The sequence below is a fragment of the Paenibacillus helianthi genome (assembly GCF_001909055.1).
GTDB lineage: Bacteria > Bacillota > Bacilli > Paenibacillales > Paenibacillaceae > Paenibacillus_AQ > Paenibacillus_AQ helianthi.
In genome coordinates this window covers 1-115,343 of record NZ_LVWI01000059.1, presented here as the reverse complement: position 1 = coordinate 115,343, position 115,343 = coordinate 1, and the positions used below count along the sequence as shown (strand labels likewise).

101 protein-coding genes, 1 pseudogene and 1 riboswitch (1 of these 103 running past the window's edge) are annotated in these 115,343 nt (G+C 50.8%); of the genes and pseudogenes, 82 read left to right on the top strand and 20 right to left on the bottom strand.

Features of this window, described 5'->3' with window-relative positions; translation table 11 throughout:
* From A3844_RS22355 to kdgT, 3 genes are all read left to right on the top strand, one after another.
* Window positions 1–839: the final stretch of a helix-turn-helix domain-containing protein gene (locus tag A3844_RS22355; RefSeq protein ID WP_074108504.1), read on the top strand. Its footprint begins 1,480 nt before the window's first position; the window shows 839 of its 2,319 coding nt (coding positions 1,481–2,319); its start codon lies off the left edge, out of view; its stop codon occupies window positions 837–839.
* 159 nt (window positions 840–998) lie between these two features.
* The gene (locus A3844_RS22350) at window positions 999–2,012 is read left to right on the top strand and encodes a tripartite tricarboxylate transporter substrate binding protein (protein WP_074108503.1); all 1,014 of its coding nucleotides are present in this window, start codon (window positions 999–1,001) and stop codon (window positions 2,010–2,012) included.
* A gap of 169 nt (window positions 2,013–2,181) precedes the next feature.
* Window positions 2,182–3,186 (top strand): 2-keto-3-deoxygluconate transporter, encoded by a 1,005-nt coding sequence (kdgT, locus tag A3844_RS22345; protein ID WP_074108541.1) that lies wholly within the window; start codon window positions 2,182–2,184, stop codon window positions 3,184–3,186.
* A 120-nt stretch (window positions 3,187–3,306) separates the two neighbouring features.
* On the opposite strand, the gene A3844_RS22340 is transcribed toward kdgT, so the two are convergent.
* On the bottom strand, window positions 3,307–3,936 hold the full coding sequence (locus A3844_RS22340; protein WP_074108502.1) for a hypothetical protein: 630 nt from the start codon (window positions 3,934–3,936) through the stop codon (window positions 3,307–3,309).
* Between the two features lie 228 nt (window positions 3,937–4,164).
* Here A3844_RS22340 and A3844_RS22335 point away from each other — a divergent pair, with 228 nt between their 5' ends.
* The 4 genes from A3844_RS22335 to A3844_RS22320 all read left to right on the top strand — a co-directional run bounded on the left by A3844_RS22335 (window position 4,165) and on the right by A3844_RS22320 (window position 6,647).
* Window positions 4,165–4,740, top strand: coding sequence for a bifunctional transcriptional activator/DNA repair enzyme AdaA (locus A3844_RS22335; protein ID WP_074108501.1), 576 nt, complete (start codon window positions 4,165–4,167; stop codon window positions 4,738–4,740).
* Complete coding sequence (locus tag A3844_RS22330) at window positions 4,733–5,287, top strand: methylated-DNA--[protein]-cysteine S-methyltransferase (protein WP_074108500.1); 555 nt, start codon at window positions 4,733–4,735, stop codon at window positions 5,285–5,287. The genes A3844_RS22335 and A3844_RS22330 overlap by 8 nt, the downstream gene beginning before the upstream one ends.
* Complete coding sequence (locus A3844_RS22325; RefSeq protein WP_074108499.1) at window positions 5,268–6,167, top strand: DNA-3-methyladenine glycosylase family protein; 900 nt, start codon at window positions 5,268–5,270, stop codon at window positions 6,165–6,167. Before A3844_RS22330 ends, A3844_RS22325 begins: the two co-directional genes overlap by 20 nt.
* A 99-nt stretch (window positions 6,168–6,266) precedes the next feature.
* Complete coding sequence (locus A3844_RS22320) at window positions 6,267–6,647, top strand: hypothetical protein (RefSeq protein ID WP_074108498.1); 381 nt, start codon at window positions 6,267–6,269, stop codon at window positions 6,645–6,647.
* 37 nt (window positions 6,648–6,684) lie between these two features.
* Here A3844_RS22320 and A3844_RS22315 read toward each other — a convergent pair whose 3' ends face one another.
* A complete protein-coding gene (locus tag A3844_RS22315) occupies window positions 6,685–7,329 on the bottom strand; it encodes a histidine phosphatase family protein (protein WP_305953454.1) in 645 nt (214 codons plus the stop codon).
* 116 nt (window positions 7,330–7,445) lie between these two features.
* On the bottom strand, window positions 7,446–7,871 hold the full coding sequence (locus A3844_RS22310; protein WP_074108497.1) for a VOC family protein: 426 nt from the start codon (window positions 7,869–7,871) through the stop codon (window positions 7,446–7,448).
* A 117-nt stretch (window positions 7,872–7,988) separates the two neighbouring features.
* Between A3844_RS22310 and A3844_RS22305 the strand changes: the two genes are divergently transcribed.
* The 6 genes from A3844_RS22305 (at window position 7,989) to A3844_RS22280 (ending at window position 15,330) form a co-directional block, all read left to right on the top strand.
* The gene (locus A3844_RS22305) at window positions 7,989–9,014 is read left to right on the top strand and encodes a helix-turn-helix transcriptional regulator (RefSeq protein WP_074108496.1); all 1,026 of its coding nucleotides are present in this window, start codon (window positions 7,989–7,991) and stop codon (window positions 9,012–9,014) included.
* A gap of 61 nt (window positions 9,015–9,075) precedes the next feature.
* Window positions 9,076–9,804 carry a hypothetical protein gene (locus A3844_RS22300; protein WP_074108495.1) on the top strand — a complete coding sequence of 243 codons (729 nt, stop codon included), beginning with the start codon at window positions 9,076–9,078 and terminating at the stop codon, window positions 9,802–9,804.
* A gap of 405 nt (window positions 9,805–10,209) precedes the next feature.
* Entirely contained in the window at window positions 10,210–10,677 is a 468-nt protein-coding gene (locus tag A3844_RS22295; RefSeq protein ID WP_074108494.1) for an Hsp20/alpha crystallin family protein, read from the top strand.
* 358 nt (window positions 10,678–11,035) lie between these two features.
* Complete coding sequence (locus A3844_RS22290; RefSeq protein ID WP_074108493.1) at window positions 11,036–12,037, top strand: DnaJ C-terminal domain-containing protein; 1,002 nt, start codon at window positions 11,036–11,038, stop codon at window positions 12,035–12,037.
* 131 nt (window positions 12,038–12,168) lie between these two features.
* Window positions 12,169–14,811, top strand: coding sequence for an ATP-dependent chaperone ClpB (gene clpB / locus A3844_RS22285; protein WP_074108492.1), 2,643 nt, complete (start codon window positions 12,169–12,171; stop codon window positions 14,809–14,811).
* A 261-nt stretch (window positions 14,812–15,072) separates the two neighbouring features.
* Window positions 15,073–15,330 (top strand): hypothetical protein, encoded by a 258-nt coding sequence (locus tag A3844_RS22280; protein WP_074108491.1) that lies wholly within the window; start codon window positions 15,073–15,075, stop codon window positions 15,328–15,330.
* A gap of 114 nt (window positions 15,331–15,444) precedes the next feature.
* Here the strand turns inward: A3844_RS22280 and A3844_RS22275 are convergent, their stop codons facing one another.
* Window positions 15,445–16,701, bottom strand: a complete 1,257-nt coding sequence (locus A3844_RS22275) for an MFS transporter (RefSeq protein WP_244169827.1) — start codon at window positions 16,699–16,701, stop codon at window positions 15,445–15,447.
* Between the two features lie 70 nt (window positions 16,702–16,771).
* Window positions 16,772–18,604, bottom strand: coding sequence for a glycosyltransferase family 2 protein (locus A3844_RS22270; protein ID WP_244169826.1), 1,833 nt, complete (start codon window positions 18,602–18,604; stop codon window positions 16,772–16,774).
* A gap of 223 nt (window positions 18,605–18,827) precedes the next feature.
* Here A3844_RS22270 and A3844_RS22265 point away from each other — a divergent pair, with 223 nt between their 5' ends.
* The 6 genes from A3844_RS22265 to A3844_RS22240 all read left to right on the top strand — a co-directional run bounded on the left by A3844_RS22265 (window position 18,828) and on the right by A3844_RS22240 (window position 24,748).
* Window positions 18,828–20,444 (top strand): ABC transporter substrate-binding protein, encoded by a 1,617-nt coding sequence (locus tag A3844_RS22265; RefSeq protein ID WP_074108490.1) that lies wholly within the window; start codon window positions 18,828–18,830, stop codon window positions 20,442–20,444.
* Window positions 20,445–20,527: 83 nt separating this feature from the next.
* Entirely contained in the window at window positions 20,528–21,478 is a 951-nt protein-coding gene (locus A3844_RS22260) for an ABC transporter permease (protein ID WP_074088856.1), read from the top strand.
* Between the two features lie 4 nt (window positions 21,479–21,482).
* The gene (locus A3844_RS22255; RefSeq protein WP_074103368.1) at window positions 21,483–22,328 is read left to right on the top strand and encodes an ABC transporter permease; all 846 of its coding nucleotides are present in this window, start codon (window positions 21,483–21,485) and stop codon (window positions 22,326–22,328) included.
* A 16-nt stretch (window positions 22,329–22,344) separates the two neighbouring features.
* Window positions 22,345–23,361 carry an ABC transporter ATP-binding protein gene (locus tag A3844_RS22250; RefSeq protein WP_074108489.1) on the top strand — a complete coding sequence of 339 codons (1,017 nt, stop codon included), beginning with the start codon at window positions 22,345–22,347 and terminating at the stop codon, window positions 23,359–23,361.
* The gene (locus A3844_RS22245) at window positions 23,333–24,262 is read left to right on the top strand and encodes an ABC transporter ATP-binding protein (protein ID WP_074108488.1); all 930 of its coding nucleotides are present in this window, start codon (window positions 23,333–23,335) and stop codon (window positions 24,260–24,262) included. The genes A3844_RS22250 and A3844_RS22245 overlap by 29 nt, the downstream gene beginning before the upstream one ends.
* A 39-nt stretch (window positions 24,263–24,301) precedes the next feature.
* Window positions 24,302–24,748: a hypothetical protein gene (locus tag A3844_RS22240; protein ID WP_074108487.1), complete on the top strand. Its 447-nt coding sequence runs from the start codon at window positions 24,302–24,304 to the stop codon at window positions 24,746–24,748.
* Window positions 24,749–24,904: 156 nt separating this feature from the next.
* Here A3844_RS22240 and A3844_RS22235 read toward each other — a convergent pair whose 3' ends face one another.
* Window positions 24,905–25,744, bottom strand: a complete 840-nt coding sequence (locus A3844_RS22235) for an SDR family oxidoreductase (RefSeq protein WP_074108486.1) — start codon at window positions 25,742–25,744, stop codon at window positions 24,905–24,907.
* Between the two features lie 315 nt (window positions 25,745–26,059).
* On the opposite strand from A3844_RS22235, the gene A3844_RS22230 reads away from it, so the two are divergent.
* Window positions 26,060–27,088 (top strand): AI-2E family transporter, encoded by a 1,029-nt coding sequence (locus tag A3844_RS22230; RefSeq protein WP_074088861.1) that lies wholly within the window; start codon window positions 26,060–26,062, stop codon window positions 27,086–27,088.
* Between the two features lie 621 nt (window positions 27,089–27,709).
* On the opposite strand, the gene A3844_RS22225 is transcribed toward A3844_RS22230, so the two are convergent.
* Window positions 27,710–28,099 carry a hypothetical protein gene (locus A3844_RS22225; RefSeq protein ID WP_074108485.1) on the bottom strand — a complete coding sequence of 130 codons (390 nt, stop codon included), beginning with the start codon at window positions 28,097–28,099 and terminating at the stop codon, window positions 27,710–27,712.
* 313 nt (window positions 28,100–28,412) lie between these two features.
* Between A3844_RS22225 and A3844_RS22220 the strand changes: the two genes are divergently transcribed.
* The 26 genes and pseudogenes from A3844_RS22220 (at window position 28,413) to A3844_RS22090 (ending at window position 64,574) form a co-directional block, all read left to right on the top strand.
* A complete protein-coding gene (locus A3844_RS22220; RefSeq protein WP_074103363.1) occupies window positions 28,413–29,108 on the top strand; it encodes a response regulator transcription factor in 696 nt (231 codons plus the stop codon).
* Window positions 29,105–30,571 (top strand): sensor histidine kinase, encoded by a 1,467-nt coding sequence (locus tag A3844_RS22215; RefSeq protein WP_074108484.1) that lies wholly within the window; start codon window positions 29,105–29,107, stop codon window positions 30,569–30,571. The genes A3844_RS22220 and A3844_RS22215 overlap by 4 nt, the downstream gene beginning before the upstream one ends.
* Before the next feature lie 95 nt (window positions 30,572–30,666).
* A complete protein-coding gene (locus A3844_RS22210; protein ID WP_074108483.1) occupies window positions 30,667–31,788 on the top strand; it encodes a TolB family protein in 1,122 nt (373 codons plus the stop codon).
* A 548-nt stretch (window positions 31,789–32,336) separates the two neighbouring features.
* Entirely contained in the window at window positions 32,337–33,377 is a 1,041-nt protein-coding gene (locus tag A3844_RS22205) for a zinc-dependent alcohol dehydrogenase (RefSeq protein WP_074108482.1), read from the top strand.
* A 37-nt stretch (window positions 33,378–33,414) separates the two neighbouring features.
* Entirely contained in the window at window positions 33,415–35,403 is a 1,989-nt protein-coding gene (locus A3844_RS22200; protein ID WP_074103361.1) for an alpha-amylase family protein, read from the top strand.
* Entirely contained in the window at window positions 35,366–36,502 is a 1,137-nt protein-coding gene (locus A3844_RS22195; RefSeq protein WP_074108481.1) for a sugar ABC transporter substrate-binding protein, read from the top strand. Before A3844_RS22200 ends, A3844_RS22195 begins: the two co-directional genes overlap by 38 nt.
* Window positions 36,503–36,523: 21 nt before the next feature.
* Entirely contained in the window at window positions 36,524–37,183 is a 660-nt protein-coding gene (locus A3844_RS22190) for a dihydrofolate reductase family protein (RefSeq protein ID WP_074088869.1), read from the top strand.
* Window positions 37,184–37,256: 73 nt separating this feature from the next.
* Window positions 37,257–38,621, top strand: coding sequence for an MATE family efflux transporter (locus A3844_RS22185; RefSeq protein WP_074088870.1), 1,365 nt, complete (start codon window positions 37,257–37,259; stop codon window positions 38,619–38,621).
* Window positions 38,622–38,706: 85 nt separating this feature from the next.
* Window positions 38,707–39,144: a MarR family winged helix-turn-helix transcriptional regulator gene (locus A3844_RS22180; RefSeq protein ID WP_074108480.1), complete on the top strand. Its 438-nt coding sequence runs from the start codon at window positions 38,707–38,709 to the stop codon at window positions 39,142–39,144.
* A gap of 77 nt (window positions 39,145–39,221) precedes the next feature.
* The gene (locus A3844_RS22175) at window positions 39,222–40,340 is read left to right on the top strand and encodes an alpha/beta hydrolase family protein (RefSeq protein ID WP_074108479.1); all 1,119 of its coding nucleotides are present in this window, start codon (window positions 39,222–39,224) and stop codon (window positions 40,338–40,340) included.
* A 115-nt stretch (window positions 40,341–40,455) separates the two neighbouring features.
* Window positions 40,456–41,028: pseudogene (locus tag A3844_RS22170) on the top strand (ABC transporter substrate-binding protein); the annotation flags it as partial.
* Between the two features lie 357 nt (window positions 41,029–41,385).
* Window positions 41,386–42,429 carry a LacI family DNA-binding transcriptional regulator gene (locus tag A3844_RS22165; protein ID WP_074088873.1) on the top strand — a complete coding sequence of 348 codons (1,044 nt, stop codon included), beginning with the start codon at window positions 41,386–41,388 and terminating at the stop codon, window positions 42,427–42,429.
* A gap of 145 nt (window positions 42,430–42,574) precedes the next feature.
* Window positions 42,575–43,834 (top strand): ABC transporter substrate-binding protein, encoded by a 1,260-nt coding sequence (locus A3844_RS22160; protein WP_083606967.1) that lies wholly within the window; start codon window positions 42,575–42,577, stop codon window positions 43,832–43,834.
* Window positions 43,835–43,921: 87 nt separating this feature from the next.
* Window positions 43,922–44,794: a carbohydrate ABC transporter permease gene (locus A3844_RS22155; RefSeq protein WP_074088875.1), complete on the top strand. Its 873-nt coding sequence runs from the start codon at window positions 43,922–43,924 to the stop codon at window positions 44,792–44,794.
* Window positions 44,794–45,615: a carbohydrate ABC transporter permease gene (locus A3844_RS22150; RefSeq protein ID WP_074088876.1), complete on the top strand. Its 822-nt coding sequence runs from the start codon at window positions 44,794–44,796 to the stop codon at window positions 45,613–45,615. The genes A3844_RS22155 and A3844_RS22150 overlap by 1 nt, the downstream gene beginning before the upstream one ends.
* 45 nt (window positions 45,616–45,660) lie before the next feature.
* Window positions 45,661–47,859, top strand: a complete 2,199-nt coding sequence (locus A3844_RS22145; protein ID WP_074108478.1) for an alpha-galactosidase — start codon at window positions 45,661–45,663, stop codon at window positions 47,857–47,859.
* 251 nt (window positions 47,860–48,110) lie between these two features.
* A complete protein-coding gene (locus A3844_RS22140; protein ID WP_074103610.1) occupies window positions 48,111–49,223 on the top strand; it encodes an ABC transporter substrate-binding protein in 1,113 nt (370 codons plus the stop codon).
* Between the two features lie 99 nt (window positions 49,224–49,322).
* The gene (locus tag A3844_RS22135; RefSeq protein ID WP_074108477.1) at window positions 49,323–50,246 is read left to right on the top strand and encodes an ABC transporter permease; all 924 of its coding nucleotides are present in this window, start codon (window positions 49,323–49,325) and stop codon (window positions 50,244–50,246) included.
* Window positions 50,243–51,043, top strand: a complete 801-nt coding sequence (locus tag A3844_RS22130) for an ABC transporter permease (RefSeq protein ID WP_074108476.1) — start codon at window positions 50,243–50,245, stop codon at window positions 51,041–51,043. The genes A3844_RS22135 and A3844_RS22130 overlap by 4 nt, the downstream gene beginning before the upstream one ends.
* Window positions 51,044–51,083: 40 nt before the next feature.
* Entirely contained in the window at window positions 51,084–52,127 is a 1,044-nt protein-coding gene (locus A3844_RS22125) for an ABC transporter ATP-binding protein (protein ID WP_074086606.1), read from the top strand.
* Between the two features lie 727 nt (window positions 52,128–52,854).
* A complete protein-coding gene (locus A3844_RS22115; RefSeq protein WP_074086607.1) occupies window positions 52,855–53,091 on the top strand; it encodes a DUF6953 family protein in 237 nt (78 codons plus the stop codon).
* 250 nt (window positions 53,092–53,341) lie between these two features.
* Window positions 53,342–53,434: riboswitch (cyclic di-GMP riboswitch) on the top strand.
* Window positions 53,435–53,485: 51 nt separating this feature from the next.
* Entirely contained in the window at window positions 53,486–55,570 is a 2,085-nt protein-coding gene (locus A3844_RS22110) for an S-layer homology domain-containing protein (RefSeq protein WP_074108474.1), read from the top strand.
* Between the two features lie 67 nt (window positions 55,571–55,637).
* Window positions 55,638–62,678, top strand: coding sequence for a DUF6531 domain-containing protein (locus tag A3844_RS22105; protein ID WP_244169825.1), 7,041 nt, complete (start codon window positions 55,638–55,640; stop codon window positions 62,676–62,678).
* Window positions 62,679–62,699: 21 nt separating this feature from the next.
* The gene (locus A3844_RS22095; protein WP_074086609.1) at window positions 62,700–63,590 is read left to right on the top strand and encodes a hypothetical protein; all 891 of its coding nucleotides are present in this window, start codon (window positions 62,700–62,702) and stop codon (window positions 63,588–63,590) included.
* A gap of 124 nt (window positions 63,591–63,714) precedes the next feature.
* The gene (locus tag A3844_RS32845; protein ID WP_167374721.1) at window positions 63,715–63,888 is read left to right on the top strand and encodes a hypothetical protein; all 174 of its coding nucleotides are present in this window, start codon (window positions 63,715–63,717) and stop codon (window positions 63,886–63,888) included.
* Between the two features lie 119 nt (window positions 63,889–64,007).
* The gene (locus A3844_RS22090) at window positions 64,008–64,574 is read left to right on the top strand and encodes a hypothetical protein (protein ID WP_074108473.1); all 567 of its coding nucleotides are present in this window, start codon (window positions 64,008–64,010) and stop codon (window positions 64,572–64,574) included.
* Window positions 64,575–64,780: 206 nt separating this feature from the next.
* Here A3844_RS22090 and A3844_RS22085 read toward each other — a convergent pair whose 3' ends face one another.
* The 3 genes from A3844_RS22085 to A3844_RS22075 all read right to left on the bottom strand — a co-directional run bounded on the left by A3844_RS22085 (window position 64,781) and on the right by A3844_RS22075 (window position 66,633).
* Window positions 64,781–65,404, bottom strand: a complete 624-nt coding sequence (locus A3844_RS22085) for a hypothetical protein (protein ID WP_074108472.1) — start codon at window positions 65,402–65,404, stop codon at window positions 64,781–64,783.
* Window positions 65,394–65,846 (bottom strand): RNA polymerase sigma factor, encoded by a 453-nt coding sequence (locus A3844_RS22080; protein ID WP_143191740.1) that lies wholly within the window; start codon window positions 65,844–65,846, stop codon window positions 65,394–65,396. Before A3844_RS22080 ends, A3844_RS22085 begins: the two co-directional genes overlap by 11 nt.
* 253 nt (window positions 65,847–66,099) lie before the next feature.
* Window positions 66,100–66,633 carry a hypothetical protein gene (locus tag A3844_RS22075; RefSeq protein WP_074108471.1) on the bottom strand — a complete coding sequence of 178 codons (534 nt, stop codon included), beginning with the start codon at window positions 66,631–66,633 and terminating at the stop codon, window positions 66,100–66,102.
* Between the two features lie 211 nt (window positions 66,634–66,844).
* On the opposite strand from A3844_RS22075, the gene A3844_RS22070 reads away from it, so the two are divergent.
* On the top strand, window positions 66,845–67,270 hold the full coding sequence (locus tag A3844_RS22070) for a hypothetical protein (protein ID WP_074108470.1): 426 nt from the start codon (window positions 66,845–66,847) through the stop codon (window positions 67,268–67,270).
* Window positions 67,271–67,438: 168 nt separating this feature from the next.
* Here A3844_RS22070 and A3844_RS22065 read toward each other — a convergent pair whose 3' ends face one another.
* From A3844_RS22065 to A3844_RS22055, 3 genes are read right to left on the bottom strand one after another with little or no spacing between them, the layout of a single operon-like run.
* Window positions 67,439–68,521 carry a mannose-1-phosphate guanylyltransferase gene (locus A3844_RS22065; protein ID WP_074108469.1) on the bottom strand — a complete coding sequence of 361 codons (1,083 nt, stop codon included), beginning with the start codon at window positions 68,519–68,521 and terminating at the stop codon, window positions 67,439–67,441.
* Window positions 68,514–69,623, bottom strand: a complete 1,110-nt coding sequence (locus A3844_RS22060; RefSeq protein WP_074108468.1) for a glycosyltransferase — start codon at window positions 69,621–69,623, stop codon at window positions 68,514–68,516. The genes A3844_RS22065 and A3844_RS22060 overlap by 8 nt, the downstream gene beginning before the upstream one ends.
* Window positions 69,623–70,804, bottom strand: a complete 1,182-nt coding sequence (locus A3844_RS22055) for a glycosyltransferase family 4 protein (RefSeq protein ID WP_074108467.1) — start codon at window positions 70,802–70,804, stop codon at window positions 69,623–69,625. Before A3844_RS22055 ends, A3844_RS22060 begins: the two co-directional genes overlap by 1 nt.
* A 200-nt stretch (window positions 70,805–71,004) precedes the next feature.
* Here A3844_RS22055 and A3844_RS22050 point away from each other — a divergent pair, with 200 nt between their 5' ends.
* The 3 genes from A3844_RS22050 to A3844_RS22040 all read left to right on the top strand — a co-directional run bounded on the left by A3844_RS22050 (window position 71,005) and on the right by A3844_RS22040 (window position 72,882).
* A complete protein-coding gene (locus tag A3844_RS22050) occupies window positions 71,005–71,301 on the top strand; it encodes a helix-turn-helix domain-containing protein (RefSeq protein WP_074108466.1) in 297 nt (98 codons plus the stop codon).
* Window positions 71,267–72,211 carry a DUF1861 family protein gene (locus A3844_RS22045; RefSeq protein WP_074108465.1) on the top strand — a complete coding sequence of 315 codons (945 nt, stop codon included), beginning with the start codon at window positions 71,267–71,269 and terminating at the stop codon, window positions 72,209–72,211. Before A3844_RS22050 ends, A3844_RS22045 begins: the two co-directional genes overlap by 35 nt.
* Before the next feature lie 86 nt (window positions 72,212–72,297).
* Complete coding sequence (locus A3844_RS22040) at window positions 72,298–72,882, top strand: 50S ribosomal protein L25 (protein WP_074108464.1); 585 nt, start codon at window positions 72,298–72,300, stop codon at window positions 72,880–72,882.
* 183 nt (window positions 72,883–73,065) lie between these two features.
* Here A3844_RS22040 and A3844_RS22035 read toward each other — a convergent pair whose 3' ends face one another.
* Window positions 73,066–75,408, bottom strand: coding sequence for a UvrD-helicase domain-containing protein (locus A3844_RS22035; protein WP_074108463.1), 2,343 nt, complete (start codon window positions 75,406–75,408; stop codon window positions 73,066–73,068).
* A 151-nt stretch (window positions 75,409–75,559) separates the two neighbouring features.
* Here A3844_RS22035 and A3844_RS22030 point away from each other — a divergent pair, with 151 nt between their 5' ends.
* Window positions 75,560–76,114 carry a hypothetical protein gene (locus A3844_RS22030; RefSeq protein ID WP_244169830.1) on the top strand — a complete coding sequence of 185 codons (555 nt, stop codon included), beginning with the start codon at window positions 75,560–75,562 and terminating at the stop codon, window positions 76,112–76,114.
* A 24-nt stretch (window positions 76,115–76,138) separates the two neighbouring features.
* Here the strand turns inward: A3844_RS22030 and A3844_RS22025 are convergent, their stop codons facing one another.
* Complete coding sequence (locus A3844_RS22025; protein ID WP_074086869.1) at window positions 76,139–76,588, bottom strand: Imm30 family immunity protein; 450 nt, start codon at window positions 76,586–76,588, stop codon at window positions 76,139–76,141.
* Between the two features lie 209 nt (window positions 76,589–76,797).
* Between A3844_RS22025 and A3844_RS22020 the strand changes: the two genes are divergently transcribed.
* On the top strand, window positions 76,798–76,965 hold the full coding sequence (locus A3844_RS22020) for an aspartyl-phosphate phosphatase Spo0E family protein (RefSeq protein ID WP_074086614.1): 168 nt from the start codon (window positions 76,798–76,800) through the stop codon (window positions 76,963–76,965).
* A gap of 312 nt (window positions 76,966–77,277) precedes the next feature.
* Here A3844_RS22020 and A3844_RS33785 read toward each other — a convergent pair whose 3' ends face one another.
* Window positions 77,278–77,403, bottom strand: a complete 126-nt coding sequence (locus A3844_RS33785; protein ID WP_256702483.1) for a hypothetical protein — start codon at window positions 77,401–77,403, stop codon at window positions 77,278–77,280.
* Between the two features lie 160 nt (window positions 77,404–77,563).
* On the opposite strand from A3844_RS33785, the gene A3844_RS22015 reads away from it, so the two are divergent.
* Window positions 77,564–78,805, top strand: a complete 1,242-nt coding sequence (locus tag A3844_RS22015) for a DUF445 domain-containing protein (RefSeq protein WP_074086615.1) — start codon at window positions 77,564–77,566, stop codon at window positions 78,803–78,805.
* A 116-nt stretch (window positions 78,806–78,921) separates the two neighbouring features.
* Here the strand turns inward: A3844_RS22015 and A3844_RS22010 are convergent, their stop codons facing one another.
* The 3 genes from A3844_RS22010 to A3844_RS22000 all read right to left on the bottom strand — a co-directional run bounded on the left by A3844_RS22010 (window position 78,922) and on the right by A3844_RS22000 (window position 81,454).
* A complete protein-coding gene (locus A3844_RS22010; RefSeq protein WP_074086616.1) occupies window positions 78,922–79,248 on the bottom strand; it encodes a P-II family nitrogen regulator in 327 nt (108 codons plus the stop codon).
* 174 nt (window positions 79,249–79,422) lie between these two features.
* Entirely contained in the window at window positions 79,423–80,553 is a 1,131-nt protein-coding gene (locus A3844_RS22005; RefSeq protein ID WP_074086617.1) for a glycosyltransferase family 4 protein, read from the bottom strand.
* 82 nt (window positions 80,554–80,635) lie between these two features.
* Window positions 80,636–81,454, bottom strand: coding sequence for a hypothetical protein (locus A3844_RS22000; RefSeq protein ID WP_074086618.1), 819 nt, complete (start codon window positions 81,452–81,454; stop codon window positions 80,636–80,638).
* Between the two features lie 292 nt (window positions 81,455–81,746).
* Here A3844_RS22000 and A3844_RS21995 point away from each other — a divergent pair, with 292 nt between their 5' ends.
* From A3844_RS21995 to A3844_RS21865, 28 genes are all read left to right on the top strand, one after another.
* A complete protein-coding gene (locus A3844_RS21995; protein WP_074108462.1) occupies window positions 81,747–85,289 on the top strand; it encodes a PAS domain S-box protein in 3,543 nt (1,180 codons plus the stop codon).
* Entirely contained in the window at window positions 85,286–85,897 is a 612-nt protein-coding gene (locus A3844_RS21990; protein WP_074108461.1) for a C39 family peptidase, read from the top strand. The genes A3844_RS21995 and A3844_RS21990 overlap by 4 nt, the downstream gene beginning before the upstream one ends.
* Window positions 85,898–86,035: 138 nt before the next feature.
* Window positions 86,036–87,994, top strand: a complete 1,959-nt coding sequence (pulA, locus tag A3844_RS21985; protein WP_074108460.1) for a type I pullulanase — start codon at window positions 86,036–86,038, stop codon at window positions 87,992–87,994.
* A gap of 207 nt (window positions 87,995–88,201) precedes the next feature.
* The gene (locus A3844_RS21980) at window positions 88,202–88,528 is read left to right on the top strand and encodes a PadR family transcriptional regulator (RefSeq protein ID WP_074086622.1); all 327 of its coding nucleotides are present in this window, start codon (window positions 88,202–88,204) and stop codon (window positions 88,526–88,528) included.
* Between the two features lie 6 nt (window positions 88,529–88,534).
* Complete coding sequence (locus tag A3844_RS21975) at window positions 88,535–89,326, top strand: permease prefix domain 1-containing protein (RefSeq protein ID WP_244169824.1); 792 nt, start codon at window positions 88,535–88,537, stop codon at window positions 89,324–89,326.
* A gap of 12 nt (window positions 89,327–89,338) precedes the next feature.
* On the top strand, window positions 89,339–89,494 hold the full coding sequence (locus tag A3844_RS33545; protein ID WP_244169823.1) for a hypothetical protein: 156 nt from the start codon (window positions 89,339–89,341) through the stop codon (window positions 89,492–89,494).
* Window positions 89,495–89,747: 253 nt separating this feature from the next.
* Window positions 89,748–91,232 carry a glutamate synthase subunit beta gene (locus A3844_RS21970; protein WP_074108459.1) on the top strand — a complete coding sequence of 495 codons (1,485 nt, stop codon included), beginning with the start codon at window positions 89,748–89,750 and terminating at the stop codon, window positions 91,230–91,232.
* A 125-nt stretch (window positions 91,233–91,357) separates the two neighbouring features.
* Window positions 91,358–91,900 carry a phosphodiesterase gene (gene yfcE, locus A3844_RS21965; RefSeq protein WP_074108458.1) on the top strand — a complete coding sequence of 181 codons (543 nt, stop codon included), beginning with the start codon at window positions 91,358–91,360 and terminating at the stop codon, window positions 91,898–91,900.
* A gap of 151 nt (window positions 91,901–92,051) precedes the next feature.
* Entirely contained in the window at window positions 92,052–93,083 is a 1,032-nt protein-coding gene (locus A3844_RS21960; RefSeq protein WP_074108457.1) for an agmatine deiminase family protein, read from the top strand.
* Between the two features lie 23 nt (window positions 93,084–93,106).
* A complete protein-coding gene (gene aguB, locus A3844_RS21955; protein WP_074086870.1) occupies window positions 93,107–93,982 on the top strand; it encodes an N-carbamoylputrescine amidase in 876 nt (291 codons plus the stop codon).
* 292 nt (window positions 93,983–94,274) lie between these two features.
* Window positions 94,275–95,090: a transporter substrate-binding domain-containing protein gene (locus tag A3844_RS21950; protein WP_143192128.1), complete on the top strand. Its 816-nt coding sequence runs from the start codon at window positions 94,275–94,277 to the stop codon at window positions 95,088–95,090.
* Between the two features lie 81 nt (window positions 95,091–95,171).
* Window positions 95,172–95,819, top strand: a complete 648-nt coding sequence (locus tag A3844_RS21945; protein WP_074086626.1) for an amino acid ABC transporter permease — start codon at window positions 95,172–95,174, stop codon at window positions 95,817–95,819.
* A gap of 15 nt (window positions 95,820–95,834) precedes the next feature.
* On the top strand, window positions 95,835–96,557 hold the full coding sequence (locus A3844_RS21940; protein ID WP_074086872.1) for an amino acid ABC transporter ATP-binding protein: 723 nt from the start codon (window positions 95,835–95,837) through the stop codon (window positions 96,555–96,557).
* Window positions 96,558–96,712: 155 nt separating this feature from the next.
* Window positions 96,713–97,159 carry a tellurite resistance TerB family protein gene (locus tag A3844_RS21935; RefSeq protein ID WP_074086627.1) on the top strand — a complete coding sequence of 149 codons (447 nt, stop codon included), beginning with the start codon at window positions 96,713–96,715 and terminating at the stop codon, window positions 97,157–97,159.
* A 122-nt stretch (window positions 97,160–97,281) separates the two neighbouring features.
* Window positions 97,282–97,878, top strand: coding sequence for a TerD family protein (locus tag A3844_RS21930; protein WP_074086628.1), 597 nt, complete (start codon window positions 97,282–97,284; stop codon window positions 97,876–97,878).
* A gap of 29 nt (window positions 97,879–97,907) precedes the next feature.
* Window positions 97,908–98,483 (top strand): TerD family protein, encoded by a 576-nt coding sequence (locus A3844_RS21925; protein WP_074086629.1) that lies wholly within the window; start codon window positions 97,908–97,910, stop codon window positions 98,481–98,483.
* Between the two features lie 48 nt (window positions 98,484–98,531).
* Window positions 98,532–99,113 (top strand): TerD family protein, encoded by a 582-nt coding sequence (locus A3844_RS21920; RefSeq protein WP_074086630.1) that lies wholly within the window; start codon window positions 98,532–98,534, stop codon window positions 99,111–99,113.
* A gap of 73 nt (window positions 99,114–99,186) precedes the next feature.
* The gene (locus A3844_RS21915; RefSeq protein WP_074108456.1) at window positions 99,187–100,482 is read left to right on the top strand and encodes a TerD family protein; all 1,296 of its coding nucleotides are present in this window, start codon (window positions 99,187–99,189) and stop codon (window positions 100,480–100,482) included.
* 25 nt (window positions 100,483–100,507) lie between these two features.
* The gene (locus tag A3844_RS21910; protein ID WP_074086632.1) at window positions 100,508–101,251 is read left to right on the top strand and encodes a TerC family protein; all 744 of its coding nucleotides are present in this window, start codon (window positions 100,508–100,510) and stop codon (window positions 101,249–101,251) included.
* 237 nt (window positions 101,252–101,488) lie between these two features.
* Window positions 101,489–102,697: an HpcH/HpaI aldolase/citrate lyase family protein gene (locus A3844_RS21905; protein WP_178382046.1), complete on the top strand. Its 1,209-nt coding sequence runs from the start codon at window positions 101,489–101,491 to the stop codon at window positions 102,695–102,697.
* Window positions 102,698–102,773: 76 nt separating this feature from the next.
* Window positions 102,774–104,069, top strand: coding sequence for a phosphoribosyltransferase family protein (locus tag A3844_RS21900; RefSeq protein WP_074108538.1), 1,296 nt, complete (start codon window positions 102,774–102,776; stop codon window positions 104,067–104,069).
* Window positions 104,066–105,220 carry a cysteine protease StiP family protein gene (locus tag A3844_RS21895; RefSeq protein WP_074102263.1) on the top strand — a complete coding sequence of 385 codons (1,155 nt, stop codon included), beginning with the start codon at window positions 104,066–104,068 and terminating at the stop codon, window positions 105,218–105,220. Before A3844_RS21900 ends, A3844_RS21895 begins: the two co-directional genes overlap by 4 nt.
* Window positions 105,217–106,047 (top strand): HAD family hydrolase, encoded by an 831-nt coding sequence (locus tag A3844_RS21890; protein ID WP_074108455.1) that lies wholly within the window; start codon window positions 105,217–105,219, stop codon window positions 106,045–106,047. Before A3844_RS21895 ends, A3844_RS21890 begins: the two co-directional genes overlap by 4 nt.
* On the top strand, window positions 106,047–107,117 hold the full coding sequence (locus A3844_RS21885) for an ATP-grasp domain-containing protein (RefSeq protein ID WP_074102265.1): 1,071 nt from the start codon (window positions 106,047–106,049) through the stop codon (window positions 107,115–107,117). The genes A3844_RS21890 and A3844_RS21885 overlap by 1 nt, the downstream gene beginning before the upstream one ends.
* Window positions 107,118–107,141: 24 nt before the next feature.
* Complete coding sequence (locus A3844_RS21880) at window positions 107,142–107,852, top strand: hypothetical protein (protein WP_074108454.1); 711 nt, start codon at window positions 107,142–107,144, stop codon at window positions 107,850–107,852.
* 14 nt (window positions 107,853–107,866) lie between these two features.
* On the top strand, window positions 107,867–108,967 hold the full coding sequence (locus A3844_RS21875) for a toxic anion resistance protein (RefSeq protein ID WP_074086637.1): 1,101 nt from the start codon (window positions 107,867–107,869) through the stop codon (window positions 108,965–108,967).
* A 207-nt stretch (window positions 108,968–109,174) separates the two neighbouring features.
* Entirely contained in the window at window positions 109,175–112,354 is a 3,180-nt protein-coding gene (locus tag A3844_RS21870) for an S-layer homology domain-containing protein (protein ID WP_074108453.1), read from the top strand.
* Window positions 112,355–112,688: 334 nt separating this feature from the next.
* Window positions 112,689–113,495, top strand: a complete 807-nt coding sequence (locus A3844_RS21865; RefSeq protein WP_074108452.1) for a formate/nitrite transporter family protein — start codon at window positions 112,689–112,691, stop codon at window positions 113,493–113,495.
* A gap of 190 nt (window positions 113,496–113,685) precedes the next feature.
* On the opposite strand, the gene A3844_RS21860 is transcribed toward A3844_RS21865, so the two are convergent.
* On the bottom strand, window positions 113,686–114,132 hold the full coding sequence (locus A3844_RS21860) for a rhodanese-like domain-containing protein (RefSeq protein WP_074086640.1): 447 nt from the start codon (window positions 114,130–114,132) through the stop codon (window positions 113,686–113,688).
* 118 nt (window positions 114,133–114,250) lie between these two features.
* Between A3844_RS21860 and A3844_RS21855 the strand changes: the two genes are divergently transcribed.
* Window positions 114,251–115,120 carry a LysR family transcriptional regulator gene (locus A3844_RS21855; protein ID WP_074108451.1) on the top strand — a complete coding sequence of 290 codons (870 nt, stop codon included), beginning with the start codon at window positions 114,251–114,253 and terminating at the stop codon, window positions 115,118–115,120.
* The last annotated feature ends 223 nt before the right edge of the window (window positions 115,121–115,343 follow it).

Genomic DNA, 115,343 nt, shown 5'->3' with positions numbered 1-115,343 from the left:
CTTCTGCCGGTATTGCCCAGGTGGCCCACTCTTACAACGAATCCATGTTGGCCTTGTCCTGCCGGCTATATGAAGGCTATGGACTTGTCCACACTTACACGGAAACAGAGAACCAATATACAGAAGGCGTTGGTCCATCCGATGATGCCTGGAGGCAGCAGGTCCTGCAGGCGCTGAAGTCATCGGATGCCGAGACGGGACTGGAGTGGGTTCGCAGAGGAGCAGCCGACACCCGCAAAAAAGGTATTCAGCCGCAAAAGGTGTTCCGTTCCATCAATGATCTGTTAGAGGAAATGATGAGTATTGCCGCAGCCGGGAGCCATCCGCTTCCTGCAGAGCTTGCGGATTACACGTGGCTTCAGGTGACGACCATGGATCTTACCGAGCTGGAAGACATGCTGTGCCGTATTGTCGTCCATATGGCCAATGTGCTGGGCGCACACCGGCAATCGAAGGAATATCTGCAGGTACAGAACCTGATAGCGTATATGGAGAGTCATTTGCAGGAGAATATCGGACTTCAGGACATCGCAGCCCATATCAATATGGGGGTATCTTCGGTCAGCACCCTCTTCAAGGAAGAGACCGGAACGACCGTTTATGATTACCTTACCAACCTGAGAATAGATAAAGCCTGTGAGCTTTTGCTGGACAGCGGTCTGAAAATTGCCGATATTGCCCTCCAGGTGGGCTACCAGAATGAGAACAGCTTCATCCGGGCCTTTCGTAAAATCAAATCGACGACACCCGGCAAGTTCCGGGAGAGCAACAAATATGCCAGCGAGTATGCAGATCGGCCAAAACCGCGCCATTCCGGCGTTTCTGAGGATTCAGAATAAGATAATATGATTGTGGGACACCCCCGAATACGATAAAGTTCTATTTGAGAAAACTTTCACAGCTATGATGCTTGAGAATTCGGGGGTGGGGCGATAGAGCATACGGCAGGATTTCACGTTCCCGCCAGCAGCTCGATATCCTTTAATAAGAGAAGAGGGATGCTTTTGAAACGGGGAATGCAAATAGGAATCTGGGCGGCATCGCTGCTGGCTGTAGTAATCCTCCTTCTTATTGGAAACCGCGTAACGGACGACCGCAGCAACAAGGGAGATCAGGCTGGTTTTCCCAAAAAGCCGATCACATTAATTGTGCCGTACGCTGCAGGCGGAGGAACCGATACAACAGCAAGGGCATTAGCCAAAGCGACAGAGAAGTTTCTGGGGCAGCCGGTTATCGTTGTCAACCGCACAGGCGGCGGAGGTTCCGTCGGACTGATGGAAGGCGCGAGTGCCAAGGGGGACGGGTATACGGTGACTTTTTTGCCGGCCGAACTAACCATCCTTCCACATCTGGGACTGTTGCCGATTACCTATGAGAAGTTCAAACCCATCGCTCAAACAAATTTTGATCCTTCCGCCATAACCGTAAGGCAAGGCGCGCCGTGGCAAACCGTAAATGAATTTCTCGACTTTGCGAAAGCGCATCCAGGTGAATTGAAAATGGGAAACGCAGGAACGGGAAGCATTTGGCATTTAGCTGCCATAACGTTAGAACGGGAAACAGGTGTGAAGTTTGCACATATTCCCTTTGAAGGTGCTGGGCCCGCCGTCTCCGCTTTAATGGACGGATTTGTGGATGCGGTGCCTGTGAGTCCCGCCGAAGTGAAAAAATATGTGGATGAAGGAAAGCTGCGGACACTGGCGATTAACGCCGACAAGCGCTCTGAAGCGCTGCCGGGCGTTCCGACTCTGGAAGAGCAGACCGGAATTCATGTGAACTTCACCAGTACATGGAGGGGACTTGCTGTACCCAAGGACACACCGGACGCCATTGCGGATATACTCGCCGGGGCATTTATCAAAGGAACCGAAGACAAGGCATTCCGCGAGTATATGAGTGTAAATGGACTGGGACTGATGGTTAAGGACGGCAAAGACTTTTCCAGGCAATTAAAAGAAAGCGACGATTTATTCGCCAAAATGATCCCGGAGCTCGGACTTAGCCGTAAGTGATGTGAAAGCGTAGTCAAGCAAATTTTCTCTCAGAGACAGCTGTCCGCAGGTTTGCGTACTGTAACAGATGGTTAGACCCAGGGGGCTGATTTGCTGCGCCTATGGAAGACAAAATAATCAATTTCTGCAAAAAATTAAACCATATTATAAGAAGGGTATGATCAATCACATGAAAATCAAACAGACGATCGACAAGATTCCTGGCGGCATGATGCTGATTCCTTTATTCCTTGGTGCCATTATCCACACGGCTTTCCCGAATGCAGGTGAATATTTCGGAGGCTTCACCAAAGGCCTGATGACAGGTACGGTACCTATTCTGGCCGTCTGGTTCTTCTGTATGGGTGCTGCTATTGATGTTAGAGCAACCGGAACCGTAATCCGCAAATCCGGAACACTTGTATTGACCAAAATCGCGGTGGCTTGGGTAGTAGCCTTGATTGCCATTCAGTTCCTGCCTGAGGGCGGCGTTCAAACCGGATTTTTTGCCGGATTATCCGTTCTGGCGATCATTTCCGCAATGGATATGACCAATGGCGGCCTGTACGCTTCCATTATGCAGCAGTATGGCACAAAAGAAGAATCTGGCGCCTTTGTACTGATGTCGCTGGAATCCGGTCCGCTTGTAACCATGCTGATCCTGGGCAGCACCGGGGTAGCCGTATTCGAACCGCATGTATTTGTTGGCGCTGTGCTTCCTTTCCTGGTCGGATTCCTGCTGGGTAACCTGGATCATGATCTGCGTGCTTACTTCGGCAAAGCTACACAAACACTGATTCCGTTCTTTGGTTTCGCACTGGGTAGCTCCATTGACCTGGGTGTCATTGTAGATACAGGCCTGCTGGGTATTCTGCTGGGTGTTGTTGTTATCATCATTACAGGTGTTCCGCTGATTCTGGCTGACAAGTACATTGGCCGTGGTAACGGGACTGCCGGACTTGCCGCTTCCAGTACTGCCGGAGCCGCTGTAGCCAACCCTATGCTGGTAGCCAACATGAAGCCTGAGTTTCTGCCAGCTGCCCAGACAGCAACCGCACTCGTGGCAGCATCGGTTATTGTGACTTCCATCCTCGTTCCAATCATTACCGCTTACTACTCTGGTTACATGAAGAAGAAGAACCCGCCGGTTGCAGACGGCCCTGCGGATCTTCAGACTTCAAAAGCAGCCATATAATATATTCTTATAACAACGTAAATTATATAGTTTATAAAAGGATGTCCCTATACATTTAGCCCCTCGAACTACGCCGTTATGGCGGAAGTTGGAGGGGTTTTTTTTGGATAACCGATGAAATTAGTTGATCAGCTTGTTGAACGCGGCGTTGTCAAACCGGTCGCCTTGCACCAGCCATTGCCCATCCACATTAAACATAGTCAATATGCCCTCCATAGGCACCCGCTTGTTTTCCTTACCCTTCTGATTGAGCAGTACCAGGTCTACGTTGTACTTCAGTTCGACGATATCTTTTTTCGTTCCATCCGTTAGGGTGAACTTCAGATTTTCCGGCTGCACAGACATCTGCTGCTTCTGGACGACCATTAAGGGTAGAGCAGTATAACGGTTGTTGATGGCTTTTTGATAAAAATCTTCTGTCAGATAGGATCTCATCGCATCGTTTCTCTGCTCAATGCTCTCCTCAGACAGGACATCCGCGTAATCCTTGACGGTGTACTCGGAAGTCTTATACTCCGTGGCGGCTTGAACGGCTGCCGTTTCGGCTGTGCCGTCCTGCGGAGAAGTACTGCTCTCAGGTGCAGGAGCTGCACTCTCAACAGGAGGCGAAGTGCTCTCAGAAGAGGGTGCTGCAATTTCAGAGGCCGGAGGGCTGGGTTCAGGTGCATTGCTTGAGGCGGATGAGCTGCAGCCTGTAAATAACGCAAGGGAAAGAAAAAGTGTGCTTAATAGCCATAAGTGCTTTTGCATAGTGATCCTCCTGAATGTTCGATAATGGAAATATTCATAATATTACCATATTATGTTCTTCCTGACCGTAGTTGGTTCTGATGAATAACTTATTGTACCTCCCCGCGCGAGTGGAGTACAGAGCAAAGTACGGCCTATAGTAGCGCTGTCGTAATCTTGCTCTCCTGTTTCAAAGGGCTGCATAAGGCAAATTGAATCGTATATACTGGCGGTAAGAGGTGATTTCCGATGGAACAGGCGTTATTCGAGCAGATCTACGAATCCGTTGTGCGGCGCGAGCCAAAGTATGATGGTGTGTATTATACAGCGGTGCTGACAACACATATTGTATGCCGCCCTTCCTGCCGGGCAAGAACGCCGAAGGCAGGCAATGTCGTTTTTTATGATTCGCTGGAGCAGGCGGTAGCGGCGGGGTTCCGGCCCTGCAAAAGATGCCGCCCGGAGGAAGGCGGTGTGCTGCGCCCGGACGCGTTGCTTGCATCCGAGACGGATAAGCTGATGGAGGCACAATTTGGGCAGAAGGTTACACTCCAATCCCTTGCCGCACAGCTGAAGGTTAGCCCGTTTCATCTCCAGCGCACCTATAAGCGGGTCACCGGGCGGTCGCCTGCGGAGAGGCTGGATCAGCTGCGCGTGGAGAAAGCGTGCGCGCTGCTGGCGGATACAGAGCTTGCGGTTGCTGAGGTGGGACAAGCGGTCAGCTTTCGCGGGCCGTCACACTTTGCCGCGTGGTTCATACGAAAAACCGGCCTGGCGCCGACCGAATACCGCAGCCAAATCCAAGGAGGGATTCATCATGAATGAAATCACGATTTACCATCATACCCTGAACCTGGGGAATAGAGATTGGACCCTATGGGCCAGTGACAAAGGCTTAATCCGCCTGTCCTTTGGGAGAGAGGAGAAGCTGCCTGAGGGGGCATGGCTAAAAACCTTTGCTCCGCTGCACCGTTATCAGGAGCATCAGGCAGTGTTCGCGCAGCTCGGGATTACCCGGGAGCTGGAGAATTATTTTGCTGGGGTACCGGTCAGCTTCAAGGATATCCCTCTGGATATCTGGGGAACTCCGTTTCAGCAGGAGGTCTGGAAAGGACTTGCGACCATTCCGCATGGTGAGGTCATTACCTACCGGGAGCTTGCCGGGAGGATCGGCAGGTCGCAGGCGATGCGCGCAGTAGGAACGGCGAACGGGCAGAATCCGCTTCCGGTCATTCTGCCCTGTCACCGGGTTATTGGCACGAACGGAACATTAACCGGCTACCGGGGCGGTCTTAAGCTGAAGCAGGAGCTGCTGGCGCTGGAAGGTATTCTGCATGTGGGGGAGGCGGGCCATGAACGATTTGCTTTTTGAGCTGCCGCTGCCGGAGTTCTTCGATTTCGGCGTCTGCCTGGATTACCTGAACCGTTCTCCGCTTGAATGCCTGTACCGGACGGATCAGGAGGGAGTGACCCGTTACTTCAATCTGGATAACCACCCGGTTCTTGTCCGGCTGACGGTCCCGAAGGGGGGCCAGCTGCGGGTAACCTTGCTGTACGGCGAAACTCCTGGTCCTGAAGCGGTAGCGTGGCTGGCCCGCTACATTCGGGAATGGTTCGATCTGGACCGTGATCTGGCACCGTTCTACCGTCTGGCAGAAGCCGATCCGCTGCTGGGGCCGCTTACGGAGCAGCACAGAGGCCTGCGGATCGTGGGTATTCCCGATCTGTTCGAAGCGTTGTGCTGGGCCATTCTGGGCCAGCAAGTGAATCTGGCGTTTGCTTACAGGCTGAAGCAGCAGCTGACGGCTGCCTACGGAGAATCGCTGGAATATGAAGGGCATATGTATTATGAATTCCCAAGGCCGGAGGTATTCGCGGATGTGCAGCAGGAGGAGCTATGCGCCCTGCAGCTGACCCGCAGCAAAGCGCGGACGGTGCTGGATGTGGCGGCACTAATTGCCAGCGGCGGCTTAAGCCGTGAAGAACTGCTGGCGCTGCCATCCCCGGACGCTGCCGAGCAGCGGCTGCTCCAGATTCGAGGTATCGGTCCGTGGACCTCGCAGTATGTCCGGATGCGCTGTCTGGATGATACCACGGCTCTCCCGGTGGGGGATGTAGGCCTGCAGAATGCGGTCAAATTCCTGACCGGCATGGACCGGAAGCCTACCCCGGCAGAGCTTTTGAAGCTGGCGGAGCCCTGGCGCGGCTGGGAGGCCTATGCCACCTTTTATTTGTGGCGGGCGCTGTACTAATCAGCTCATGGTTCTACCTCGGTGTAACTCCCCGAACCAGGAAAGCCATCCTTCAGCGGAAATACCTCTGATCCCGCCATAATCGGGCTAGCGGATGGAATGAGAGGTATAAATACGTCTGATCTCGCCATAATCGGGCTGGCGGGTAGAATGAGAGGTATAAATACCTCTGATCTCGCCGTGAACGGGCTGGCGGACGGAATGAGAGGTATAAATACCTCTGATCTCGCCATAATCGGGCTGGCGGGTAGAATGAGAGGTATAAATACCTCTGATCTCGCCATAATCGGGCTGGCGGACGGAATGAGAGGTATAAATACCTCTGATCTCGCCATACCCGGGCTGGCGGGCAGAATGAGAGGTATAAATACCTCTGATCTCGCCATAATCGGGCTGGCAGACGGAATGAGAGGTATAAATACCCTTGATTGGGGAGCGATGCCGTTACCTGCGGCAATGAGATGTTGGATTCCCTATTAGGGTAAGTTTGTTCATTCTTTTGCCGGAGCCCAAGCGTTCACTGTGTACTTAACCATTCACTCAAGGAAATCCTGGACACAATATCATAACCATGACCCTCACCTTTGGGTTTCAAGACCACAGTCCCTAAGTAGGGGATCTCTCCCAACCCTAGACCCCTGGGAAAGCTGTGGGCAATGATCACTTGATTAGTTCCCTCAGCTGGAGTCTTCTCCAATACAGATCTCAGGGCCGTTAATGTGCTTTCTTGTTCGTCTGAGGTAACATTACCACTCAAATTGTAAATGTTGACCCAGAAGGGATCGGTCTGAACATTGTCTGCTCCAAAAGCTAAGGCTGCCGTTTCCCTGGTCCGGCAAAAGGGGCTGGCCACAATCGGGGTTTGAACCGGGATGTGCAGGCGCCTGATGGCTTTTCCCAAAAGAACGGCCTGCCTTCTAGCTTCATTGGAAAGATTCCTCTGGGTTGTGCAGTCTCTGAGGTCGAGGTTTGGTTGATCTTGTCCCGTTGTTGCTTCACCGTGTCTGACGAACAGGATGTACCCGCCCTGGCGGAGCGAAGCCAATAGCGCTGGGTCCACTGGTTTGGCTTCTACTGTATATCCGGCCGCTTCAATCATAGGTGCTGAAACTGAAACCATTAGGAGCAGAGTAATCATGTATGCATAAACCAGTTTTTTCACTATCAGCGCCCCCCGCTTAGAATAAGCTAATGAGGCATAGTATACGTAGGAGGGCTGATGCTATTCGAATAATTGTCAGGGTACGCGCAAATCTGCACGACAGGGGGCTTCTGCATTCATTGCCCGCGCTTTGTGAACACCTGGAAAGCCACACCGAACTTGTCGGTGACCATGCCGAATGCAGGACTGAAGTAGGCGGGGGCGAGCTCTATATCAACTTGTCCGCCTTCTTTTAATAAGTGATAAAGCTGCTCTGCCTCTGCGGCGTTGTCTACCGTAATGCAAATGTTGATGCCATTGCCCGGGATCAGCGCCTGTCCTTCCTCCAGATCGGCTACGTAAAAATCCGTCTCTCCCACGCGCAGTACGGAATGGGCAATGCGTGCTTTGGCTTCCTCTGACAACGGTGTATCGGGGTTCTGCGGCCCTTCTCCTACCGTTTGCTTGAAGAGCAGCTTCGCTCCCAGCGTCTCCTGATAAAATTCAATCGCCTTCTGCGCATTTCCGTCGAGCAGGATAAAAGGATTCAGCTGTATAGTCATGTTCAAATCTCTCCCTACAGTTGGATTTGCCCGCCACCAGCGGCTGGGCTATATATTCATTGTAGGGTATAATAGTGACAAGTATTGTCACAAATAAAAAGATATTGGAGCTGTGCTATGTCTAAATCCAAACGCTTGCTGGACCTGATGATGACCGTCAACCGCAAGCGAAAGTTCACCGTCAAAGAGCTGGCAGTGGAATTCGGCGTGTCCACGCGCACCATCCTTAGGGATTTGCAGGAGTTGGGTGAGCTGGGTGTCCCGCTCTATTCCGAAGTGGGGCCCCACGGCGGATACCAGGTGCTGAACGAGAGAATCCTCCCGCCCATTGCCTTTACGGAGGAGGAAGCGGTAGCGATTTTTTTTGCCAGCCATTCTCTGCGCCATTACAACTATCTGCCGTTCAAGGAAGAATCCTTGTCCGCTTTGCACAAGTTCTATCATTATATGTCCGGGGATGTCCGCGACCGAATAGATCAGATGAAGGACCGGATAGATTTCGTAATCCCGTCAAGACAAGCCGAGTTTTCATATCTCGCTATTCTGCTGGAAGCGGCAACGGGGCAAAAAGTGCTGCGGATTGTTTATGAAACCAGGGGTGAACGTATGGAAAGAGCCATTCAGCCGATCGGCATCTATGCGAGCAGCGGGTTGTGGTATTGTCCGGCCTACTGTTTCCTGCGGGGCGGCATTCGTGTGTTCCGCTGTGACCGGATACATGCAGCGGTGTATGACACCTCTGACCTCGCACCGCTGGATCTGCGGGATGTGCATCTGGGGAATAAAGATGCTTTCAGCCATATGCAGCAGGGGAACCGGGCGGAGAGGCAGAAGGATTCAGAGGCAGGAGCAGACGGGAAACGGGGAAGGGCGTCAGCCCAGAACCCTCAACAAGTCCGGTTGTACGTTGAACTAACCCATGAAGGCGTCCAGGCATGCGAGGGTGAGCTATGGTCGGCATCCCTGCTCCATATCCGCGAAGGCGGCACCGGCTACTTGGAAGGAGAGATCCCGCACAAGGATCTGGGTTTTTTCACACGGTTCGTGATTGGCCTATGCACTGAGGCTGCGGTACAGGAACCGCCAGAACTAGTCGCGGGGGTTAAGGGCCTGCTCGCGGAAATGCTGGCGAAATATAGTTAGTGCAGCAGTGAAGAATAATTGAGAAGCCTGTTAAGACTAATCCGATTGCGGAGGTTTATAGATGAAAACAAAAGATGTCATTTACATGATCTATAACGAAAATGAACAGTCAACAACTTCAATGGGGATTGAATTTATTGACTTTATCCATTGTCTTACTGTTGAACCAAACAATATTTTGCTCCTTGAATCCAGATATACAGGTGAGGATTTCCATTATGGACTAAGGTTAGAATTTGTAAGAAAAGAAAATCTAAAGGACCTATACGAAGAAAATGTGTATTCTTATGGCGATTTTTGTTGGGTGGATTTTGATGAAATGAATACCCTTGATGATCTCACACCTCAGGAGAAAGCGGAGTTGTTGTATTTAGGTCATTATCAACAGCCGTTCGGAAGCCCGTTTTTTGAAAAACTCAATAATAAGTTTGTATATTTGGCACATGATGATGGTTGGTTCAACAAAATTTTCTATAAAGATAAAAATCAATATATTGATGTTTTAGGACGTCTAATTTCAAATAAATTGAAGTCTTACCGAAAGAATGTACCCCCATTAGGTCAAGACATTGGAGAACTATTAACGTTATTCGCTAAAGATGGAATACTGATTGATTTATATAGAATTGTAAAATTTCGGAACAGTGTAGAAATCCCTTTTAATATCATTGGAAGAATTATGAATTTTGATGATGTTTATAACAACATGGAACGACATAAGGCGAAGGCTAATTCAGAATATTGGCTGGTATATAAAAAAGGTGAATGGGCGATACAGTCGTATAAATAAATTATCCATACAATAGGGGAAGAATTGTTAAATCGGAATATATGGCTACAATGGCGCGTGCCGGATTGAACTTGAGGTTTATGCATATAATACACGTGCAGCGCACGTGAGTTCATTGGCTTTGTCCGGGAGGGCGTGCGGCGCCAGACGCTTTTCTATAACCATGAGTACCATGACGCCGTGACGATGAGCATGCTGGAGAATGAGTACCGGGAGCGTTATTCAGCCATAAAGGTCAAATAAGGTCAAAAAAAGAATAACACTAAAATTTGGGTTCAAAAATGAGCTGATATGCCGGATTTCCCCGGTTTTTCGGCTTATACAGGTTTTGTCTTCCCCCGGAAAGGGGGCTATAATAAAGCCATAGGTCAAATAAAGTCAAAGTCAAAGAGAGGAGAATGAGAGATGTTTGATTTAGTTCCTTATGGAAAACGCAGAGATGATGCTTTTGGTGTGCTGGCCAAGTCCCTGAATGAAGTGTTTAATGATGATTTCTTTGCACCGATGAAAAGCTCCACCCTGTCCTTCCGTACAGATATTCGTGAGAGTGAGCAAGCGTATCTGATCGAGGCGGAATTGCCCGGCTTCACAAAAGAGGAAATCGACATTGATTATGCCAGCCCTTATTTGACGATTAAGGCAGTACGCAAGGAAGAACACAGTGAGGAAAACAAGGACCATCAGGTGGTGCGCAGAGAACGCCGATATGGAGAGTATGTCCGCCGGTTCTACGTACAGGACATTGCTGAGGATGAGATTCGCGCTTCGCTGAAGGACGGCCTGCTAACGCTGTCAGTACCGAAACGGCAAAAACCGCTGGGCAAACGCATTGAGATTCAGGACAGCGGCAACTCCGGTGAGCAGCTTCAATAAAAGCAAATCAGGAAGGGCATGTGGCAGGCATCCGGGGGAAGCGGAGCGCGCTGAGCGTATGCACAATGGATTGTAAATGTTGAAGGAAGCAGACGTTCAAGTCCGGCCGGATGGGCTGGTAAAAAGGGTTTCCGGGCCGCGGCCAGCGCCGTTCCCCTAAGATCCCTGCAGGAACAGCCGATTCACCGGGCTTTTCATATAGCACCATCATACAGGCGCATTGTAGTGGGGATTCCGGCTATGGTGCGCCTTTTCACGAAATAGAGCAGCTGTAGCTTCTACAGCACCGCAATAGAAAATAGGGTAATTAAAGGTAGACAAGGAATACGGCTCTAGTTCACGAAAGGAGGAGGTATCCTTGGCGGCAAACTATTACGAAGCTTTGGGAGTAGGGGAAAAGGCCTCTAGGCAGGAGATTAAAAAGGCCTACCAGAAGCTCGCCAAGAAATGGCATCCCGATGTTAATAAGGCACCGGAGGCGGAAGCCAAGTTCAAGGAAGCGGCGGAAGCCTACGAAGTACTGGGCAATGATGAGAAAAGAAAATCCTATGACGAGGAGCTCCGTTATGGTTTCGGCGGCGCAGCAGCCGGCAAGGGGCAGCGGCGGGGCGGAGCTTCGTCTGCGTCGTATGGGGAGACGCCTTTTGGTACAGGTTGGAGCGGCAGCTCCACCTCCTCCGGCGGCGGTATGGAGGGCGAGGATTTGTTTAACATGTTTTTCGGCAGCAGGGGGGCTGCGGACCGGGCAGGATTTGATTTCTTCTCGGGCAGCGGGGGCGGCGGCAATCCTTTTGGCGAGGCCCGCAGTACGATGCAGGCGCAGCTTGAGGTCACACTGGAGCAGGCGTATACAGGCGGAGATATCCGGGTCCAGGTTGGCGGGAGAGACGTGAATGTCAACATTCCGGCCCGTGCCGCTGAGGGAACCGTACTCCGGATTCCCGGCAGCAGCGGGAATGGAGCAGCGCAGGGCGGTGACCTGCTGATCTCGTTGCAGCTCCTGCCGCATGAAATCTATGAGCCGGAGGGCGGGGACCTGTATGGCTCGGTAGAAATTGCGCCGTGGCAGGCCGTGCTTGGCGGCGAAGCCAAGGTTCCGCTGCCGGACGGCAGCAGCGTGAAGCTGAAGATCCCGGCCGGGATGGCCGGAGGCCAGACGCTGCGCCTCTCCGGCAGGGGCCTGAAGCGGCCGAATGGTGCGAACGGTGATATTCTGTTCGCGGTAGAGATTGTGATTCCCGCCGACCTGACGGAGGCGGAGAAGAAGCTGTACCGCCAGCTGTCCGAAGCTGGCAGCTTCCAGGCCGGGCCCAAGCGGAAGGGCCCGGGTGCATCGCGGCGCAAAGCCGCGATGCGTTAAGGGCCGGGCGGGCGCGAGCCCGCGCCGCGGCCGGAACAGGCGGAAACAACGGCAGAAACGCCGTTGTTGGGCGCGCCGCGGTCGCCCGGTTCCCGGCGAACAAGCAAAACCACAGAAAGGTGATGAAGGAAATGGACTTCAACAAATTAACACAGAAGCTGCAAGAGGCGGTTGCCGCAGCGCAGTCGCTGGCAGCCGCCGCCGGGCATCAGGAGATTGACAATCTCCATTTGCTCAAGGCGCTGCTCCAGCAGCATGAGGGTCTTCTGCCGCGCCTGCTGCAGAAGATGAATATTCCCGTACCTGAGCTGATGCAGGGTACGGAAGAACTGCTGCAGCGGAAGCCCAGCGTCAGCGGCTCCGGCGCAGGGACGATGCGGCGGTATGCCTCGCCGTCGCTGATCGCCGTGCTGGAGCAGGCCGAGAAGGAAGCTGCACAGATGCAGGATGAATTCGTGGCGGTGGAACACGCGGTGCTTGCGATGGTGTCAGATTCCGGCAGCGGGAACCGGGAACTCAGCAGACTATTTACCAGCCGGGGCGTGACGCGTGACAAGCTGCTGGAGGTGCTGGCGGAGATTCGCGGCCATCAGCGGGTGACAAGCAGGGAACCGGAAGCGACCTATGAGGTGCTGGAGAAATACGGGCGCGATCTGGTGGCCGAGGTGCGGGCGGGCAAGGTTGACCCCGTCATCGGGCGTGATGGGGAGATCCGCAGGGTCATCCGCATTCTCTCCCGCAAAACCAAGAACAATCCGGTGCTGATCGGCGAGCCCGGGGTCGGGAAGACGGCGATTGTTGAAGGGCTGGCCCACCGGATTGTCCGTAAGGATGTACCGGAGGGATTGAAGGATAAGACGATTTTTTCGCTCGATATGAGTGCGCTGATCGCTGGGGCTAAATACCGGGGAGAGTTCGAGGAGCGGCTGCAGGCGGTGCTGAAGGAGATCCGAGAGAGTGACGGACGGATCATTCTGTTCATCGATGAGCTGCATACGATTGTCGGTGCGGGTAAAACCGAAGGCGCGATGGATGCTGGCAACATGCTGAAGCCGATGCTGGCGCGCGGCGAGCTGCACTGTATCGGGGCGACGACACTGGATGAATACCGCAAATATATTGAAAAGGACCCGGCGCTGGAGCGCCGCTTCCAGCAGGTACTGGTCAACGAGCCGGATGTGGAGGATACCATCTCCATTCTGCGGGGGCTGAAGGAGCGTTTCGAAGTCCATCACGGGGTGAAAATCCATGACAGCGCGCTGGTAGCCGCTGGTGTTCTGTCGAACCGGTATATTACGGACCGCTTCCTGCCGGATAAGGCCATCGACCTGGTGGACGAAGCGTGTGCCATGATCCGGACGGAAATTGACTCCATGCCGGGCGAGATGGACGAGGTTACCCGCCGTCTGATGCAGATGGAAATTGAAGAAGCAGCGCTCAAAAAAGAAACCGACGACGCCAGCAAGCGCCGCCTGGAAACCCTGCAGCGTGAGCTGGCCGATCTCAAGGAGAAGCATCTGGGCATGACGGCCCGCTGGGAGAAAGAAAAGTCGGCCATTCAGGGGCTGCGTGAGCTGAAGAAAAAGCTGGAGCAGGCCCGGAAAGACCTGGTGGATGCGCAGGAGGTCTACGATCTTAACAAGTCTGCAGAGCTGAGCTATGGCATTATCCCCGATCTGGAGCGGCAGCTAAAGGCTGCAGAGGATGCCGCTTCGCAAGATCAGGAGAGCCGGCTGCTGCGTGAAGCTGTGACCGAAGAGGAGATCGCCGATATCGTATCCCGCTGGACAGGTGTTCCAGTGACGAAATTGGTTGAAGGTGAACGGGATAAGCTGCTGCGGCTGGAGGATACGCTCCATGAGCGGGTAGTAGGACAAGAGGAGGCCGTCCGGCTAGTGGCGGATGCGGTGCTCCGGGCCAGAGCAGGCATTAAAGACCCGAACCGGCCGATTGGTTCCTTCCTGTTCCTCGGGCCGACAGGTGTCGGCAAGACTGAGCTGGCCAAAGCGCTGGCGGTGTCGCTGTTCGACCGCGAAGACGGCATGATCCGCATCGACATGTCGGAGTATATGGAGAAGCACAGCGTCTCCCGGCTTGTGGGTGCGCCTCCGGGGTATGTCGGTTATGAGGAAGGCGGCCAGCTTACCGAAGCGGTGCGCCGACAGCCATACACGGTAGTCTTGCTAGATGAGGTGGAAAAAGCCCATCCGGATGTATTCAACATCCTGCTGCAGCTGTTGGATGACGGGCGGCTGACCGATTCACAGGGCCGGATGGTGGATTTCAAGAATACGATTGTCATCATGACCTCGAACATCGGCTCGCCGCATCTGATTCAGGGCACCGATGACAACGGTGAGCTTACGAATGCTGTCAAGGACCGGGTCATGAAAGAGCTGAGCGGCCATTTCCGGCCGGAGTTCCTGAATCGTGTAGACGACATTGTGATGTTCAAACCGCTCCAGTTGGCTGAGATTGAGCAGATTGTGGTCAAGTTGGTAGATGGACTCCGCCTGCGTCTGGCAGACCGCGGCGTTGGGCTTGTACTTAGCGAGTCAGCGGTACGGTTTATCGCAAGAGAAGGTTTTGATCCGGTATATGGCGCAAGACCGCTCAAACGGTTCATCCAGCGGAGTCTGGAGACCCGTGTGGCGCGCGCCCTGATTGCAGGTGAGGCAGAAGAAGGCTCGGTAATAGAGGTTAACGAGGCTGGAGGCGAACTGTCCGTATCGGTTACTCATCCGAAGTCTGCAGAGGCGCTTCACACCAAATAATGAAGTGGCCGGGAGCCCGCTTTGAAAATCAAAAAGATAGCGTAGCTGTACCCCGTACAATTCAACAGCTGCGAAATTCATCGCAGCTGTTGAACTGTATGCTATGCAGCCCAATTTCACTGAGCAAAGCAAACGTATTTTTCCTTCTATCATATTCCAGTTTGTTCCAGTAAAATAGATAGATGGTGATGTGATGGCTGGAAATCTAATGACGGCTTGCCGCATGAACCGGGCGGGGGTGAGATAATCAGGAACATATCTTTGTTAAAAGGGATTCGTTATTTTTTCTCGGCGGCAGTCATTGTCTTTGCAATTCTTGTATTTATCAAGCCTAATGAAAATGTACGGTTGCTATTGACGAGCTTAAGCATAAGTATGATGTGTTTATTTCAAGCGATTGAGACCAGAGCCGCACCGGCAAAAGCTGGTTCACGCCAATATGCTAATTATGTGCTGCTGCTGGTTGCATCCACCGTGAATCTGGCTGCTTCTCTGTATATATTCAGCAGCCTTTTTTAGAGTGCCTCATGCTCCAGGCCAACAAGCGTCCACAAGCCGTTAAGGCTGGGGACGCTTGTTTTTTTTGGACCTGTCACGATGCAGACGCAGGAGCTAACGCACCTGACAAGCTACTTACATCAGCTGCTTCTTTATTTTTAAATGACGATACAGCCAGTATGCCGAAACAGAGCACAACAGCGCACACAGTCCGATGAAGCCGTAGCCAGCCTGCAGTCCGCGCAGCAGTCCGATTCCCTCCTCTTGTCCCGAGGAGAATAGCTTCTTAATCCCTTCGGTGATGGCACCGATGAAGTAGTTGCCCAGCACGCTGGCAACACCGATGAGGGTGACGACGAAGGTGATTGCCGTATCACTTCCATTGCGGTAGCGGTCAGCGATCAGCGCCATAACTGTCGGGTAAATGGGCGCGATGCCGAGACCGGCGATGGCGAACAACACGGCTCCCGGTTCTCCCCAGAGGATGGCAGCGAAAGTACAGATGCCCGAGAATGCAGAGAACACAATCAGCGACAACGCAAAACCGATCTTGTCCGTCAGGGGTCCGAGCACAAGCCGGGCCAGCGTGAAGCAGAGGAAGAACGCGGACAGCATGCCGGCCGCGGCTGGTGTTTCCCAGCCGTAGGCTTTTTCCAGGAAATTGACCAGCCAGCCGCCGACAGCCAGCTCTGAGATCACGCCGAACGAAAGAACAGCAACCAGCAGCCAAATGACCGGATCACGGGAAATCGCGGAGAGCGGAATCCGGTCCTCTGTCCGTGTGGCATCGCCGGGGAACTTGCCCAGAAACGCTGGAATCATAGGAATCATGGACAGCATCAGAATCATCAGATACACTCCGCGCCAATCCAGCATATGGCCGAATACCGTCACCGTCATCAGCCCGGAGGAGATCAAGGGAGCGACGGTTGAGCTTAGCCCATAGAAGAAGTGGGACAGGTTCATCATCGTCCCGGTATTCTTCACAAAGATCCTTGCTCCAAGCACTGCGAGACCGATTTCCAGCATGCCGTTACCGATATACATCAGGAAAAAAGAGCCTGACAGCGCCGGGTAGCTATGGGAGAGGAAGATGAACACACCGGAAACGGCCATGGAGCCGAAGGCGAGCAAGCTGACCGCCTTGATGCCGATCTTGCGGATCAGCAGGGCAGTAAAGGTGCAAGCCAGCAGATACCCGAGTGAGTTCAGCGACAGCAGGGTACCGAGCTGCATCTCATCCAGCCGGAGATCACTCTGGATACGCGGGATGGCGGGACCTTTAATATTTTCTGAAAAGCCGAAGATCAGATAGCCAATGAATACAGTCAGCAGCTGCAGTGTATAATTGCGTTTGGATGAAGCGGAATGGAGAGCCGGATCAGCTTTCAAGATGTACCTCCTGGAGTTAAAGTGCGTCCTGGTTAGGGTTCTAACCGCATGAGGTTCATTATACCACCGCTCACTCTGTCCAAGGAACCAGATTAGGATGCTGGTCAAGAATGGACATATACTGCTCTTTCCAGCCGTACTGGCCATCAGGATCAAGCAGCATATAGCGCAGATATTTATCCAGCCGGAATTCTGCCTTGGACCAGCCCAGGTGTTTCAGCCGCAGATTGCTTAGCAGATGGGGAAGCTCAAAAACATTCTCCGGCAGCCGTCCACAGTGCTGGGGGAGATCATTCCATGCATAGCTGAAATCCTTGCGGTAGCGGATCAGAAAGGGCCGGTAGCTCAGATGGGAGCGCCAATACTTGTCTTCACGGTAATGACGGTCATCCCAGAAATCGTACAGGCGGAAGCAGAACAGATCGCAGTTGTCCTCACGCAGCAGGCTGTCGATGTCTCCGGCAAACCGCTCTTCAAAAATCTCATCCGCATCCAGACTAAGTATCCATTCGGGATCAGTTTTCACAACTTCCTCCCATTGCTGCTTGCGCAGCTCGGATTCATTGCTGAACTTGGAGATGCTGTTGCGCACAAGGTGAAGCGGAATCCCCTGAAGAACCTCCCGGCAGATGTCAGCCGTACCATCGGTGCTGCCGTCGTCGATGATAACCGCCTCGTCGATGTACTGGCGGTGTGTCTGCAGAACCTGCCGCAGGAACCGCTGGCCTTCATTCTTGACCACCATGGTCAGGGTCAGCTTGGGTCTGCGGAGTGCAGCCCGTCTTTCAAAAGATACAGCAAATTCAGCTGCCGCACGGGCAGCCTTGTTGCTGTCTGTTCCCGCTTCCGGCAGCGGCGCCTTGTGCAGTCGCTGTAGGGCCTCCGCCTCCGTCCAAGGCTTGGCGCCGTCCCGGGCGGCGGGTGGTGCAGCCGCTTCAGCCCCGGCACCATCTGGTGCAGTCCGCTTGTGCCCTTCGTTCTCCCCGGCCCTGTCCTCCGTCTCTTCCGTTGTTTCAGCTTCAGCCTGCCCTACCGCTTCTTCAGCTCTTTCATTCTCTGCGTCCTCCTGAGCAAGAACCTCTGGTTCCACCCCGCAGAGCCGGATGAAATCTGCCACCTTGTCAAGGTCGCTGTCCCTGTACAGGTGCAGCGCCGGATAATGGGTATCCACATAGAGTGGAATGCCCAGGGCGGCGGCGCGGATGCAGAAGTGGCGGTCTTCGCCCCAGTAGGAGATATTGCGGACCCTGTCATAGCTTGCGCCTGCAGTAATCGCCTTACGGCTGATCAGGGTACATGCGCCCAGTCCGCCAACTTCATAGATGCCCGGCTGCTGTAGCTTGGCCAGAAACTGGTGGAATCTGCGGTTGATTTCCTCCTGGCTGAGCTGCTCGCCCGGCTCTGCTTCCCATTGGTTGTATTCATCATGCATCCAGACCTGCGGCTGCAGCAGGGTGCCCGGCTGCCATTGCGTCCAGAAGACCTCGGAAATAATGTCCCTGTCTGTTCCAATCAGGTGCAGCAGCGTGTCCGGGTGCAGAATCAGGTCGGAATCGATCAGGAACAGATAATCATAGTCGAAGGCTTCAGCCCGCCGGATCATCAGGTTCTTGAAGCCCGCCACCTTCCAGACGAGGCTGGAGTTCCAGAAATGGGTTGTATCATTGCGGATATAGGCGTCATGAAGGCCGGAGGATTGCAGGAATACTTCATTTCTGCGGGCTGCAAAGGCCTCAAGCACACGGCTGGATGCCTCATCCTCGTTGTCGTCGATCAGATAGAAATCCAGTTCGAAATTAACGCGCCGCAAGCGCAGCAGAGAATTCAGGAATTCCTGCAGAATCTGCGGCTTCTGGTGAATCGGGCTGCCAAGCAGCACCCGCTTCTTGCTCTCGTTCATCATGGTCCACTCCAGTACAGATAGATGTATGGATTATATGTATTCAATATATTTGCAGAGGTACTGGACTAACCCTCATTTTTTGCGGGATAAAGAGTTCAAACCATGTTTTTCCTTCGTGTTACATTTATGTTAATTCACATCCATTGTAATTCCGAGTATTCCGATATATAATTCAGAAAAATAAAGAGTGAGCTTGCTCATAGACAATGGAGGAGAGAAAGATATGCGCAGAGGGTTATCTGGGGTTATAGCTATCATATTGTTAACATTTTTGATTAGTGCGTGCTCCGGGGGGAACAACGCCGCATCACCGGCAGCAAGCGGGACGCCGGCGGAATCACAGCAGCCTGCTGCGGGCGAAGGGCCGAAGGATGGTGGAAGCCTGATTATCGGCGTAGCAGCCGACCCGGTAGTGCTTAATCCGAACTATGCGGGTGACCGTGTCAGCCTGACGATTGACCAGGCGCTGTACGCGCCGCTGTTCCAGGTCAACAATGGGAAGAAAACCTTTTATCTGGCGGACAGCCTGACACCATCTGCCGATAATCTTACCTATACACTGAAGCTGAAGAGCGGACTTACCTGGCATGATGGGGAGAAGCTTACAGCCGATGATGTAGTGTTCACTATCGAGAAGATTCTGGATGAGAAGCAGAACAGCTTCCTGCGGGCCAACTTCCTGATTAATGACCAACCAATCACCGCCACGAAGGTGGACGATCTGACTGTGGAATTCAAGCTGCCGCAGGTCAGTCCGGCTTTCGAGGCTACGCTGGTGCAGGTCACTCCGATTCCAAAACACATTTTTGAGAATGAAACCGATATTGAGAAAAGCACCAAAAACGCTGCTCCGGTAGGCTCCGGCCCATTCAAGTTCAAAGAATACAAAGCAGGCGAATATTTGACACTGGAGCGTTTCGACAACTATTTCGGCGGCAAGCCGCACCTGGATTCAGTGACCTACCGGATTGCCAAGGATGCGAACGCAGCCAATCTGGCCTTGCAGAACGGTGAAATTAATGTGCAATACCTTGATCCTAAGGATGTAAGCACGATTCAAGCGACCAACAACTTTGAAATCCTGCCGTACGCCGAAGGACGTTTGTCGTATCTGATGTTCAATGCGAACAGTGATACCGGTGTCCTGGCCAAAAAAGAAGTCCGTCAAGCCCTGTCACTGGCACTCAGCCGTGATGAGATCATCCAGACCGCCTACACTTCCAGTGAATATGCGGATCCGGCTAAATCCTTCCTGACTCCGGATGCGTTGTACTTCACGAATGATGTGCCTACCTTTGATAACGATGCAGCGAAGGCCAAGGAAATGCTCCAAGCCGCAGGAGTCAGCAATCTGAAGCTGAGATTCATCGTGCAGAGCGGCAACAAGGCACAGGAAGCCATCTCGCTGTATGTACAGCAGAAGCTGAAGGCCGTCGGCGTGGATGTTGAACTGAAGAGTATGGATTCTTCGGCCTGGGTTCAGAAGTTCATTGACCTGAAGGCTACTGATTTCGAACTGGCCCTGACCGGCTATATTATGGGTTATGATCCAGATGCTTACCGCATTCTGTTCACCTCGGGAGCGTCTTCGAACTATTCGCATTATGCGAATCCTGAAGTCGACAAGCTGTTGAATGAAGGTGCGGGTGAAGCCGACCCAGCCAAACGTGCGGATATTTACAAAAAAGCGCAAGAGATCGTCGCCGGGGATGCGCCGATCTATCCCATCGCATATACCAAAACCGTTGTCGCTATTTCCAAGAACTACGGCGGTCTTGAAGAAGCGGTACTGAAGCCTGTCGTGATTTTCGAAGACCTGTCCAAGATCTATCAGAAATAAGCGCGGGAAAAATAAGTGCGGGAAAAAATAAGCTGGGCCGCCCAGCTTATTTTTTTGCCGGCGGGGAGCGGGAGAAGCTGCGTATGAGACAACTCATCGTACGAAGATTGCTGCAAACACTGCCGATGCTGTTCTTTGTGTCGGTAGTGTGCTTTACCATGATCAAGCTGGCTCCGGGAGATCCGGTGCTGTCTTTTGTTACACCGAATATGCATGCGGATGACATTGAGCGTATCCGTCATAACCTGGGACTGGACAAACCGGCCTATATTCAGTATTTTATCTGGATCAAAGAAATGGCACAGGGGAACTTCGGGTATTCCCTGGTTAATCACCAGCCCGTCCTTGGGCAAATTCTGGAGCGCCTGCCGGCAACCGCCGGTCTGATGGGCAGCGCGATTGCCCTGGCTGTGCTGCTCTCAATTCCGCTCGGCCTGATTGCCGGAGCGAACCGCAACCGCTGGGCCGACAAGCTGATTAACTTCATTTCTTATGTCGGAATCTCCATTCCATTATTCTGGCTGGCGATTCTGCTGATGTACCTGTTCGCGATCAAGCTGCACCTGCTCCCAAGCATGGGCATGCGCACCATTGGGGTAGAATCCGCGGCGGATGTGCTTAAGCACGGCATTTTGCCTTGCTCCGTGCTGGCCTTTGGTTTTCTTGCCGGTTATGTGCGTTATATCCGCTCCAGCACTATTGGGCAGCTGAAGGAGGAATATGTACAGATTCAGTATGCTTTTGGCTCCAAAAAGTCAACGATATTGTTCCGTCATGTCCTGAAGCATGTGCTGCTGCCGGTGATTACGCTGCTCGGTATGTCGATGGGGGATCTGGTGGCGGGTGCTATCGTGACGGAGACGGTTTTTTCCTGGCCGGGCATCGGCTCACTGGGCATGACAGCAGTCAAGGGAATGGATTATCCGCTAATCATGGGGATTACCCTGTTCTCCTCCCTGATGCTGATCTTTGGCAATCTGGTGGCAGATATACTCTACAGCTTCGTGGACCCGCGAATCCAACTAAAGGGGTGACCTCATGAACCGCAGTAAATGGAAAAATGTAAAAGACGAGCTGTTTGCGAACGGTCTGGGTGTCGCCGCCTTGCTGACTCTGATCGTGTTCACGCTTGGGGCAGTGTTTGCCTTTCTGTCCGGCTATGATCCCAATGCCATGGAGGCCATGGCCCGGCTCAAGCCGCCGGGTGCCGGCCACTGGTTCGGTACGGACGATTATGGCCGCGATTATCTGGCGAGAGCGCTATACGGCGGGCGAATCTCTCTCCTGGTTGGCTTCGCTTCAATGATTGTGGCGACAGGCATCGGGGCTACCATAGGTGTAATCAGCGGCTACTTTGGCGGCTGGCTGGATAATCTGCTGATGCGGATGCTGGATGTAATCATGTCGATCCCGTCCTTTCTCATTCTGCTGCTGCTCAGCGTGTATTTGAAGCCAAGCGTCGGTAACCTTATCATTATTATTGCCCTCTTGATGTGGATGAACGTGGCGCGGGTTGTCCGGGCGGAGACGATGACGATCAAGGAACGTGAATATGTGCTCTATGCCAAAGCTTCAGGACAAAGCGCCTCCGGCATCATTTGGCGGCATATTCTTCCCGGCCTGGTCCCGGTCATTATCGTAGGTGCGACGAACAATATCGCTTCGGCGATTATGATGGAATCCTCACTGAGCTTTCTCGGGTTTGGCGTGCAGCCGCCGAATGCGACGTGGGGCAGCATGTTGAACAGCGCGCAGGGCTATATTGCCCAGGCGCCTTATCTCGCGCTGTTCCCGGGTCTTTTGATCCTGCTGACTGTACTGAGCTTTAATGTGCTGGGTGATATTTTACGTGTCGGCTTTGAACCGAAGCTGATGCGGAGATAAGGAGAGTGAAGACGTCATGACGAAGCGGCTGCTGTCTGTTGAGGATTTACAGGTTTCGTTCGCTACCCGGGATGGGGAGAACCAGGCCGTCCGGGGGGTCAGCTTTCATATCGATGCTGGTGAAACGGTGGGGATTGTCGGGGAATCCGGCAGCGGCAAAAGTGTCACGGCCAAAGCGATCATGTCGCTGATTATGCCTCCGGGACGCATAACAGCCGGGAATATCGAGTTTCGGGGCGAGCGTCTGACCGGACTTTCAGAGAAGGAGTGGCGGAGTCTGCGGGGCAACCGGATCGCGATGGTCTTTCAAGACCCGATGACCTCCCTGAATCCGGTGAAAAAAATCGGCCAGCAACTGACGGAGGTCATCCGCAGGCACCGTGGATTGAATAAAGAAGCGGCGGTTGCCGAAGCAGCCAGGATGCTGCTCCAGGTAGGTATCCAGAATCCGGAGCAGCGTCTGAAGCAGTATCCGCATGAATTCAGCGGCGGAATGCGTCAGCGCGTAATGATCGCCATGGCATTGTCCTGCCAGCCGGAGCTGCTGATCGCTGACGAGCCGACAACAGCGCTGGATGCGACGATACAGGCGCAGATCCTGGACCTGTTCAAGGAACTCAAAGAGAATTCTGATACGGCCATTGCACTGATTACCCATGATCTGGGTGTGGTTGCCCAGGTCTGCACCCGCGTGATTGTGATGTACGGGGGGCTGATTATGGAGGAAGGGACGGTGGAGGATATCTTCTACCGTCCCCGGCATCCGTACACGGAGGGCTTGCTGCGCTCGATTCCGAAGCGCGGCGGCGGTTCACGTGAGCGGCTGATTCCCATTGAAGGCACACCTCCGGATCTCCTCGACCCGCCGCCGGGTTGCCCGTTCATGGAGCGCTGCCCCCATGCTTTTGCCCGCTGCAGCGAACGCCCGCCTGTAGTAGAACTCACTCCGGGCCACCGCTCTATGTGCTGGCTGGTGGAGAGTGTGCAGAATCAGACTGCAGTTCATGCCGAAGGGGGAGATTCCGGTGAGTGAGAGCAAAGTATTAGTGGACGTGAATAATCTTCAAAAGCACTTCTCTAAGGGGAAGGATATGCGCGGTCGAGATACAGCTGTGCTGAAGGCTGTCGATGGCGTAAGCTTTCAGATCCGCCAGGGAGAAACCTTCGGGCTGGTGGGCGAATCGGGCAGCGGCAAGTCCACAGTGGGACGCTGCCTGCTCCGGTTGTATGATTATACCGGCGGTGAGGTTTTCTTTGATGGCCAGCCGCTTGGCAAGCTTGGGGAGAAGGGACTCAAGCCTTTCCGCCGCCGCATTCAATCGATCTTTCAGGACCCGTACTCTTCCCTGAATCTGAGCTTGAATGTGCTTGAACTGATCAGTGAACCGATGAAGATCCATGGCATCTATAAGGGCGAAGAACGCAAGGAGGCGGTCGCCGCACTGCTGGAACGGGTAGGGCTTAAGCGGGAGCATCTGTACCGTTTTCCCCATGAGTTCAGCGGCGGGCAGCGGCAGCGCATCTCCATTGCACGAGCATTGTCGGTCCGGCCAGAATTTGTCGTCTGTGACGAGCCCATTTCGGCACTGGACGTTTCGGTTCAGGCCCAGGTCGTCAATATGCTGGAGGACCTGCAGTCCGAGTTCGGTCTCACCTATCTGTTCATTGCCCATGACCTGTCGATGGTCCGGCATATATCGGACCGCATCGGTGTCATGTATGGCGGACGGCTGGTTGAGGTAGCGGACAGCGACGAATTGTATGACAACCCGCTCCATCCCTACACTAAGGCACTACTATCCTCCATTCTGGAGACGGACCCGCGTAAGGGCAGCCAGAGAATCAGGCTGGAGGGCTATTCTGGTGAACGGGAAGCAGCTGCACAGGCAATGCTGCGTGAAGTAAGCCCGGGCCACTATGTGGCTCTTGACTGAATACAGCACCAATTTACAATGATAATGGGAGGTAATGAGATGACAGAGACCGTACAAAAAGTAAAATTGTCGCAATGGGATGCCCTGCTGGTAGAATCTCTGCGATCCCTCGGCTGGTCCGATGACGAACTGCTGCGCAGAGTAGAGGCAGGCGAACTGCCGGTGGATGAAAGTGAATATGAATTTGATTATGCTCAGCTGGCAATTCTGGCGGGTGAGCAGCCGGAAACATTCCGCCAGGCGGTAACGCAAGGCTACCAGATCAAATACAATACCATTCGCGGCATTCGCAGCTGGATTTCTGTTGCTCTTGGCAAGCAGGCCGAGCTGGAACTGGAGGAAGGTAAGGAAGCGGCGGAAATAGCTTTGACCGAGGCCGAAAAAAACAGACTGGCATCTGTGCTCTCCTTCGGCTGGCAGATTACAGGCGGGCCATCAGATACTGGTGGAACCGGAGTATACCGGATTGAGCAGATTCAGAGATAAGTGTGATGTGAAACGCGAGGACAGGCAATAGACAGTTGTTCGCCTATGGCGTTCCAAACGCAGGCACAACTGAAAACCGGACCGGGCAAGAGCTGCCCCAGTCCGGTTATTTTTTTCATCTATTTGTGCTTTTTCAGCAATAAGGGTAAGCGTGACCTACATATTCAACTGGATCTTACGGGTGCTGAGCACACCTTCCAGGCCGGTAGGGTCTGTGCTTACTTTGCGAGAGACGAATTTCTCAGCCTGCTCTGAAGTGCGGATACGGAGCGGCTTGGTCTCCATTTGCACCAGGTCCCACATCACTTCGGCGACGGAGTCAGCGGTCTGAGGCTCCGTATTACGCTCAAGGAACGTGGCTCTGTAGGCATCCAGAATCGGCCTATATTCGTCTTCCAGAATGCCACCGGTATTGGCTACATGCCCAAGCACGGTGTTATTGAACTCTGTGGCAATTGCACCAGGCTCAAGCAGGGAGATATCGATGTTGAACTGTGGTTTGTAATAGGTAGCCATACTTTCCAGCAGGCCTTCCAGAGCGAACTTGCTGGCACAGTAGATCTCGTTCATAGGCTGGCCCACTAGTCCGCCCACGCTGGAGGTCGCCACAATATGTCCATATCCGGTCTTCCGAAGCAGAGGAAGCGCCGCACGGATCGTATGCATCACTCCATAGACATTGGTGTCGAATACGCGGTGGATATCTTCAATCGGTGCTTGTCCAAGCGCCCTGAGGTAGCCGAAGCCAGCGTTGCAAAACAATACATCCAGGCGGCCTTGCTCCTGCTCAATCTGATCGATTACCCGCTGAATGCTGTTAGGTTCTGTGACTTCCAGTTCTACGAATTTCAGATGGGGCACTTCGCTGTAACGCTCCTGATCCCGTTCCAGGTTGCGGGTTCCCGCATAGACAGTCCAGCCTTCCTTAGCGAATTTCAGAGCCGAAGATAGCCCGATTCCGGATGATGCGCCGGTGATGCAGATAATTTTCCCCATAAAGGTTAAGCCTCCAGTTCTTAAAATATAAGGATGTATAGGTTTCGCGCTATAAATCATACTTCTATTTCCCGCTGAAACGGATTTCTGAAAGCGATACGTAGTATCGCTGCTTCAGGAGCATAAGCTTTTACAAGAAGCGAAGCCGTTTCCACTGGCATATTATAACATATAACAGTCCAGCTCCCGAAATCCGACATAAAGTTAGTGTTTTCGCAGATTTGAAGAGGCTTGCAGTTGCTATAAGTGATTTGGGTAATGTAGACTATATGATAAAGTCTTAATTGCAAGCGAATGGAGAGGAACAGAGGAACAATGGATGTATTTAAGCGTTATTACGCGAATTTAACAGTTCGGCGCTTTTTGATTTTGGCGCTGATCGCACTGTTGCTGTACAGTATCCGGGATATGCTCAACCTGGTGCTGCTGACGTTTTTGATTGCTTATGTAATGAATAGCTTTCAGGTGCTGCTGTCCAAGCAGATCGGCAAATTCGTCAAGGTGAACAGCAAGGTTATTATTGTCGTCTTGTACCTCGCCCTAATCACGATGATTGTGCTGGCGCTCGTCAAATATCTGCCCAAAGTGTATACGCAGATTAAGCAGTTGACCGATTTTCTAACCACTCTAACCTCTGAAGATCTCCCGCAGAACGAAATTACACAGTACCTGTTCAATCAGTTGAAGGATTTGAATTATGAATCCTATATGACCCACGGCATTGGATATGTGCTCAAAATTAGTAACTGGGGGACCACCTTCGTATTAGCAACTATTCTAAGCTTTGTCTTCATCCTTGAGAAAACCCGCATTGTTAACTTTACTTCCCGTCTGAGAGACAGCAAGATTGCCTGGTTCTATGTGGAACTGGAGTACTTTGGCAAGAAATTCATCTCTTCTTTCGGCAAGGTTATTGAAGCACAAATTCTCATTGCTCTTTTCAATACCCTGTTCACTGTGGTGGGCTTATGGATCATGGGCTTCTTTTTTGAGCCGTTCCCGTACCTTTTCGCGCTGGCGATCATGATCTTCCTGCTTAGCTTGATTCCGGTGGTTGGGTTTTTGATTTCACTCATTCCGTTGTGTATCATCGGCTACAATATCGGTGGTCTCGTAATGACGCTGTACGTGCTGGGACTGATTGCTGTGCTGCATTTCATGGAAGGCTACTTCCTGAATCCGAAGCTGATGTCCTCCAAAATGAATCTGCCCATGTTCTACACCTTCATTGTGCTGTTGTTCTCCGAGCATTATATCGGCGTATGGGGTCTGATCCTTGGGATTCCTATTTTCGTCTTTTTCCTCGATATTCTGGAGGTTACCCGGGATAAACCTAAGGTGTAAGCCTTGCCTGCCGAAGTTCAATAGCAAGTGGAAACGGCTTCGCCGTCCTTATAAGGACGGAATCCGTTTCAGTGAGAAATAAAAGGATGATTTATAGCGTGAAACCTATAAATCCTTATATTTTTACCAAACCAAAGTGACATTCCTGCTGACCGTAGTGTGAATGTCGCTTTTTTTGAATTGTCCGAAGGACAAGTGGGTCTGCTCATAAAATAAAAGCAAATAAAAAACGCTCCCGAAATTAATCGAGAACGTCGATTGGTTAGGCAGCGCACTTTGGGTGAAAAAGAGATTCAACTGCGACTAAACTACATAATACTAGAAGCTTGATGGATGTTCTTAGTATTTGAATTCCGCACCTCTACGATCAGAAGTTTGTATCCGATATTGTTCAAACAGATCGACACAAGTGATTGCTATACTCTCATTGTTAATTCTAGCCGATGAGGCCACCGGGCTTGAAACAACGGTATAAATGCTGTTACTGGCGGCGCAGAAGGCTGCAGGTGGCGCCATCAACGACGCCGTTGCCCAACTAAAATAGGCTGTCTCCTAAGCAGTTCATTTCTGCGGAGGAGACAGCCTGTTTTTCCAGACTATATAGAGTGTATGTACCCTCTGTCAGCCAAATGAAGTCATTACACTTTGGGTCACGATCTCTTGCAATTCAGCTTTTTGCGCGACATATTGCTGCCGGGTGATGTTGCCGCTGGCGAGGCGTTGATCAAGCTGCTGTGTAAGCTGGTTCACCTGCAAATTAATGATGTTTCCAATATTTCCGCCATTCTCTACAGCGATATCCTTCAGCGACTTGCCGTCGTACAGCGCGTCATATAGCTCTTGATCGGAGGATTGATTCAACGCTTCCAGCAAATCATCTTTCTCGGCTACATTGGTGGCAGACCATTTGGCGACTGGACTCGCATTTGCGATCGGTTTGCCCCAGGTGGTCCCACCAAAGGAGATCGCTACAATCATGCTCCCGACAATCATTACTCGTTTAATATTCATACCACTCATCCTCTTTTCAAGTTATATTATATCGGCACAGGGTTATTAGTTTCATGGGTTAGGATACTTATGCTTAAATTCATTGTAACCGGCAAAGCTGAGGTTAAGCTTAACTCTTCTTTAAGATAACCTAAAGAATGGGACTCTGCCGGATACTACGTTTTACATCATACGGGGTCTCAACTATTTTCAGGCAGCGGGAACTTTTCCGCATGGTGTCCGTCTGGAAGTATATGTGCACTTAGGGGCAAGATTAAGGCTGAACAGGCCGGGCATGAAATAAATAACCGCAAGTGAAGGAGGTGAACCTCAAATGACCAAAAAAGTGCTGGTAGTCGATGACGAGCCTGGTATTGTAAATGCGATTGCCTACGCGCTGAGGCGTGAAGGCTATGAGGTGGATACCGCCGGAGACGGCGAAGAGGCGCTTGCCAAAGCGCAAATTTTTCATCCCAATGTGATGGTGCTGGATGTGATGATGCCGAAGCTGAACGGGTATGATGTATGCCGCAAGCTGGAGGACCGTGATGACATCGGGATTATATTACTCACCGTCAAAAATGACATTGTCGATAAAATCGTCGGCCTGGAGCTGGGAGCGGACGATTATATGACCAAGCCGTTTGAGATCCGCGAGCTGCTGGCCCGGGTGAAGGCGCTGCTGCGCAGGCTGGAGAAGAATACGGCCGAGGCCAAAAGCGAGCTAATCGAATATGGTGCGCTTCGGGTTCACCAGGACCGGAGATCTGCCCAGCTTGGAGAGGAACTTCTGGAGCTGACACCGAAGGAGTTCGATCTCCTGCACCTGCTGCTCTCCCATCCGCAGCGGGTCTATATGCGCGAAGAACTCCTGGAGCAGGTCTGGGAAATGGACTATGCCGGCGGTACGCGCACAGTGGACATTCACATCCAGCGGCTGCGCAAAAAACTGGGCGAGCCCTACCAGAATATTTTGCAAACCGTCTATGGGGTGGGCTACAAGGCGGTTCCGGCGGGTAGCTTCGCATGAGGATTAGCATCAAGCTGAAATTCAGCCTGTTTCTGGCGGTGCTCTTGATTCTATCGATTAGCATCCTGAGCTATTTCGTACTGCAAGGAGTAGAGCGTAACCAGCAGGCACAGATCGAGAGTGCACTCGCCCAGCATGTCAAAACAGTAAATCTGCGCGTCAAACAGACCTATTATACCGGCACACGGCTTGAGTCGCAGGCATTCATGCAGCAGCGGGGGAAAGCGCTGGCTGTAGAGCTGGCCGGGTTCACCGGGCTGCAGGTGACGCTGTACGATGCAGACGGGCAGCAGGTGGGGACATCCCGGCAGGGGGGGGACCTAGCGACGGAGCAGAAACCCGCCGAAGCGCTAGCCTATGCGCTTCAGAACAAAATCGCCTACCAGAGCGCCGGCGATACTATGCTCTATCTGGCGCCGCTGCAGGGGCCTGATCAACAGATGGGGGTGGTCCAGCTGGAGTATCCGCTGCAGGATGCCCAGAGCTTCCAGCGGACGCTGTTGAATCTCTTCCTGACCACGGGCGCCGCAGTTTTGGTCTTGAGCTTCATTGGCGGCTACCTGTATTTCAACAAGGCCGCCGCAGCCATCGGGCGGCTGAAGAGGGCGGCGGAATCGATCCGCCGCGCCGAGTACATCTCCGCTCCCCCGGTCAAGCGCAAAGATGAGCTGGGGGAGCTGGCTGAAGGCATTTACTTCATGAGCCGGGAGATCGACAGCAGCATTGCCGCGAAGGATGAAGAGCAGCGCAAGCTGCAGCTCGCCGTGCAGAAGCTTCAGGCACTGGAGCAGCAGCAGAAGCAATACATTGGCAATATCAGCCACGAATTCAAGACGCCGCTGACTTCAATCAAGGCCTATGTCGATCTCTTGAACATGTACGATGATGATCCCGAGCTGTTGTCGGATGCCAAGCTCAGTATTGCGAAGGAGACGCAGCGGCTCTATGAAATGGTGGAGAAGGTGCTGCAGTTGACGGCGCTGGAGAAATATGATTTTGAATCCCAGGCGGAGCTGCTGGAGGTAGCGGGCGTATTGCAGGATATCTGCGGCCGCATGAAGGGCAAGGCTGAACGGTACGGGCTCACCATCACGCTGGACGTACAGCCGGCGCAGATCTGGATCGATAAGGAAAGCTTCATGCATATCTTCATCAATCTGCTGGATAATGCGATCAAATATAATGTCCCGCAAGGGACGGTTCATCTTCACAGCGTGGTCCGGGACCACCGGGTCTGGATCACGGTCAGGGATTCCGGCATTGGCATTCCGGCAGAATTCAGAGAGAAGATTTTTGAGCCCTTCTACACCGTAAACCGTGACCGCTCCCGACAGTCGGGAGGGACAGGATTAGGTTTGTCTCTGGTCCGTAATCTGGTGGAGAAGCAGAACGGAACCATTACCCTGCTGGAGCCGGACGGTGAAGGTGCGGCGTTTCAGCTGTCTTTTCCCGTCATGACCTGAAGGGCTTAAGTTTACAACTTGGAAACATCCGGCGGGTTATTTAGAAATAAGTATCCGTTATGCTGGGAGCAACTCAATCAGGGGGGAACCATACTATGAATCCTGACCAAAATTTCAGGCCAGGCAAAGTGATGCAGATGCTGCTGTGCAGTGCTGTTCTTCTGTCCGTAGCTGCCTGCAGTACAGAGAATACGGATTCACGTCAGACTGTCGAGAAATCCGGCAAAAAAATCACGGTCATGGATAATACCAGTGAATCCGTCTATACGAAGCTAAAGCTTGCGGGTATCGAAAAAACGGAGGGCATACGGGGGTTGGATTTTGTCAGCGAGGAGGTTATCGTACTCGATAAAGAGAACCGTAATCTCCCTCCGCAGACGGTGGAAGGCCAGGAACGGTATCCGCATAATCTCTATCTCCGCACGCTCTCTTCGGGTGTGGACACGCCTCTGCAGGAGGGGGAGAAGAATTATGGTGCGGCGCAGCTGTCCCCGGACAAAAGCCGGGTTTTTTACAAAGAACTCTATGAGGCTACCGGACTTGGTTTCATTATGAATCTGGCCACGGGTGTATCTGTGAAGGCGAGTGCTGCAGAGTTCCGAAGTGAGGAAGGGTCATGGGCCGACAATGAACATGTGCTTTTCCCGGATATGGAAGGAAATATTGTAAAAGCAGACGTGAACGGCAAGCAGGAAACGGTGCTGAAGACTGGCATTCCTTACGTTCATGAGGTTGTTCAGTCCGGCAGCCGGATTCTTTATATTACAGGGGAAGACAGCCAGCTCAGCGCCTATGATACCGAAACGAAGCAGACCAAGGTGCTAAAAAAGAATGTGATGTGGGTGATCCCGTCACCGGACGGGAGCAGACTGGCGATTGTAGAGCGGACGAAGCCTGGAGAGATGGTGCTGCTGATCTGCGATAGTGAAGGCAGCGAACAGTCTCGGCTGGCGGCAGGCCAGCAGATCTTCGGGACCAGCTGGTCACCGGACGGCAGCAAGCTGGCCTATGTAACCACATCCGCTAACGCTGCCGAGGACCAGGATGGCCTGTTCATCACCGAGGTGGAGACGGGGGAGCAGACGCCTGTGCTGAATGACATTGAGGTGGCGGACCAGCTGCGCTGGAGTCCCTCGGGCAAAAAACTGCTGGCATCCGTTTCGGTCCTGAAGGATAATGCATACCAGTTCATTACGTATGTTGTAAAACTGTCTTAACCGGCCTTTGTTTGGCTTATTTTGAATTACCCTATAGAATACCCAACAGAGCATAGGCCGCCCCCCTGTTCAGGATAGCGGCCTATGCTCTGTTGGGGCTGGCGTTTAATCTTTAGCTCAGCTACTTTTTGCGAGAGTAAATTTTCCAAGCTCATCCTGAAGCTGTTGCGCACTAGCGCTTAGCAGACTGGAGGAGGCTTTTACTTCTTCCATGGACGATAATTATTCTTCAGCCGCCGCCATATTTCTTGTTTCGTCGGCGGCATTTTTTGAAATGTCGACCATTTCTGTAACCGTCGCTGTGATTTGCTCCGTACCCGCAGAGACTTCTTGCGCTGATGCAGATAGATCAAGGCATATCTGCCGATTTCAGGCTCCGAAAGTTGAGTGATTAGAGCCTGTGAGTGTGATGTTTGTGTAAAAATGTTTATATATAACATTTAATTACAAAATTCCCCTTACTTCGACAAAGGCAATGTGATATATTTTGAACGAAATTGAAAAATAACCAATTTTTTCTGAAAGACGATGAAAATGGAGGCGAGTAGATGGAAGCTCTGGTATGGTCATCCAACCACAAGCTGGAACTCTGCGAATGTGAGGAGCCGCAGATTGCAGCGGCGGATGAAGTCAAAATCCGGATTGAGATGACAGGTGTGTGCGGAACGGATCTAGCGGTCATAACCGGTAAAGAGGAGGGGGTTCCAGATATTATTCGCGGTCATGAGGCTGTGGGAACCGTCGTAGAAATCGGCAGCAGCGTCGACCGCGTGAAGGTGGGAGACCGAGTAGTGATTGATCCGAATCAAAGTTGCGGTGAATGTTACTTTTGCCGGAAGAACCAGCCTAACCTGTGTACGGGCATAGACGGAAAGGGAATGCCCATTGCAGGCTTGAATCGAAATGGGACATTCACTTTTTTTTTCTCAACTGCACAAACGTTTGCGCATAGAATTCCGGACCATATGAGCTGGGAGACGGGGGTTTTGATTGAGCCGCTTGCATGTGTGCTGCACAATTTCAAGGAGGCTGGCGTTTCAGCAGATGATAAGGTCCTTGTTCTCGGGTCGGGCCCAATGGGTATTTTGTGCCAAATGGTCAGCAAATCGATAGCAGCGCTCACAGTTGCGACAGAAATTAACCCCTACCGGCTCGCCTTTGCAAAAGAAATTTCAGATTTCGCTATGACACCATCCCAACTCAATGAAGCCACCGTAAACGAGATCTGCTCGGGCCACAAATTTGACCTGATTATCGATACGGTGGGCACCCAGCTCGAATTCGCAGAGAAATGGATTGAGCGTGGAGGCCGTATTGTTCCTTTTGGGATTAATGCGAAATACCGGTATACCTTTTCCCCCACCAAATTTGCACAGCAGGCGATCAAAATTATCGCAGCAGGGGAGTACCGCAACATGTTCGAGGAGGCTTTACGATTTGCTGCCGAGACACCGGAATTGAAGAAACTAGTGACTAGAAAAGTGAAGTTGAATCAGCACGAAGCAGCGATTAACGAGCTTATCGGCTATGAATTGGACACTTCGAAACCGGTTGAGAGTGAAACGTTAAAGACGGTTTTTGTTCCGTAAACATAGAACTACGATCAACGAGAGGTGGCACCTGCTAATGAGCAATGACAGCAAATTAAGACTTGTTCAGGATTACTTGTCTTCTCACAAGGATAAAGACGTTGAGCCGATTTGGATACCTGCTGTGTGGAACGAGTGCCAATATGAACGTGTTCTCTTCGCCAAAGAGGGTGAAATTTGTGTACACCCGTATGATTTTATGACGGAGCACTTCAAGTATTTGGACAAGCTTTCGTGGAGGTATTTGCTCAAGGAGCGCACGAATCTGGATGACAGTGCTATCTATTCCGCGCTTGTCCGTTACTCAACAGCTTGGGATTACAATCATGATGGAACAACAGAGTCCGGTACTTTTTTGCGGTTCTGTATTCTTCTGCCGCTGCTGAAAAGGATGGGTATCAATATTTTATATATGCTTCCGGTCAACCAGTATAGCACGTTGAACCTGAAGGGAGACATCGGATCACCTTACGCTGTGCAATCGTTATTCCGTCTGGATCAGAACCTGCATGACAGCCTGCTCGACGGCATGGACAACTTCACCATTCACGATGAGCTTGGCGCTCTGGTAGAAGCCTGCCATTTGCTTGATATTAAGACTGTTGTCGATTTTATTCCGCGCGTAACAGCGAAAAACAGTGAGTTCATAGCCGAGCATCCTGATTGGGTGTATTGGATCAAGACGGATGCTCTCGAGGGCTTTGCACCGCCTTCGATTCCAGAGCTTGGTTTTTTTGAGGAATGTACGCCTGACAAGCTGGAACTGGTCTATCGAAGCCAAGAGACTGAAGCGTTTCTTCGGAAGTTTTCACAGCCGCCAAACGAACTGAATCCAGTCATTTGGCAGCAATTAAGAGAAAGGGTTGCCAGAACCGGAGAAGAAATACTGACTTTGGTGGAGCAGGAACTGGGGATAACGACTTCTCCGGCGCATTCTGACTGGATTAATGATGTGCAACCGATTTGGACAGACATTACGTTTTTGCGCCTTTATAAGGATTTCTCTCCGCAAGTGAGACATCTTATAAGTCCGGATCAAGCGCCATTTGTACTGTTCGATACCATTAAATGCAATGACTACCCTGGAGAAGAACCCAATCTTGAGCTGTGGGATGTTCTGGAGCAGGCAGTACGGTTTAATCTCGAAACGTATGGGATTGACGGCTTCCGGATTGACATCGGACATGTGCTTCCGACTCCGCTGCTTACCCGTATTTTTGACACGATTAAAGAGATAAATCCGAATGCCATATTGATCAGCGAAGACTTGTTTAACCGCAATCACAAGAAAGCGGCCAGCACCGGCTACAATATTATGCTTGGCAGCGGATGGAATGTCATGACGCAAATGACGAAGGACAATCTGGTTGCCTACCTGGAGGAACTGCCTGAGTTAAATATCCATGTGTTTGCCTGTGCAGAAACGGCAGATACACCCCGGATCACGAGCCGGGGCGGCGTAGAGGTTGCCCGTATGACCGCGGTATTTAATCAGTTTCTTCCGAACGCAATTCCATACGTGACAACCGGTTATGAAATGAACGAAGAGCAGCCATTGAACTGCGGTCTTGGAGACAATACGAACGGAAGCGACATCCCGCGCGCATTTTTTAATGTCCTGAAGATTAATTGGACGAATCCTGCACCGCTTCTGCCACTGCTGGCTGAGCTAAGTGACTTCAAAAAAGACTGGCTCGAGCTGGTCAAGCCGGACAATTTCTTCGTGGCTGAATCACCGGACGGTACTGTGCTCTACGGATACATGCGTGGCGATCTAACGATGCTGTGCTGCTTTAATTTGAATGCTGATGCTAGCTCTGAAATCGATTTAATGGCTGCCGTCCCTGGCCGCGGTCCAATGACTGTGGCACTGGATAGCTCCTTAACTACCGGCAGCATAGGTCAGTCGCTAGACAACTTACTGCTTGCACCCAATCAGGCTGTGGTGCTTGTCAGCAACAATAGTCAATTAAAGGAGAGAGGCTGCTATGCAGAAGAACAACAAAGAACTCGTCTTATGGCATGAATTTGATGGTCCGGGGGATACCTCGATTGAAGTGCTGGAGGGAATCTGCAAGCTGTACACGGAGCGCTTTGGTATACAGGTGACCCCACAAGTGATGAACATTACGGAGCTCATTACGGGTCTGAACGGAGTCAAGGACACCTGTCAGGGTCCGCAGCTGGCAATGGTTCCTGCGGACATGTCCTCCTATGTCGAGAACGGGCTGTACTCCGAAGTGCCGGGCGGGCTGTTTGCCGATGTGCTCACGGAAGGTGCTCTTTCAACAATGCAGGTAAATGGTGTTCAGTATGGTGTACCGGTATTACGGGGCAACCATCTGGTTGTCTATTACAATAAAGAGATTTATGCCAGTGCGCCGACGACATGGGACATATTCGAAGAGGCCGCGGAGCGGCTGTCGGCTCAGGGCATCGTGCCAATCGGGGCAGATCTACAGCAAGGCTATTGGTTTATTCCGTTCCTCTCGGCATTTGGCGGTTGGCCTGTAGAGGCAGGCAAGCCGAATCTTGCCACCTCTGAAATGAAGCAGGCGCTTCATTTCATCCGCAACAAGATGGACCAAGGTGTACTCACCAGTCTCGACGGCTCACACGGACTGCTTGAGCAGTTCATTGACGGTAAAATCGGCGCGATTATTTGCGGCGAGTGGATTTATAACCATCTGGACAAGCATATGAAACATAAGCTTGGGGTTTGTCAGCTTCCAGTCATTGCAGGCCGGCAATCATTGTCCATGTCTTCATCCATCGGTCTGATTTACCCTAATCATTCGTTAGCGTCGGAGGTACGGGAGAATATCTTATCGTTCACGCGTTTTATGCTAAGCGAAGAATGCCAGTCGATGTGGGCGTTCCAGGTACAGCGGATTCCGGCTCATGAGGAGGTGCAGAATCATCTGGCCGCTTCTGCTGCGCCTAACAAAAAAGAGATTCTGTCGCTTCTGAATCATGCGCGCCCGATGCCAATCGATTCATTCATGATCCATATCTGGGAGGCGCTCAGTGCCGGTCTGAACGAACTGCCTAAGAGTAATCCGGAACAGGCGCTCCAAAAAATGGATCTGACGATCCAGAAATCTTTAAGCGCATTTCAAAGCTAATAAGAGATGGGGAGAAGCGAAATGAAAACTACTATATTCAGCCAAATTTCTATAGATGGAAAGCTAACGATGGGGGCAGGTAATTCGAGTAAGGAGCTATTTTCGTTGTTTTCCAGTCAAGATATCGAATTCATCCATCTATTCCGGGGCAATGTACAGGGGATTATGGTCGGTAAAAATACAATTCTGACGGACAATCCATTTCTCACGAATCGATATGAGGCCAACAAAAATCCAATCCGCATCATTCCGACGACTACTTTGGACATTCCGCTGGACAGCAATGTGCTCTCCGATCAGGGGAAGACGATTATCGTCACGACCGAGAAAGGGCGGGACGAGGAGAAAATGAGACTGATCCGGGAAAAAGGGAAGGAATGCCTCGTCTGCGGCGAGGACAAAGTCGATTTCGTGGAGCTTGAGCGTCAGCTGGAGGAAAACTACGGCATTACCAACCTGATGGTAGAAGGAGGAGGCTTTCTGAACTGGCATATTTTCAATCAGGACATCGTCGATGAGATTATTCTGATGCAGCTTCCGATCATCATAGGCGGCTCCACGAACATTACTTTAGTGGATGGAGAAGGGTATCAGGAATTGTGCTTTGCGAAAAAGTTCAAGGTTGTAGAAGTTCAGCCAAAAGAAAATTACACGCTCATGCGCTACAAAAAAGTGATGTGACCTCACACTAAGTCATAGACTTCGAATGGCTAGGGGAGCTGTAAATCGAGAATATGGGGGTTATGAAGAATCCATGTCAGACAAGGATAATTTCTACAAAAGTGTATATAAGATCGCTGTGCCCGTTACGCTTCAAAGCTTGCTGATGGCATTGCTCAATTTGACGGATCAAATGATGGTCGGGCAGCTGGGGGATGTGGCAATCGCCTCGGTCGGGATGTCTACAAAAATATACGGGATCATAGCGGTTGTATTGGCCGGTTTATCGACGGGGGTATCCATTTATGCCGCCCAGTTTTGGGGGAACAAAGATGCCAAAAGTGTATCCCACGTGCTCGGTCTCGGGCTGATCGTCGGCTTTGCGTTCTCGTTCCTGTTCTCTGCGGCTGTCTTCATCGATTCACCGCTGTTTCTGAGCATGTTCACCACAGACGTGAATGTAATAGACGATGGGTACATTTTCTTGCGGGTGATGTCACTTGGATTCGTGCCCGTCATGCTCACGATGATGTATTCCGCGATTTTGCGCAGTACCGGGCATGCCAAATGGCCAATGTATGTAAGCTTAATTACAGTTGGTTTGAATATTATCCTGAACTACGTGCTTATTTTCGGTCACTTCGGCTCTCCTGAGTTTGGTCTGAAGGGCTCGGCTATGGCTACCCTTATTTCCAGGGTTTTCGAATGTTTGTTAATCATTGGTGCCGTATACCGGTATCGTTTGCCGGGAGCTGTTGGATTAAAGAACTTATTCATGATTCCTAAACCGCTCATCCGCAAGTTTTTTGGAACGACCTATCCGCTGCTGTTGACTGAATTGATCTGGGTATTGGGCGAAACGGCATATGCGATCATCTACAGCCGTATGGGAACGACAGAGATGACTGCGATGACCATTACATTCCCGCTGCAAGGGCTTTGCATCGGTTTGTTGTCCGGTCTGGCTAGTGCAGCCGGGGTAATGGTTGGTAACCGTTTAGGTGCGAACGAGACCGATATCGCACTCGATCACGCCAAACGGTTCATTCGCCTTGGAATCATTATCTCTCTGATCGTCGGGGCCATTATTGCGGTAGGCTCGAAGCTGTATGTCTCTGCGTTCAATATCTCCGAGGATGCCAAACAAATGAGCATTTATATCGTTATCGTGTTCGCCGGATTTCTTTGGGTCAAAGTATCCAATATGATTATCGCCGGCGGCATTCTGAATAGCGGGGGAGATAGCAAGTTCGTGTTCGGTATGGAATCGACCGCAACGTGGCTTATAGGCGTCCCATCCGGGCTGCTGCTGTCTTACATTTGGAAGCAGCCTGTCTACCTTGTGTATCTCGTCATCTCTCTGGAGGAGGTTGTCCGCTTTGGCTTCGGCTACGCCCGGATTTACTCCCGCAAGTGGATGCGAAATTTAGTAAGCGATCTGAGTAAACTCGAAGTCTGATTTTCTGCGAGATAAAGGTCCTTGACAAATAAATGTTGTTACAGCTACTATAGCTGTGACAACTTGTTGAGGATGGGTGAGGGTTATGCCTAACGGATTTGATTATACAGAGCTGATTGGATTCCAGATTATCAAGGGCGAGGTGCTGATCAAGCGCAGGATGCTGGGCATTTTTATGGAGAAGGGCTACGACCTGACCTTTGAGCAATGGACAGTGCTGAATGTGCTGTATGCGGAGCCTGGAATTATTCAGAGCGAGATTGCGGCCAGAACCTTCAAGGACAAGACGAATGTTACGCGTATTCTGGATGTGCTTGCCAAGAAGGGGTATGTGGCCCGTGAAGCGCATGGCAAAGACCGCCGGAGCTATCAGATTTATCTGACAGCAGCGGGTAAAGAGATGTTCGCCGACCTTATTCCCCATGTGAACCAGTTAAATGAACAATTTAAGCAAGCGATCCCGGATGAGGAATTGGCGCAATTCATCCACACCTTGGAGAAAATTTGCCGGAATGCACAATAAATTTTTTTGTCCAAATAGTTGTTATAGCTATTATATATATAACTATTAAATCTCAACCGCGAAAGGATTGGGTGATCATGACAGAGCTCACAATGAAGGAAAGATTCGCATTCCGGTTTGTTTTTAATGAAGAGAGAGTGTATCAGCACTGGTATGGCAGGTTTCTAATGTTCGGGACGGATTATGGAAGACTCCGAAGAGTGGTGGCGAGAATCGGCGATTGGCGCAAGTGGTGTGAGATCTGGACGGCAGAAGGAGATGAGGTGTACCGCATTGCGGAAAAGGCACTTGCAGAAGGCAACCTGGGCAAATCCAGGGCTTTGTTCCATGAAGCGGTGGCCTGCTACCATGCGGGTCAGCATATCTTTTTTATCGACAGCGTGCAGAAAGAAGCCACACAGGAAAAGGCAAGGAAAAGCTATGTCCGGGCACTCTCTTTGTATAACGACACGGAGAAGCCTGTCCGGGTGGATATCCCGTATCGCGGAGTTTCCATCCCCGGATATTTGCGGAAAGCAGACACGGAAGGCAGACCCCTTGTTATTTTTGTGAATGGCATGGATAACATTAAAGAGGCAGAAGGGCATCATTTCGGCTCGGTGTTTAGCGGGCAGGGCTTTAATTTTTTTACATTCGACGGACCGGGACAGGGGGAAATGTGGCGTTCGCTAAAATTTGACGCCCGGGATTACCATTCTGCGGTATCCGCAGTAATCGACTGGTTTGAACAGCGGCCGCCGAGCGGAATAGATCTCACAAGGATCGGCCTTGTCGGCTTCAGTCTGGGGGGATATTTGGCGCCTGAGGCGGCAGCCCGCGATTCGAGAGTGAAATGTACGGCCGGTAACAGCGGTCTGGTGTATATCGGCGGGTTGCGGGGGTTGAAGCAGCTAAATCCGATCTGGCAGCGGGGGGTTACCTATATGACGGGCTGCGAAACACTGGAAGCGGCGCTCCCGCAGTTCAATTATGATATTGAAGAGGCTCCCGCCCTGCGTTCACCGCTGCTCTTTTACCATGCGGGCCGTGATGAGGTGATGCCTTTGCCCAAGACGCATGCAGACAAAATGGTGGGCTGGGCCAAAGGGGAAACGACGCTGAATTATATGGAGGATGCGGAGCATTGCACCATGAATTATCTGGACGAAGTCTTCCCGGAAATTTTGGATTGGTTCAAAAAGCATCTGCGTATGTAACTTGTACGGCGTAGCTTACAAATAATCACAGAAAACAACTGTCTGCAATCCAGGCAGTTGTTTTTTTACAAATGTTACTATTACTCTTAATGTCTGGCGAATAGTGTCCCCCTATATTGCTTTTCTGACCAATACCAAGCTGGTGGCCAACCCGCCGAAGAGCTGGGAGGACCTGAAGAACGGCAATTACAAAATCATCGTGGGCGATGTGACCAAAGCGGCTCAGGCCCAAATGGCTGTGCTCGCCGCAGCGATTGCTTTTGGCGGAGATGAGTCGAACATTGAACCGGGGATTGCCTTCTTTGAAGACCTGGCGAAAAAAGGCCGGCTCTCCAATGCTGAGGCTTCACTTGTCAATATCGAGAAGGGTGAAGTGGAAGTGACGCTGCTGTGGGATTTCAACGCGCTGAACTATAAGGACCAGATCGACAAAAACGGTTTTGACGTGGCGATTCCAAAGGAAGGCAGTGTGGTAAGCGGTTATGCGATGGTCATCAACAAATGGGCCCCGCATCCCAATGCGGCCAAACTGACGCGCGAGTATATTCTTAGCGACGAAGGGCAGATCAATCTGGCGAAAGGCTATGCCCGTCCGATCCGCGACAGCGTGAAGCTGCCGGAGGATGTTGCCGCGAAGCTGCTGCCTCAAGCGGAATACGCCAATGTGAGGCCGGTTGGTGACTATAAAGAAAAACTGGGCGTTTATTATGGTTTGGAGTTAAGTAAGCGGATACGTTAGATTCTTACTTAGAAAGAAAGGGGCATCCCTGCAATGGGAGGCCTTTTAAACTTGCCGTTACAGACAGTGCGGAGGACTGTATCATAAGTAGAGGTGAGCTACTTTCAGTCATTAATTATTTTTTAAGTTAATAAATTTCCTAAATAATGTTGAAAATAATGGGTAAAATAAAAATATTGACAAGATAACATTGATTACGGGTGATATTTAGAAAAAAAATTAAATGAAAGGGTTTGCAATTATTTTTTGCGTATGATAAAATTCAAATTATTAAGTTAATATATTTACTAAAAGGTGTTGTGACGAATGGCTACAGTAAAAGATATAGCGATAAAAGCCAATGTATCTCCGGCGACGGTTTCCCGTGTTCTAAATAATGATGCCACACTTTCTGTAAGTGAAGGGACGCGCGAACGGATTTTTCAAATTGCAGAACTGATGCAATATAAGCCAAGCCGTGTGAAGCGGCTGAAACAAGAAAGCGATTTATCCAGCAAGCAGGTAGGATTGCTTCTATGGATCTCTACCGATGATGAAAAGGAGGATCCGTATTTCACCAAAATCCGCATTAGTATTGAAAAAAGATGTGATGAGCTTGGAATTCCCATTGGAAGAGTGATCAGAGGAAATGAAGTAGATCCAGCGGCTTGTCAACAAATGGATGGTCTGATCGTGGTGGGTTCTATTGATACGGAGGATATCCATAGGATTTTTCCTAATCACAAGTCTATCGTATTGGTCAACCATACACTTGAAGAATTAAGGGGGTATGATTCGGTCAGTATCAACTTTAAGCAGGCTGTAAAAGATGTGGTTGAACACTTTATAGCTCTTGGATACCGGGATATCGGCATGATTGGAGGACGAGATTACCTTTACAAGCTATGGGCCAAACATGAAGGAGATACTGTGGTAGATAAGCGCCAAGTTTACTTTGAACAACTGATGAATGAAAAGGGACTGTTTAATGAAGATTATATGTTCTTTGGAGATTGGAGTACAGCTAGTGGTTATGAGCAAATGAAAGCGCTTCTCAGAAGGCCAGACCGTCCGAGAGCGTGCTTCGTTGCCAGTGATCCGATGGCCATTGGTGCCCTTCGGGCGTTGCAGGAACAACAGGTAAAGGTGCCTGAGGAGATGGCAATCATAGGATTTGATGATGTAGAGGTTTCGGCATATATGAATCCACCTCTGACAAGTGTGAGAGTTTATCCAGAGCAAATCGGCAGAACGGCTGTACAACTTTTGATGGAACGTTTGGAAGGGAGGGAACCGGCCATTCACGCTGTGATCGAAACTGAGCTAGTGGTTCGGGAAAGCTGCGGAGCACACAAGAATATGAACAAATAAGTTTGTAGATTCCATGGAGGAGGTGATTTATGGAACAAGTTAAACAAAAGACCCAGTCACGGCAATGACTAGGTCGGCTAGGAAAAACACCAATACTATTGTACCGGAAATGGAGTTCGCATTCAACTAAAGTCTGGGGGACAGTATGATGAAAAAACCATTATCTCTTGCTATTGCATTAGTGTTAATATTATCCACTCTTAGCGCATGTGGCGGCAATAAAGATGCATCTGGCAGCAAGAAAGAAGAAGCTTCCGGCGGTGACAAAAAGGTTAAGATCGAGTTTTTCCAATATAAATCCGAAGCTGTTGCCACTTATGATGCATTGATTAAAAAATTCGAAGCCGCTAACCCGGGCATCGACATTGTTCAGACTAACGTTCCTGAAGCAGCTACGGTGCTGAAAACCCGTATAGCCAAGGGTGATGTGCCGGATATCATCTCGGTGGGCGGAGATGCCCAATTCGAGGATCTTTCCAGAAACGGTGTGCTGGCCGATCTTACGAATTACCCGGGTCAGGCCAATGTAATCGAGAACTACAAGAAAACCCTGCAATTGATTACGGGGTCTGAAAAGCTTTACGGCGTGCCTTTTGCCGCCAACGCAAACGGCATCATCTACAATAAAGACGAATTCAAAGCACTGGGGTTATCGGTTCCGACTACTAAGGACGAGATGGATAAGGTCTTGGCTACAATTAAAGCAGCAGGTAAAGTGCCATTTCACTTGGCTTTTAAAGATGCCTGGACCGCCCTGCCTGCTTGGAATGTGTTCGTAGCGGACTTGCAGCCTGCAACGTTCTACGCGGATCGTAAAGCGGGCAAGACCACTTTCGCCGCCGGCCATAAAGAATTGATGGCTCAATATGTTGAGTTTATGCAGAATGGCCAGGAGGGAGACCGCTTCGCCGACGGCTATAATGACGCGAATGCCAAATTCGCCAAAGGCTCCTCCGTAATGTATCTTCAAGGCGTTTGGGCCATTCCGGAGATCCTGAAGGCTAATCCCGATATTAAGCTTGGCGTCTTCCCCTACCCGTTAACCAATGATAAATCCAAGAACTTTCTAGTATCCGGTGTCGATGTATTGTTTGCCCTCTCCGCCTCATCCAAAGCTCCGGAGGAAGCGACGAAATTTATCGACTTCATGATGCAGACAGATAACGCCCAGCAGTATATAAACGAGCAGAAATCCTTCTCCGCCATTAAAGATGTGTTCCAGAACGATGAAGTATATGCGGACCTTAAGCCGGCATTTGAAGAAGGCCGAGTAGCGGACTTTCCGGATCACTATATTAACGGTATGGCCCTTGACGTAATTATTCAAGAGCTGATGCAGAAGAAAAATGTTGATGATGCCCTGAAAAAAATGGACGAAGAATATGACAAATTGGCGAATCGTTAATACCAGAGCCTAAATAGCATTGTAAAAGGGGATGAAAAGCATAATGTCGCTTTTCATTCCTATTTTAATGGGGAGAAGGAGGAATGCATGGTGAAAAGAAAAAATATGGGAACCTACTTGTTACTGGTCTTGCCTGCTTCTATATTGTTTTTTATCTTCCATACCATACCGGCTTTAATGGGCATATTTTACAGCTTTACGGATTGGAACGGACTTCGGCCTACTTACAAAATCGTGGGGTTCGTAAACTATCTCAATGTTTTTAAAGATAAGGATGTTCTGGGTGCATACCTGTTTACGTTCAAATTTGCCATCGTAACGACGATTTTAGTGAATATTCTGAGCTTAGCCATAGCGCTGGCACTGAATAGTAATATTAAATTTAAAAACTTTTTTAAAGGTCTTTATTTTATGCCTTATATCTTAAGTATGTTGATTGTTGCTTATATTTTCAATTATTTCTTTGCGAATTTTTGGATTGATATGATGGGATACCTGGGGATTGAGAAGTGGATGGTCAACCCGCTCGGAAATGAGAAGGGCTCATGGCTGGCGATTGTTTTCGTTACTGTGTGGCAATCTGCGGCTTTTAACACGGTATTGTACCTGGCAGGGCTACAAACAATTTCTGAAGATCTGTACGAGGCCTCTGCTCTGGACGGGGCTAATAAATGGAAGGAATTTTGGGGTATAACGTTCCCGATGATTGCTCCATTTTTCACGATAAATATGGTGCTCTCCCTAAAGGGATTTCTACAGGTCTTCGATCAGATTCTTGCACTGACGGGTGGAGGCCCCTTCGGAGTTACCCGTTCGATTGCGTTTTTGATTTACAAGAACGGATTCTCGGGTAATGAATTTGCTTTCCAATCGGCCAATGCTGTTATTTACTTTGTGGTTATTGTGGCAATTTCATTTATCCAGCTTCGTTATCTGCAGAAGAGGGAGCTGAATTTATAATGCGTTTAAACCGGACCAATTGGGTAGCCACTTGTTTTCTTATTGCCGGGTCTATATTTGTGCTATTCCCCTTGTATATGACATTCATGCTGGCAATAAAAAATAACCAGGAAATTGCAAATGGTGTTCTCGCTTTTCCGAAAGAATGGAGATGGGAAAACTTCGGCATCGCTGCTGATCAGGTTAATTATTGGCAAAAGTTTCGGAATAGCTCTATCATCACCATATTGACTGTTACCTTTACACTATTGACCAATTCTTTTGTCGCCTATGCGATAAAGAAAAAATTTGACCATAAGTTTTTTAAAGGTCTTTATTTTTACTTCATCAGTGCGATGTTTGTTCCATTCCCGATTATCATGCTCCCTGTTGTAAAATTGACAGCCAAATTCGGTTTGGATAATCTGTATGGCCTCATAGTGCTCTATATTGTTTATGGCTTATCCTTTAACGTCCTGCTGTATGTAGGATATCTAAGAAGCTTGCCTCAAGAGCTTGATGAAGCGGCTGTTGTAGATGGCGCTTCAGTGTGGCAAACATTCTGGAAGATTGTATTTCCGCTGCTGGCGCCTATTAATGCTACGGTTGCCATTATAACAACGGTATGGGCATGGAATGACTTTTTGCTGCCGCTTATTATGCTGGACCAAGAATCGCAAGCCACTTTGCCGCTTGCACAATTCATTTTCCAATCGAAATTCGGACAGGATACGAACCTTGCGTTCGCTTCCTACTTAATGGCTATGGCACCTATGCTGGTTGTATATATACTGGCGCAAAAATGGATTATTAGCGGTGTTACACGCGGGGCAGTGAAATAACTGTCCAAAATAGGTTTAACTACACAGAGAATAAGGAGAGCAATGATGGCTATCTTTTATCATGAACAAGAGGGGTTATTCCACCTTCAGTCGAAGGACATGAGCTACGTGATTCAACTGGTTCATGGCTATCCCGCCCATACGTATTGGGGAAAAAAACTAAGTCAGGAAGGGAACCTGACTGGGCTGCTTCAGCATATAGAGCGTTGTTCCTTCATTCCAAATTCGGTCCCGGGAGACAACAGCATATCCTTGGATACTCTGCCCCAGGAGTACCCCCAATATGGAACGGGCGACTTCCGGACTCCAGCCTATCAGATCCAGTTGGAAGACGGCACCAGGGTGACGGAGCTGGTATACAGGACTCACCGAATAGTTCAAGGTAAGCCTTCCCTCGAAGGGCTGCCGGCGGTATATGCAGAAGATGGCGACGATGTACAGACACTTGAACTGGAGCTCAGTGATGAACATTTAGGGCTTACAGTTGTGCTGAGCTATACCGTGTTTGAGACATTCAGCGCCATTGCACGGTCCGTAAAGTTCACCCACAAAGGGAAGGAGCCGTTACGTCTCCTGAAGGCTGCGAGTGCCAGTGTGGATTTTCAGGATGCTGATTTCGATTGGCTAAACCTGTACGGTTCTTGGACCAGAGAGCGTCACATTGAAAGAAGACCCTTAGGCCATGGAGGTATAACCGCCCAGAGCCGCCGGGGCGCAAGTAGTCACCAGATGAATCCCTTTGTTGCTCTGCTCCGGCCGAATGCGGATGAAGACCAGGGGGATGTATTCGGATTCAGCCTGGTGTATAGCGGTAACTTCGAGGCGGAGGCGGAGGTCGATCAGTTCGATACAACGCGGGTATCCATCGGGATTAATGCTTTCGATTTCTCGTGGCTTTTGTTGCCAGGTGAGAGCTTCCAAACGCCAGAGGCCGTGATGGTGTATTCGCCGGAAGGGTTGGGAGGCATGTCTCGCACCTATCATAAGCTGTATCGGACACGTTTATGCCGAGGTGCTTACCGTGACCGGGAACGTCCGATTCTGGTCAATAATTGGGAAGCGACGTACTTCGACTTTAACGCAGACAAGATCGAGGCAATCGCTGCAACGGCCGCTGAGCTGGGGATTGAGCTCTTTGTATTGGATGATGGCTGGTTTGGCAAGCGGGATGATGATACCAGCTCTTTGGGGGACTGGATTGTGGACCGCAATAAGCTGCCCCAGGGCCTGCAGGAACTGGCAGAACGGGTCAATCGACAGGGCCTGCAGTTCGGTCTCTGGTTCGAGCCAGAGATGATTTCTCCCGACAGCGACCTTTATACGAAGCATCCGGACTGGTGTCTGCACGCTCCACAGCGGCGGCGGACGGAGGCCCGGAAGCAGCTGGTTCTCGATATGTCACGGCTGGATGTGCAGGATTATCTGTTTGAATCGCTAAGCGCGGTCCTCGAATCGGCTCCTATTTCTTACGTCAAGTGGGACATGAACCGGAACATGACTGAGATCGGTTCGGCATTGGCAAGTGCGGAACGGCAGTCCGAGACAGCCCACCGGTATATACTTGGACTTTACGAGCTCCTTGAGCGGTTAACGGAAAAATTCCCTAAGGTGTTGTTCGAAAGTTGCTCCGGTGGGGGAGGCCGCTTCGATCCGGGGATGCTGTATTACATGCCGCAGACCTGGACGAGTGACGATACCGACGCAGTTGAGCGTCTCAAGATTCAATACGGCACCAGCATCGTTTACCCAATCAGCACGATGGGCGCTCATGTATCCGCTGTACCGAATCATCAGGTAGGCCGGACAACCCCTCTTGAGACACGCGGAGACGTAGCCATGTCCGGCAACTTTGGCTATGAGCTTGATTTGACTGTATTTACCGAGGAAGAGAAAGCGATAGTCCGGGGGCAGGTGGCTGCATATAAGGAGATACGGTCCTTGGTGCAGCAAGGTGATTTCTATCGCTTAAGGAGTCCTTTTTCAGGCAAGGGGAATGAGACGGCATGGATGTTTGTTTCCGAAGACCGTAAAGAGGCCTTGGTATTTTATTTCCAAGTGCTTGCAGTGCCTAACGCTCCCATGAAGCGCTTGGCCTTGCAGGGCCTAAATCAGGAATGGACCTATAGCGTTGAAGGGCTGGATGATCACAGAGGAGATTTTCTCATGCAGGCAGGCCTCCATATCCCTCAATTTCATCAAGATTACGTAAGCAAATGGTGGAAGGTGAAGGCGGTTCAAGGGTAAGCGGAGCAAGCTATACTTATATCGTTAATTGAACAGTGAAATAATAACCGACCTGATTGGTCGACAGATAAAGAAATACTTGGCATAAGCCTCGAAGCGAGGCCCCACTTTGTGGGGCTATTTTTTTTACAAATCTTACTACTCAGTTTAATATCTGGCGAATAGTGTCCCCCTATACTTCAGTTGGGCAGCGAATAAGCTTGGATCAGAGAGGGAGCCCGCAAATCAGAAATAGGAGTGATAGGGAAATCATGAAAAAAAGATTCGCAAAACTTTTATCCATGGGTCTGCTGTTGTCCTTGCTCGTCCTGTTGCTTGCCGCTTGTGCCAACTCGGAAGCCAAAGCTGATAAAGAGAACGGCAATGCCGGGGCCAAAGAGCTGAGCTTAAACGAAATTGAAGCCGAAGCTACCAAAGAAGGCGCTGTAGTCAGTGTGGGCATGCCGGATTCGTGGGCTAACTGGAAGGATACCTGGAATGATATTACGGCCAAGTATGAAATTACACATACCGATACAGATATGTCGAGTGCAGAGGAAATTGCCAAGTTCGAAGCGGAAAAGGATAAGCCGACAGCCGATATTGGCGACGTGGGCATTGCCTTCGGTCCGGTTGCAGTGGATAAAGGCGTAACCCAGCCCTACAAAACCTCCCATTGGGATGAGATTCCTACTTGGGCCAAGGATAAGGACGGCAACTGGGTTGTGGGTTATCAAGGCAGTATTTCTTTTCTGACCAATACCAAGCTGGTGGCCGACCCGCCGAAGAGCTGGGAGGACCTGAAGAACGGCAATTACAAAATCATCGTGGGTGATGTGACCAAAGCGGCTCAGGCCCAAATGGCTGTGCTCGCCGCAGCGATTGCTTTTGGCGGAGATGAGTCGAACATTGAACCGGGGATTGCCTTCTTTGAAGACCTGGCGAAAAAAGGCCGGCTCTCCAATGCTGAGGCTTCACTTGCCAACATCGAGAAGGGTGAAGTGGAAGTGACGCTGCTGTGGGATTTCAACGCGCTGAACTATAAGGACCAGATCGACAAAAATGGTTTTGACGTCGCGATTCCAAAGGAAGGCAGTGTGGTAAGCGGTTATGCGACGGTTATCAACAAATGGGCCCCGCATCCCAATGCGGCCAAGCTGACGCGTGAGTATATTCTTAGCGACGAAGGGCAGATCAATCTGGCGAAAGGCTATGCCCGTCCGATCCGTGATAGCGTGAAGCTGCCAGAGGATGTTGCCGCGAAGCTGCTGCCTCAAGCGGAATACGCCAATGTGAAGCCGGTTGGTGACTATAAAGTGTGGGAAAAAACCGCGAAGAGCCTTCCCCAGCTGTGGCAGGAACGCGTGCTTGTGCATTTGAACTAACCGTCTTAATAATCAGTTTTCATACAAGAGATATGGGGGCGCCTGAGCTGTATGCCTAAGGCGCCCGCTTGCTTATTCTTCACGAGAGGAGCGTGCAGGATGAAACAGAGACAACGCGGCCTGATGCTGGCCCTGGCTCCGTTTGTGCTGATGGTGCTGGCCTTTCAGGTGGTGCCTGTCTTCTCCATGCTGTCGGGCAGCTTCCGCAGCTCGGACGAAGCGGGTTTCACCCTGGCCAACTACCGGCATGCGCTGAGCAGTGCCTACTATATGCAGGCGATCAAGAACAGCCTGCTCATCTCCGTCCTCTCCAGCCTGATCGGGGTGGGTGTAGGGCTTCTATGTGCATACTGTATTACCCGCTTTGCACCTGCGGTACGGGACCGGCTGCTGATGCTGTCCAATATGACCTCGAACTTTGCCGGGGTTCCGCTGGCTTTTGCCTACATTATTCTGCTTGGCAACAATGGCGTGTTCACGCTGCTGTTCAAACAGTGGGGCTGGAGCGTATTTGGCGGATTTAACCTGTATAGCTGGTCCGGCCTGATTCTGGTGTACGTCTATTTCCAGATTCCGCTGGCCTTATTGCTGCTGTACCCGGCGTTCTATGGCATTCGTGAGCAGTGGAGGGAAGCGGCTTCCCTGCTTGGAGCAGGACGCTGGCAGTTCTGGAAGACGGTCGGTCTGCCGGTGTTGTCTCCGGCAATCTTCGGTACACTTGGCATTCTCTTCGCCAATGCGATGGGCGCTTATGCTACTGCCTACGCGCTGGTTGGCGGGAACTATAATCTGCTCGCCGTCCGCATCGGCTCATTGGTCGCCGGCGATGTGGTGACCCAGCCGGAGATGGGCAGCACCCTGGCGGTTCTGCTTGCACTAAGTACGCTGCTGGCTGTGTTCCTTAATCAGCGGATGGTGCGGCGGATGGAAGGATTCGGCGGCAGAATTCCTGCCAGGCAGGAGCGCAGCAGCGGACGATCCAACCGGCGCTGGCCAGCAGTCCGTGAGGAGGCGGGACCATGAATACGCGCAAAGCGGGCTTCGCCCCGCGCACCTTCATGCTCCTGCTCATGGTCTATTTGCTGCTGCCGCTGCTGGCAACGGGATTATATGCTTTTGCCCAGGATTGGCAGAATACGCTGCTGCCCCGCAGCTGGACACTTAGCTGGTTCAGTGACATGTTTCGGGATATCCGCTTTCTGGAAGCGCTGTGGACTTCGCTGTATCTGTGCATCATCAGCGTGCTGCTCAGTCTTGCCGTGATGCTGCCGGCTGTTTTTGTCATTACGGTTTATTTTCCGCGCTGGGAGAGCTTCATGAAGGGAATTGTTGTTCTGCCTTACGCTGTGCCGGGAGTTGTGGCGGCTGTAGGTCTGATCCGCACCTATTCCTCTGGCCCATTCGACATTTCGGGCACCGCTTATTTGCTGGTAGGGGCGTATTTCGTGGTCATCCTGCCGTATATGTATCAGGGCATCCGCAACAGCTTGCTGAGTGTATCGGCTGTAGAGCTGCTGAATGCCGCTGAGCTGCTTGGGGCCAGGAGACGGACTGCTTTTGTAAATGTGATTCTGCCGAATATCTGGCCGGGGGTCATGGTCTCCGCGCTGTTGTCCTTCTCCGTGCTGTTTGGGGAGTTCGTACTGACGAATATGCTGGTGGGAGGCCATATCCAGACGATTCAGGTCTATTTGTACCAGCGGGTGGGGGAAAGCGGACATTTGGCCAGCGCGATTGCCATTTCCTATTTTGTATTTATTCTGCTGCTGTCGGCCGTGCTGATGAAGCTTGGCATGAAGATTAAAGGGCAGGCGAAGTAAGGTCTAGCGGCCGGAGGTCCACAATAAGGGGGATAAAGGAATGGAAGATTATCTGAAGCTGGAAGGTGTCCGCAAAAGCTTTGGTGATACGCCTGTGCTGGCTGGAGTAGATCTGAACATCGCAGAGGGGGAGCTGATCACGCTGCTGGGCCCTTCCGGCTGCGGCAAAAGCACGCTCCTGCGCTGCATCGCCGGGCTGACTGAGCTGGACAGCGGCAGTATCAGGCTCGCGGACAAGGAGCTGACGAAGCTGCCGCCGCGCAGCAGGGATGTGGGCATGGTGTTCCAATCCTATGCGCTGTTCCCCAATCTGACCGTCAGCCAGAATGTGGAATACGGAATGCGCATGCGCGGCGTTGCACCGGCGGCACGGCGCAGCCGGTGCGAAGAACTGCTGGCGCTGGTCGATCTCGAAGACAAGCGCGGTGTCTATCCGCAGGCGCTGTCCGGTGGACAGCAGCAGCGGGTGGCGCTGGCGCGCTCGCTGGCCGTCCAGCCGAAGCTGCTGCTGCTGGACGAACCGCTCAGCGCGCTCGACGCCAAAATCCGCAAGAATCTTCGCGCGGAAATACGCGATATCCAGCGGCGGCTGGGCATGACGACGCTGTTCGTTACCCACGACCAGGAGGAAGCGCTGATCCTCTCGGACCGGATCTGCATCATGAACCAGGGGCGCATGGTGCAGGAAGGTTCCCCGGAGCAGCTGTACACAGCGCCCCGCACAGAATTCGCGGCCCGGTTCATGGGCAGCTATAACGTATTCAACCGGGCGGAGGCACTCGCGTTGTTCCGCAGGATTGACAGCCGCTCCGACCGTTTTGCAATCCGCCCCGAGGCGGTAACCCTGCTGGCTGAAGGTGAAGCAATTCAGGATGATGCGGATGGCATGGTGGATGTACGCGGACAGGTTCAGTCCGTGTCGATTCTGGGCAATATCATCCGCGCCACGGTCATGGCAGAGGGGATCATTCTGACCGTAGACCTGCTGAATGACGGCCGCTGGCTGCGGGTTCGGGAAGGGGATTGTGTGACCCTGTTGCTTGATCCCTCCCAGCTGCTGCATCTGGAGCAGGAGGGGGCGTAGAGGCGGGGATATAAGTCCTGACTCCAAGGCTTAGCGTCGATCCTTTCGCTGGAATGGACGTTTGCTATGTGTATCGCTCAACATTCTTAAACTATGATTACTTATCGTTGTTATAAAAATTTATGTGGAAAAACTACCACTAATCAGCTGGAATTACGGTATCGCAGCACTGTAGTGGAAAAAGTAAAACTAAAAGTCTACCTTTAGACCGAATTATCCATATTGATCAATATTAAGTGGATTAATTCCAACTAATACCAGTGTTTCTACGATTTATCGGAAATTAAGTGTATAAATTCCAACTAACCTCTGTCGTGCATACGTAAGCTAGCCTTTATTGCTCAGCATAAACGATATAGAGTTGCTTCAGAATTGATCTCTGTGCATCGATGAATCTCTGTAGGAACAGAGAATTCATTGGGTAGTGTATTCTAATTCTTAAGTTCGGCTTATACACCGCCAAGCAGCGGGCATGCGCGGGGAGGTGGAAGAGTGACCGCCTGTTTCCACTTCTTCTAATCCTTTCTATGCAAACCCGTTCTGCCCGAATGGCCTTGACTGTTGCCCGTCCGTCGTGCTGTTCACTCCCCGTTCTTGTTCTCCGGCCCGCCTCTTCTCTCTCCACTGTCCCGCCTCTTGCCCTGTCCAGCGAACCTCCCGAGTGACCATATTCATGCTATAATGGGAAGGCATTGTAGAGGGATTTACAGGAAGGAGCAGTACCCTGATGGAAGTAACCGCACAAGAGGTAGCGGAGTGGATGGTCAAGGAGATCCGTTTTACGGGAACCCTGTACCAGACCGCTGCGATTGAATATGTGAAGGCTAATTTTGGCGAGCAGTTTGTATTTGTGAATGAGAACGGGAATGCTTCGTTGTCCAAGGATGTGAAGAAGGCCTTCCGCAAGCTGCACGGCGGAAGAATCGCCTGGGACCGTGACGGATTCCTGTGGGCATGGACCTGAAATATGCCCTGAAGCCAGCTATGACACAGCTTACAGCGAAGCCCTTTTTGCTTGTCCAGTAGAAGAAGTATAGAAGCTGACTATAAACCACATGCGGGGCATCCCCTGCATGTGGTTTTTTCTATGCCCAAATCCCTAAAAAAGGGAAAAATAGAACATCTTAATTCTACAGGAATAAATTCCGATAATGATAGAGTCCTGTACATCGAAAGTCACGAATACATAAGGGTAAAGGGACTGAAAACCGAGTTTGGAACAAAGGCAAATCCGTACGAAAGTCGGAGACGCAAAGCCACGGGCCTACTTCATCCGGGAAGGATGTTAGGGCAGCCGGGCCGCTCAAGGCACTTGGTTTTTTGGCGTGCCTACAAATAGCGCTGGGGGAGAGAAGTGAATGAGGTTGGAAAGGGAAATGAAGTTGTCGCGGCCCCTTGTGGCCGCAGTGGCGGTGGTATGTATGCTTGGAGGCCTGTTAAGCGGGGGGTTCAGCATGAAGCAGGTCTCGGCAGCGGGGACAGATCCGGGCAGAACGGACTACAGTGTATCCGGTGACCGGATCGTATGGCTGGAAGCAGATGCAGGCGGGGTCAGACAGGTGCACGCGCTGAATCAATCCAGTGGTGCGGGTACGGTACTTACGACAAGCTCATCCGCCAAGGACGCCCCTTCTGTGGGCGGCAGTATTGCCGTGTGGGCGGACAAGGGAACGGAGCAGGAATCTTCCCTGAACTGGGATATCTACTCTGCAAATCTTGCAACAGGCACCCGCATCAAGCTTAACAAACAGTCTGGTCAATACGGGAATCCGACAACGGATGGAGTTGGCGTGGTCTGGTACGAGCGCAAAAATTACGGCAGCATGATCTATCATGATCTAGCTACGGGCGTTGAAGCCGACCTCGGCGAAGGACGGTTTCCGGTGCTGGCAGATGGAGATGTGGTGTATAAGAATGCCCGTGACGGGGGCCTCAGTCTGCTGGATGTAAGCAGTGGAGTCACGCGTGCGCTTGTTAGTCTGGGCGGAGCGAATTACGTGGACTGGTTTGTTTTTAACGGGAGCCATGTGCTGTTTAAGCAAAAGAACGGCACCTCTGAGAGTAAGTATGTGCTTCTGAATATCAAAGACCTGACGGCACAGCCTGTGGATCTCACGGAGATGAAGCCTGGAGGAACAGAGTATGCCTTCATGTCCATAGGCGGAGGACAGGCCGTTTTTCAAGAGGATGTTAACGGTGCAGTTACGCTGCAGCAGGTGGATCTCTCTACTTATGCAGTAAAGCCTCTGCCGGCGGTACCGGCCGGGGCGAAGCTGATCGGAATTAACGGAAGTAAGCTGTTGTACAGCAAGAAAGACGACTACATAGAATCAGTGGAATTAAAAGATGGAAGCCTCCCGACTCCAAGTCCGGGAACAACTCCATCCCCGGGTACAACGCCAAATCCAGGTACCGGCTCGAACTCGGGCTCAACCCCGGACGTTAAGATCCCTGTAATAACCGGAGCCAAGGATAGTCAGATTATCGGCAGTGCCGGCGGTATCTTGTCTGTACTGAATGGCTTGGCGCGGCTGGAGATTTCAGCAGGAACCTTCAAGGACAATACCACTGTAAGCTTGGCCCAGGCGGAGCTGGAGACACAGGCACTGATCGACGCAAACGGCAAAAAACTGCTGAAGGCAGGTTCCGCCTGGCAGATACAAGCGAGTTCTCCATTTCTGATCCCGGCCAAACTGGCGGTTCAATATTCCAAGGAAGAGCCTTGGAAGACAAGTCGTGAGAAGCTTGGAATCTACAGCTACAATCCGGCAAAAGGCAACTGGACCTATATCGGGGGAGTGACTGCAGCGGAGAATGGATTTGTGCAGGCCAAGATTACAGCCTCCGGACTGTATGCGGTTATGCTGCGCGATATTGATTTCACAGATTTGTCAGGCCATTGGGCACAGCAACAGGTAGAGGTACTCGCAGCAAGAGGAATCGTGAACGGGATGAACGGAACCGTGTATGCGCCAAAAGGTATTTTGACCCGGGCGGAATTCACGAAGCTGCTGGCAGCAGCTCTTCAGTTGCAGCCGGTGCAGCCGGATACGGCGACCTTCCGTGATGTCCCGGCGGCGAGCTGGTCCTACCCTTATGTGGAAGCGGCAGCCAAGGCCGGAATCGTCACCGGCGAAGCCGGATTCTTTCATGGCAATGATCCGCTGACCCGTGAACAGATGATGGTGATGCTGATGCGGGCGATTGACAGCACTACGGGCAACAAGGCTACTGCTGCGGATGCGGTCAAGCGTGAGGCTGGACTCTCCGGATTCAAGGATAATGACAGCATTAGCGCATGGGCACGGGAATCTGTAGCTGCTGCAGTCGAGAAGAAGCTGGTGCAGGGCAGCGCACAGCTTTTGAAGCCTAAGCATTCATCCACGAGAGCCGAGGCGGCTGTCATTATGTACAAGCTGCTGGCTGAGTTGAAATTACTCTAACTTATAACGGATAGGAGATCAGTCTATGACATTTCGAAAGATAACAAGGAAGTGGCGCAGCTGTAATATGAAAACACGTGTAAACCTTATGCTTGCGCTGCTGCTGGTCCTCTCTTACGTCCCGGTTGTTCCGGGACTTACCAAGCTCACATCATCAGCCTTTGCAGCGACCAATATGCGGATTGAGCCCAGTGAGCTGAGCCCGGGACCCGGTAAAAGTGTTGAAATCTCGTTCAGCTTCAATGCGGCGGATGACGGCCAGGAGTCTCACAAGACCAACATCAACCTGTGTACTCCGCAAAAAGACGGTTCTGCCCCGCTCCTGGGGGAACTAATTACGAGCGGAGATTATCAAACGAAACAGAACGGTCAATACATCGTTCACAAATATCAGTGGGATGGCAAGATTGGAGGCGTACCGCTGGAGGAAGGGCGTTATAACGTCTGCATCTCCCCTGCCGAATATAACGGAGTTGGCGTATACTACGGGCAAATTGCCAGCTTCGAAATTCTTGGCGGCGACGAAGTAGCACCTCCGGCAGCATTGCAGATCAAACCTGCTGCCTCTGGACAATCTGTGGTATCCGGAACTGCTGAACCAGGAACCCTGCTTGAATTAGAGCTCTACTATCCATCCAGTAGGGAGGAAAAGCTGTTCTCCAATATTGCAGTCAATAACGCAGGACAATGGAGCCAGCAGATCGGGATCACACCGGGTGAAGCTGCGCATATCACGGCGAGAGCGAAGAAAGACGGCAAGCTCTCAGGGTATTCGGAGCCGCTTGCGGTGCTGCGTGCGCCTATGCCTGCTTTTTCAATCAGCTGGGAAGCCCTGGCGGCTTATTATTATAAGCTGGATACGGTGCAAGCCATGAAGGAGAAGGCACAAGACATTGCCGTCCTGAACCAGTCGGCTGCTTCCTCGGGAACGGTCAGCGGACTGAGCTCCATCCTGCTGGTCAATCCGCAAACTACCCGGAATATCTCCAGCGGCGATCTGACGCAATTTACGGAAGCAGCCATTCATGACCGGCTGCGGATCGTGAACCCGTCCGGACAGGCGCCGGTTGATCCGGCCCGGGGTGATTTTGTCTACTCGACAGATTCAATTACATTGCAGGCATTGATGCCGCTGCAATTCGGGTTGAGCTATTTAAGCCGTGACCCGTTCACAGGTGTCGCTGGACTTGGCTGGCATCACAGCTATGAATGGAAACTGAACCCGCTGAGCGGCGGCAAGGTGGAGGTCATGAGCCCGGACGGTTCGCTTTTTGAATATGTGCCGTTGTCCGGAGGAGCGTATCTGACCCCGCGCGGGACCGACTGGACGCTAAGTGCGCCATCTGCCGGGACCTATACCCTCACATCGCCTCAAGGCGATGGTTACCGCTTCAATGCGGAAGGATTGCTGCAATCGGTCACGGACTTGAATGGGAATAAGATCACTTTTTCATATCAGGGAACGAAGCTGGAGGCGGTCAATACAGCCGGGGCATCCCTAAGTCTAAGCTATGATGGAGCAGGCAAGCTGATTGCTGTAAGTGACCCGGCCAGCCGGCAAATGTCATTTCATTACGATACGGCAAGTGGAGATCTGACCTCGATTACAGATGTGGACGGAGCCACAACCAAGCTTACCTATGATAACAGCCATCATGTACTCAGCGTAACGGATGCCAAGGGTGCTGCGACGATGGGCGTAGCCTATGATGACCATCAGCGTGTGACCAGCTTTACCGACTTTTACGGGAATACGAGTTCTTCGAGCTATGAAGGGCGCGTGGCTCCAGTGGTCCGGGGCGAAGAGCCTGATGACGGTCAGACAGGGATAGACCCTGCGAACGGACGGGATATTCCGGACTCGGATGAAGTGATTTTGTCTGGTACGATGAACAATCTCGCCCATGCACCGGCATATAAGAAGGTAGAAGGGCTGAAACCACTCATAGCCGATTATTTAGCGGCCAGCATCGGAACCAACGACAGCAAAAGGGATGCCTTCATTGCTTCTGCGGTGGCTGCTCCGGGCGGTATTCCTGCGGTCCAACAGGTTATTGCGGCGAGCAATGCATCCCCGGCTGTGATCAGCACAGGCCAGCTGAATGTGGAAGAGAGCGTTACGTTCGGATCACCCAGTAAGCCCGTAGTCCTGATCGTGGACGGGATGAATACGAATAAGGATATCACCGTACGCGTGTACGGCACATTGATTCTGAAGCAGGGACTGAACGCCAACACCAAGCTTGCACTCGACGTGCAGAAGGTTCAAGGTTTATACGGCAATCTGTGGTCCGGGGGAACGATTCATCTCAACAATGATTCTTCCGTAACTGTGGGGGATACGCTGCAAACCGGCAGTCTGACCTACAACAGCGGCGGGCTGACCATAGATGCGAAGCGGATTCTGATTGCGGGAGATTTGTCGATCAACACCCGTGTGGAGATGAACATTGCCCAGGAAATGGTCGTCGGCGGGATTGTGTCCAATAACCAGACCGCGAATTTGACGGTAACCGGCGGTGACTTATTCGTCCGTGACAATGTTAGTGTCAACAATAATCTGAATGTGCAGACTGGCGGGCTATTCGTTCTTGGCGGAGATATGACCCCGAACCAGACCCCTATCGTTCATACGGGTGTAGGGACAGGCCAGACGATTTTGACCTATTCACAAAGTGGTGCCAACAGTGCAAACGGGGCCAATGGAGCGAACGGTGCGAGTGGTGCCAGCAGTGCCAGCAATGCCAATGGAGCCGACAGTGCCAGTTCCGGACATGCTACAGCGGCAAGTACTGCCGGATTAGCCTCTTCGATCACCACTACGGCGAACAAGACCACATGGACCAATGCGCTGCATCAAGATACAGCTTATGTATGGAACAACAATTTCAAGGTTGCACAGCGCCAAGCGGCGAATGGAGCCATCGTTAAATACAGCTATGATAGCAGTGACCAGGTAACAGCCATTACGGATGCTAACGGCAACCAAGGGAGATTGGCCTACGACGAGCGCGGAAATGTAACGCAGAGGACGGATGAGAGCGGTTATTCCACACTCACACGTTATAATGCCTTGAACCGTCCGGTTGAGGAGATCGATGCGCTCGGCAACCGCTCCGCGTATGCTTACGATACGGCAGGCAACCTGGTCAAAAGTACGGACGCCCTTGGCCACGCAGTCGCCATTGCCTGGGACAGCAAGGGAGTTCCTCTCTCCGTGACCGATGCGGAAGGGCATACCACGGCTTACACCAACGATGCCGACGGATTCGCCAAGGAGATCAAGGATCCAAGCGGCTACACGACCATTATTGAACGTGATACCCTGCACCGGACCACTCAGATCAAGGATGCGGAAGGCAAACTGCAGGCCGTTGAATATGACAAGAAAGACCGTGGGGTTACTGTCACCAATGCACTGGACCAGACGAGCAGCGTCACGTATGACGCCAATGGCAATCCGGTGGAGCAGACAGATGCAGCTGGAACCAAGAAGGTTAGCAACTATAATGTGTACCGTCTGAGCGGCACAGAGGACGCACTCCATAACAGTACCAGCCAGACCTATGATGCGCTTGGCCGTGTCAAAGAAGCGAAGGACGAAGCCGGAGCCGTTACGGCTTACAGCTACGACAGTGTCGGACAGCTGGAGGAAGTTACTGATGCTGAAGGCCAGGCGAGCAAATATACCTATGACGATAACGGAAATAGGCTTACCCAGAAGGATGCAAAGGGTAACATTACCTCCTACACGTATGGTAAGCGTAATGAACTGCTGAGCGTAACCGATCCGCTTGGGGCCAAGACACGTTACCGCTACGATGCGGCAGGCCATACCATCAAAGAGACGGATGCGCTGGGCAACAGCACCTACTATGACTATAATGCGCTTGGACAATTGGTGAAGGAAACGGATGCGCTGGGTGCAGTAACCGAATACCAGTATGACAAGAACGGTAACCAGGTCGCTGTCATCGACCCTAATCATTCGGTCTGGACGACCAAATACGACAGCCGGGGACTGGATGCCGGAACCATCAATCCGCTGAATGAAGAAACGACAGTCACCCGCAATGACCGCGGACTAATGACTGAATTTACAGATGCGGCGGGACAAAAGACTTCTTACGAATACGATGCGCTGGGACGCAGCACACTGGTGCGCAATGCCCTTGGGTATGAAACCTCCTATACCTATGATGCCCAAGGCAACATAGAGAAGATCGTGGATGCCAATCATCACGAAACGGCCTTTACGTATGATCCGCTCGGCCGCTTGACGGAAGTGAAGAATGCAGAGGGCAGTACTACTAAGTACGCCTACGACGCCTCCGGCAACCTGCTGGACAAGACCAATGCGCTGGGAGCAGTGACCTCCTACCAGTACGATGCACTCAATCGGGTCACTGAATCAATGAATCCGCTGCAGGAGAAGACGACCCTTGCCTATGATGCCAACGGCAATCTGCAGAAGATCACAGAACCGGACAGCAATACAACCGTGTATGCCTATAATAAGGGCAATCAGGTGGAGCAGATTAAGTATGGCAGCAATCTTACGGTAAAATATGAATATGACCTTGCGGGACGCCGTACCCTCATGACAGACAGTACCGGGAATACGCGGTATACCTATGACGCACTGAACCGGCCAACGTCAGTCATTGATCCGCGCGGCAATAACGTGCGTTATGAATGGACGGCAACCGGACAGCGGAGCCGGATCATCTACCCGGATAACACCGTGGTCAGCTATGACTATGATAAGTTAGACCGGATCAAGCAGGTGACGGATGCGCAGAACCAGATCACCAGCTATCAATATGATGCGGGCGGACGCCTGACCGAGAAGCTGCTGCCGAACAGCGGGAAGAGTACCTATAGCTATGACGGCGTGGGGCAATTGCTGGAGATGAAGCATACGGCACCAGGCGGCGGGCTGTTGGAGCAGCTAACCTATGTCTATGATCCGGCTGGCAACAAAACACGCACGGAGCGCCTGGAAGGCGGTAGTGATGAGGATAATCCGAGCGGAGCTCAGCGTCCGGCAGACATCTCAGACTATGCCTACGATGCGCTGAACCAATTGGTGCAGGTGCAGAAGCAGAACGGCTCCAAGGTCGTCTACTCCTACGACACCGTAGGCAACCGGTTAGGGAAACAAACCACAGAAGCCGGAAGTACCGCCATGGAGAGCTATACCTACGATGCAGCGAACAAGCTGACTCATTTCAAAAAAGGCAGCGACTACAAGGACTACACCTACGACAAGCGCGGCAATCTGCTGGAAGTGAGCGGGATCGACAGCGAATCGGCTTTGAAGCTGTTCACGGCGCAGGCGAATGCGCAGAAGATTTCAGTACCGGACAGTGTTTACTCGGATGCAAAGGGATTGGAAGCGGGCAAGAATGCAGGTGCAAATGCTGGAGCAGTCACAGCGACAGGCGCAGGTGCAACTACAGATGCAGTCACAACTACAGGTACTGTCAAAACAACAGATGCGTTGTCTGGGCTGTTAGATCCGTTGTCAACGATTGCAGGTCCTTCCGGGAGTCCTGCGGGAACACTCTCACCAGATGCTGCCGAAGCTTCATTATCCAGCTTACCGGATGCGAAGCTTGAGTCTGGTGTAACGGAAGGGGTATACGGGGCAGACAAAGCGCTTAGCCCTGAAGCGATGCTGAAGGCTGCACTGGCGGCAGGCCCGCAAGTGCTGGAGAGCAACCGCTGGGATGCTTCGAACCGCCTGATAGGGAACACGAATACGTCCGGCGACATCACCACGTACCAGTATGACGGTGACGGCAACCGGGTCAGCATGCGGACTACCCTCGGAGACGGTGCGATTCAAGATGCGTACCTGCCAGGGAATCCTGCCAGCAACCGGGATGGCTGGGAGCCGCAGTACAAGAAACGGCAACTGGACATTTATTTTACCAATGACATCACCATGGGCATTCCGCAGCCTTTGACCGCAAGCGGAGCAGACGGACAGAACTGGAAGCAGTCGTATGTGTACGGAGCCGGTGAAGAACGGATCAGCATGAGCTATCTGGTAAGCGGAGACGCGAGCAACGATTGGGAGCCGACCGCCGGAGCCAGCGGAGCTAGCGCTGTGTCTGCTGCGCCGAAGACACTCTTTTACTTGAGTGATGCACAGGGCAGCGTCATCGGCCTGGAAGGCCAGGACGGCAGCATGTCCGCACGGTACCGCTACGACGAATTCGGCGTAGCTGAGAAACCGGAGAAATTCGACCTGAATTGGTCCGGCCCGGACAACTTGTTCGGCTATACCAGCCTGGGTTACGATTACTACAGCGGCTATTCCCATGCGCAGGCGCGGGATTTTGACTCGAGTATTGGGCGGTTTATAAATGAGGATACGTATGAGGGGCAGATTGATAATCCGCTGAGTTTGAATTTGTATACGTATGTGAGGAATAATCCACTAAGATATATGGATCCAAGTGGACATAAGGATATTGATAGTACACCTAAGTTTGGGGATCCAGTCTATGGTACTGCAATTCATATGCAAGTAAAGAATACATTTCAACCTATTATGAATGGGTTATTAGGACCCAACGCTTTTCAATATAATTACAAAGTGAACTATGTAGATGGAACTTACGGTTACGCAGACTTTGTGATTAATACACAAGGAACACTCCAAGTTTATGAATTGAAACCTATCACATATTATAAAAATGCCCAGAGGAATATTGATGGGAAAGCGCAACTAAGCAAGTATGTTAATGGTTTGAACTTAGAGGGGAAACCTGCTGTGAGAGGTGTTTTATGGAACCCCGATAAGGTCAGATTAAAACACCCATATGATCCAACCAAAGAAATTGTACTTGAAACACATTATTCAACAGATCCAGGGATGATATACTATTACGAAAGAAGGAAAACATCTACTGAAGAACCGGTTTATATTACAGTACCACTACCTGAAAAGGAGGAGGAGAAGGAGACGAATAACAATTTACTAAAGGCGGGAACAATTACCGGTGGTGCTTATGTAACTTATAGAGTTATTCGATTCGTTCCGTCCTTATTACCGCCATTATGGTGGACTATCCCGGAAAACGCAGTAATTCCTTAACAGTAGATTGGAGTGTGAAGTATGCAGCTAGTCATAAACTTTGACCGTCAATTAGATGAAGAGACCTATTATTTAGTGGATGGCCTTGCAAGAACAAGAAGAATGAAAAGAGATGTTACGATACTCTCTACAATGGTTCCAGGTAAGGACGTGGGGATAGATGGAGAATTTTATTATAATCCACTGGATTTTTCAGATTCTGGACAGAGCATAGATCCCTCCATTGTTGATTATAATACTCCGCCAAGCTGCCAGCCGGATCTCTGGTTGCATTGGAAACCGACCAGAGATCGTAAGCAAATGATATGGGCCGACAGCGAACAAACGGTAAATATTTTGGAATGGTTAGTTTATTTGATTCAAAAAGTTTTTGGACCAAAAGGTTATTTCTTGAGTGGAGATGTGCAAGTCTCCGACTCGCTCAGAATAAGGATAGAGAACAGTGAGCTTTTATTGAATGAAAGAGCTATTGATGCTATGGAAATTTTGATGAATATTATGATGTCAAATATGAGAGTGGATTTGAATACATCAATTGTACCCGGACGAATACTCAAGATGGAAATGTCTCCTGATCAGAAATGGGCCATAGAGGTCGAAGACACCAGTTCGGAACTAATAACGGTATTATCGTCGGTTGAGAATGAGATCACCTTGGTACAGTTGTATAGTGATGTATTATTCGGCTATTCTGGCCGTCTCGAACTGGATACTAAAGCTATCGAAATTCATTGGAGTGATGATGCAATGAGATCCGGAGTTGTCTTTGACGGTATTCTAGTGACAGTCTATGACTTGGCAAACCAAAGAATGATAAAGTCCACGATGAGTGGTGGTAAACTGACCCCTGTTCCTGCTAATTATTTTGAGGAAGGGATTATTGGAAACTCGGGACAAATAATTAGTATATAGTTGAATAGGGATTTTTGATATAGCTGATTTTGTATGGTTTCCATATGAAAATCAGCTTTTTTTTCAACAACTTATTGCAAACGTAGACAGCATCTCAGCACGTTATCGCTACGACGAATTCGGCGTGGCCGAGAAACCGAAGGAATTCGACCTGAACGGGTCCGGCCCGGACAACCTATTCAGCTACACGAGCCTTGGCTATGATTACTACAGCGGGTACTCTCATGCGGAGGCGCACGATTTTGACTCTAGGGTGGGGCGGTCTATTGATGAGGATACGTATGAGGGGCAACCTTAGATAAAATTAACGGTTTTGGGATTACAATTCATGGTTTTGAAGGGAATAGTATTGAGTTTGATGAACAGTTTTAACAGTAATATTCCCAGAAACTAATTAAGAAAGGATTGATTGAATGAATGAAATCAACAAAAACAAATAAAATTAAACCGTTAATTAAATCGGTATTGATAGCCATCATTTCATTTAGTGTATTATTTGGGGGTTGTAAATTTTTACTAGGGAATCTCCTGTGGTCAACTTGGGAGTACAAGGTAAAAGATTTTGATACCTATAAAAGCGATTTCCAGACTATAGCGGACTTGGCTTATCGTGAGTTTGGCAAAGGTCAAATGAAGCGCTCTTATATATTTGTAAATGAGAATCCTGATGGAACAGTCAATTTAAGTTATGAAAATGTTAACAGTGAAGATATCGTTGAAGTAACGATGAGCCAAAAAGAGAAAAAGTCTCTGGAGAAAATTGTGGCAAAGGCTTTTCATCAAGGCGATATGGCTTATTTATCTGTTATCAGAGTTTATAAAGACCAAGTAGAATTTGAAATCGAAAATGGTCAGTATTCATTGATATACAGAAAAGATGAACATAAACCTAAATTTTTAAACAAGTCGTCATCTATCCAAGGAACCTTTAAAGTGAAGAAGATATCAGATCACTGGTATCATGCAAGGTTCATAGAAGATTAGTGAATGTTTGATTCAATAATTATAACGAATAGAGAGAACCTAAAAGATTGGACAGTAGGCTAGGTACTTCAACTTGTCGAAGCTTCAGTATGGATAAAAGCCCATCTCCCGGAATAGCGGAAGAAGGGCTTGGTTGTATGCCGAATTTCAAACCCTTCTGCATATTTCTATTCACATGTTATCATTCAGGTTGGTGCTTTATGCAATCACCGCACGCTCTCAACAGTATTTATCAGTTCCTGTTCGGATACAGGCTTAGTGAATTGCACGGAATAGGAGAAGCCGTCGCTTTGCCAAAGCGCAAGTACGTATTGATGATCAGTTCCTTTCATAGTCACGACATTTCCATTAATGGTGGAGTCCTTAATACTGGTGTATTCTGCGTAATCTCCACTTACTTCCTCGTTGCCGGATGACATTCTGAACACAACGCTATTGGCTTCTCCCGTGTAGGTGACTTGCCCAAGCTCATTCCAGTAAGCCGTATACTGTACGCTATCAACGATAAATGGTAAATGTTCGGGTTCCTGCATGGTGAATCCTACAGCCTTGGACAAGTCTTGAACTGAATTGAGTTCAACGATGTTGGGTTTCACCATAACCGGAGGGTCGCTTGGTGTTTGGGTAGCATGCTGGATTATTAATGAACCCGCCAACAAAAACATGAAACATGCTGCTATGGCGATGTACCTTCTGTAAGGTGAAAAAGAGAATCTTGTTTTGTTTGGTTCCTGTTCCCAATCCAGCTTTTGAAGACGGTCTAGAATGCGCTCTTGCATCTCTGGGGTAACTTCTATCCTCTCCATCACTTCATTATACTTATTCTTCAAAATCGTACCCCTCCTTCAGTACAACCTTAAGCTTGGCTCTTGCTCGCAGCAGACATGAACGTACCGTTGACTCTCTGGCTGTTAATAAAGATGCGATTTGAGCCGTAGAATAGCCCTCATGATAATAAAGGTGTACGACCTCACGATATTTCATTGGAAGCTGCTTGACAGCCTCCCACAAAAAAGCCAGATCCTCTGCGGCGCTTGCTACCAGGTCTTCATTGAGATCATCGGTTTTACGGACCTTATTATAATTGATCTTGTTTTTGCTAATATTCATGGCAACCCTTAGAAACCATGCCTTTTCATGCTCGGGGGATTCAAAATGAGGTTGAGCTTTTATATATTGTATCAATGCATCCTGCAAGACATCCTCTGCATCACTCATGTTGTGCAGATAAGAATAGGCAAGACGCAAGACACTCTTCCCATAGAGAGACATTAATTTCTGGGCTTGGTCATTTATCTGTGCTGACCGTAAATGCTCCTGCATGGGAAGTACCTTGTTACGGCTATCCCCGGCTGCCGCAGAAAACAAGGAGTACAACGGGGAACAAAGCTCCATCCTTAAGAGGAGGAACCATTCCCAAATCAGATTCCGCTTCCTGCATATACCAATCATCCGATCACCTTCCTGAATTAGGGGATGGCGGTCTACGGCTACAGTCCCGCCATCCCCTTGTCCTCTGGTTTAATTAACGAATCGTGTCAACCATTGCACTTACGGCAGCAGCATCGAGGACAGCCTCGTCACTTGTAGACGAGATCGAATAAGTATATTCCCCGTCAATCCATGTAGCAACGCGGATTTTACCATCATCCCCTTTGGTTACGACTTTCTTGTCGCCAACCGTTAACGAAAGATTTTCGCTATATTTGTTATGATCTCCGCTAATATCCTTACTGCCCTTTGCTTTACGGATCACTAACTGCTCATCGCCAGATTGATAAGTAATCTGGATCATATCATTTTTAATCGCCTCGATCAGTTTCTGGGTGTAGCCTGCAGGCACTTGGGAGGGCAGTGTCATAGTAACCCCGGCAAACGCCTCTGCTTCTGCAATGCTATCAAATTTTTGAAAAGGATTAGGAATCTGGGCATTCTTTGCCCCGATGACTTGCATACTTTTCGGCGCTTGAGAATTGTTTTTTGCAGACCCGTTAGTAGAACACGCCGTAAAGGACATCAACATCATACCGCTAAGTACAACAGCTACCATTTTTTTCATTGTTATAACTCCCTCTCTTATTTGGCTCAAAATTTACCACCGTTTCCGTGGTTCTGCCCTATATACATTTGAGGAAGCGATTATGTTGCAATGCTAAAAAATTATTCACAAAAACATTTGCCTTGAAGTAAGCTGGACAGGGAAAAGTTCTTGTTGAAAAAATGTATTTGTATGGTTTTGACAAAGAGGACCCATGGTGAGGAGAGAATGAATGTCAGTTTATTATTTGGACAAAGTCTTTCAGGGAAGAAGTAACGGTATGGATTTTTTATTGGACATTATATATAGCTTTCCTGCCGGTGGAGAATATTTGTATTTTGAATACGGTTATTCATACGTTAACGAGTTCCCCTATAAGAATGTTGTGAATTTCGAGGATGAAGTTCATCGTATTTGGTATCAACCCAAAGACAAAGAAGAGGCAAAATCAATCCTCAATTTTGATTTTCTAGTGAATGCTATGGTCTTGATGAAAGATAAAGATATTGAATCGTGCAAGTACAGACTTAGGGTTGTTGAAGGCCTTGAATCAGTTGAGTTAATGGTTACAGAAATGAGAGAGGGCGATTTGCAGGCTCTGCTTAAGACTAGTTTAAAACCCTTTCTGGAGCAAGGCGTGAAGGTTTTGACAGAATAGATACAGTAACATTCCCGAGAAACATATTAACCGCAGCAGATTTTATTGTAAAAATCCGTAAATCCCCTTTCAGCAGAGCTGGACAGCTAGGGAAAGGGGATTTTCTGTAATCCAAAAAGAGACCGTAGCTGAAATAGCTACAGTCCCTTTTTCTTTTACCAAACCTGCTTAGATATATTCGAGCATGCCCTTCTCTTTGAGCAGATCCACGATATCCTTGACGGATTGGGCCTTGTCCTTGGGGCAGATCAGGACCGCATCGCCGGTGTCGGCAATGATGAATCCGTCCACACCGATGGTGGTAATCAGCCGTCCGTTGCCATAGATGATCGAGTTGTGGGTGTCGATACCTATATGATTGGCTTTGATAATATTGCCGGCATTATCGGGAGGAAAGATGGCACCTAGCGCATCCCAGCTGCCGATGTCATTCCAGCCGAATTGGCCGGAGAGAACAACCACCTCGTCGGAACGCTCCAGAATGCCGTAATCAATCGAGATATTCTGCAGCAGCGGATAGATCCGGCTGATCGTCTCCGCCTCCTGCTCCGTACCGAGCGCTTCGCTGATGGGCAGCATCGTGTTGTAGAGCCGCGGCAGATAACGTTTGAAGTTATCAATAATCACTGAAGTCTTCCAGATAAAAATCCCGCTGTTCCACAGATAATTGCCGGATGCCAGATAGCCCTGCGCCTTCTGGAAGTTCGGTTTCTCTACGAATTCCGCCACATCATACACCTCTACCGGATTTACGGCGATAGGTTCTTTATCATATGCAATATAGCCGTAGCCGGTGGAGGGGAAGGTGGGCTTGATGCCGATCGTGACGATTCGATCGCTCTCCATGGCGACGGTGCAGGCTTCATCCAGCGTCAGCCGGAACTGCGGTTCATCGGTTATATAATGATCTGAAGGCAGGACGACCATCAGCGAGTCTTCCTGGTTCATATGCATAATGGAGAAGGCAGCGAATAGAATACTGGCTGAAGTGTTTCGTGCAACAGGCTCTATCAGAATATTGCTCTTCAGCACGCTGCTGTGCATAATGCTCTCCAGCAGCACTGCTTGTGTGCGGTTCGTTACAATGACGGTATTTTCCTGGGGGATAATGCCTTTGAACCGTTCTATTGTATCGTTCAGCATGATGTCGTTTCCGCTGATATTGAGCAGCTGCTTGGGGATCTCTTGTCTGGACAACGGCCAGAAGCGGGTACCACCGCCGCCGGCAAGAATCGTGGCGAATTTATCCATGATGGGTCACCAGATGGGCAATGGAGAAGGAAATAATGCTCTCCGAGCCCTGATTCAGATTCAGTCCCGTGCTGTGGATGCCGTCGTAGCAGGCCCCGGTCTGGTTATCCACGAGAGGGAGCTTCAGGGAATTATGCCCTGTGTACCAGGCATAGCAGAGGTCCGCCTGCTTCGTATAGGCCGGGTCCTTGAGCACTGCTGCGGCTTCGCGGCAGGCCATTAGCATTTCGCAGGCCTCAATCGGCTGCTCGTCATACTCCGCAGGCTTGCCGCCGCGCGGCAGCCAGCCATGGCTGCCAATGGGCTTGTAATAACCTTCTGGTGCGAAGGTGCGTGAAGCCAGGAAGTCCAGGCTTTCTTTGGCTGTCGCTTTAAGGTCGGGATTACCGGAAATGCGGAAGGCTCGGAGCAGCGCCCAGGGCAGCATGGAATTGCCGTAGGTGAGGCTGTCCTCGTACCAGTTCCAGCCCTCGCCTTTGGTGCGGGTGTATTGATTATGCAGCCGGACGGCAATATTTTCGATAAGATCAGTAATAACACTCTTAGGCAGAAAGGCTGCTTCTTCCGCTGTATTCTCAGATGTGTGCGGATAAGGGAAGGAATAGGTTAATGCACCGGGTGTATTAATAAGATCGCTGAGACCAATGACGGCGTAGGCTACAGCCCTGGGAGAACCCAGTTTCTCAATATGCGGCAGGGATTGATTAATGAGATACCGGCAGGTATTTAGCAGATTATCTGGCAGAATGGAGGAATAGGAGAGCATAAAACCCAGCGCCCACAGGGTGCGTCCCTGGCAATCATCAGAGCCGTTATCTTCCATGAAGGAACGGTTGTAATCCATGAAATTGCGGAAGTTGCCCTGCTCATTTTGCGCGTGATGGACAAAAGACAGGTACGTGTGAATCAGGTCCAATGTTGCGGAATCCGGGCTTTGCTTGTACATGAGTACGGCTGCAATCAAGGCCCGGGCGTTGTCATCGGTGGTGTAACCCTTAGAGCGGTCAGGAACGCCGAATTTAGTATGCTGAAAAATCCCCGTATCATCGGTTATTCTACGCAGGTAGTCGGTTTTGAACTTTACAGCCGCAGGGATCTGCATCAAATCACACTCCGGTCTGCCTGCTTGGAGTGGGCAATGATATCCTGAAAGATGGCAGCATACGTCTTTGCAACCTCACTCCACATCATGGTTCTTCCAAGCTCAAGGGTGCGGCTCTCCATCTCTTCCACCTTGGTCGGATCATCCAGCAGCGCCAGAATGCAGGTTTCCAGGGAAGCGGAATCCCGGAAATCAGCCAGCAGGCCGCGTCCCCCGGCAAGCATCTCCTTCGCATACCGGTAAGGAGTAGAGACAATCACCCGGCCATAGCCGATACCGTAAGCGAGTGTTCCGCTGACCGCCTGCTCCTTGCCGAGATATGGGGTCATATAGATATCCGACATCACCAGCGACTGGATTACTTCCTCCTGCGTCAGCAGCTTGTCGACGAATAGCACATTATTGGTCAGGCCCAGTTCATGCACGAGGTTTGTCAGTTTTTCCCGGTATACCTCGCCGATTTCAAGCTTGACTACCGGATGGGTTTTGCCCCAGATGATATAGAGTGCATCCGGATGCTGCTTGACCACACCGCTCATGGCCTCAATAGCATATTCAATGCCCTTGCCGGGACTCAGAAATCCAAAGGTAGAGAGAATCTTACGGTCACCGAAGTTGTACTGCACTTTAAGATCGGCTCTGGAGGCTGTTTCTACAAAAGGCACTCCGTGATGGATAAAGGCTATTTTGGCTACGTCGATATGATAGACGGAGATTAAGTCCTGTACCGTAGACTGGGCCATCGTGACTACCTTAACGCTCAGCTTGGCAATCCGGGTAATAATTTCGTGCTGCTTGGGGGTTGGATTCGTTAATACAGTATGGAAAATGGCCACGTAGGGCACATGAAGCTTCTCGATAAATTTGAGCAGGTATTCGCCGCTTTCTCCGCCATAGATCCCGAATTCATGCTGAATGACCAGCAGATCGGTGTTGGACTGATTGATAGCTTCGGCGGCATCTATATAATCGGACAGTGTGTTTTGGTTGATTTCCCTCATCACCTGGTCATTGTAACGGTAGGTTTCGTTGTTGTTCATTGCGATAATCTTCGGTTTGTTCCAGCCCTGGAGCTTCGAGAACTGATCCAATAGATCTTGAGTGAATGTAGCAATTCCGCATTCTCTAGGCAGGCTGGTGGACAAAAAGACGATGTTACGGCTGCTGCTGGTGTGTTTCATACTGAGGAGCCTCCCTATTAATCTTATAATTTGGCATAAAAAAAGAAAATAAAGAGAACTTTATTTTCTAGACGGAAAAGTGGTATAAAATTTTGGATTTGCAATTTATTTCCTTCTCACACTATAACATGACCATTTTTTCTTGTCAATTTATTGACTACCTTCTAAACTCCAGATATAGTGTTGTTGGAGGTGTATGAATGCCAGTCATACGCAGTAAGTTAAGTGAGGTTATGGAACGCCATGACCCCAAATTATCCATCCGTAAGCTTGCCAAGGATATCAATTACCATTTCGATTCCGTCCGGCGGATGTACAAAGACGAGATGGTGCAGTATCCCCGTGATCTGCTGCTCAAGCTGTGCACCTACTTTAATATTCAACCGGGTGAGTTGATCCGCATGGAATCGGATGAGAACGATTGGGCAATAGATAGAGCACACGATTATAAGGAGGAAGGCAATGACAAGGAGCCCGGTCAAGACGGCAACCTGTAACGAACTGCTGGATACCTTCTTTGCCAATCTTCGAACAGTGCACGTAGAGAAGCTGGTCTTCTCCGGTGTAGGCAAACGTGATGTATACAACATAACCGCCCCTTTTGAGCACGATGGGGAAGCAGTAATTTTGGGGAGAGTTGAGGAACGGGACAGCGAGTTCTCTCAAGTCTTCTTTTTTACACTCCGGGAGGGAGTTTGGATTCCCCGGGCACATACGCATACATACAACCTGCAGGACCCGTGTGTAACGTTAATAAAAGGGGAACTCATTGTCGGAGGGGTAGAGGTCATTACCGCAGCGGATAATCCGCAACGGATCGTCTCGTGGGTGACCCAGTTCTACCGGGGTTATCGTATTGACTCCATGCGCCACTTCTCCTCGGGTCCGGGAACGATGAAGGATATCCGGCTGATTGAGCTTCAGGATGGCAGAATAGGCGTATTCACACGGCCGCAAGGAGCCAAAGGCGGAAGAGGACAGATCGGGTTCACCATCATCGATTCACTGGAGGAGCTGAATGAACAGACCTTCGTAGAAGCAGAGGTATTTCAGGATCAGTTTGTGCCCGAAGAATGGGGAGGAGCAAACGAAGCGCAATTATTGAAAAACGGCCATGTGGGCGTGCTTGGGCATATTGCCTGCTTTGACCGCTTGGGACAAAAACATTATTATTCCATGGTCTTCTCCCTCAATCCCGAAACGTTTGAAACGACACCAGTCAAAATTATTGCTACCAGAGGCGATTTTCCCATTGGTCCAGGCAAACGCCCGGATCTGCAGGATGTCATTTTCAGCGGAGGGCTGGTGCGTGGAGAGAATGGGCGGGCGGTGCTGTCCGTGGGGGTTAGCGATGCCGAAGCCTACCAGATTGAGATCCCGGACCCTTTTTTGGAGTATGAGCAGTAGAAAAGAGGTTGGTTTGACTAGATTCTATGGTCATGATATACTTGTAATGACAAGAATTTATGGTCGAAGAGAGCGGGAAATAAGAAATGAGTAAATTTATTCTACTGAGCAATCGTACGGCTGAAACTAAGTCCAACCTGAATATCGCCAGAAAACAGGGGCGTATCCCGGCTGTACTGTACGGAATTAATAAAGATACTCTAAGCCTCGAAGCCAATGAAAAAGAGCTGATGGATGTGCTGAGAACGAATCCTCGCGCTATTCTACAGGGTAAGCTGTCTGACAATACATCTGTTCCTGTAGTTGTACAGGATATCCAAAAGGATTCCATGTCAGGCAAGGTCCTGCATATTGATTTTCAGCATGTTAATATGAATATCAGCATGGACAGCAAAGTTACCATTCATTTTGCGGGAGAAGCAGCCGGCATCAAGGCAGGCGGTTCACTGCAGGTCGAAATATATGAAGTTGAAGTCCGCTGTATGCCAGGCGATTTGCCAACCTCAATGGAAGTGGATATCAGTGATCTTGCCATCGGCGACCAGCTGCTCGTGTCCGATCTGATCTTCCAGGATGGCGTTGAAGTGCTGACGGATCCAAGTACAGTGATGATTCAGATTAAAGTCATACATGAAGAAGAAGCAGAAGAACCGGCAGTGACTCCGGCTTAAATAGAAGATGAACCATACAGCAGCCCCTTCGGGCAGAACGTGCAGGGAACTCATGATTTCATGATTCCGGCTACGTCTGTTAGAAGGGGTTTTTGTAGTTTGCGGTGTACAAAACGCCAGCAGCGCCTGATACAGGCACTGCTGGCGTTTTGGGTCCGGGACCATTTTTAGAGCACATCCCCGTTACACCGGGACTTCCCGGCTGCTCTTCTCCATCGGGGAGCTGCACAGCGGGCATGGCTTGGATAACAGGTGCTCCTCGGACCCGCCTGCCTTCATCCTTGTCCAGCCCGGACAGCTGCTTCCCGTGCAATTCCAGACGGGAACCGTATGGGTTCTTCCCCCGTGGGATCGGCCGGAGGAAGTGCGTGCTGCTGCCGGGGTTCTGCTTACGGCAGCTGCGCTGTCCGGAGTAGCCGGGGCAGCAGATACGGCAGAGCGGAAGGCGGACAGCATAAATCGGGAGACCTCCGCCTTCTTGCCCCGGTGCCGCGCTGGCGAGCTGATGAACAGTTCCTCGCGGGCCCGGGTCACGGCCACATAAGCCAGCCGCCGTTCCTCTTCAAGCGCGTCGAGGCCTGCTGCATTGCCAACAACTACCGTGCTGCTTTGGCTGCCCGGTGCTGTTTTTGCAGTTTTTCGGTCCTTCAGCCGATCGCCCTCCAGCGCAGAGCTATGAGGGAGAATGCCTTCGGATGCCCCAATTAGGAAGACTACCGGGAACTCCAGCCCTTTCGACTTATGAATTGTCATCAGCGCAACCCGGTTTCCTTGCTCTTTGAGGCCGGGCAGGCGGCTCTGCTCATTGCGTTCGGTCACATGATCGATGAACTCCAGGAATACCGCGAGGCTGTCGAATCGTTCCGCTGACGCTTCCAGCTCATCGAGCATTTCTTTTAGCATCTCCCGGTGGAGGGTGGCTTGATGCCGCTCATTGGCTTCGATGAAGTAGTCATAGAAGGTAGTGCGGATCTGGCGGATTGCCTGAACGGGGGTCAACTGAGCCAGGCCACGGATCAGCTCCAGCCGTTCCTTCAGCTTTGCGCCTTTGAAATCCTCCATCCCCGGCAGGGACATCAGGTGAATCAGCGGCCCTTGCTTGGGCTGAACGGCTTCCATCCGGCGGATGTGGTTCATGCCTTTTTCCCGGTTCATGTACAGAGTCGGCAGAATATTCTCTATCGCTGCGAAGTTTCGCCGGTTCAGCGACAACCGCAGATGATCGAGTACCGGAGAGATCAGCCAATGCTCGTAGAGCAGCTGGCCTTCACCGTAGTCAATATACGGAACATCGCGCAGCAGCAGCAGCTCCAGCAAAGCCCGGTTGCTGCTGGAAGCCCGGTAGAGCAGAGCGAAATCGCTGTATGCTCGAGTTCCGCCAGCCACCTCACTCAGGATATGATCTACGATCTGCTCGGCTTCCTCGTCCGCCGTCTGCGGGCGCAGGTACCGGGGCTGGCGTCCGCTGCCCTTGGCTGCTTGCAGAGTTTTGGATCTACGCCGTCTATTGTGGCGGATAATTCCGTTGCCGAGGCCGACAATCGCGGGGCCGGAACGGTAATTAATATCGAGTGTGATAACCCTGGCACCCGGATATAACTTCTCGAATTCAAGAATGAACTCGCTGCGCGCTCCGTTGAAGGAATAGATCGTCTGGTCATCGTCACCGACCACCATCAGATTATGCTGCGGGTGGGCGATCATTTTGACAAGCTCATACTGCAGCGCATTCGTATCCTGGAACTCATCAACCATTACATACAGAAACCTCATCTGCAGCTCCAGCAAAAGCGCGGGCTTCTCCCTTAGCATCCGGTAGGCAATCAGCAGCACATCATCAAAGTCGATTTTGAAATTGTCGGTCTTCCACTGCTCATAGAGCATCAGAACCGCCTTCATTTCCTGCTCAGCGGTTGATGTTTCCGGAAGATCGCCAGGCTCACCCAGGTTCATCTTGCAGGAGGAGAGCAGAGCTAGCAGGGTTTCCGGGGGATAGGCATCCTTCGGCAGCCCCAGCTCGCGCATGATCTGCTTCAGCAGAATATGCTGGCGGCGGGTCTCATTGAAAATTTCCTGCTGAAGGCCCTGACGGCGCAGGAAATAGAGGAAAAAAGAATGAAACGTGCGGGCCTGCAAGCGGGCGGCGTCACTCTCGCTGACGCCAGGCAACAGGGCGATCCGGTCGCGCATTTCCGCCGCTGCCTTATTGGAGAAGGTCAGCAGCAGCAGTTGACTCGGGGAGATTCCCCGGACGGACAGCAAATATCCGGTTCTGCAGATCAGCACCGAGGTTTTGCCGGAGCCTGCTCCGGCCAGGGTCAACAGCGGGCCCTGGTGATGCCGCACCGCAGCGATCTGCGGAGAGTTGAGCAGAATTCCGCCCTCCTCCAGCCTGCGGAAGTAAGCACCATCGGGGTCTCCGGGCTTCACGATGTCGCGGCTTGTCCGGGTAGAAGCGATGTTCGCCTGCGGAATGCGTTCACCGGTAGCTCCCAGCGGTATATTGTGAAATAAAAGCTTGTTCATTGGATTCACCTTCGTTTATATCATTGCGGGATAAATTAAATTTTAGCCGATCTATACTATACCATCAGATTTGCAATGTTGTCCCTGCAATCGACGAATTGGAACAGTTCTACTTAATTAAATCGGTTAAGGGTGTCACTCCTTGGGTGCTGTGAATATTCTGACTAGTATACGTATGCTATGCTCTGAAATCTATTACGGCAAAGGTGTGATCGTGATGAAGCCTGTCACCCGGATAAGAAAGCCGGCAGTGAAAAGGAAACACCCGGGCCTTCTGGCAGGCCCTCCAAAAACCTTGCTCTACCAGAGCCCGAAGTATGGCTTCAGCATCAGGCTCCCCCGCAGCTGGAAATGCTACACAGTGGTCAGAAGCAGAACCCGGCGGCTGGAGGATGCAGAATACGCTCTGGATTTCCTTTTTAAATATAAAGGGAAAGTCTATGAATCGGCGCTCACACTGCTGGTGTTCCGGATGACTCTGAAGCAGTGGCGGGCCAAGGGCTACGATGAATCCCCGATAGTCAGACTGGCTGTGCGTAACGGGCTAATCTACGCTTACATGGTGCCCGAGGAGCTTCCCGACGAGTTTCTGAATGCCAAAGGCGATGACTATGATTATGCAAGATTCGGCAGACCGATCCGCATCCTGTCCCGCATGGTAAATGACGATATCCCCGGAATCGTCCGAACGTTCAAGCTTCGCTGATCTTGTCCGCCCGTCCGTGGTGTTTCATTGTAATTGTCCAAGAACGGCATTAACCTTGCGCTCATATGTCCTCGGGTTGTCCTCTTTGATCTCCTCCAGCAGAAACGCCAGTGATTTCTTGATTCTTGGGCTCATTCCGGCGGCGATATCGGCGTATTCCCTGCGGCTGATGTCGTCGTCCAGAATTCTTTGGTTCAGCACAATGGCCCAGTTGCGCGCATTCTCCAGCATGTCCGGCAGGGACTCCAGCAGCTGCGTAAGGTACATCTCCATCTGGTAGCTCTCCACGAAATGGACAAGTCCGAACATAATCTCCTCCTGCTCGGTATCATCATCGAAGACGCGGAAGATTTGCTGGATCACTGCATCCTCTGTATCTCCAGCCAGGCCTTCCAGGGCCAGATCAAATGCCTCGCATTCCAGCTCTGTCCGCAGCATACGGTTATGATATAACTGGGCAATCCCAGGATACATATTCAACTTGTGATTCCCCCTAATGTTTGTATTGTTTGGCATTTCGGCAATCTCCCGTACATATTAACATATTAGCATTCAGGCAGGGGAGCGCAGGGCTGGTCCATTAACCGGATATTCGGGCATTGTGCAAATAAATAGGCGCGGTTCAATACGGGTTCCGTTTTTTGACAGCTTGTACTAAAATATTACACAGAGGAGGTGGAACGATGCAGAACAATGATAGTGCGACACTGCTTCGTGTAGAACGTGCCAGGGAGAAGCTATACCAGATGCAAAAAAAATACGGGTTCTTGACACATCCCAAGGTGATTGAACAGTCTGTAGCTTTGGATCATCTGCTTAATCAATACAGCACTCCAAAAACCGTCTGCTAACGGGGTACCTTTATTAAATACGAATAGGGAGGAAAATTATGTTTATTCCAATTCTGACTGCACTGACAACGACGCAACATTTGATCCTTTTAATTTTGCTAACGGTGAATATTGGAGCTATATACTGCATCGTCAGATATAGAGCAGGCCGGCACTAGGACTCTCATTATTCCCCCTACCTCTCTTCAAAATAGATGTGCATACCCCCAGTGGCACTATTCTTCGCGTAGCTCCCCGCAACAAAGTCGGCCGTTTCTTTTAGAACCGGTGCGGCGTTCTTCGTGGCAATTCGGTAGCCGGCCAGCCCGATCATCAATAGGTTCGCATCCAGCCCGTCTCCTCTTGAATATCCTCATCATACAGCTCGAACTGTTCTTCCACACTTCCCCGGCTTGTCGAGCTCCATACATACGTTATCTTCTGTGAATCCCTCATCATACAATTCAGGAATCCCGTTCATCCAGCACATTCCAGCTCCGCCGGGAGCAATTACTCTTAGTCCAGTAATGGAGGATTTTTCGAAAAGAGTTCTGCCGTGGTACAATATAAGGCAGACCTACAGATAGCATCCATTCATTTAGGCAAGGGGGAACTGCGAATGAAATCCAGAAATTTAGCGACTATCTCGCTGGCTGTTATGGCCTGCGGTTTTTTGATTACACTCTTTTTGCCGGAAAATTTGACCGTTATCCTGCTGAGGGGCGGCTTTGAGGCCGGACTGGTTGGGGGGATTGCTGACTGGTTCGCCGTCACTGCGCTCTTCCGTCATCCGCTTGGATTGCCCATTCCTCATACCTCACTTCTGCTGAAGAATCGGGACAAAATTATTCAATCGTTGATCTCTGCGATGGAGAATGAGCTGCTGAACAAGGCGAGTATCGAGAACAAACTTCGCAAGATCCACATAGTGGCGCTTGGCAGCACTCTTCTAACCCGGCTGTTCGCCCGGAAAAAAGCGAGAATTGAAATGCTGGAGCAGATCAGAAGCTTCGTACAGAAGCTTCCGGTCATTCAGGCTGTGCCTTATATTCAGTCAGCAGCCGCCAGCTATATCCGTGAAGCGAAGCTTGGATCGGCAGCGGATACCATTATCACCAAGCTCATGAATGACGGGAAGGACGTTGCTGCCCTGGATTATGCACTGGGTGGAATCTCCGGCTGGACGGCCCGTCCTGAGACACGGGCGATGCTGGGCAAGATCGCCAGCGAGAAATTGGCTGAGGTGAAGCTGGGCGGACTCAAGGGAATGGCTTTTCAGGCTTTCGTCGGATTTGTGGATGCCGAGATGCTGGGAGAAATGCTGCAGGGTATGGTGCAATCCGGTATCCGTGATTTCCGCGAAGAGGATAGTCCTTATCGTGACCAGATCATCCAGGAGATCCGTGTTGCCATTTTTCAACTGGTGAATGACGAGGCGCGGATCGCTGCGATTAAGGATTGGGGCTTGAATGAACTGCAGAGTGAATCCACTGTGGCGTTCCTGCAGGAGCAGCTTGAAGGATTCCGCGGCAAGGCGGTTGCCCTGCTGGAAGAAGAGAAGTCTGCGGGGGGGCGCAGGCTGTTTGGACTGTATGCCATGCTGGCCCGCCGTGTCAGCAAGGAGCAGGAGTGGATTCAAGGCTGGGAGGAGCGGATTCGTGCTTCCCTGATCAACTTCGTAGAAGCGAATCATTACCGGCTGGGGCTTCTGGTCAAAGAAAACCTGGATCAGATGGATGACGCCAGTCTGGTAGATATGCTGGAGGATAAGGTGGGTAAGGATCTGCAATGGATTCGGGTCAATGGCGCGGTGTGCGGCTTTGTAGTGGGGCTGGTCCTGACCGTTATCCAGATGTTTTGAACCGGAGAGCATTAGTATACAAAAAGGCAGCAAGCGGTATCCCCTGAATCAGATTCTGAACAGGGATGCGCTTTGCTGCCTTTTTCGCAGGTGCTTATCATAGATGGACAAGTAGCCTATAACTGGTTCTTTCCGTTGCTGATCGTGTAGGCTTCCTGCACAGGCAGCACGAATATTTTACCGTCACCGAAGGAGCCGTGCTCACCGGTTCTTGCCGTTCTCATAATAATGCTGATGACATCTTCCTTCTCATCATCCTGGATGACGATCATCAGCAGCTTCTTGGAGATTTGATCATAATGATTGGTGCCGACCTGAATCCCTTTTTGTTTGCCGCGGCCGAGCAGATCCATCTTACTGATGGAGGGGAAACCGGCAAGCAGCAGTTCAGCCATAACTGCATCCGCCTTCTCGGGTCTTACTATAGCCTTGATCATTAACATAACGATGCACCCTTTCTACAGCGAATAGTGTGTTGTAGGGGGTTGCCAATGTCTAGGTAGCCGTATAAGTGATACATTTGCATAATGGCAACGCTTACAATCTGAGTATAATATTAACTGTAGCTGTATCCTGCGAATATGATCACAAATTCTGTGTTACACATTGTCGCATAGTCAGGGAGCTGGCAGCTTCCCTGAATTCTCCTTATATGGCAAAAGAACACGGTACAGATTCTCCATTGCTGCCGCCGTCTGCTGCCATCCGAAATTCTGCAGCGCGTCACTCCGCCCCTGGAGTCCGATCCTGGCTGCCAGCTGCGGCTGGCGGCCTATCTGCAGCAGGTATTTGGCGAATGGAGCCGCTTCACGGTAACGATCCACTAAATATCCGTTATGACCGGATACGATGATCTCCCGGATACCGCCATTGTTCGAGGCGATGACCGGCAGTGCTGAGGCCATTGCCTCCACGTTGACCAGTCCGAAGGATTCATGCCGCTGGGACGGGCAGACGAAGACATCGGCCGCCTGATACAGACCATGAATATCTTCATGGGCGATCTTACCGATAAAGGTGACCCGAACCCCCAGGCGCCGGGACATGGCCTTAAGCTGCCGGATATACCGCGGCTTGCCGTGGCCGGCGATAATCAACTGTGCCGGCAGACGTCTATTGAGCAGTCGCATGGCTCTAATTAATATGGGCACTCCCTTACGGGGGATAATCCGTCCGACGAACAGAACAGTAAAAACAGGACCCAGGCGAAAGATCCTGCGCGCCTGCTGCTTTTCCGCTTGCTCTGCGGGAAAGAACCGGGTCAAGTCGGCACCTAGTGGTACCACCCGGATGTTTCCGCCCAGACCGTGGAACCGCCGGGACAGTCTCTGCTGCAGCGAACGGCTGTTGACCGCGATAAGATCAGCCCTTGCCAGGCTGCGGGCAATCCGGGTTTCAGCCGGAACAAAGGTCAAGGAGTGGAGGAACAGGACCACCGGTGTGCGTGGATGCCGGCGCTTAACGGCGGCCATCAGCTGGGGGCGGTTGTCGACCTGTATCACATCGAAATGCTCCCCTTCAAGGTAGTCCAGCACCGAAGCAAGATAACGTGCAGGTGTACCTGAAGCCAGACGGATCATGTGCACCTGCTCCAGTTTATCGGCTTCGGGAAGTCCCGGAGCCTTCCGGCTTACGATTGTCACTGTATGCCGCCGGGCCAGTTCTCTGGCGATTGCCCAGATACAGATTTCCACAGAGCCATCTCCCGGCACCGGAAACTGTTCCGGCGCGATCATACAGATATGCATAGATGTAAGCCTCCTTCATCCTATAGCTGTGCCTCTTACCTAACATATGCCGATAAGCAGGCGGAAGACACATTTGTGGGGATCAGGATGTAATCTGTCTGGAGGCGGCTGCGATTACAGCGGCAACCTTTTGTTCCAGTTCAATAATCTTTTGCTTGCTGGCTGCGATCTGCTGGTGGCCGGAGAGCAATGATGTCAAGGAGCCGCCAGTCAGGGCAGGGTTCTTCTTGCGGATGGCAGATTTGAAGTCACTCCAATCTGCAGTCAGGCGTTTGTTCAGTGAAACGGCAACACTTTTCTGTGTCTTGATGGACGTCTGCGGACTTTCAATCCCGGCCAGTGTCTTGCGTACTGCAGCTATTTTCTTGGTCCGGATATCCTTGGCGGCTTTGAGTTGTGCTTCTTGGTCGCGGATGTCCTGGCGTGCCATCTGGACAAGGATTTTCATAGCATCGGACTGGGCACGCAGTATAGAATTTAAGGACTTGTCCTTAAGGCCCCTGAGCAGGGAGATGCGGGTGTTCAGCGCACTGTACTGGTCAAAGAGTGGCTGGTAGCGGCCCTTGGTGCTGACAACCACAGCACTAAGCCGGGTTACAGTGGCCTGATCAATATTCTTGATTTGCTCCTTCACGGCTATGAGTGACTGTGCGTTGTCTTCATGAAGCTTGCGGATTTGTTCCTCTCTGCTGTCATATTGCGCCGACAATGCAGACAATTCGCTGTACTGGCTCTTCAGCTTGCTTCTTGATGAAGAATCGGCAACCGCGGCAGTTAAATCAAAAGCGGCCTGAATCGAAGGGGTTAGCTCCGTTCCGGAAGCTGCCGTCAGACCTGCAAGGGGCAGCGATAGAAGCAGCAACGACAGAAGGGCCAGGACAGCATGTTTAAGAGTATTCATTTTTCTCCTCCTATGGGGTCATCCGTCTGCCTGTACCCAACAAAAAAAGCACCCGTAGCAAAGGCTAATAAGCCTTCATTACGGGTGCTTCCGGTAACAGGTCACGAATAAATTATTAACTTAAACTATAGATGAACCTCCTATATCCGTCAATATTTACAATTTATTTTGTTCTCATTTGAAAAAAGGGGCGGCTCATTTCTTTCCTTAATTCTCTTATCGTATACTTGGGTAAATAGACAACAGTGAGTCTGCACCAGCAGCGGCTCGTGATGAGGGAGGCCTGATTGATTTGGATAACAATAACAGGGGAATTCTGGATCAAGCGTTCCTGATGTCTCCGATGGGGATGGGAGTATTGTCTTCAGAAGAGGCCAAGTGGATAAAAGTTAATCCTGCTTTCTGTCAACTTCTTGGCTGCAGTGAACAGGAGTTCCTGGCGGAGGGTTTGCTCTACAATGCTTCTGCTTCGCGGGAGGAAGCCCGGCAATTGCACAACCATCTTATAAATGAACTAGACTCTTCTGCGGCGGGCTCTCTGGTCAAGGAGAAAAGATTCCAAGCCCGTTCGGGACGTACGGTATGGCTTCTGCTTACATTCGTCAAGGCTATGGAGGGCCTGGCTTACCGGCATGTTATCGTGTACGCCCAGGATATTACCGACCGCAAAATTGCCGATCAGCTGACCGTGGACAGCCGTGATTTGTATGATTTATTTATAAAAGACGAACAAACGATGATTTCCTTCACCCTGCCTGATGGAACGCTGAGTTTCATTTCTCCTTCTTCGCTGCTGCAAATCGGTTTCGCCCCTGAGGAGTTAATTGGTAAGAACCGGCTGGAGTTCTACCATCCAGATGATACTGAAGGAATGAATAACCAGTCCGAAGGACTCCTGGAGAATAAAATCAATGTCCGCCGGCTGCGCCATAAAGAGGGGCATTATCTGTGGTTCGAGTCTTCTTTTCATATCATCCGTGATGAAAACGGTGAAGTCGTACGGATCATGGGCGTTGGCCGTAATGTGAACAGCCGCAAGCTGAACGAGGAGGCCTTGGCCACTGCCCAGCGGGTTGCCAAAATAGGCTCCTGGGTTTGGGATTTGTCCAAAGAAAGGCTGACGTTCTCAGAAGAGCTGCAGCGGATGCTCCACTTTAGTACAGGGAAGAACGTGAATTATAAGACCTTCCTGTCTCTGGTGTATCCTGAGGACATGGTACTGCTGACTGAGGGGGTCGAACGGGCTGTGGAAAAAGGGGAATCCGGCGAAACCTCCTTCCGTCTGGTTCTTTCTGATGCCACAGTACTTGCAGTACACATTCAGTGGGATGTCATGCGCGGTCCCGACGGCAAGCCTGTGCAGCTGATCGGCATGATGCAGGATATTACCGAGCGGCGGCAGATGGAGCAGCAGCTTAGAGAGAGCGAACGGAATTACCGGCTGATGTCAGAGAACTCCATCGATATGATTTCGCGTCAATCGGTAGCAGGCACTGTCTTTCTCTATTGCTCTTCTGCCAGCCGCTCCCTGCTGGGCTACGAGCCCGAGGAGATGGTAGGGACAAGTGCCTTGGATTACCTGCATCCCGATGACCTGCAGCGGTTGAAGAAGACACTGGCCGAAAGTGAGCACTCCGGATTCATTCCCGTAGTAACCTTCCGGTACCGCCGCAAGGATGGAAGCTACGCCTGGTTTGAGACGAATAGCCGGTATATTTATGATGACCATGGCCAGATCCTGGAGATTATATCAGTCAGCCGTGATATCACCGAGCGCAAGCGTTTTGAATCTATGCTTCAGGAGAGTGAGCAACGCTACAAGTCTCTCTTCGAATATAATCCATCCGCGGTCTATTCCATGAATCTGCAGGGGGATTATCTGACGGCGAATGCCAATCTGGAGGAACTGACAGGTTATAGTCTGGATGAATTGATTGGAATGTATTTTGGACCTATTGTGCATGAGAAGGATATCGCGAAGACCCTGCATCATTTCACACTGGCCAGCCAGGGAGAGCCCCAGAGCTATGATCTGACACTGATCCATAAAGATGGGCATCTTATTGAAATCAATACCATCAATATCCCGATTATTGTCGACAGACAGGTGGTAGGTGTATATGGGATTTCCCGTGATATCACTGAGCGTATCCGGTATACCGAGCAGATTGAGAAGCTCAGCAATGAATACACGCTGATTCTGAATGCGGTGTCCGAAGGTATATTCGGTCTGGATACCGAGGGGAAAATCACCTTCATCAATCCGGCGGGAGAGCGGATACTGGGGTTTGAGCATAACGAAATTATGGGCCGTTCTTACCTGGATCATATCCGGCAAACGGCGCCGGACGGAATTCATTACCGGCCGGAGGATTCTCCCCTGATGCGGGTTATCCGGACAGGAGAGTCCCAGCGGAGTATGGATGCGGTACTGTGGCGCAAGGACGGCTCCAGCTTTCTTGCGGAGTATCAGGCAACACCGCTGTTCGACAAGGGAGAACGCAAAGGGGCGGTTGTTGTATTCAGGGACATTACCGATGAGCAGGAAATTATCCGTGCCAAGGAGTCGGCCGAGAAGGCGGATCAGGCCAAATCCGAGTTTCTTGCGGTGATGAGCCACGAGCTGCGGACCCCGATGAATGGAATTATGGGGATGACAGATCTTCTGGCGGAGACGGAGCTTAATGAGGAACAACGCGGTTATGCGGAGATCATCAGCCAGAGCAGCGCTTCCCTGCTGTATATTCTCAATGAAATTCTGGATTTCAGTAAAATCGAAGCCGGTAAAATGACACTTGCTCATGAACCGGTCAGTGTGGAGTCTGTTATGGAGATGGTTACCGAGCTGTTTTCACCTAAAGCCAGGGAAAAGAATGTCCGGCTATCCAGCCGCATCGCCGAAGATGTTCCAGAGCTGATCATGGGTGACGCGGACCGTCTGCGCCAGGTGCTCGTGAATTTGGTGAGCAATGCGGTCAAGTTTACCGAAGAAGGGCAGGTCTCTATTGCTGTCGAAACGGAATATTGCCCGAACGCCAAGAAGCTGAACCTGAAGTTCAGTGTACGGGATACGGGAATTGGCATTCCAACCGCAAAGCAGCCGCTGCTGTTTCAGTCGTTCTCCCAATTGCATCCGTCTATTAACCGCAAATATGGCGGTACAGGTCTGGGACTTGCGATCTGCAAACGGCTTGTCGAGCTTATGGGCGGAGCGATTGGAGTGGAGAGCGCAGAGGACGAAGGTTCGACCTTCTACTTCACCCTTCCCATCATTACCGATGAGGAGTGGAAAGAGAATAAGGCAGATGACAATCCGTTGCCCATTAATTCTGAAGCACGGAATGGCAGTGTTCCTCCTGAGTCCAATACCAACCAGAACCAAGTACAGCAGGTGGAGAATGGCAGTATACCGCCAGCCGCTAGCCCCGCGCCCGCTCTGCCTGAAGCGAAGTATGGCCCCCTGCGGATATTGGTTGCGGAGGATCATCCCGTCAATCAAAAGCTTATACTGACGATGCTGGAGAAACGGGGATATAGGGCGGATCTGGTGGAGAATGGCCAGCAGGCGCTTCAGGCCGTTCTTGAGCGTCCGTATGACCTGTTGTTAATGGATGTCCAGATGCCCGTGATGAGCGGAATTACTGCGTCGGCCAGAATCAGGGAGCAGGCTCCGCTTCACCACCGGCCGTTCATCGTTGCGGTAACGGCTTATGCCAGACCAGAGGATCGGGAGCGGTGCCTCATGGCAGGCATGGAAGACTTCGTCAGCAAGCCGTTTCTCGCCTCAGATATTGAGCGGATACTCAGGGAACGGAAGGAAAAGATATCCTTATGATCGAGGAAAGGTCTGAATATCGGCTGGAAGTGGAACCATATACACAATGGGAGCCGGGCGTAGCCTCTCCCGGCTCTGCCTGCGGGCCGGCGACCATGGCCGCTTTAATCGAATATTGGCATACCAGGAGAGGTTGTGGGCGTATTCCAGGTTCGGGTCATTTTGACTCCAAAGCGGAGCATATCAATTATATATACAGCCATCATGGGGGGACTCCGTTGGGGATGAGTGCGCGCAGTTTTGCCAAAGGCCTTCAGGCCTATATTGGTGCTGCTCTCCCGCGCGTAGAGCGCAGGCACCGGCCGGTGTCAGTATCCGTTTTTAATGACATGGGGAGGTATCGGGCGGAGATTGACGCCGGGCGACCGGTGGCCGTGAAGTTTGACAAATGGTTCAGCCTCCGCTGGAGGGGAAGGTATGCCTATGATTATCATTGGGTGCTGGGAATCGGATACGATCTGACCGATACGGGAGCGGGACCTGCGCTGATTGTCCAAGATAACGGTATACGCCATAAGAACGGAGGGTTTACCCCTGGCCGGGAGCGCCATATTCCTTATTTGCCGAACCAGCCTATTCTTACCATGGTAGCGCTGAACATAGAATGACGGAACCGGAAATACAGCCGTACAGAATTCATACCCCCGCTCATCCCATCTAAAAAATCTTTCTGTACAAACGTTTGCGCGAAGCGGATAATTAGGTTGTAATATCCATTTAATAAAGGGTAAAGGGGACAGATTGCTTTGTCAGTACAAAGGGAAATGGAAGAAACCATCTTTTATGGGGATCCTGCAGCTACCGGAGGCATTTCCGTATTCGACCAGGATTTTGACGAGCTGTTCAGCTATGACGGAGACGATCTTGGCCTCATCTATACTTCTGCTTACTCCGCCTTTTGTCTATGGGCTCCCACGGCGCAGGAAGCGGAAGTGGTGCTGTACGACTCTTGGCAGCAGACCGCCGGCGACCGCCTGCCCATGATACGTGAGGTGCGGGGGACCTGGAGGCTGACGGTTTCCGGTGATCTGGATGGCAAGCTGTATACCTATCGTGTACGTATCGGGGACCAGTGGAATGAGGCAGCGGACCCGTACGCACGTGCAGTCGGTGTAAATGGGGACAGAGCGGCCATTCTTGACCTGCGCAAGACGGATCCTGAGCGTTGGACTACGGATAAGCCGCCTTTGGCGAGCCCTATGGACGCAGTCATCTATGAGCTTCATGTGCGGGATTTGTCCATTCATCCGGCCAGCGGAACTGCCTACAAGGGACAATTTCTGGGTCTCGCCGAAGGCGGAACACGGGGTCCCGGGGGGATTCTGACCGGGCTCGATCATATTGCCGATCTTGGGGTGACGCATGTTCAGCTGCTGCCAGTCTATGACTTAGCCACAGAGAGCGTGGATGAAACCAGGCTGGACCAGCCGCACTATAACTGGGGGTATGATCCGAAGAATTATAACGTGCCGGAGGGCTCTTACGCGACAGACCCGTATCTACCGGATGTGCGCATTACCGAGCTCAAAACCATGATTCAGGCGCTGCATGACCGTGGTCTGCGCGTAATCATGGATGTGGTCTATAACCATGTGTATGACGGGTACCGTGTGAATTTTACCAAGCTGGTTCCCGGCTATTATCTGCGCTACAAGCGGGACGGCAGTCTGTCAAACGGTTCGGGCTGCGGCAACGATGTCGCTTCCGAGCGGACCATGATGTCCCGGTTTATTGTGGATTCGGTTCTCTACTGGGCCACAGAATATCATATGGACGGCTTCCGGTTTGACCTGATGGGTCTGATTGATGTTGACACGATGGCGGAAATCCGCCGCCGTCTGGATGAAGTCGACCCTTCGATCATGACCATCGGCGAGGGATGGATCATGGAGACCGAGCTTGCCACGGAACGGCTGGCCAATCAGAGTAACGCAGACGCACTGCCGGGAATCGGACAATTTAACGACGGTTTTCGGGACGCGGTGAAGGGCAATATTTTCAGGTATGAGGAACCAGGCTTTATCGGCGGCAGGTCGGGACTGGAACAGGTGGTGAAGACAGGCATTACAGGGGGAGTGGTGTACGGACAGACTATCGGCCAGTTTGCCGATGAACCCCGGCAGTGCGTGAATTATATGGAATGCCACGACAATCATACCTTGTGGGATAAAATCGTCCTGTCCTCTGCCGGAGTATCCGACAAGCAGCGCAGGGCGATGCACCGGCTGGCTTCAGCCATGGTGCTGACGAGCCAGGGGATTCCGTTCCTTCATGCCGGACAGGAATTTATGCGTACCAAAGAAGGTGTGGAGAACAGCTTTGAATCACCGGTAGAGATCAATTGGCTGGACTGGGAGCGCTGCGCTGCTTATGCGGACGAGGTGGCTTACATGAAAAAGCTCATATCGCTGCGCCGGGCACATCCCGCCTTCCGCTTGCACAGTGCAGAGGAAATCCGTGCGAAGCTATTCTTCGAGAAGGCGCCTGCGGGTACAGTGGCATATACGCTTCGGGAGCATGCCGGAGGTGATGCAGCGAAGCACCTGTACGTGGTCTACAATACCAATCCGGATGGATCAACGCTTTCGCTGCCGCCGCTAGGGGTATGGGAGCCACTGTTTGGGGAGGAACTGGCAGTATTGGGGACAGAGGGGCAACTGACTGTTAAGGGTCTCGGAATGGTCGTTCTGGCCGTTCAGGCTTAGCACGATTAACACCGGAATACCTAGATGAGGAACATGAAGACTGTTTTGTAGGCAGAGCCATCTGCCGACTGGACAGTCTTTTTCCTGTGAAAATTCTAAAAACAGGATTACTTTTGAAATTTAGTACTACACCTGTCGTAGTAATCATGCTACAATATCATTACTACGACAGGTGTAGTACGACAGATGCAGTAAGGAGGAAGGATATTGATCAGCAGCGATGTGATCCGCGGATACAACGATACATTTATTCTATATATGCTTTTGGACGGAGAATCCTATGGCTACGAAATATCTAAGAATATCAGGAGGCTGTCGGATGAGAAATATATTATGAAGGAAACCACCCTATATTCCGCCTTTACCCGGCTGGAGAAGAATGGGTACATCTGCTCGTTTTATAAGGATGAGACCCTGGGGAAGCGGCGTACCTACTACCGCATTACTCCGGAGGGGTTGGCGTATTACCATGACAAATGTGCGGAGTGGCTGATCACCCAGGAAGTTGTGAACAAATTTATTAAGGAGCTGTGATTAGGAATGGAGACCATCATCAGTTATTTGAACAATATGTTTGCCGCTCTCCCCAGAACCGCGCAGATGGATGGGGTCAAGCAGGACCTGCTGTCGAGCATGGAAGAGAAGTACCATGAATTGAAGCAGGAAAGCAAAACCGAAAATGAAGCCGTGGGCATCGTGATTTCCGAGTTTGGCAACATTGATGAACTGATCGAAGAACTTGATATTCCCGTTGAAGGGGAGGAGAACAAGCTTCTGATGCTTGCTCCGGAGGATACATTTAGCTATATGGCTGCCAAAAAGAAATCGGGCTTCATGGTGGGGCTAGGTGTAATGTTGTGCATTATCGGTCCCGCATTGCTGATTCTGCTGAACACTCTGGCCGAGTTCGGATTTCTTAAAGGGGTCATTTCAGAGGATGCTGCATCCATTCTTGGTGTGGTTGCTTTGCTTATACTGGTGGCATTGGCAGTGGGTCTGTTCATTTTCAGCGGCATGATGCTGGAGAAATATAAATATTTGCACGAAGGCTTTAGCCTGCCATATGATTTAGGGTTCGAGATTCAGCACCGCAGTGGTGCATTCGTCCCTACGTATACCTTGTCCATGGTGATGGGCGTATGCCTGTGTGTATTAAGTCCGGTTCCGGTGATTGCATGGTCTCTGATCAATGAAGATTCTACCGGTTATGGCGTGGTCATTTTGCTTCTGCTGATTGCTTTGGCGGTCTTTCTGTTCATTTATTATGGTAACATTAAGGAGAGCTTCAGCTTCCTGCTTAAGGAAGGCGAGTTCGCTCAGGAAAAGAAATAAGAGAAGCACGTCATGGGCAACGTCTCAGCGATTATCTGGCCGGTGGCAGTCTGCATTTTTCTGATCAGCGGGTTTGTTTTTGAGAACTGGGATATCAACTGGATCGTGTTCCCGGTAACCGCGATAGTCAACTCCGTGTATAGTGCTGCCAAAGAAAATAACCTCTGATAGCCGCTTTGCCCATCTCCGAAATTTTATCTAAAAATGTGACTTTCCTCATTTAGGCTATACAGGATAGATGATAATATAGAGTCATTTCAGGCGGGAAACCGTCTTGTCACAGCTTCTTGCTTTGCTGCTTTACAGTGACAAATAATCAGTCGGTGACAGAGAGTAACTGTCTTTTTGGAGCCGAATGGGGCAACAATGCCGCCTTTGGGTGATTCGGCGGCCAATCAGAGAGACTCGGAGGATGACAGGTATGGGTAAAGCAACAGGATTTCTTGAATATCAGCGGCAGACTCCTGCGGAGTGCGAGCCTTTGGAACGGATTAAGAACTGGAATGAATTTTCGCAGAAGATGGACGAGGAGAAGCTGAAGGAGCAGGGCGCGCGCTGCATGGATTGCGGTACACCGTTCTGCCATGTTGGACGGCTGCTCTCCGGGATGGCCTCCGGCTGTCCGCTGCATAATCTTATTCCGGAATGGAATGATATGGTATACCGCGGCAACTGGGAGGTTGCGCTTAAACGGCTTCACAAGACCAACAACTTTCCGGAGTTTACCGGACGTGTCTGTCCAGCACCTTGTGAAGGCGCTTGTACAGTGGGGATGAATGGCAATCCGGTCACGATCAAATCGATTGAGAAGGCCATCGTGGACAGAGGTTTTGCTGAGGGTTGGATCGTTCCCCAGCCGCCGCTCAGCCGTACCGGCAAAAAAGTCGCCGTAGTCGGCTCCGGTCCTGCAGGTCTTGCTTGTGCCGCACAGCTTAACAAAGCCGGACATAGTGTAACCGTGTATGAACGTGCGGACCGAATCGGCGGCCTGTTGACCTACGGAATTCCGAATATGAAGCTGGACAAACAAACGGTACAGCGCCGAGTAGATCTGCTGGCGGCAGAAGGCGTTACCTTCGTTACCCGGACCGAGATCGGCAGAGATATTGAAGCATCACAGCTGAAGGAAGAGCATGATGCATTGGTGCTGTGCGGCGGCTCTACGCAGGCACGTGATCTGGCGCTGGAAGGGCGCGAGCTTCGGGGCATTCATCAGGCGATGGAATTCCTGACACTGAACACGAAGAGTCTGCTCGACTCCGGCCTCGCAGACGGGGAATACATCTCTGCAGCCGGCAAAGATGTGGTCGTTATTGGCGGCGGGGATACAGGTACGGACTGTGTCGCTACTTCCATCCGGCACGGCTGCCGCAGTGTAGTCCAACTGGAGATTATGCCGCAGGCGCCGCTTACCCGCCAGGCGGGCAACCCTTGGCCGGAGTGGCCGAAGGTGATGAAGGTGGATTACGGCCAGCAGGAAGCAGCGGCCTTGTATCAGGAAGATCCGCGTCGTTATCTTGTGAATACGAAGCGTTTTGTCGGCGACGACGGCGGACATGTGCAGGAACTGCACACCGTGCGCATCGAATGGACCCGGAATGAGCAGGGCCGGATGGTGCCGGTAGAGGTTCCAGGCAGTGAAGAAGTCATCCAGGCACAGCTTGTGCTGCTTGCCCTGGGATTCACCGGACCGGAAGAAACGGTGCTGGGCCAGCTAGGGGTTGAGTGTGATGAGCGCTCCAACGCCAAAGCCGAGTTCGGAACGCAGGCTACCAATGTGGAAGGCGTGTTTGCTGCTGGAGATATACGGCGCGGCCAGAGCCTTGTGGTATGGGCTATTAATGAAGGACGGCAGGCAGCGCGCGAGGTGGACCGGTTCCTGATGGGTTCTTCCAATCTGCCATAATTCATAATATAAGAATGTAAAGTGCAGGGCGCCCCGCGGGCGCCCGCTTTGCGTTAGGGACTCAAGGAGAGTTAAAATAATTAGATACATAGGACAATAGAAAAACAGGAAAAGGAGAATGCATCATGAAACTGATGTTCATTTCGGATATTCACGGATCACTGCATTGGCTGGAGCAGGCACTGTTGAAGGCGGAAGAGGAGCAGCCGCACACTCTCGTTATTCTTGGAGACTTCCTGTACCACGGGCCACGAAATCCGCTGCCGGATGGCTATGATCCCCAAGGAGTCGCAGCCAGGCTGAATGCCTATGGCAAATCACTGGTGGCCGTACGCGGCAACTGCGACGCCGAGGTCGATCAGATGCTGCTGCAGTTCCCGATGATGGGCGACTATGTGCTGATCCTTCATGAAGGCCGGAAGATCTATGCAACCCACGGACATGGCTTCAGCATCGACAATCTGCCACAGCTGACATCGGGCGATGTTTTTATCCAGGGCCACACCCATCTGCCGGTAGCGGATGTCAAGGAGGGCATCACGGTGCTGAACCCCGGCTCCATCTCGCTGCCGAAAGAGAACCATCCCAATTCCTACGGGATTCTGGAGAATGGAGATTTCATCATCAAGGACTTTGCGGGAAATATAGTGAAACAGATCAAGCTCTAAAATACAGCTAGACTCTGATCCCCCTGGATTTTCCCAGGGGGATTTGCTTGTCCGGCAATTGAGCGCATCCTCATATTATTGTATGATGGGTAAGGAGCTTTTCCGGGACAGCCGGGCGCTCCAAATATGAATAGCAGAGGTAATTATAAGAATGTATCCCAAAGAATTAAACTATACCATGCCACCCGAATGGGATGAGCATGAACGTACTTTTATTTCCTGGCCGGTCCAGGCTTCCATGGTGTTTCCCGACAATTATGAAGCCGTGAGCGGCGGCTATGCCGAGATTATCCGGGCTATTGCCGAGTTCGAGCCGGTAACCGTAGTAGTGAACCCGGAAGAGTTGGAGCAGGTGAACAAGCTGGCTCTGGGAGACAATGTTACGCTGCTGCCGATCCGGCATAATGATGCCTGGCTGCGTGACAACGGTCCAACCTTTGTTAAGGGTGAGGATGGAACACTTGCAGGCGTGAACTGGAAATTCAATGCCTGGGGCGGCAAATATTCACCTTGGGACCTGGATGATGAGGTGGCTCCTCAGATTCTGAAGCAGGTGCAGGTTACCCGTTACGATGCTCCGCTGGTCATGGAAGGCGGATCCATTCATAGCGATGGGGAAGGAACACTTCTTACCACAGAGGAATGTCTGCTGAACAAGAACCGCAACCCGGAGCTGGACCGGGAAGAGATTGAAGAATATGTACGTAAATATACAGGTACAGAAGCCATCATCTGGCTGAAACGCGGCCTGAGCGGTGATGAAACCGATGGGCATGTCGATAATATTGCCTGCTTCGCCGCACCTGGCAAAGTAATTATTCAGGTCTGCGATGACCCGCAGGACGAGAATTATTCGATTACCCAGGAGAACTTAAGGATTCTGGAAAATGCCGTGGACGCCAAAGGACGGAAGCTGGAGATCATCACGATCCAGCAGCCGCCTCGTACGGATTATGAGGACAGCCGTCTGACGCTCAGCTATTTGAATTTTTATTTTGTGAATGGCGGGATTATCCTGCCAGTGTTCGGAGGAACTGCTGCAGAAACGGATAAGCTTGCCGAACAGAAGCTTGCTACACTGTTCCCGGACCGTAGAATCCGCACAGTGAATGGAATGGCCGTGATTGGCGAAGGCGGCAATGTACACTGCACCACCCAGCAGATGCCTGCCGGGAGATCCTAAATTTTTGCAAGGAGGACAGAATGGTGAGAAAAGTAAAAGTAGCCGCGACACAAATGAGCTGTTCCGGTGATATTGATGAGAATATCCGCAAGGCGGAAACCCTGGTTAGGGAAGCTGCTGCCCAAGGCGCGCAGATTATCCTGCTTCAGGAGCTGTTTGAAACTCCGTATTTCTGCCAGAAGGAGAAATCAGATTATTATGCTTATGCGACCGAGCTTGAGCACAACAAAGCAGTGAACCATTTCAAAGCGGTAGCGAAAGAACTGCAGGTGGTGCTGCCGATCAGCTTTTATGAAAAGAAAAACTATGCCCGTTACAACTCCCTGGCTGTGATTGATGCTGATGGCACGGTGCTGGGCAAATACCGCAAAAGCCACATCCCCGATGGCCCCGGCTATGAAGAGAAGTTCTACTTCAATCCCGGAGATACCGGCTTTAAAGTGTGGAATACCCGTTACGCCAAAATTGGTGTCGGCGTCTGCTGGGATCAATGGTACCCGGAAGCCGCACGGGTGATGAGTCTGATGGGAGCGGAGATTTTGTTCTACCCTACAGCCATCGGTTCGGAGCCGCAGGACGGGTCGATTGACTCCAAAGACCACTGGCAGACCTGTATGCTGGGCCATGCGGCAGCGAATCTGATTCCTGTCGTGGCCTCTAACCGGATCGGAGAGGAAACGGATGAGGAGTCCAGCATTAACTTCTATGGCTCCTCATTTATCGCCGGTCCTCAGGGCAACAAGATTGTCGAAGCCGGACGGGATGAACAGACTGTATTGGTCAGTGAATTTGACCTGGACGCCTTGGAGGTTGGCCGGATCGAATGGGGGATCTTCCGCGACCGGCGACCGGAGCTGTATCGGTTAATTGCTTCGTATGACGGGGATTTGACGTTTTAATCTGTACAACGTTAATGAAAGATAACAAAGACTGAAATACAGCATAGCAATGGCACCGCCGGGGATATTCACATCTCATGGCGGTGCCTTTTTTGATAATAGAGACGGTAGTAGGGATGGATCCTCCAGCGGATAAGTGAATGAACAGAGTCCAGTAAAGGGAGGAAATGCTACAATATAACGATTATATGTTATTAAACATGACATATAATAGAAAAGTTAATTGTCATCACTACTTTAATCTGATAAAATCTCCTTAAGTTATTACACGAATAAGTAGGGGGATTGAAGAATGGGGATTAAAAATAAATGGTTTATGTCAGCTTTAATGTCATTCGTAGTGCTTGCAATGGTGGGCTGCAGTTCCAACAATAAGGCAGACAGCGGCAGCGCCGGCGGGGAGACGATTAAGTTCGCCAGTGACGCGAGCTATGCACCGATGGAGTATATGGATACAGATACAATCAAAGGATTTGACATCGATTTCATCAAGGCGGTAATGGAGGAAGCCGGCATCGGCTATACCGTAACGAACACGGGGTGGGACACTATGCTGACCAGCGTGAAGCAAGGCACGGAATACCAAGCTGGTTTGTCTTCGGTTTCTATTACAGACGAGCGGAAAGAAACCTATGATTATTCCATTCCTTATTTTGAATCCACCAACATGATTATGGTTAAGGAAGGCAGTGACATCAAGAGTGCGCTTGACCTGAAGGGTAAAAGGGTTGCTGTGCAGGCGGCGACTACGGCGGATGAGCTGATGAGCGGAATTATGGGTGTCGACAACGCCAAACTTAAGCGTTTTGACAGCAACGCGGTAGCCCTGATGGAGCTGAATAAAGGTGGAGCCGATGCGGTGGTGGCAGATATCGCTATCGTCAACGAATATATCAAGAACAACCCGAAAGAGAAATTGACAGGGATCATCGATAAGGAAAACTTCGGCTCTGAATATTATGGCATCTTATATCCTAAGGGCAGTGAATGGAAAGCCAAGCTTGACCCGGCGATCAAGAAAATTATTGAGAACGGCAAATATGCCGAAATCTACAAAACCTGGTTCGGTAAAGATCCGGACACCCAGACTCTCTTGAACGCAGAGTAAGCGGACGACCAATTAAGTATGCGTAATGATTGCTATTGCGCATGCTTCTTTTTTTGAAATAGAAGAGAAGGGAAGAGTCCTATGGATTTCAGATTTGACATTATCGCTCATTATATACCGGTATTGCTGAGGGGCACCGCATTTACCATTGGCGTATCTATTGTCTCCATTATATTGGGTTCAGTTCTGGGGCTGGGCATTGGTTTTGGCAAAATGGCACCGAAAGCGTATTTCCGCTGGCCGTTTCATTGTTACATCAATTTTTTCCGCGGGACCCCGTTGTATGTGCAGATTTTGATTGTCCACTTTGGGGTGATCCCGGCGTTTTACGGCAGCACCAATGTGTTAATGACCTCTTTTGTGGCACTCTCCCTGAACTCTGCCGCTTATTCCGCCGAGATTTTCCGCGCCGGTATCCAGTCTATTGATCCGGGGCAGCGGGAAGCGGCGGTTTCGCTCGGAATGACCCAATTTCAGGCCATGCGCTTTATCATTCTGCCGCAGGCGGTCAAACGGATGGTTCCTGCATTCGGGAATGAATTTATTGTGCTGGTGAAAGACTCTTCCCTGCTCGCGCTGATTGCCGCACCGGAGATTATGTATTGGAGCAACACGATGAAAGGCCAGTATTTACGGATATGGGAGCCGTATTTGACTGCCGCATTGATCTATTTCATTCTTACCTATTCCCTCAGCAAGCTGCTCAATTATATCGAACGGAAGGTGTAACCGCATATGGAGCCTATGATCTCAGTTAGACATCTGCATAAATCATTCGGGACGCACAAGGTGCTCACTGACATCAGCGTCGATATTCATATCCGGGAGGTAGTAGTGGTGATCGGGCCTTCGGGCTCGGGCAAATCGACCTTTCTGCGCTGCCTGAACCTGCTGGAGCAGCCGCAAGAGGGCGACATTATTATTGAAGGCACTTCCTTGATGGCCAAAACCACTAGGATTAATGATATCCGCACAGAGCTTGGCATGGTTTTTCAGCAGTTCAATCTGTTCCCTCACAAAAAAGTAATCGAAAATATTATGCTCGCCCCGGTTCGGGTCCGCAAATGGCCTGTCGGGCAAGCCCGTCAGAAGGCGCTGGAGCTGCTGGACAAGGTCGGTTTAAGGGAAAAAGCAGACGTCTATCCGGCCTCACTCTCCGGCGGTCAAGCCCAGCGGGTGGCAATTGCCCGGGCGCTGGCCATGGAGCCCAAGATCATGCTGTTTGATGAGCCCACCTCTGCACTTGACCCGGAAATGGTTGGTGAGGTGCTGGCGGTCATGAAGGATTTGGCGCGTGAAGGGATGACAATGGTCGTAGTTACACATGAGATGGGCTTTGCCCGTGAGGTGGGAGACCGCGTGCTGTTTATGGAGCAGGGTGTGGTGGTTGAGGAGGGGGACCCGGAGCAATTGTTCGGCCATCCAGCGCATGAGCGTACACAAGCCTTCCTGTCCAAGGTGCTGTGAAATTCTGGCAAAGTAGAATCTTCTCGATGAATCGGTTATATTAGAAGTGTAAGCACTTGGATATGGAACATTAAGTAAATGTTTGTCGAAACGGCGGAGAGGAGGCTCTGGGATATCTTTTGTTTATCATCACTTAATGATAGAAGGAGAATACGATGAGCACATTTAAAAACTGGTTGAACAACACAAAAAACGGACTGACCGAACAGGTGAAAAAGTTTAAAAATAAAGATTTCATGAACGCAGTTGTGGCGGGCTGTGCCCTGGTAGCTGCTGCCGACGGCAAGATTGAGGAATCCGAAAAGAACAAAATGGCCGGATATATGAATCTCAGCAATGAACTGAAGGTATTTGACATGAGAGATGTCATTAACCAGTTCAACTTCTATGTCAGCAATTTCGAGTTTTCTCCGGAGATTGGCAAGCAGGAAGCGCTGAAGTCCATCGCCAAATTCAGCAACAAACCGGAAATTGGACGCGTAATTGTAGGCGTATGCTCTGCAATTGGGGCGGCTGACGGTGATTTTGACGAGCAGGAAAAAGCGGTTGTGCGGAACATTTGCAGCGTACTGGGACTGAGTCCAAGCGAATTCAGCCTGTAAGCATATTACCGAAGTTCACTATAAAAGGTTGAAACGTATTTGTTTTTGTGTCGTATCACTGGTATAACACCCACAAGTAAGACTTACAGCTGTGATTCTTTTCGAAACGGAGGTACGTAAATTTGGCTGGTATTAATCTGGTAAAAGGTCAGAAGATTGATTTAACAAAAGGAAATGCCGGACTTTCCGGTGTTATCGTAGGGCTTGGCTGGGACCCGGCTGAGCCGGCACGCGGATTCTTCGGTGTCAAGAAGCAGGCGAACGTGGACTGCGATGCCTCGGCGCTGCTCCTGAACGAGAATGGCAAGCTGACCAACAAGCTGAATCTGGTCTGCTTTCACAACAAGCAGAATCCGAACAGCTCCGTTGTTCACTCCGGGGATAACCTGACAGGTGAGGGTGACGGAGACGACGAGCAGATCAATGTGAACCTGAAGGCAATTCCTGCCGATGTGCACAAGGTCCTGGTCGTAGTCAACATCTATGATGCCGTGAACCGCAAGCAGGATTTCGGGATGATTAAATCGGCGTATATCCGGGTTATTAATGCCACAGGCAATGCTGAACTGATCAAGTTCAACTTGACGGACAATTACACAGGTTTTACTGCACTGATCTGTGGAGAGCTCTACCGACATGGCGAGGAATGGAAATTCGCAGCCATCGGCGAAGGAGCACACGCAGCACATATCAACCAATTGGCTGAGCGTTACATCTAATTCCAATATAAGAAAAGAGGTTTCTATTCATGGCGATTAATTTATCCAAAGGTCAAAAGATCGATTTGACCAAAACGAACCCGGGTTTGTCCAAAATTACAGTCGGTCTCGGCTGGGACACCAATAAATACGACGGCGGTAAAGATTTCGACTTGGACGTTTCCGTCTTTTTGACGAATGCCAGCGGCAAAGTGGATAAAGAGACCAATTTTATCTTCTTCAATAACAAACAGAACGAGAATGCTTCCGTTGTACACACTGGTGACAACCGTACAGGTGAAGGCGACGGAGACGATGAGCAAATTCAGGTGGATCTGCTCAATATTCCGGCAGACGTAGATAAAGTGGCATTTACCATTACCATCTACGAAGCTGAGAGCAGAAGTCAGAACTTTGGTCAGGTTTCCCGCTCGTACGTGCGCATCGTAAATGATGCCAACAGCGAAGAATTGATCCGTTTTGACCTGGGAGAAGATTTCTCTGTTGAAACAGGCGTAGTTGTAGGCGAATTGTACCGCAACGGTGCAGAGTGGAAATTTAATGCTATCGGAAGCGGTTATAAGGACGGTCTTGCCGGTCTGACCCGCGATTACGGTCTGCAATAAATTACTGCTCCCGTAAATGAAATTATTCACGAAAGAAGGTTATTGCCAGTGACGATCAGTCTTTCCAAAGGACAGCGGATTGATCTTACCAAGACCAATCCGGGTCTGACGAAGGTAGTTGTGGGACTGGGCTGGGATACGAACAAATATAGCGGCGGCAAGGATTTTGACCTTGATGCCTCAGCCTTTCTCCTCCATGAGGACGGTAAAGCCAAAGGCGAGGATGATTTTGTTTTCTACAACAATCCATCCGGCGGTACCGGCTCTGTAACCCATACGGGAGATAACCGTACAGGGGAGGGCGATGGGGATGACGAACAGATCCTGGTTGATTTCAGCAAAGTTCCCGCCAATATTGAGCGTATCGGGATTACGGTAACTATTTATGATTATGAAGCAAGGGTCCAGAACTTTGGACAAGTATCCAACGCATTTGTGCGTGTCGTGGATGCCTCCAGTGACCGTGAGATTCTGCGTTTCGATCTGGGCGAGGATTTCTCAACAGAAACCGCCGTTGTGTTCTGTGAATTCTACCGCCACGGGGCGGATTGGAAGTTCCAGGCGGTGGGAAGCGGTTTTGCCGGCGGCCTTAGTGCCTTGTGCAGGAACTACGGACTGGACGCGCAATAGAAGCTTCAAAGGCGGGATCATTAGCGATCCTGCCCTTTTTATACTCTTCTCCATTCATAAAGGTGGCGTAAGAATGAGCATTCAAGTGGTGAAAGGGCAGAAAGCAGATCTGACCAAAGGCAACCCTGGGCTCGATCAAATGGTAGTAGAGATCACCTGGCAAGCCCCTTCTTCAATGGAAATTGACGCCTCAGCGTTCCTCCTGGACTCTCAAGGCAAGGTGCGCGGGGACGACGACCTTATCTTTTATAATAATCCGGCTACATCGTATATCCGCTATAAGGACGTGCCGGGACAAGCCTCAGGAGGCCGCAAGCATTTCGAGGTGGAACTCGCCAAGATTCCTCCAGGCATCATGAAAATCGCATTTACGCTTACACTCTATGACGGCGAAAACCGCAAGCAGATGTTCGGGCAAATGAGTGAAGCGCATTGCCGGATTCTGAACCGGACGACGGGCTCGGAGATCCTGCGATGTAATCTTGGAAATCATTTCTCCATAGAAACGGCTGTTGTGGTAGGAGAATTATATAGATACAGCGATGAATGGAAATTCAGCGCCATTGTGGCGGGTTTTGACGGGGGGCTGCAGGCGCTTTGCAGCAACTATGGTATTGAAGTATCAGAAGAACCGCCGCCGGCCCCTCCAAAACCGGACACGCAAGGGATACCCGTGCCGCCAGCGCCGGAGATTCCGGTTGTCCGGCCGCCGGCTGTATCCCAACCGCCTTCACAGCGGCAGGAGGCACCTCCTTCTCCGCCGCTGAATCTTAATCTGAAGAAGATTGAGCTGAAGAAAAAGGGAGATTCCATCAACTTGAAGAAATCGGCCTCCGGTCTGGGAGAGGTTCTGGTTAACCTTAACTGGAATCAGAAGCAGGGTGGGGGGCTGTTCAGCCGAAAGGGCGGCGTAGATCTGGATCTTGCCTGTCTCTATGAACTGAAGAATGGCCGCAAGGGCGTTGTTCAGGCGCTTGGTAATGCTTTTGGACATCTCCAGCAGCCTCCCTTTGTCATGCTGGATGGGGATGACCGGACAGGCTCCGTAACCTCGGGAGAAAACCTGCGTATAAACGGAAGTAAGGTTGCAGAGATCGAACGGATCTTGATTTTTGCTTTTATCTACAAGGGAGTTACCCATTGGTCTGAAGCAGATGGTGTGGTTACCATCAAACAGGGTGAAGGGCCGGATATTATCGTCAATTTGGACGAGCATAACAACCGTAAGGGAATGTGTGCCATAGCCATAATTCGGAATGTGGGGAATGAAACATTCAGTATTGAAAGGCTCGTGCAATATTTCAGCGGGCACCGTGAGATGGACCAGGCATATGGATGGGGGCTGCAATGGGTAGCGGGCAGCAAATAAACTATTTTACCGGAGGCATAAGGGGATGAACTGGTTCAGCGATTTTTTTAGGAGTATTAGTGATAACTATGGGCATTTCTTCTCGTGGAGCGATATTACAGGCACGCTCTCTGACCCTGTAAGCTGGGGGATCATCGGGAGTCTGGTGCTGCTGGAAGGCCTGCTCTCCGCTGATAATGCGCTCGTGCTTGCAGTTATGGTCAAGCATTTACCGAAAGAGCAGCAGAAGAAGGCGTTGTTCTACGGGATTCTAGGGGCTTATTTATTCAGATTCTTGGCTATTGGCCTCGGAACCTATCTGATTGGATTCTGGGAGGTTAAGGTTGCAGGCGCGCTGTACCTCTTCTATATTGCCTACAAAGGATTATTTAAAGGCGGTGGCGAGGAGGGCGAGACGAAGAACAGAGGCACCTCTTTCTGGAAGACTGTACTCCTGGTTGAATTAATGGATATTGCGTTCAGCATCGATAGTGTCATTGCTGCATTTGGTCTTAGCAATAAAGTCTGGGTGCTCTTCCTGGGCGGTATTCTCGGCGTGTTGATGATGCGCGGAGTGGCGCAGCTGTTCCTGAAGCTGATTGCCAGATTCCCTGAACTGGAGCAAACGGCGTTTCTGCTCATTGCTATTATTGCCGGCAAGATGCTGGCGGGAGCTATTGGCTATGAAATGCCACATGTGGTGTTCTTCACCATCCTGATCGCAGTGTTCGTGGGAACGATCTTGTACAGCTCCGGCAAGAAGAAAAGAGAAGCCAACCGCAAGGCTTAATCCTGTGGAAGTAAAAGAAGTTTGTCAGTGTTTTATAGGAGATGGGAGTGCGCAGGGAAGGTGCACCTCCCTCATCTGCCGGGTAATCTTATAGGTTATAGTATGGCCCTTTGCTTGTATTTGAGAAAGCCGGATGCCGTCCCCGAGAGGACGGCACAGCCGGTTCTACTGCTCTTTATAAGGAGAGGTTATTTGTTGTTTAAGCGCTTCTTCGTGAACCAATAAGGGGGAAAGGCCTTGAGATACTTCGATTACCTGACCAAAGAGCAAGAAATGTCCTTATTCTATTCTCCGCCTGTTAAGTTTGACTCATCTACCCCCAAGGAGCTCCTGGCCTACGCGGTTGGAGCTGCCCTGTATATGCCAGCTACCCGTTCCAGTGTCGCTGAAGATATTTTGAAGCTCAAGGCTTCAGGTTTGGTAACGGTGATTATGGATCTGGAGGATGCGATTGGCGACGGTGAGGTTGATTTTGCCGAGGAGTCTGTCGTAAGACACCTTGCCTTCCTGTCCGCGTATGCCGACAATGAGCCTGATTTACGGAACAGTCTTCCACTGCTGTTCATCCGTGTACGCAATCCGGAGCAGCTGCAGCAGCTGATTTTCCGGCTGGGCACCTTGATTACTATGGTGACCGGTTTTGTTTTCCCGAAATTCACTTTAGAGAACGGTGTGGAATATTTCGAAGCGATCGCTGATTATAACAGCTCCCGCAGCTATTCGGCACCTGTGCTGTACGGTATGCCGATCCTGGAGAGCGCACCGGTTATTTACCGGGAAAGCCGGCTGGATACCCTGCTGGGAATCCGCGCTTTATTGGGAGAATACCGTGACTATGTGCTGAATGTCCGCATTGGGGCGACGGATTTCTCCAGCCTGTTCGGGTTGCGGCGCAGTCCGGATATCAGTATTTATGATCTGACACCAATCCGCGACTGCATCTCGGATATTATCAATGTGTTCGGCCGGGTGGAAGAAGGTTACGTCATCTCGGGACCGGTGTGGGAATATTTCGGGAGCAAGGGACACCGGGTGCTGCGTCCTCAGCTCAGGCAGACTCCTTTTGAAGAAACCTACGGCAAACAGGGCCGCGAAATCCGTGAGTCCTATATTACCAGGTCAGAGGATGGGCTGTTCCGTGAAGTGCTTTTGGATAAGGAAAACGGAATTGTCGGCAAAACGATCATTCACCCCTCCCATCTTAGACCTGTACAGGCCATGTACACCGTCATGCATGAGGAGTATGTGGATGCCCTGAGTATTGTGGAGAGCAATGATGGGAGCCGTGGTGTGTTCAAAAGCGAATACTACAACAAGATGAATGAAATTAAGCCGCATTTGAACTGGGCAAAACGTATCTTACTACGATCTCAAATATACGGGGTGTTACATGAACAACAGCATTTTGTCGGATTATTGCCCGAGAACGAATACACACACGTTTAATATCGTCGAAAACCTGGAGGTCAAGGTCACTGAAACCTCTAATCCTTTTCATATGCCGGTTGAAACCTTATTCTCCATGGCAGCCCGCATCAACAAAAAACGTTCGTTCCTTTTTGTCAGCAAGGTGCTCGGTAAGCATATCCCGGTTAATCCATATACCCCGCTGCTCAGCGGAGCTGCGCTGGCACTCTTGCTCTATCGGGAGATGAACGGAGAAGCTGCGTATGACTCGATGATGGACAGGCTTCTGGATCAAGCGGTTCAAGGCATGATTCATCCGGAGTATGCGGAGGCGGCTTATCATGATCTGCTCGAAGCCCGGCTGGTTCTTCCTGAGCGTGTTTTGTTCATCGGCTTTGCCGAAACGGCAACGGCCCTGGGGCATAGTATGTACAACATGTTCGCTGCGGGTGCATCCTATATTCATACTACCCGTGAAGACATTCCGCAGCTTGCATCGGTGGTCAGCTTTGAGGAAGAACATTCTCATGCGGTTGATCATTTATGCTATGCCCTGAATGCTGAGCTGCTGTCCGGGGAAGAACCGATTGTGCTGGTGGACGATGAAATTACTACCGGCAATACAGCGATTAATACAATCCGTGATATCCAGTCTAAGTTTCCGCGCAAGGAATATGTGGTCGCTTCACTGCTCGATTGGCGCAGTGACTCCAATATTCAGGCTTACCGTAATCTGGAGCAGGAGCTGGGCATCCGTATTCGGGCATTAAGTTTGCTGCAGGGAACGATTGAAGTCACAGGCACCCCTCAGCTTAACTTGGTAGAATCGGGTTCCCACACTTCCGCAGCCACTGAAGCCCCTGTGATTATCACGTATGTACAGGATGGTCTGGAACGGCTGAATGTGACCTCTGCGGATTCTTTAGGAGAAATCAACGCTTCACCCTATCTGAGGCAGAGCGGCCGTTTTGGAGTGGAATCGCAGGATAACAGGCAGCTGGATCAAGGGATAGCGCAGGTAGCGTCACAGCTTCGCGCTCTGCGTGAAGGGGCAACTGCGCTTGTGCTTGGCGTTGGCGAGTTCATGTATCTGCCTATGAGGATTGCAGCGGAGATGGGTGAAGGGGTCAAGTATCAATCCTCCACCCGCAGCCCGATTCATCCCGACCGGCGTCCGGATTATGGTGTACACAGCGCAGCGGCGTATCCTTCGGCTGGCGATCCCGGAATTTCGAATTATATTTATAATGTGGATCCGGGCCGGTATGACGATATTTTTGTACTTCTTGAGCGTGATGTGCCCCGCCGGAGGATTGAACCGATGACGGATATTCTGAAGCGGCTGGCAGGGAACAAGGTGCATCTGGTCATACTTGCCCCGGATACGGAAGAGGGAGGTTTGGCCGGATGAAGGGAATAGAACTTGATGAGCTTATGAATAGAAGAATCGCACCGCCCGTACCGCTGGGCAGTTATCCCCCGTCCGATGTTACGTTCCTGCTTAAGGATCTCAGCAATGTGTCATTGGAGCGCCCGACCGCTGAACGGGAAAAGGCGATCCAGTCCGGTGTACATTATTCTGAAATGCTCCCGGTTGAATATCAGCCGACAGCCCAGTATATTGAACTGTTCCATGAGACGCTTCAGCTATCGGCGGAGAAAGTAGCGCTGGAAGTAGCTATTGTCTCCGAAATGATTGTGGCTCAGCGGGGGACTGAGGATACCGTGCTGGTGTCCCTGGCGAGAGCGGGCACACCCATTGGAGTGTTGATTAAACGATATATCGCTGAGCGTTACGGGGTGGAGCTGCCCCATTACAGCATTTCAATTATCCGGGGCAAAGGCATTGATGAGAATGCAATCCTCTATATACTTCAGCGGCATGGAATGGATGCGAAGCTGCAATTTATTGACGGCTGGACCGGCAAGGGCGCCATCCGCCGGGTATTGATAGAGGCTTGCAGCAGCATGTATAAGAAATATGGAATTATTCTTAGCGATGATCTGGCAGTGCTTGCCGATCCGGGGCATTGTTCGGGAACTTTTGGGACCCGTGAGGACTATCTGGTTCCGAGTGCGTGTCTGAACTCTACGGTGTCAGGGCTGATGAGCCGTACGGTTCTGCGTGGCGACCTCATTGGACCCGAGGAGTTCCATGGTGCCAAGTTTTACAAGGAGTGGCTGGAGACAGATCTCTCGAATGTGTTCATTGAGGCGATTACACCCTATTATCCTTCGGTGATAGAGGAAGCCCAAGCCGTTGCTGCAGGTATGCTGGCTTCTCCTCCTGAGATTTCCTGGCAGGGGCTGAGGGATATCCAGAGTATTCAGGAAACCTTCGGCATAGCGGATATTAATCTGGTGAAGCCCGGGGTCGGCGAGACTACCCGCGTGCTGCTGCGCAGAGTACCATGGAAAATTCTTGTCGATACTATGGACAACCCGAATCTTCGTCATATTCTGCTGCTGGCGGAGGACCGCGGCGTTCCGGTCGAGGTTTTCCCCGGCCTTACTTATTCCTGTTGCGGGATTATCAAGCCGCTGAAAGGGGAGAGCGAATGATCTATGCCAGCGATCTGGACCGTACCCTGATCTACTCCCCCAGTGCGATTGACGTTCCCGAGGATTCACCGGGCCTTATTCCGGCTGAGGTGATCGACGGGAGGACGGCATCCTATATATCGCAGCATGCTCTGGAGCTGCTTAAGGAGCTTGCAGCCAAAATAATTTTTATGCCGGTCACTACACGGACCCTGGCACAGTACAGACGGATTCACCTGTTCCAGGACACGGTCATTCCCGATTACGCGGTAACCAGCAATGGCGGAAACATTCTGGTGAACGGGGTTGTGGATCAAGAGTGGCGGGCAACGATAGGCAGGCTGGTGGAGCAGGGGTCAGCGGCGGCTGAAGAAGCCAGAAGGCTTGTACAATCTGTGGTCCGGGCAGAATGGATCATCAGTGAGCGTTATTGCGACGAGCTGTTTTACACCTTTGTCGTTCATCGTGATTTGCTTCCCTTAGATGAAATCACAAGGCTGGCAGAGCATTTGGACGGCATGGGCTGGAAGGTTTCGCTGCAGGGCCGTAAGCTGTACGTAGTCCCTGAGGCAGTTAACAAAAGTGATGCGATCATCCATGTGCGGCGTACCGTTCACTCTGAGCCCATGGTTGCTTCAGGAGATTCTCTGCTGGACAAAAGCCTGCTGGCGAGCGCTGATTACGCGATAGCCCCTTGCCATGGAGAAATATTTGCCGAGCAGCAGGCAGGTCTAGTAAAATTAGAATATCCTTTTACGAAGAAGGCCGGTGTATTTGCCGGGGATGAGATTATGGAATACGTACAGAGGCTGTACAACAATTTGACAGCACTAGGAGTTGGGCCATAATGAAAAAGGTAAACATTTATTTTAACCGATGGTTTTCCGTAGCCTTTCATTATATGAACCTCATCCGCAACAATGAGGATGGCATCCCTGTTCAAATCTTCGCCACCCATCCCGATATCCGGCATATGTCGCTGCAAGGCGCTGATGTTGCCGGAACGGAGCCCATGCTTGAAGGGATCGAATATGTGCAGTTCTGTGTGGATTTCTGCCGCAGCAATGAGATCGATATTTTTATTCCGCGGCTGCACATGCTGGACATTGCCTTACACGCATCTTTGTTCGATGCCATAGGCACCAAGGTGCTTGTCTGCCGTGATGTGGACCTGCTGGAGAAGATTATGGACAAGGGCAAGTTTTATGAGAGTGTCAAAGAGACCGGAATCATGACGATTCCGGATTACCATGTGGTTAGCACAGCGGAGCAATTCAAGGCAGCCTATGAGGATCTTGCGGCCAAAGGGCATCAGGTTTGCTTCAAGCCGACTGAAACCGAAGGCGGGCTTGGCTTCCGTATCATTGATAATACCCGCAATCCTTTGCAGGAGCTTTTTGACCATGTCACGCCTTACATATCTTTTGAAGATGCACACCGAATCCTCTCCAGTGTGGATTCTTTTCCGAATCTGATGGTGATGGAGCTTCTTGAAGGTTTTGAGTACAGCATAGACTGTCTGGCCGACGAGAATGGAAGACTGCTTGCGGCGGTGCCGCGCCGCAAGGCGGGCGGGCGTCTGCGGCTGATGGAGCATATTCCGGAGCTGGAGCAAATTGCTTCACGTGTGGCCGAATCTTACCGGATTCCGTTCAATTTCAATATCCAAATGAAATACAGCGGCACGATCCCCAAGCTGCTTGAGATTAATCCCCGGATGTCCGGAGGGCTCCATATCTCCTGCCTGTCGGGAATTAACTTCCCTTACCTGGCAGTCAAAAGCGCGCTGGGCGGCGAGGTCCAGCCGGCGGGATTCGCCGGCAACGTGCTGGCCAGCCATGTGGAACAGCCGCTGATCATGAGAATAAACAGCGAGTCCGTAGTTACAGATGCCGTGAACCTGAGCGGCGGTTCATAAGTCTGCTCACAAGAGGTGAGAATAATGCAATTAAAAGGGAAAGTATTGTTGTATGGCGGAGCCGGCTATATTGTTGCCTTGCTGACGAGTGCTTTTATACCTGAGATAATCTCTCTGCTGCTGCCGGTGGCCGGTGCAGGCGTCGCGATTATAGGCGGTACACAGCGGATTAATCTGCCGGCAGAGGTTCTTCCGGCTGGACAGCGTGAAGGGGAAGAAGCGATAGCCCCTTCACCTGTAGCCCGTAGCCTTGAGGCGGTCGGCGCTTCCAGCAGGTCTGCCGCTGCAGATGGACAAGCCTTTGCCGGACGGGAGAGAGCCGGGATTCAGATTGGGGCGGAATTCGCTCCGGTGGTGGAGTATCTCAGCATTTTGGAGGATATGATCATTTCTGAAGGGCAGAAGGATACGCTCGATAATGAGATTGTCGAGAAGTCGCTGGCGCTCTTTGCCAGGCTGCAGCGCATCATTCCTTTGCTGCAGGAGCTGGGTAACGGGGAGATTAATCATACCGTCCGCAGGCTGGTGCTGAAGGATCTCAATGGTGTAATCAATCCGTTTCTGCGTTTGGGTGGTGAAGCCAAAACAAGAAACCGGAGAATGCTGCTGAACGGTCTGCGTGATGTCGATACCAAGATTTCGGATATCGCCTCGACGATCGAGCATAAAGACCTGATGGAACTTCAGACCAAGGCGGAACTGATTCATCAGCGGTACAGCAGTTCCGAATTATAGGAGGAGGGAAACCCATGTCCACGCAGTTGATTGAGCTCAAAAAAGAAGATGAGCAGAAAGTTGCCCTGGAGGCCTCTCAGCTGATTGAGAAGGTCGCCAAGACAGACACCGTTGCCCTGGATTCCTTAATGGATGATATCGGCAAGCTGGGAGTGAAGACGCAGGAGAAGGCGGGGCAGACCCTGAAGCTGCTGGACCGTCCGGTGAATGATCTGATGTCCGGCAAACGGGTAGAAGTGCCGAATATGATTATGAAGCTGCGCAATGAGTGCGAGACGCTCCAGCAGAGCAAGAACGTCAGCTTTTTTGGCAAAATGCTCCGTAAGAGTCCGCTCAAGAATTACGTATACAAGTATCAGTCCGTCCGCACGAATATTGATGCGATTGTAACCGGCTTGCGTGACGGACGCGATACGCTCGAAGAGAGCATCGTCAATATGCGCCAGCTCAAACGCACCTCTATGGAGGAGATTTACAACCTGCAGACCAAGATCGCCTTCGGCAACAAGCTGAAGGAACTGTTCGAGGCTGAAATTGCCAAACCCGAAAATGAGTTCCGCAAGGCATATCTGGAACGCGGGCTGCGTAAGGTTATGGTCCGAATCCAGTCCATGACCGAAATGATTCTTCTGTATAACCAAGCCATTGCCGCTACGGATATCATCAACGACAACAATGATAAGCTGATCGATTCCGTAAATAACGCGATTGATAAAACATCGAATCTGATCACTGTCTCGGCGATGATTGCCATGTCTCTGGCCGATCAGGAGAATGTCATCTCTGCGGTGGAAGCGACGAATAAGACCATTGAAGATCAGTTCAAAGAGAACGCGCGTCTGCTGCGTACCACTACGGAGAAAACAACAGAATTGCTCTCCAAGCCCTCCATGTCGCTCGAAGCCGTTAATCAGGCTATTGGCGATCTGCTAAGCGCCTTGGATACCTCTGAACAGTCCAACCGCCGGATCATCGAGAGCTGCCAGGATTATACGTCCAAAATGACAACCATCAACACGCAGCTGAACAACCGCCTCGGATTGAATGAAGGCTCACAGCCGCAGGCCTTGAAGCAGGCGGAACCCGACAGCGGGCTTAGTAACTTTTTGAACTAAGGATTGTAATCAGCGGATCAAACTTAAATTGGACAAGCCTGCTCAGCTTTTGGCAGGCTTTTTTGGTGCTTGATTGCATACTTCTATTTCTATTAATTGTGTAATTTGCAATGGGCTGATATATTTGCATAGAATAAGAGGGTAATGTTTCCAGTTGTGCTTGCTGAGGGCTACATAACGGACACACAAAACAGGGAGGGACAGGAAATGGGCAGGATATTTCGCGGATTGTTGGCGGGTGCGCTAGGAATAGGCGTGCTGTTTGGCTCGATGGGTGCTGCTGCGGCTGAAACGGTGAAGGACTATGAAGGCCACTGGGCGCAGAATACGATTGAAAAGTGGCTGGACAAAGGCCTACTGAAAGGGTTTGAAGATGGATCGGTAAAACCCGATCAATCCATAACCAGAGCCGAGTTTATGGCGATTGTAAACCGCTCTTTTGAGATTGCTAGTTTATTCGACAAGAAAGAAGTTCCGAAAATAACGTTCTCTGATGTCAGTGCCACCAGTTGGGCCTACAAAGAGGTGGCTATGGCCGTTGGGGCAGGCTATGTTCAGGGCTACAACAACAAGGCGCGTCCGAATGCACAGATTACCCGCCAAGAGGCGGCGGTTATTATAAGCAGGTTGTTGAGGTTTGAATTAACGCAAAATAAAGCAGAGGCTCTGGCGGGCTTCAGTGACCGTGGAGAGGTTGCGGCATGGAGTGCAGGCAGTGTCACTGCGCTTATTAACGCTGATCTAATGAAAGGGTACCCGGATGGGACATTTAAACCTAAGAAGCCGTTGACCCGGGCGGAAGCGGTAACTCTAATTGAGCCGATGCTTCAAGTGAGCGGCGGCGCAGAAATTTTTGATCATGCGGGTGTTTATGGAGGAGAGGATGAACAGAACCGGTGGACTTCCGAGACTGTAGTTATCTCCGCCGACGGAGTTACACTCCAGAACGTGACAATCGTGGGTAATCTTCTGCTGGATGCCGGAATTGGCAATGGAGACGTGACCTTGAAGAATGTAACCGTTCGTGGCACTACTACTGTCAAGGGAGGGGGAGGCGATTCTGTTCACTTCATTAACTCCCAACTGGGGGATGTGGTTGTGAACAAAGCGGGTGGAGCGGTCCGGTTAGTATCCGAAGGCACCACCAGTGTGAAGCAGGTAACAGTGCAGACCTCCGCCAAGCTTGAGGAAAGCGGGGTTACAGGTGCTGGGTTCACCAATGTTACGGTTGATCAGGACCTCACTTCCAGCGGTCCCTTTGTTCTGTCTGGAGCATTTGATACTGTAAATATTAACGCCAAAGCCGTCATGCAGCTGACTAAAGGTTCAGTGGCAGCACTCAGCATAGGTGCTGCGGCGGGGAATGCCTCAGTAGATATTGCGAGTGGAACTAAGGTAACCAAAGCGGTGCTGGATGCGTTCACCAAGGTGACCGGAACCGGCCAAGTGGAGACAGCGATCCTTAATGACGGGGCTAAAGGCTCTTCGTTTAATACCAAGCCGCTCACCATAGAGGGTCCGCAAAAGGATTCTTTAGTTATTACGACGGCTTCTGCAACGCCAACACCGGCAGTGATCATTGGCGGAGGTGGCGGTGGAGGAGGAGGAATAGCTACGGCTACACCAACCGTAACTATAGCGCCAACTCCAGCTCCAACGGCGACACCAGTTCCGACCGCGACTCCGGCATCAACGGCCACACCAGTGCCAACAACGCCGGTTAAAGAGATCCCGCTACTTCAAACCTATATTATTGCTTCTCCAGATGCTACGGTAACGAATGCTGTGTACTTGCAGTTTGATTTTAGTTCGATTCCTGAGTCAATTCTCAAAAGCACAGGCACCGCCTCCTACTATATTACTTCCACACCCATTGATGACAGGGATCTGCGTTGGGAGTTATACAATAAAAGAGCTTTCTTAACTATGAGTACCCTTCCGTACCAATACAATCCGATCTATAAAATGACAGTGCCCAGCGATTATGTCGGAACAGGCGGAGACAAATATGTGACGGTTGTGTTCAGGGGTAAGGATGGGGCAGCCGGCTACAGTACTCAAAAGGTGAATTTACATCCTTCACTTACCAGCTCAGCGGCCAATATTGCAAAGCTTGCAAGTGGTGTAACGATTGAGCGGGATAAGCAAATGATTGACGGAAGCGCAAAATATTCCGACATTGTAGATGTTTCGAATGTTTTATCTCAGAATGAAGAGGCGGCTTATTACACTATTACTCCAAAGTACGTGGACACTGTTGCCGCCAATCATGAATTGAGCGATCTGCTCTCTTTTTCGCTCAGACTGTATAACCAAAAGCGTATCCGGGTAGTAGAGGCTTATAATTATACCCAGCCTGTAGATGATATCCCATTGGCTGTTGAAGTGCTGAAGGATCTGAAAACTAATATTGAGCAGGAGTACACTATTATCTTTTACGATAAGACCTTGCAGGCTATCAGCTATTATGAAGGAAAGGTTCATCTCAGTGACCAACTGGCCGTCGAAGCCGCCAAGGAAAGAATTAGTGAAATTCAGGGCTACTCGACGACAGTGCTGGAAGCAGAGAACTCCATCCTGAAGGCTTCGAACGCATATTCCGTACTGAGTGATGCACAGAAGGCGCAGATTAGCCAGACTGACAAAGACAAGCTGGAAAAGGCGCTAGGCGATCTGGAGACGATGCGGCATGCGGGCCCGCTGGGCAGCAGTCTTTCACAGATTTATTCCGATATTCGGATAAGTGATACGGAATTCAACGGAACAACTATATTCGCATATAACCAGTATTATCCTTATACCTTGAGAAGTGAAACTTCATTCATGTCTTTCTATCTCACGGAAAATCCAATTACCTTGGCGGATATCAAAGGCTCAAAAGGAATCGGCATCCAGCCCTTTGCGGACTTGGCCTACCTTCGGAAGCTGGACAAAAAAGGCGATTACTACGTAACCGTAGTGTTCTACGATAAAAGTCTTCAGCCCGCACGTTATGCTACTCAGCGGATCACCATGTCTCCCAATACGCCTGTATGGGATGGCACAGCCGTTCAGGTCAAGGAAGGCGTATCCTTGCTGCGGGAATATGGCAACAGCCTGCGAATGGATTATGTTACGTTTAAGGATTATCTGAAGGCACACCCAGAAGCGGCCTATTTTTCATTCACGACTGGATCTGCTCTCAATGCCGCCGGAAAAAGCTTCACTGCGGAGCAAGCGGTACAACAGATGAATCCATATCATCCGACCGATTTCAGCGATACGTACTACCCGATGCTATTTGAAGACAATCAAGCTTTGAATGGAAAGTCTGAGGATTACATTATCGTTTTCTATGATAAGAATTTTAAAGCCATCAGCTATTACATGGGAAGCTTGGCCGACTAATCTAGAAGTGGTTCCCGATCATATTCCACCACTCCCCCACATAAGTTGTCACTGAGGCGGCATATGGAGGAAGTGGGGATAAGCGGATGGTTCTGGGGTGTTTGATACTTGTGCTTATCGTCGTAGCCAGCAGTGAGAAGGCAGCGGCTATTGTCAGGTTGAATGATCCGGGCGATGACAGTTAGGGCAGCAGTGTTGGGGTTCTCCGATAGAATCCAAAAAATTTAAGATATTCCGTGGTTCAAGCGATTTCCAGCGGTTTATTGGGTATAATAACCCGGAGGCTGTCTTCAGCCTCACATCGCTGAAAATACGAAGCTAATGCGGAGGTCACATGGAGAACGAGGCACTGCTGCAGGTAGAGAAGTTGGCTCTGAAGAAACAGAAGATTTACAAGCAGAGTATTTTCCGTTATATCGCCAGGGCAATGCTGGCCAGTATGTTCATTGGCTTCGGTGTCATCGTAGCGTTCAAGACCGGTAACTTTTTCTACATGGAGCATTCGCCGATGACGTATCCGATGGCGGCGATTACGTTTGGAGCAGCCATCATTCTGATCTCGTATGGCGGAGGCGATTTATTCACCGGAGACACCTTTTATTACACGTATGCCGCCTTAAGACGCAAAATGCAGTGGACCGATGTTGTGCGGATGTGGGTCATGAGCTACATCGGTAATATTCTCGGGGCCACAGCATTTGCGCTGCTGATTTTTTTGACGGGGTTATTCTATGACTCCAGTGTGAACGGATTTCTGCTGAATGTGGTGGCGCACAAGATGGAAGCCCCAACGATGCAATTGTTCTTCCGGGCAATTCTTTGTAATTGGCTGGTATGTCTGGCCTTTTTTGTACCCATGTCTATGAAAAGCGATGGAGCCAAAATGTTCGCCATGGTTCTGTTCGTCTTCTGTTTCTTCATTTCCGGCTATGAGCACAGTATCGCGAATATGTGTACGTTTGCGATTGCACTCGTGCTGGATCATCCCGGTACAATCTCCTGGGGCGGTGTTCTCCACAATCTGGTGCCGGTTACTTTGGGGAATCTAATTGGAGGCGGCGTGCTGATGGGCGTAATGTATTATTATGTGAACAAGCCGTTTCTGGATGAGCAGCATGACGAGCCTAAGGATATGCACTAAGAAAAGAGGTTCAGCCACATGATCAGCGGCTCTGCAGTGTGCTGATAACCGGCTGTAGCGAATCGGCATCAGCCAAAGCCAAAGCCCCAAGCAAGCCCGCCTCCACCTAACCGTGGAGGACGGGCTTGTTTGTTGTTAAATAATTTCCGCCAAATAATAGACTGTCATCCAAATAAGGCAGATAGAGCACTTATTCCTGCCGCGTATTCCAGTATAGGGGTGCTTTCTCGCCAAGCGTGCCTTCCAGTGCCCCGCCTTCTTTGCGCCAGTACTCGATACCTCCGAGCATTTCCTTCACCGGATAGCCCTGAGCAGCCAGTCTGGCAGCAGCTTTGCTGGCTCCATTGCAGGCAGGGCCCCAGCAGTAGAGTACCAGGACCTCTCCAGTGGAGAACTCGGGAGAGCCGCTAGCAAGACGGCCCGAAGGCAGGGAGACAGCTCCCGGCAGGTGGGCTTCCCCGTAGGAACGGGTGTCGCGGACATCCACCAGCGTAAACCCGGTGATCCCCTCACGCAGATCAAACGCCACATCAGCCACATCGGTTTCAAAAGAGCCCTTAGCTGTAAAATAATTCAGGGCTGCTGCAGGGTCGGCTGCGGGCACAGCCAGTACCTGTGATTTAGGTGTGATGATCATAAAGATTCCTCCTCTGGGATATCGTGCTGGCTTTATTGTATAATGAATCTATAGTTGTAGTTATCTATAGTACTTGATGATAAATATCGAAATTTTCGATAGTTCGGGAGAAATTACGATGGAACTCACCTATTTGCGGACCTTTTGTGAAGTAGTATCCAGCGGAAGTTACACGCGGGCGGCAGAGAAATTAGGCTACGCCCAATCGAGTGTGACTGCTCAAGTTGCCAAGCTTGAGGAAATGTACGGGGCGATCCTGCTCGAGCGTTCGGGACGGGGGATGATTCCAACCTTTGCGGGGAATAATCTTCTGCCGTATGCCCGGCAAATGCTGGCGCTCAGCGAAGAGGCCAAGGGAATGATTGCGGGCGGGGACCGGGGCGTACTGAATATCGGGGCCATAGAGACCCTTGCGGCCTATTACCTGCCACACCGGCTGCACCGCTATAGATTGCGGTATCCCGAGGTGCAGCTTCGTGTTCAGCCCGGCTCGGAGGAAGGGATTATTACGGCGGTTAAAGATAAATCAGCAGATTTCGGACTGATCTTTGATGTGACGTACAGGTCCGATGAGATTATCGCGCTGCCGCTGCGCCAGGAACCGTTGTATGTAGTCACCCATCCGGAGCATAGGCTTGCCAAAGAAACGGAGGTTACTTCCAATCAGCTGGCTGACGAGCCGTTGGTGCTGACGGAGGATACATGTACTTACCGCAAGCAGTTGCTGCAGGAGCTCAAGGCGGCGGGCATTGCTCCGCGTATAGACATGGAATTCGGAAACCTTGAGGGAATCAAGCAGGCGGTGCGGCATCAGTGGGGAACAGCCTTCTTGCCTCGCTATGCTATTGAGGAGGAACTGAACACTGGCGTCTTAACCGGAATTCCCTTAACCGGGAAGCAAGAGAAGTTTTACATTCAGCTCATATACCGCAAGGAGCGCATGCTATCCCCGGCTTTTGAACACTTTATTGCAGAGATGAGGCAGTAATGAATTGCCCTTTAAAGTCCAAATATAAGAATCCATATGTCACTCATGAAATGATCTTTCACTTATTTGCACAGCTCCCAAGGTAACAACTGCATTCCGGCAAAAAACGCCTCCGGCCAGAAATTGGGCCGGAGGCGTTTCGGATAAATCTGAATGTCTACCATTTGGAGCCGCCAGAGGAGTTTCTGCCGGATTTGCCTCCCCCGCCGCCCCAGGACGATCC

Bases quoted from the DNA above. Each gene is read 5' to 3' on its own strand.
- A3844_RS21975 (WP_244169824.1), top strand. From the start codon at position 88,535: ATGGAGACCATCATCAGTTATTTGAACAATATGTTTGCCGCTCTCCCC.
- A3844_RS22115 (WP_074086607.1), top strand. From the start codon at position 52,855: ATGGAAGTAACCGCACAAGAGGTAGCGGAGTGGATGGTCAAGGAGATC.
- A3844_RS22150 (WP_074088876.1), top strand. From the start codon at position 44,794: ATGCGTTTAAACCGGACCAATTGGGTAGCCACTTGTTTTCTTATTGCC.
- A3844_RS21950 (WP_143192128.1), top strand. From the start codon at position 94,275: ATGGGGATTAAAAATAAATGGTTTATGTCAGCTTTAATGTCATTCGTA.
- A3844_RS22250 (WP_074108489.1), top strand. From the start codon at position 22,345: ATGACGAAGCGGCTGCTGTCTGTTGAGGATTTACAGGTTTCGTTCGCT.
- A3844_RS21895 (WP_074102263.1), top strand. From the start codon at position 104,066: ATGAAGGGAATAGAACTTGATGAGCTTATGAATAGAAGAATCGCACCG.
- A3844_RS22050 (WP_074108466.1), top strand. From the start codon at position 71,005: ATGCCAGTCATACGCAGTAAGTTAAGTGAGGTTATGGAACGCCATGAC.
- A3844_RS22135 (WP_074108477.1), top strand. From the start codon at position 49,323: ATGAAACAGAGACAACGCGGCCTGATGCTGGCCCTGGCTCCGTTTGTG.
- A3844_RS22010 (WP_074086616.1), bottom strand. From the start codon at position 79,248: ATGTTAATGATCAAGGCTATAGTAAGACCCGAGAAGGCGGATGCAGTT.
- A3844_RS21925 (WP_074086629.1), top strand. From the start codon at position 97,908: ATGGCGATTAATTTATCCAAAGGTCAAAAGATCGATTTGACCAAAACG.
- A3844_RS22330 (WP_074108500.1), top strand. From the start codon at position 4,733: ATGAATGAAATCACGATTTACCATCATACCCTGAACCTGGGGAATAGA.
- A3844_RS22055 (WP_074108467.1), bottom strand. From the start codon at position 70,804: ATGAAACACACCAGCAGCAGCCGTAACATCGTCTTTTTGTCCACCAGC.
- yfcE (WP_074108458.1), top strand. From the start codon at position 91,358: ATGAAACTGATGTTCATTTCGGATATTCACGGATCACTGCATTGGCTG.
- A3844_RS22240 (WP_074108487.1), top strand. From the start codon at position 24,302: ATGACAGAGACCGTACAAAAAGTAAAATTGTCGCAATGGGATGCCCTG.
- A3844_RS22210 (WP_074108483.1), top strand. From the start codon at position 30,667: ATGAATCCTGACCAAAATTTCAGGCCAGGCAAAGTGATGCAGATGCTG.
- A3844_RS22165 (WP_074088873.1), top strand. From the start codon at position 41,386: ATGGCTACAGTAAAAGATATAGCGATAAAAGCCAATGTATCTCCGGCG.
- A3844_RS22270 (WP_244169826.1), bottom strand. From the start codon at position 18,604: ATGATGAACGAGAGCAAGAAGCGGGTGCTGCTTGGCAGCCCGATTCAC.
- A3844_RS22305 (WP_074108496.1), top strand. From the start codon at position 7,989: ATGTCTAAATCCAAACGCTTGCTGGACCTGATGATGACCGTCAACCGC.
- clpB (WP_074108492.1), top strand. From the start codon at position 12,169: ATGGACTTCAACAAATTAACACAGAAGCTGCAAGAGGCGGTTGCCGCA.
- A3844_RS21880 (WP_074108454.1), top strand. From the start codon at position 107,142: ATGCAATTAAAAGGGAAAGTATTGTTGTATGGCGGAGCCGGCTATATT.
- A3844_RS22015 (WP_074086615.1), top strand. From the start codon at position 77,564: ATGAAATCCAGAAATTTAGCGACTATCTCGCTGGCTGTTATGGCCTGC.
- A3844_RS22190 (WP_074088869.1), top strand. From the start codon at position 36,524: ATGAAAACTACTATATTCAGCCAAATTTCTATAGATGGAAAGCTAACG.
- A3844_RS22065 (WP_074108469.1), bottom strand. From the start codon at position 68,521: ATGGATAAATTCGCCACGATTCTTGCCGGCGGCGGTGGTACCCGCTTC.
- A3844_RS22040 (WP_074108464.1), top strand. From the start codon at position 72,298: ATGAGTAAATTTATTCTACTGAGCAATCGTACGGCTGAAACTAAGTCC.
- A3844_RS22070 (WP_074108470.1), top strand. From the start codon at position 66,845: ATGTCAGTTTATTATTTGGACAAAGTCTTTCAGGGAAGAAGTAACGGT.
- A3844_RS22060 (WP_074108468.1), bottom strand. From the start codon at position 69,623: ATGCAGATCCCTGCGGCTGTAAAGTTCAAAACCGACTACCTGCGTAGA.
- A3844_RS22335 (WP_074108501.1), top strand. From the start codon at position 4,165: ATGGAACAGGCGTTATTCGAGCAGATCTACGAATCCGTTGTGCGGCGC.
- A3844_RS21875 (WP_074086637.1), top strand. From the start codon at position 107,867: ATGTCCACGCAGTTGATTGAGCTCAAAAAAGAAGATGAGCAGAAAGTT.
- A3844_RS22180 (WP_074108480.1), top strand. From the start codon at position 38,707: ATGCCTAACGGATTTGATTATACAGAGCTGATTGGATTCCAGATTATC.
- A3844_RS22300 (WP_074108495.1), top strand. From the start codon at position 9,076: ATGAAAACAAAAGATGTCATTTACATGATCTATAACGAAAATGAACAG.
- A3844_RS21935 (WP_074086627.1), top strand. From the start codon at position 96,713: ATGAGCACATTTAAAAACTGGTTGAACAACACAAAAAACGGACTGACC.
- A3844_RS22095 (WP_074086609.1), top strand. From the start codon at position 62,700: ATGCAGCTAGTCATAAACTTTGACCGTCAATTAGATGAAGAGACCTAT.
- A3844_RS22235 (WP_074108486.1), bottom strand. From the start codon at position 25,744: ATGGGGAAAATTATCTGCATCACCGGCGCATCATCCGGAATCGGGCTA.
- A3844_RS22325 (WP_074108499.1), top strand. From the start codon at position 5,268: ATGAACGATTTGCTTTTTGAGCTGCCGCTGCCGGAGTTCTTCGATTTC.
- A3844_RS22350 (WP_074108503.1), top strand. From the start codon at position 999: ATGCTTTTGAAACGGGGAATGCAAATAGGAATCTGGGCGGCATCGCTG.
- A3844_RS21900 (WP_074108538.1), top strand. From the start codon at position 102,774: ATGGCAGCCCGCATCAACAAAAAACGTTCGTTCCTTTTTGTCAGCAAG.
- A3844_RS21990 (WP_074108461.1), top strand. From the start codon at position 85,286: ATGATCGAGGAAAGGTCTGAATATCGGCTGGAAGTGGAACCATATACA.
- A3844_RS22255 (WP_074103368.1), top strand. From the start codon at position 21,483: ATGAACCGCAGTAAATGGAAAAATGTAAAAGACGAGCTGTTTGCGAAC.
- A3844_RS22025 (WP_074086869.1), bottom strand. From the start codon at position 76,588: ATGTATCCTGGGATTGCCCAGTTATATCATAACCGTATGCTGCGGACA.
- A3844_RS22020 (WP_074086614.1), top strand. From the start codon at position 76,798: ATGCAGAACAATGATAGTGCGACACTGCTTCGTGTAGAACGTGCCAGG.
- A3844_RS21865 (WP_074108452.1), top strand. From the start codon at position 112,689: ATGGAGAACGAGGCACTGCTGCAGGTAGAGAAGTTGGCTCTGAAGAAA.
- A3844_RS22125 (WP_074086606.1), top strand. From the start codon at position 51,084: ATGGAAGATTATCTGAAGCTGGAAGGTGTCCGCAAAAGCTTTGGTGAT.
- A3844_RS21890 (WP_074108455.1), top strand. From the start codon at position 105,217: ATGATCTATGCCAGCGATCTGGACCGTACCCTGATCTACTCCCCCAGT.
- A3844_RS22000 (WP_074086618.1), bottom strand. From the start codon at position 81,454: ATGAATACTCTTAAACATGCTGTCCTGGCCCTTCTGTCGTTGCTGCTT.
- A3844_RS22205 (WP_074108482.1), top strand. From the start codon at position 32,337: ATGGAAGCTCTGGTATGGTCATCCAACCACAAGCTGGAACTCTGCGAA.
- A3844_RS22185 (WP_074088870.1), top strand. From the start codon at position 37,257: ATGTCAGACAAGGATAATTTCTACAAAAGTGTATATAAGATCGCTGTG.
- A3844_RS21855 (WP_074108451.1), top strand. From the start codon at position 114,251: ATGGAACTCACCTATTTGCGGACCTTTTGTGAAGTAGTATCCAGCGGA.
- A3844_RS21915 (WP_074108456.1), top strand. From the start codon at position 99,187: ATGAGCATTCAAGTGGTGAAAGGGCAGAAAGCAGATCTGACCAAAGGC.
- A3844_RS22225 (WP_074108485.1), bottom strand. From the start codon at position 28,099: ATGAATATTAAACGAGTAATGATTGTCGGGAGCATGATTGTAGCGATC.
- A3844_RS21885 (WP_074102265.1), top strand. From the start codon at position 106,047: ATGAAAAAGGTAAACATTTATTTTAACCGATGGTTTTCCGTAGCCTTT.
- A3844_RS22265 (WP_074108490.1), top strand. From the start codon at position 18,828: ATGCGCAGAGGGTTATCTGGGGTTATAGCTATCATATTGTTAACATTT.
- A3844_RS22035 (WP_074108463.1), bottom strand. From the start codon at position 75,408: ATGAACAAGCTTTTATTTCACAATATACCGCTGGGAGCTACCGGTGAA.
- A3844_RS22175 (WP_074108479.1), top strand. From the start codon at position 39,222: ATGACAGAGCTCACAATGAAGGAAAGATTCGCATTCCGGTTTGTTTTT.
- A3844_RS21960 (WP_074108457.1), top strand. From the start codon at position 92,052: ATGTATCCCAAAGAATTAAACTATACCATGCCACCCGAATGGGATGAG.
- A3844_RS33545 (WP_244169823.1), top strand. From the start codon at position 89,339: ATGGGCAACGTCTCAGCGATTATCTGGCCGGTGGCAGTCTGCATTTTT.
- A3844_RS22140 (WP_074103610.1), top strand. From the start codon at position 48,111: ATGAAAAAAAGATTCGCAAAACTTTTATCCATGGGTCTGCTGTTGTCC.
- A3844_RS22045 (WP_074108465.1), top strand. From the start codon at position 71,267: ATGACAAGGAGCCCGGTCAAGACGGCAACCTGTAACGAACTGCTGGAT.
- A3844_RS22155 (WP_074088875.1), top strand. From the start codon at position 43,922: ATGGTGAAAAGAAAAAATATGGGAACCTACTTGTTACTGGTCTTGCCT.
- A3844_RS21945 (WP_074086626.1), top strand. From the start codon at position 95,172: ATGGATTTCAGATTTGACATTATCGCTCATTATATACCGGTATTGCTG.
- A3844_RS21860 (WP_074086640.1), bottom strand. From the start codon at position 114,132: ATGATCATCACACCTAAATCACAGGTACTGGCTGTGCCCGCAGCCGAC.
- A3844_RS22005 (WP_074086617.1), bottom strand. From the start codon at position 80,553: ATGCATATCTGTATGATCGCGCCGGAACAGTTTCCGGTGCCGGGAGAT.
- A3844_RS22320 (WP_074108498.1), top strand. From the start codon at position 6,267: ATGAGAGGTATAAATACGTCTGATCTCGCCATAATCGGGCTGGCGGGT.
- A3844_RS22195 (WP_074108481.1), top strand. From the start codon at position 35,366: ATGCAGAAGAACAACAAAGAACTCGTCTTATGGCATGAATTTGATGGT.
- A3844_RS21970 (WP_074108459.1), top strand. From the start codon at position 89,748: ATGGGTAAAGCAACAGGATTTCTTGAATATCAGCGGCAGACTCCTGCG.
- A3844_RS22310 (WP_074108497.1), bottom strand. From the start codon at position 7,871: ATGACTATACAGCTGAATCCTTTTATCCTGCTCGACGGAAATGCGCAG.
- A3844_RS22295 (WP_074108494.1), top strand. From the start codon at position 10,210: ATGTTTGATTTAGTTCCTTATGGAAAACGCAGAGATGATGCTTTTGGT.
- A3844_RS22130 (WP_074108476.1), top strand. From the start codon at position 50,243: ATGAATACGCGCAAAGCGGGCTTCGCCCCGCGCACCTTCATGCTCCTG.
- A3844_RS22200 (WP_074103361.1), top strand. From the start codon at position 33,415: ATGAGCAATGACAGCAAATTAAGACTTGTTCAGGATTACTTGTCTTCT.
- A3844_RS22215 (WP_074108484.1), top strand. From the start codon at position 29,105: ATGAGGATTAGCATCAAGCTGAAATTCAGCCTGTTTCTGGCGGTGCTC.
- A3844_RS22260 (WP_074088856.1), top strand. From the start codon at position 20,528: ATGAGACAACTCATCGTACGAAGATTGCTGCAAACACTGCCGATGCTG.
- kdgT (WP_074108541.1), top strand. From the start codon at position 2,182: ATGAAAATCAAACAGACGATCGACAAGATTCCTGGCGGCATGATGCTG.
- A3844_RS21910 (WP_074086632.1), top strand. From the start codon at position 100,508: ATGAACTGGTTCAGCGATTTTTTTAGGAGTATTAGTGATAACTATGGG.
- A3844_RS22080 (WP_143191740.1), bottom strand. From the start codon at position 65,846: ATGTCTCTCTATGGGAAGAGTGTCTTGCGTCTTGCCTATTCTTATCTG.
- A3844_RS22110 (WP_074108474.1), top strand. From the start codon at position 53,486: ATGAGGTTGGAAAGGGAAATGAAGTTGTCGCGGCCCCTTGTGGCCGCA.
- A3844_RS22230 (WP_074088861.1), top strand. From the start codon at position 26,060: ATGGATGTATTTAAGCGTTATTACGCGAATTTAACAGTTCGGCGCTTT.
- A3844_RS22145 (WP_074108478.1), top strand. From the start codon at position 45,661: ATGGCTATCTTTTATCATGAACAAGAGGGGTTATTCCACCTTCAGTCG.
- A3844_RS22160 (WP_083606967.1), top strand. From the start codon at position 42,575: ATGATGAAAAAACCATTATCTCTTGCTATTGCATTAGTGTTAATATTA.
- A3844_RS22220 (WP_074103363.1), top strand. From the start codon at position 28,413: ATGACCAAAAAAGTGCTGGTAGTCGATGACGAGCCTGGTATTGTAAAT.
- A3844_RS22245 (WP_074108488.1), top strand. From the start codon at position 23,333: ATGCCGAAGGGGGAGATTCCGGTGAGTGAGAGCAAAGTATTAGTGGAC.
- A3844_RS21870 (WP_074108453.1), top strand. From the start codon at position 109,175: ATGGGCAGGATATTTCGCGGATTGTTGGCGGGTGCGCTAGGAATAGGC.
- A3844_RS22075 (WP_074108471.1), bottom strand. From the start codon at position 66,633: ATGAAAAAAATGGTAGCTGTTGTACTTAGCGGTATGATGTTGATGTCC.
- A3844_RS33785 (WP_256702483.1), bottom strand. From the start codon at position 77,403: ATGATGAGGGATTCACAGAAGATAACGTATGTATGGAGCTCGACAAGC.
- A3844_RS22090 (WP_074108473.1), top strand. From the start codon at position 64,008: ATGAAATCAACAAAAACAAATAAAATTAAACCGTTAATTAAATCGGTA.
- A3844_RS22340 (WP_074108502.1), bottom strand. From the start codon at position 3,936: ATGCAAAAGCACTTATGGCTATTAAGCACACTTTTTCTTTCCCTTGCG.
- A3844_RS22105 (WP_244169825.1), top strand. From the start codon at position 55,638: ATGAAAACACGTGTAAACCTTATGCTTGCGCTGCTGCTGGTCCTCTCT.
- A3844_RS21940 (WP_074086872.1), top strand. From the start codon at position 95,835: ATGATCTCAGTTAGACATCTGCATAAATCATTCGGGACGCACAAGGTG.